The 115,343-nt window shown below is 67.1% G+C and carries 95 protein-coding genes, 1 pseudogene and 1 riboswitch (1 of these 97 running past the window's edge); of the genes and pseudogenes, 49 read left to right on the forward strand and 47 right to left on the reverse strand.

The window, feature by feature from the left end:
- Positions 1-31 precede the first annotated feature (31 nt).
- Together ahcY and BLR41_RS20110 are read left to right on the forward strand one after the other, a co-directional pair.
- Complete coding sequence (gene ahcY, locus BLR41_RS20105) at positions 32-1,495, forward strand: adenosylhomocysteinase (protein WP_092631522.1); 1,464 nt, start codon at positions 32-34, stop codon at positions 1,493-1,495.
- A 162-nt stretch (positions 1,496-1,657) separates the two neighbouring features.
- On the forward strand, positions 1,658-2,551 hold the full coding sequence (locus BLR41_RS20110) for a methylenetetrahydrofolate reductase (protein WP_092631609.1): 894 nt from the start codon (positions 1,658-1,660) through the stop codon (positions 2,549-2,551).
- Between the two features lie 437 nt (positions 2,552-2,988).
- On the opposite strand, the gene BLR41_RS20115 is transcribed toward BLR41_RS20110, so the two are convergent.
- From BLR41_RS20115 to BLR41_RS20135, 5 genes are all read right to left on the reverse strand, one after another.
- Complete coding sequence (locus BLR41_RS20115) at positions 2,989-5,205, reverse strand: thiamine pyrophosphate-dependent enzyme (protein WP_245694615.1); 2,217 nt, start codon at positions 5,203-5,205, stop codon at positions 2,989-2,991.
- A 53-nt stretch (positions 5,206-5,258) separates the two neighbouring features.
- The gene (locus BLR41_RS20120; RefSeq protein WP_092631612.1) at positions 5,259-6,176 is read right to left on the reverse strand and encodes a LysR family transcriptional regulator; all 918 of its coding nucleotides are present in this window, start codon (positions 6,174-6,176) and stop codon (positions 5,259-5,261) included.
- A 110-nt stretch (positions 6,177-6,286) separates the two neighbouring features.
- On the reverse strand, positions 6,287-7,765 hold the full coding sequence (locus tag BLR41_RS20125; RefSeq protein ID WP_342745401.1) for an aldehyde dehydrogenase family protein: 1,479 nt from the start codon (positions 7,763-7,765) through the stop codon (positions 6,287-6,289).
- Positions 7,766-8,299: 534 nt separating this feature from the next.
- Positions 8,300-9,925, reverse strand: a complete 1,626-nt coding sequence (locus tag BLR41_RS20130) for an amidohydrolase (RefSeq protein WP_092631615.1) — start codon at positions 9,923-9,925, stop codon at positions 8,300-8,302.
- Positions 9,925-10,797, reverse strand: coding sequence for a hypothetical protein (locus tag BLR41_RS20135; RefSeq protein ID WP_092631619.1), 873 nt, complete (start codon positions 10,795-10,797; stop codon positions 9,925-9,927). Before BLR41_RS20135 ends, BLR41_RS20130 begins: the two co-directional genes overlap by 1 nt.
- A 477-nt stretch (positions 10,798-11,274) precedes the next feature.
- On the opposite strand from BLR41_RS20135, the gene BLR41_RS20140 reads away from it, so the two are divergent.
- Positions 11,275-12,210: an NAD-dependent epimerase/dehydratase family protein gene (locus tag BLR41_RS20140; protein WP_092631622.1), complete on the forward strand. Its 936-nt coding sequence runs from the start codon at positions 11,275-11,277 to the stop codon at positions 12,208-12,210.
- 53 nt (positions 12,211-12,263) lie between these two features.
- Here BLR41_RS20140 and BLR41_RS20145 read toward each other — a convergent pair whose 3' ends face one another.
- The 6 genes from BLR41_RS20145 to BLR41_RS20170 all read right to left on the reverse strand — a co-directional run bounded on the left by BLR41_RS20145 (position 12,264) and on the right by BLR41_RS20170 (position 16,859).
- Positions 12,264-12,449, reverse strand: a complete 186-nt coding sequence (locus BLR41_RS20145; RefSeq protein WP_092631927.1) for a hypothetical protein — start codon at positions 12,447-12,449, stop codon at positions 12,264-12,266.
- 154 nt (positions 12,450-12,603) lie between these two features.
- Positions 12,604-13,380: an enoyl-CoA hydratase-related protein gene (locus BLR41_RS20150; protein ID WP_092631626.1), complete on the reverse strand. Its 777-nt coding sequence runs from the start codon at positions 13,378-13,380 to the stop codon at positions 12,604-12,606.
- A 142-nt stretch (positions 13,381-13,522) separates the two neighbouring features.
- Positions 13,523-13,957: a thioesterase family protein gene (locus BLR41_RS20155; RefSeq protein ID WP_092631630.1), complete on the reverse strand. Its 435-nt coding sequence runs from the start codon at positions 13,955-13,957 to the stop codon at positions 13,523-13,525.
- Positions 13,954-14,916 (reverse strand): 3-hydroxyacyl-CoA dehydrogenase NAD-binding domain-containing protein, encoded by a 963-nt coding sequence (locus tag BLR41_RS20160; protein ID WP_092631633.1) that lies wholly within the window; start codon positions 14,914-14,916, stop codon positions 13,954-13,956. Before BLR41_RS20160 ends, BLR41_RS20155 begins: the two co-directional genes overlap by 4 nt.
- 73 nt (positions 14,917-14,989) lie before the next feature.
- Positions 14,990-15,871: a beta-keto acid cleavage family enzyme gene (locus BLR41_RS20165; RefSeq protein ID WP_092631636.1), complete on the reverse strand. Its 882-nt coding sequence runs from the start codon at positions 15,869-15,871 to the stop codon at positions 14,990-14,992.
- A gap of 103 nt (positions 15,872-15,974) precedes the next feature.
- Positions 15,975-16,859, reverse strand: a complete 885-nt coding sequence (locus BLR41_RS20170) for a TetR/AcrR family transcriptional regulator (RefSeq protein WP_092631639.1) — start codon at positions 16,857-16,859, stop codon at positions 15,975-15,977.
- Positions 16,860-17,260: 401 nt separating this feature from the next.
- Here BLR41_RS20170 and BLR41_RS20175 point away from each other — a divergent pair, with 401 nt between their 5' ends.
- The 3 genes from BLR41_RS20175 to BLR41_RS20185 all read left to right on the forward strand — a co-directional run bounded on the left by BLR41_RS20175 (position 17,261) and on the right by BLR41_RS20185 (position 22,126).
- Entirely contained in the window at positions 17,261-18,871 is a 1,611-nt protein-coding gene (locus tag BLR41_RS20175) for a BCCT family transporter (RefSeq protein WP_092631642.1), read from the forward strand.
- A gap of 128 nt (positions 18,872-18,999) precedes the next feature.
- A complete protein-coding gene (locus BLR41_RS20180; RefSeq protein ID WP_218120285.1) occupies positions 19,000-20,451 on the forward strand; it encodes an MFS transporter in 1,452 nt (483 codons plus the stop codon).
- 202 nt (positions 20,452-20,653) lie between these two features.
- On the forward strand, positions 20,654-22,126 hold the full coding sequence (locus BLR41_RS20185; protein WP_092631645.1) for an AMP-binding protein: 1,473 nt from the start codon (positions 20,654-20,656) through the stop codon (positions 22,124-22,126).
- A 134-nt stretch (positions 22,127-22,260) separates the two neighbouring features.
- On the opposite strand, the gene BLR41_RS20190 is transcribed toward BLR41_RS20185, so the two are convergent.
- Both BLR41_RS20190 and BLR41_RS20195 read right to left on the reverse strand, forming a co-directional pair.
- Complete coding sequence (locus tag BLR41_RS20190; protein ID WP_092631648.1) at positions 22,261-23,904, reverse strand: beta-N-acetylhexosaminidase; 1,644 nt, start codon at positions 23,902-23,904, stop codon at positions 22,261-22,263.
- 196 nt (positions 23,905-24,100) lie between these two features.
- A complete protein-coding gene (locus BLR41_RS20195; protein ID WP_092631933.1) occupies positions 24,101-25,774 on the reverse strand; it encodes a sodium:solute symporter family transporter in 1,674 nt (557 codons plus the stop codon).
- A gap of 1,536 nt (positions 25,775-27,310) precedes the next feature.
- On the opposite strand from BLR41_RS20195, the gene clsA reads away from it, so the two are divergent.
- The 6 genes from clsA to BLR41_RS20230 all read left to right on the forward strand — a co-directional run bounded on the left by clsA (position 27,311) and on the right by BLR41_RS20230 (position 34,051).
- The gene (clsA, locus tag BLR41_RS20205; RefSeq protein WP_092631651.1) at positions 27,311-27,985 is read left to right on the forward strand and encodes a cardiolipin synthase ClsA; all 675 of its coding nucleotides are present in this window, start codon (positions 27,311-27,313) and stop codon (positions 27,983-27,985) included.
- A gap of 220 nt (positions 27,986-28,205) precedes the next feature.
- Positions 28,206-28,670: a glycogen accumulation regulator GarA gene (garA, locus tag BLR41_RS20210; RefSeq protein WP_092631654.1), complete on the forward strand. Its 465-nt coding sequence runs from the start codon at positions 28,206-28,208 to the stop codon at positions 28,668-28,670.
- Positions 28,671-29,016: 346 nt separating this feature from the next.
- Complete coding sequence (locus BLR41_RS20215; protein WP_026152307.1) at positions 29,017-29,493, forward strand: bifunctional nuclease family protein; 477 nt, start codon at positions 29,017-29,019, stop codon at positions 29,491-29,493.
- 298 nt (positions 29,494-29,791) lie between these two features.
- A complete protein-coding gene (locus BLR41_RS20220; protein ID WP_092631657.1) occupies positions 29,792-30,358 on the forward strand; it encodes a MerR family transcriptional regulator in 567 nt (188 codons plus the stop codon).
- A 158-nt stretch (positions 30,359-30,516) separates the two neighbouring features.
- A riboswitch (glycine riboswitch) is annotated at positions 30,517-30,617 on the forward strand.
- Between the two features lie 181 nt (positions 30,618-30,798).
- Positions 30,799-33,693, forward strand: a complete 2,895-nt coding sequence (gene gcvP / locus BLR41_RS20225; RefSeq protein WP_092631660.1) for an aminomethyl-transferring glycine dehydrogenase — start codon at positions 30,799-30,801, stop codon at positions 33,691-33,693.
- A 73-nt stretch (positions 33,694-33,766) separates the two neighbouring features.
- Positions 33,767-34,051 (forward strand): HesB/IscA family protein, encoded by a 285-nt coding sequence (locus BLR41_RS20230; protein WP_092631663.1) that lies wholly within the window; start codon positions 33,767-33,769, stop codon positions 34,049-34,051.
- A gap of 42 nt (positions 34,052-34,093) precedes the next feature.
- Here BLR41_RS20230 and BLR41_RS20235 read toward each other — a convergent pair whose 3' ends face one another.
- The 4 genes from BLR41_RS20235 to BLR41_RS20255 form a co-directional block, all read right to left on the reverse strand.
- Positions 34,094-34,906 (reverse strand): 3-methyladenine DNA glycosylase, encoded by an 813-nt coding sequence (locus tag BLR41_RS20235; protein WP_218120293.1) that lies wholly within the window; start codon positions 34,904-34,906, stop codon positions 34,094-34,096.
- Positions 34,907-36,447: 1,541 nt separating this feature from the next.
- Positions 36,448-37,488 (reverse strand): hemolysin family protein, encoded by a 1,041-nt coding sequence (locus tag BLR41_RS20245; RefSeq protein ID WP_092631672.1) that lies wholly within the window; start codon positions 37,486-37,488, stop codon positions 36,448-36,450.
- Positions 37,485-38,852: a CNNM domain-containing protein gene (locus BLR41_RS20250; RefSeq protein WP_092631939.1), complete on the reverse strand. Its 1,368-nt coding sequence runs from the start codon at positions 38,850-38,852 to the stop codon at positions 37,485-37,487. The genes BLR41_RS20245 and BLR41_RS20250 overlap by 4 nt, the downstream gene beginning before the upstream one ends.
- 324 nt (positions 38,853-39,176) lie before the next feature.
- Complete coding sequence (locus BLR41_RS20255; protein WP_092631675.1) at positions 39,177-39,737, reverse strand: TIGR03086 family metal-binding protein; 561 nt, start codon at positions 39,735-39,737, stop codon at positions 39,177-39,179.
- Between the two features lie 444 nt (positions 39,738-40,181).
- On the opposite strand from BLR41_RS20255, the gene BLR41_RS20260 reads away from it, so the two are divergent.
- Positions 40,182-41,663, forward strand: a complete 1,482-nt coding sequence (locus BLR41_RS20260; RefSeq protein WP_092631678.1) for a peptide MFS transporter — start codon at positions 40,182-40,184, stop codon at positions 41,661-41,663.
- 168 nt (positions 41,664-41,831) lie between these two features.
- Here the strand turns inward: BLR41_RS20260 and BLR41_RS20265 are convergent, their stop codons facing one another.
- The 3 genes from BLR41_RS20265 to BLR41_RS20275 all read right to left on the reverse strand — a co-directional run bounded on the left by BLR41_RS20265 (position 41,832) and on the right by BLR41_RS20275 (position 45,817).
- Positions 41,832-42,899 carry a DUF3616 domain-containing protein gene (locus BLR41_RS20265; protein WP_092631942.1) on the reverse strand — a complete coding sequence of 356 codons (1,068 nt, stop codon included), beginning with the start codon at positions 42,897-42,899 and terminating at the stop codon, positions 41,832-41,834.
- A 71-nt stretch (positions 42,900-42,970) separates the two neighbouring features.
- Entirely contained in the window at positions 42,971-45,082 is a 2,112-nt protein-coding gene (locus BLR41_RS20270) for an FUSC family protein (protein WP_092631680.1), read from the reverse strand.
- 138 nt (positions 45,083-45,220) lie between these two features.
- The gene (locus tag BLR41_RS20275) at positions 45,221-45,817 is read right to left on the reverse strand and encodes a TetR/AcrR family transcriptional regulator (protein WP_092631683.1); all 597 of its coding nucleotides are present in this window, start codon (positions 45,815-45,817) and stop codon (positions 45,221-45,223) included.
- Between the two features lie 189 nt (positions 45,818-46,006).
- On the opposite strand from BLR41_RS20275, the gene egtA reads away from it, so the two are divergent.
- From egtA to egtD, 4 genes are read left to right on the forward strand one after another with little or no spacing between them, the layout of a single operon-like run.
- Entirely contained in the window at positions 46,007-47,305 is a 1,299-nt protein-coding gene (gene egtA / locus BLR41_RS20280; protein WP_143013148.1) for an ergothioneine biosynthesis glutamate--cysteine ligase EgtA, read from the forward strand.
- Positions 47,277-48,623, forward strand: coding sequence for an ergothioneine biosynthesis protein EgtB (gene egtB / locus BLR41_RS20285; RefSeq protein WP_092631686.1), 1,347 nt, complete (start codon positions 47,277-47,279; stop codon positions 48,621-48,623). The genes egtA and egtB overlap by 29 nt, the downstream gene beginning before the upstream one ends.
- Positions 48,624-48,635: 12 nt before the next feature.
- Positions 48,636-49,460 carry an ergothioneine biosynthesis protein EgtC gene (gene egtC, locus BLR41_RS20290; RefSeq protein ID WP_092631689.1) on the forward strand — a complete coding sequence of 275 codons (825 nt, stop codon included), beginning with the start codon at positions 48,636-48,638 and terminating at the stop codon, positions 49,458-49,460.
- A gap of 4 nt (positions 49,461-49,464) precedes the next feature.
- On the forward strand, positions 49,465-50,436 hold the full coding sequence (gene egtD, locus BLR41_RS20295) for an L-histidine N(alpha)-methyltransferase (RefSeq protein ID WP_092631692.1): 972 nt from the start codon (positions 49,465-49,467) through the stop codon (positions 50,434-50,436).
- A 43-nt stretch (positions 50,437-50,479) separates the two neighbouring features.
- On the opposite strand, the gene BLR41_RS20300 is transcribed toward egtD, so the two are convergent.
- From BLR41_RS20300 to BLR41_RS23745, 4 genes are all read right to left on the reverse strand, one after another.
- On the reverse strand, positions 50,480-50,770 hold the full coding sequence (locus BLR41_RS20300) for a hypothetical protein (RefSeq protein WP_092631695.1): 291 nt from the start codon (positions 50,768-50,770) through the stop codon (positions 50,480-50,482).
- The gene (locus BLR41_RS20305; RefSeq protein ID WP_092631697.1) at positions 50,767-50,988 is read right to left on the reverse strand and encodes an HC3 family zinc finger protein; all 222 of its coding nucleotides are present in this window, start codon (positions 50,986-50,988) and stop codon (positions 50,767-50,769) included. The genes BLR41_RS20300 and BLR41_RS20305 overlap by 4 nt, the downstream gene beginning before the upstream one ends.
- 205 nt (positions 50,989-51,193) lie before the next feature.
- A complete protein-coding gene (locus BLR41_RS20310; protein ID WP_092631946.1) occupies positions 51,194-54,001 on the reverse strand; it encodes an aconitate hydratase in 2,808 nt (935 codons plus the stop codon).
- A gap of 276 nt (positions 54,002-54,277) precedes the next feature.
- A complete protein-coding gene (locus BLR41_RS23745) occupies positions 54,278-54,406 on the reverse strand; it encodes a hypothetical protein (protein WP_281240975.1) in 129 nt (42 codons plus the stop codon).
- A gap of 295 nt (positions 54,407-54,701) precedes the next feature.
- On the opposite strand from BLR41_RS23745, the gene BLR41_RS20315 reads away from it, so the two are divergent.
- The 4 genes from BLR41_RS20315 to BLR41_RS20330 all read left to right on the forward strand — a co-directional run bounded on the left by BLR41_RS20315 (position 54,702) and on the right by BLR41_RS20330 (position 58,407).
- A complete protein-coding gene (locus BLR41_RS20315) occupies positions 54,702-55,835 on the forward strand; it encodes a glutathione-independent formaldehyde dehydrogenase (RefSeq protein WP_092631700.1) in 1,134 nt (377 codons plus the stop codon).
- Between the two features lie 274 nt (positions 55,836-56,109).
- Positions 56,110-56,493: a hypothetical protein gene (locus tag BLR41_RS20320; RefSeq protein ID WP_092631703.1), complete on the forward strand. Its 384-nt coding sequence runs from the start codon at positions 56,110-56,112 to the stop codon at positions 56,491-56,493.
- Between the two features lie 176 nt (positions 56,494-56,669).
- Positions 56,670-57,416 carry an SAM-dependent methyltransferase gene (locus tag BLR41_RS20325; protein ID WP_092631949.1) on the forward strand — a complete coding sequence of 249 codons (747 nt, stop codon included), beginning with the start codon at positions 56,670-56,672 and terminating at the stop codon, positions 57,414-57,416.
- Between the two features lie 37 nt (positions 57,417-57,453).
- Positions 57,454-58,407, forward strand: coding sequence for an EamA family transporter (locus BLR41_RS20330; RefSeq protein ID WP_092631705.1), 954 nt, complete (start codon positions 57,454-57,456; stop codon positions 58,405-58,407).
- A 494-nt stretch (positions 58,408-58,901) separates the two neighbouring features.
- Here BLR41_RS20330 and BLR41_RS20335 read toward each other — a convergent pair whose 3' ends face one another.
- The 5 genes from BLR41_RS20335 to BLR41_RS20355 are packed head-to-tail and all read right to left on the reverse strand — an operon-like array spanning position 58,902 to position 66,064.
- On the reverse strand, positions 58,902-59,660 hold the full coding sequence (locus BLR41_RS20335) for a sirohydrochlorin chelatase (protein ID WP_245694619.1): 759 nt from the start codon (positions 59,658-59,660) through the stop codon (positions 58,902-58,904).
- A complete protein-coding gene (gene nirD, locus BLR41_RS20340; RefSeq protein WP_092631711.1) occupies positions 59,657-59,980 on the reverse strand; it encodes a nitrite reductase small subunit NirD in 324 nt (107 codons plus the stop codon). The genes BLR41_RS20335 and nirD overlap by 4 nt, the downstream gene beginning before the upstream one ends.
- Positions 59,977-62,520, reverse strand: a complete 2,544-nt coding sequence (gene nirB / locus BLR41_RS20345; protein ID WP_092631714.1) for a nitrite reductase large subunit NirB — start codon at positions 62,518-62,520, stop codon at positions 59,977-59,979. The genes nirD and nirB overlap by 4 nt, the downstream gene beginning before the upstream one ends.
- Positions 62,517-63,974 (reverse strand): FAD-dependent oxidoreductase, encoded by a 1,458-nt coding sequence (locus BLR41_RS20350; RefSeq protein ID WP_092631717.1) that lies wholly within the window; start codon positions 63,972-63,974, stop codon positions 62,517-62,519. The genes nirB and BLR41_RS20350 overlap by 4 nt, the downstream gene beginning before the upstream one ends.
- Complete coding sequence (locus BLR41_RS20355; RefSeq protein WP_092631720.1) at positions 63,959-66,064, reverse strand: molybdopterin oxidoreductase family protein; 2,106 nt, start codon at positions 66,062-66,064, stop codon at positions 63,959-63,961. The genes BLR41_RS20350 and BLR41_RS20355 overlap by 16 nt, the downstream gene beginning before the upstream one ends.
- A gap of 251 nt (positions 66,065-66,315) precedes the next feature.
- Here BLR41_RS20355 and BLR41_RS20360 point away from each other — a divergent pair, with 251 nt between their 5' ends.
- Complete coding sequence (locus BLR41_RS20360) at positions 66,316-67,143, forward strand: SIR2 family NAD-dependent protein deacylase (RefSeq protein WP_245694620.1); 828 nt, start codon at positions 66,316-66,318, stop codon at positions 67,141-67,143.
- Between the two features lie 207 nt (positions 67,144-67,350).
- On the opposite strand, the gene BLR41_RS20365 is transcribed toward BLR41_RS20360, so the two are convergent.
- A complete protein-coding gene (locus BLR41_RS20365) occupies positions 67,351-67,845 on the reverse strand; it encodes a MarR family winged helix-turn-helix transcriptional regulator (protein WP_218120294.1) in 495 nt (164 codons plus the stop codon).
- A gap of 170 nt (positions 67,846-68,015) precedes the next feature.
- On the opposite strand from BLR41_RS20365, the gene wrbA reads away from it, so the two are divergent.
- The 3 genes from wrbA (at position 68,016) to BLR41_RS20380 (ending at position 70,338) form a co-directional block, all read left to right on the forward strand.
- The gene (gene wrbA / locus BLR41_RS20370; RefSeq protein ID WP_092631723.1) at positions 68,016-68,630 is read left to right on the forward strand and encodes an NAD(P)H:quinone oxidoreductase; all 615 of its coding nucleotides are present in this window, start codon (positions 68,016-68,018) and stop codon (positions 68,628-68,630) included.
- Between the two features lie 119 nt (positions 68,631-68,749).
- Positions 68,750-69,718: a ring-cleaving dioxygenase gene (locus BLR41_RS20375; protein ID WP_092631725.1), complete on the forward strand. Its 969-nt coding sequence runs from the start codon at positions 68,750-68,752 to the stop codon at positions 69,716-69,718.
- Entirely contained in the window at positions 69,715-70,338 is a 624-nt protein-coding gene (locus BLR41_RS20380; RefSeq protein ID WP_092631728.1) for an alpha/beta hydrolase, read from the forward strand. The genes BLR41_RS20375 and BLR41_RS20380 overlap by 4 nt, the downstream gene beginning before the upstream one ends.
- 51 nt (positions 70,339-70,389) lie before the next feature.
- Here the strand turns inward: BLR41_RS20380 and BLR41_RS20385 are convergent, their stop codons facing one another.
- Positions 70,390-71,610, reverse strand: coding sequence for a hypothetical protein (locus BLR41_RS20385; protein ID WP_092631731.1), 1,221 nt, complete (start codon positions 71,608-71,610; stop codon positions 70,390-70,392).
- Between the two features lie 90 nt (positions 71,611-71,700).
- On the opposite strand from BLR41_RS20385, the gene cysC reads away from it, so the two are divergent.
- The 9 genes from cysC to BLR41_RS20430 all read left to right on the forward strand — a co-directional run bounded on the left by cysC (position 71,701) and on the right by BLR41_RS20430 (position 80,016).
- Entirely contained in the window at positions 71,701-72,273 is a 573-nt protein-coding gene (gene cysC, locus BLR41_RS20390) for an adenylyl-sulfate kinase (RefSeq protein ID WP_092631734.1), read from the forward strand.
- Positions 72,274-72,506: 233 nt separating this feature from the next.
- On the forward strand, positions 72,507-73,328 hold the full coding sequence (locus BLR41_RS20395; protein WP_092631737.1) for a CoA transferase subunit A: 822 nt from the start codon (positions 72,507-72,509) through the stop codon (positions 73,326-73,328).
- Positions 73,325-74,125: a CoA-transferase subunit beta gene (locus tag BLR41_RS20400; RefSeq protein ID WP_092631740.1), complete on the forward strand. Its 801-nt coding sequence runs from the start codon at positions 73,325-73,327 to the stop codon at positions 74,123-74,125. Before BLR41_RS20395 ends, BLR41_RS20400 begins: the two co-directional genes overlap by 4 nt.
- On the forward strand, positions 74,122-75,303 hold the full coding sequence (locus tag BLR41_RS20405) for a thiolase family protein (RefSeq protein WP_092631743.1): 1,182 nt from the start codon (positions 74,122-74,124) through the stop codon (positions 75,301-75,303). The genes BLR41_RS20400 and BLR41_RS20405 overlap by 4 nt, the downstream gene beginning before the upstream one ends.
- A gap of 23 nt (positions 75,304-75,326) precedes the next feature.
- A complete protein-coding gene (pcaH, locus tag BLR41_RS20410; protein WP_092631746.1) occupies positions 75,327-76,082 on the forward strand; it encodes a protocatechuate 3,4-dioxygenase subunit beta in 756 nt (251 codons plus the stop codon).
- The gene (pcaG, locus tag BLR41_RS20415) at positions 76,072-76,668 is read left to right on the forward strand and encodes a protocatechuate 3,4-dioxygenase subunit alpha (protein ID WP_092631749.1); all 597 of its coding nucleotides are present in this window, start codon (positions 76,072-76,074) and stop codon (positions 76,666-76,668) included. Before pcaH ends, pcaG begins: the two co-directional genes overlap by 11 nt.
- On the forward strand, positions 76,640-78,028 hold the full coding sequence (gene pcaB, locus BLR41_RS20420; RefSeq protein ID WP_092631752.1) for a 3-carboxy-cis,cis-muconate cycloisomerase: 1,389 nt from the start codon (positions 76,640-76,642) through the stop codon (positions 78,026-78,028). The genes pcaG and pcaB overlap by 29 nt, the downstream gene beginning before the upstream one ends.
- On the forward strand, positions 78,012-79,190 hold the full coding sequence (pcaDC, locus tag BLR41_RS20425) for a bifunctional 3-oxoadipate enol-lactonase/4-carboxymuconolactone decarboxylase PcaDC (RefSeq protein ID WP_092631958.1): 1,179 nt from the start codon (positions 78,012-78,014) through the stop codon (positions 79,188-79,190). Before pcaB ends, pcaDC begins: the two co-directional genes overlap by 17 nt.
- Positions 79,191-79,212: 22 nt before the next feature.
- The gene (locus BLR41_RS20430; RefSeq protein ID WP_092631754.1) at positions 79,213-80,016 is read left to right on the forward strand and encodes an IclR family transcriptional regulator domain-containing protein; all 804 of its coding nucleotides are present in this window, start codon (positions 79,213-79,215) and stop codon (positions 80,014-80,016) included.
- A 188-nt stretch (positions 80,017-80,204) separates the two neighbouring features.
- On the opposite strand, the gene BLR41_RS20435 is transcribed toward BLR41_RS20430, so the two are convergent.
- The 4 genes from BLR41_RS20435 to BLR41_RS20450 form a co-directional block, all read right to left on the reverse strand.
- Positions 80,205-82,157: an ABC transporter ATP-binding protein gene (locus BLR41_RS20435; protein ID WP_092631757.1), complete on the reverse strand. Its 1,953-nt coding sequence runs from the start codon at positions 82,155-82,157 to the stop codon at positions 80,205-80,207.
- A gap of 303 nt (positions 82,158-82,460) precedes the next feature.
- On the reverse strand, positions 82,461-83,018 hold the full coding sequence (locus BLR41_RS20440; RefSeq protein ID WP_092631760.1) for a hypothetical protein: 558 nt from the start codon (positions 83,016-83,018) through the stop codon (positions 82,461-82,463).
- A gap of 434 nt (positions 83,019-83,452) precedes the next feature.
- Positions 83,453-85,912, reverse strand: a complete 2,460-nt coding sequence (locus BLR41_RS20445; RefSeq protein WP_176798081.1) for a Tex-like N-terminal domain-containing protein — start codon at positions 85,910-85,912, stop codon at positions 83,453-83,455.
- Positions 85,913-85,995: 83 nt separating this feature from the next.
- Complete coding sequence (locus BLR41_RS20450; RefSeq protein ID WP_092631965.1) at positions 85,996-87,831, reverse strand: transketolase; 1,836 nt, start codon at positions 87,829-87,831, stop codon at positions 85,996-85,998.
- A gap of 202 nt (positions 87,832-88,033) precedes the next feature.
- On the opposite strand from BLR41_RS20450, the gene BLR41_RS20455 reads away from it, so the two are divergent.
- From BLR41_RS20455 to BLR41_RS20495, 10 genes and pseudogenes are all read left to right on the forward strand, one after another.
- Positions 88,034-88,876, forward strand: a complete 843-nt coding sequence (locus tag BLR41_RS20455) for a mechanosensitive ion channel family protein (RefSeq protein ID WP_092631763.1) — start codon at positions 88,034-88,036, stop codon at positions 88,874-88,876.
- 18 nt (positions 88,877-88,894) lie between these two features.
- A complete protein-coding gene (locus BLR41_RS20460; RefSeq protein ID WP_245694628.1) occupies positions 88,895-89,710 on the forward strand; it encodes a PRC-barrel domain-containing protein in 816 nt (271 codons plus the stop codon).
- 268 nt (positions 89,711-89,978) lie between these two features.
- Positions 89,979-90,773 (forward strand): annotated as a pseudogene (gene hpnC / locus BLR41_RS23910) (squalene synthase HpnC); the annotation flags it as partial.
- Positions 90,774-90,806: 33 nt separating this feature from the next.
- On the forward strand, positions 90,807-91,691 hold the full coding sequence (hpnD, locus tag BLR41_RS23915) for a presqualene diphosphate synthase HpnD (RefSeq protein WP_342745403.1): 885 nt from the start codon (positions 90,807-90,809) through the stop codon (positions 91,689-91,691).
- A complete protein-coding gene (gene hpnE, locus BLR41_RS20470; RefSeq protein ID WP_092631773.1) occupies positions 91,688-93,043 on the forward strand; it encodes a hydroxysqualene dehydroxylase HpnE in 1,356 nt (451 codons plus the stop codon). Before hpnD ends, hpnE begins: the two co-directional genes overlap by 4 nt.
- 3 nt (positions 93,044-93,046) lie before the next feature.
- The gene (locus BLR41_RS20475; RefSeq protein WP_092631776.1) at positions 93,047-94,057 is read left to right on the forward strand and encodes a polyprenyl synthetase family protein; all 1,011 of its coding nucleotides are present in this window, start codon (positions 93,047-93,049) and stop codon (positions 94,055-94,057) included.
- 74 nt (positions 94,058-94,131) lie between these two features.
- A complete protein-coding gene (gene shc / locus BLR41_RS20480; RefSeq protein WP_092631968.1) occupies positions 94,132-96,087 on the forward strand; it encodes a squalene--hopene cyclase in 1,956 nt (651 codons plus the stop codon).
- A gap of 9 nt (positions 96,088-96,096) precedes the next feature.
- Positions 96,097-96,708 carry a phosphorylase family protein gene (locus BLR41_RS20485; protein WP_143013149.1) on the forward strand — a complete coding sequence of 204 codons (612 nt, stop codon included), beginning with the start codon at positions 96,097-96,099 and terminating at the stop codon, positions 96,706-96,708.
- 17 nt (positions 96,709-96,725) lie between these two features.
- Entirely contained in the window at positions 96,726-97,727 is a 1,002-nt protein-coding gene (gene hpnH, locus BLR41_RS20490; RefSeq protein ID WP_092631782.1) for an adenosyl-hopene transferase HpnH, read from the forward strand.
- Positions 97,728-97,905: 178 nt separating this feature from the next.
- Positions 97,906-98,613 (forward strand): VC0807 family protein, encoded by a 708-nt coding sequence (locus BLR41_RS20495; protein WP_245694633.1) that lies wholly within the window; start codon positions 97,906-97,908, stop codon positions 98,611-98,613.
- Between the two features lie 105 nt (positions 98,614-98,718).
- On the opposite strand, the gene BLR41_RS20500 is transcribed toward BLR41_RS20495, so the two are convergent.
- The 4 genes from BLR41_RS20500 to fdxA form a co-directional block, all read right to left on the reverse strand.
- Positions 98,719-99,471: an SDR family NAD(P)-dependent oxidoreductase gene (locus BLR41_RS20500; RefSeq protein WP_092631785.1), complete on the reverse strand. Its 753-nt coding sequence runs from the start codon at positions 99,469-99,471 to the stop codon at positions 98,719-98,721.
- Between the two features lie 267 nt (positions 99,472-99,738).
- Positions 99,739-100,662: a DMT family transporter gene (locus tag BLR41_RS20505; RefSeq protein WP_092631789.1), complete on the reverse strand. Its 924-nt coding sequence runs from the start codon at positions 100,660-100,662 to the stop codon at positions 99,739-99,741.
- Positions 100,659-103,145: an MGDG synthase family glycosyltransferase gene (locus BLR41_RS20510; protein ID WP_092631792.1), complete on the reverse strand. Its 2,487-nt coding sequence runs from the start codon at positions 103,143-103,145 to the stop codon at positions 100,659-100,661. The genes BLR41_RS20505 and BLR41_RS20510 overlap by 4 nt, the downstream gene beginning before the upstream one ends.
- A gap of 178 nt (positions 103,146-103,323) precedes the next feature.
- Positions 103,324-103,647 carry a ferredoxin gene (gene fdxA / locus BLR41_RS20515; RefSeq protein WP_092631795.1) on the reverse strand — a complete coding sequence of 108 codons (324 nt, stop codon included), beginning with the start codon at positions 103,645-103,647 and terminating at the stop codon, positions 103,324-103,326.
- Positions 103,648-103,834: 187 nt separating this feature from the next.
- Between fdxA and BLR41_RS20520 the strand changes: the two genes are divergently transcribed.
- Positions 103,835-104,629: a DeoR/GlpR family DNA-binding transcription regulator gene (locus BLR41_RS20520; RefSeq protein ID WP_092631798.1), complete on the forward strand. Its 795-nt coding sequence runs from the start codon at positions 103,835-103,837 to the stop codon at positions 104,627-104,629.
- 95 nt (positions 104,630-104,724) lie between these two features.
- Here BLR41_RS20520 and BLR41_RS20525 read toward each other — a convergent pair whose 3' ends face one another.
- Positions 104,725-105,135 carry a DUF2267 domain-containing protein gene (locus BLR41_RS20525; RefSeq protein ID WP_092631971.1) on the reverse strand — a complete coding sequence of 137 codons (411 nt, stop codon included), beginning with the start codon at positions 105,133-105,135 and terminating at the stop codon, positions 104,725-104,727.
- A gap of 154 nt (positions 105,136-105,289) precedes the next feature.
- Positions 105,290-105,946, reverse strand: coding sequence for an O-methyltransferase (locus BLR41_RS20530; RefSeq protein WP_092631801.1), 657 nt, complete (start codon positions 105,944-105,946; stop codon positions 105,290-105,292).
- A 248-nt stretch (positions 105,947-106,194) separates the two neighbouring features.
- Between BLR41_RS20530 and qcrB the strand changes: the two genes are divergently transcribed.
- Both qcrB and BLR41_RS20540 read left to right on the forward strand, forming a co-directional pair.
- A complete protein-coding gene (qcrB, locus tag BLR41_RS20535; protein WP_092631974.1) occupies positions 106,195-107,862 on the forward strand; it encodes a cytochrome bc1 complex cytochrome b subunit in 1,668 nt (555 codons plus the stop codon).
- Positions 107,863-108,089: 227 nt separating this feature from the next.
- Entirely contained in the window at positions 108,090-108,518 is a 429-nt protein-coding gene (locus BLR41_RS20540; protein WP_245694635.1) for an SPW repeat protein, read from the forward strand.
- Positions 108,519-108,653: 135 nt separating this feature from the next.
- Here the strand turns inward: BLR41_RS20540 and BLR41_RS20545 are convergent, their stop codons facing one another.
- Positions 108,654-109,091: a universal stress protein gene (locus BLR41_RS20545; RefSeq protein WP_092631804.1), complete on the reverse strand. Its 438-nt coding sequence runs from the start codon at positions 109,089-109,091 to the stop codon at positions 108,654-108,656.
- Positions 109,092-109,507: 416 nt separating this feature from the next.
- Between BLR41_RS20545 and BLR41_RS20550 the strand changes: the two genes are divergently transcribed.
- Positions 109,508-109,828, forward strand: coding sequence for a hypothetical protein (locus tag BLR41_RS20550; protein WP_092631807.1), 321 nt, complete (start codon positions 109,508-109,510; stop codon positions 109,826-109,828).
- 308 nt (positions 109,829-110,136) lie between these two features.
- Complete coding sequence (locus BLR41_RS20555; protein ID WP_092631810.1) at positions 110,137-111,156, forward strand: Rieske (2Fe-2S) protein; 1,020 nt, start codon at positions 110,137-110,139, stop codon at positions 111,154-111,156.
- Between the two features lie 71 nt (positions 111,157-111,227).
- On the opposite strand, the gene BLR41_RS20560 is transcribed toward BLR41_RS20555, so the two are convergent.
- The 5 genes from BLR41_RS20560 to crtI form a co-directional block, all read right to left on the reverse strand.
- Positions 111,228-112,823, reverse strand: a complete 1,596-nt coding sequence (locus BLR41_RS20560; RefSeq protein WP_092631980.1) for an FAD-dependent oxidoreductase — start codon at positions 112,821-112,823, stop codon at positions 111,228-111,230.
- The gene (locus tag BLR41_RS20565; protein ID WP_092631813.1) at positions 112,823-113,542 is read right to left on the reverse strand and encodes a class I SAM-dependent methyltransferase; all 720 of its coding nucleotides are present in this window, start codon (positions 113,540-113,542) and stop codon (positions 112,823-112,825) included. Before BLR41_RS20565 ends, BLR41_RS20560 begins: the two co-directional genes overlap by 1 nt.
- Positions 113,543-113,714: 172 nt before the next feature.
- Entirely contained in the window at positions 113,715-114,308 is a 594-nt protein-coding gene (gene idi / locus BLR41_RS20570; protein WP_092631816.1) for an isopentenyl-diphosphate Delta-isomerase, read from the reverse strand.
- Between the two features lie 3 nt (positions 114,309-114,311).
- Positions 114,312-115,298 (reverse strand): phytoene/squalene synthase family protein, encoded by a 987-nt coding sequence (locus BLR41_RS20575; protein ID WP_092631819.1) that lies wholly within the window; start codon positions 115,296-115,298, stop codon positions 114,312-114,314.
- Positions 115,295-115,343, reverse strand: the 3' portion of a protein-coding gene (gene crtI, locus BLR41_RS20580) for a phytoene desaturase family protein (protein WP_092631822.1). It continues 1,481 nt past the right edge of the window; 49 of the gene's 1,530 nt are visible here — the last part of the coding sequence; the start codon falls outside the window, past its right edge — the gene reads right to left on this strand; it ends in the stop codon at positions 115,295-115,297. The genes BLR41_RS20575 and crtI overlap by 4 nt, the downstream gene beginning before the upstream one ends.

The raw sequence follows: 115,343 nt of genomic DNA on the forward strand, positions 1-115,343 counted from the left end.
TGCCCGATTGAGGAAACGAGGAAGGGAAATCATGAGCCCGAAGTTGCAGAAGGCAGGGAATATCGAGTTCGCTATCGCGGATCCGAAGTTGGCCGAGTCCGGCCGTCACCAGATCCGGCTGGCTGAACACGAGATGCCCGGCCTGATGGCGACTCGCCGGGAGTACGCGGACAGCAAGCCGCTCAAGGGTGCGCGTATCGCGGGTTCGCTGCACATGACCGTGCAGACCGCCGTTTTGATCGAGACGTTGGTGGAGCTGGGTGCCGAGGTGCGCTGGGTGTCCTGCAACATCTTCTCTACCCAGGACGAGGCCGCCGCGGCCGTGGTGGTTGGCCCGAACGGCACGCCGGACAAGCCCGCCGGTGTCCCGGTGTTCGCCTGGAAGGGTGAGACGTTGGAGGAGTACTGGTGGTGCACCAACCAGCTGTTCCAGGGCTTTTCCGACAACCGTGGTCCGAACATGATTCTGGACGACGGTGGCGATGCCACCATGCTGGTCCAGAAGGGCGTCGAGTTCGAGACGGCCGGTGCTGTGCCGCAGCCGACCGAGGACGATCCGGACGAGTTCAAGGTCGTGCTGTCGGTGCTGCGTGAGAGCCTGGCCAACGACAAGCAGCGGTTCACCAAGGCCGCCAAGGAGATCAAGGGCGTCACCGAGGAAACCACCACCGGTGTGCACAAGCTCTACGAGCTGGTCAAGTCCGGTGACCTGTTGTTCCCGGCGATCAACGTCAACGACTCGGTCACCAAGTCGAAGTTCGACAACAAGTACGGCTGCCGCCACTCCCTGGTGGATGGCATCAACCGTGCCACCGATGTGCTCATCGGCGGTAAGGTCGCTGTGATCTGCGGTTTCGGTGATGTCGGCAAGGGTTCGGCCGAGTCGCTGCGTGGCCAGGGCGCCCGGGTCATCGTCACCGAGATCGACCCGATCTGCGCGCTGCAGGCCGCGATGGAGGGCTACGAGGTCAAGACGATGGAGGAGGTCGTCGACACCGCCGACATCTTCATCACGACCACGGGCAACTTCGACGTCATCACGGCCGAGCACATGAGCCGGATGAAGCACAACGCCATCGTGGGCAACATCGGCCACTTCGACAACGAGATCGACATGGCCGGTCTGGAGAAGACCCCCGGCATCACCAAGACCGAGATCAAGCCGCAGGTGCACGAGTTCACCTACCCGGACGGGCACGCCGTCATCGTGCTGTCCGAGGGCAGGCTGCTCAACCTGGGTAACGCCACCGGGCACCCGAGCTTTGTGATGTCGAACTCGTTCACCAACCAGACGATCGCCCAGATCGAGCTGTTCAACAAGACCGACGAGTACGACCGCGACGTCTACATGCTGCCCAAGCACCTCGACGAGAAGGTCGCCCGGCTGCACCTGGACGCGCTCGGCGTCAACCTCACCAAGATGACCAAGGCCCAGGCCGAATACATCGGAGTCGACGTCGAAGGACCGTACAAGCCGGAGCACTACCGCTACTGATCCGGCTCGGTTCGCACGCTGATGCGGTTCGGGGCGGCCACCGCCGTGGGTGGTGGCCGCCCCGCTTTACCGAGCGGAACGGCCCGCGCCGCCTGTCGGTGGAACCCGATACCGGCGGGGGCCGTTTCCGAGCCGGTGAGAACAACACAAGGAGGCCAGCACGTGACCCGGGTTGTGGACCGGCTACAGCCGGGCAGGACCGTGTTCTCGGTGGAATTCTTCCCGCCGCGCAACGACGACGAAGAGCAGATCCTCTGGAAAGCCGTGCGCGAGCTGGAACCGCTGGACCCCGCCTACGTGTCCGTCACGTACGGTGCGGGAGGCTCCAGCAGGGACCGCACGATTCGCACGGTCGGGCGTATCGCCCAGGAAACCACCATGCTGCCGATGGCCCACCTGACCGGTGTGGACCATTCCAAGGACGAGCTCCGGCACGTCGTCGGATCGTTGGCGAGCGAGGGGATCCAAAACGTTCTGGCGATCCGGGGAGACCCGCCCGGTGATCCGATGGGGGAGTGGATTCCGCATCCGGACGGGATCCTCTACGCCGACGAGCTGGTTCGGCTGATCCGTTCCTGGGGCGACTTCTCGGTGGGCGTAGCCGCCTTCCCGCACATGCATCCGCGTTCGACGGACATCGAAACCGAAACCGATCACCTGGTCAACAAGATCAGGGCGGGCTCCGACTTCGCCGTGGCGCAGCTGTTCCTGCAGCCGGAGTACTTCTTGCGGCTGCGCGACCGGCTCGCTGCCCGCGACTGCCACGCCCCTCTCCTGCCGGGTGTGATGCCGATAACCACGCCGAAGGTGCTGAGCAAGTTCCAACATCTCGCCGGAGTGCCCGTGCCCACCGAGGTCTCCAACGTGCTGGACCCGTTGGTCGAGGACCCGAAGGCTTTCCGCGCGGCGGGAATCGAGCTGAGCACCAAGCTGTGCGAACGCCTGATCTCCGAAGGGGTTCCAGGCCTGCACTTCTACAGCCTCAATCGGGCCAAGGCCACCCGTGAGGTGGTGGACAACCTCGGGCTGGCCGAGGGAGTGCTGCAACCAGCCTGAGTCGTTTCACCACGATGTTTCCTGCCGTAAGGTGTCGTCGTTCCCGCGCGGGAACGACGACACCTTACGGTTCGCGGCCCTTCAGCCGGTGCCGCCGTGGCACCGGGCACACCGCCCGGGTGGGTTCCGTTGCCGACCCATCGTGCGCTCGGCAGGTCGCCTGCCACGATCGGGACCACCTCGAGCGTGAATCGCGGACGTTCGAACGGTTGCCCGCCCCATTCCACCAGCTTCGTCGCACCTGCCGCTCCACTCAGTTCCCGTTCGGTGCCGGGGGCGGATCTCCCCGTGATGAATGGCGAAGTCCTCGCTGACGATCTCCCGCGCCACGCGGGGCTCACCGGCCCGTGGCTCCCGCAACCAGCGCCGGTAGAGGTTCTTCGCCGTTTCGCCCGACGTTTTCTCCCACGAGGTGTTCGCCCGGCTCGGAAAGGTGGTCAGATCATCTCCAGTGCTGTTCGTTCGATGCTCTCCTCGTCCAGCAGCACGTGATGGGCCGCCTCGCCCAGTGGGATGAAACTGTCGGCGCTGCTTACTCGACGTACGGCGCCGGCGAACCCGAGGTCGATCAGTGCTGTGATCACCCGCTCCGAGATGCCACCGGAGGTTCTGGTCTCGTCGGCGACCAGTACCCTGCCGGTCGACTCGGCCGCCCGAAACAGCTGGTGTCGGGGCAGCGGTGCCAGCCAACGCAGGTCCAGCACGCGCACTCCCACCCCGCGTTGCCGCAGTCGGCGTGCCACCCGCAGACTCATGGCGAGACCGTTTCCCGAGGTGACCACTGTCAGGTCCGAGCCGAAGACGTACTCGGCCGCGGAGCCGAGCGGGACGTGCCCCTCGGCGCCGGTGGGAAACTCGGCCGTCCAGGCACCGTCGCCCGCTTCGTGCAGATCGCGGGTGTGATAGAGCGCGATCGGTTCCAGGAACACGCACACCCGCCCGTCCACGTCGGCGGCGGCGAGGCAGCTCCGCAGCATCGCGGCCGCGTCGTCCGGCCTTGCCGGTGAGGCCACCACCACGCCGGGGATGTCCAGTAGCGCGGCGACGCTGTTGTCGTTGTGGAAGTGCCCGCCGAAGCCCCGCTGGTAGGCATAGCTCGGCACTCGCACCACCATCGGGTTGCGGTACCGCCCGCTGGAGAAGAATCCCGTCGTGGCCGCCTCACCGCGAATCTGGTCCGCCGCGTTGTGCAGGTAGGCCAGATACTGGATCTCGGGAATCGGGAGCAACCCCGCCAGCCCTGCTCCGAGCGCGGTCCCGAGGATGCTCTGCTCGTCCAGCAGGGTGTCGAACACCCGGGCCCCGCCGAATTTTCGGTGCAGGCTGCGGGTGACCCCGTAAACCCCGCCCTTGCGGGCGATGTCCTGACCGAAAACCAGCGATCCTTCGTTGTGCGCCAGCTCCTCGGAGAGCGCGCGGTTGATGCTCTGGGCCAGCGTCAACGGAGTCCCTTGCTCCGACGGCGCGGCACCGGAGACCGTGTCCCGCTCGGTCGTCTCAGCGGTGACCAGCCGCACTCGTTCGGCGATCCGCTCGGGGCTGTCGCGCGCGATCGAAGCACGTACCTCAGCGGAACTCGCCAGCTTGCGTTGGCCGAGAGCCCGTTCCGCGGTCTCGGCGACCTCGGCGCGTTTGGCCTCGTAACGGTCGATCACCTGCCGCGCGTCCAGCACACCGTGGTCGACCAGGGCTTCGGCGGTACCCAGCAGGGGGTCCCGCCGGTAATCGGCGGTGATGTCCTCGGGGCTGCGGTACCCGGTTTCCACATCGGAGCCGGCGTGTCCCATCAGACGAACCGTGCGCAGCCGAAGCAGGGCGGGGCGGCGGTGGGTACGGACCCAGTTCGCGGCGCGTTCCGCTACCGCCAGACACTCCAGCGGATCCCTGCCGTCCGCGTCGAACCAGGTCAGTTCGGCACGTGTGCTCAGTGACCGTGGTATCCAGCCTTCCGGGGTGGCCACGCTGATCCCGATCCCGTTGTCCTCGCACACCAACAGCAGTGGGAGGGGAATGTGCTGGTAGGCACAGTGCGCCGCGGTGTTCAGCGCTCCGGCAGTGGTCGAGTGGTTCGCCGAGGCGTCGCCGAAGCTGCACACCACCACCGAGTCCCGCGGCCACTCGGTCCGCAGTCCCAGCTTCGCGGCACGTTCGATGCTGAAGGCGAGCCCCACCGCCCGTGGCAGGTGCGAGGCGATGGTCGAGGTCTGCGGCACGATACTCAGCTCGCCACGTCCGAACACCTTGTGCCTGCCCCCGGCTATCGGCTCCGAGGCGGCTGCCACGACTCCGAGCAGTACGTCCCACAACGGTGCGAGGTCCGACACTTCGGCGGCTCGGCGCAGGTAGAACCCCCCGGAGCGATAGTGCAGCAGTGCCGGATCCGTGGTGCGCAGCGCGGCGGCGACGGCGGCGTTGGACTCGTGCCCGGCGGAGCCGATGCTGTAGTAGCCCACCCCCCGAGCTCCCAGCTCACGCGCTGCCAGGTCCAGGTGTCTGCTGCCGAGCTGGCTGTCGAAGAGTTCGAGCAGTTCCCGTCCGGTCCGAACGTCGCACGCCTCCCCCGGACTCCGGGGGACCTGTCCTTCCGACCACGCGGCCACTTCCCGCAGGAAGTTGTCGTCGACCGGTTCGGTTCGCGGTGTTCGCCGATTCAATGTCGTTTCCGCTCCCGCCGTGAACGATGTGGAAAACTCCGATGCGAAGGGACTCACCCGGGTGCGGCCCACCTCTCGGCCAGTGCCGCACAGGATTTCGCCAATCGCTCCAGTGCCAACGGCAGCAGCGGGTTGGTGTTGTGCTGCCGGTAGATCACCTGGACTCGTCGGTGCGGTTGTCGTCCGGCGATCGGTTTGACGCCGACGTCCTCGTCACCAACCGCCATGGCGGGCAGCAGAGCGGGCCCGAGGCCACGGGCGACCAGGTCGCGGATCACCTTGTAGTCGTTGCTGCGGAACACGATGTTCGGAACGAAGCCCGCCGCGGCCGCCAGCCGCACCAGCACCCGTGCCCCGGCGGTGTCGTCTCGGGTACAGGTCCACGAGTCCGCGGCGAGTTCGTCCAGGCGCACCGCTTCCCGCTCCGCCAGCGGGTGTTTCGCCGGTAGGCAGAGCCGGAGCGGTTCTGCCAGCAGCTCCTCGACACGGAGCTCCGCGGGCCAACTGCGGGGGTCGAGATCGTACTCGAACACCACGGCCGCGTCCACGTTCCCGTCGAGAACCTCCCCGATGACCTCGTCCGGTTCGCCCTCGTCGAGTTGCACCCGGGCATTCGGACGCTCGGCCACCACCGCAGCCAGCACGTCCGGAAGCAATCGCGCGTTGGCGGTGGCGAAGCCCGCCAGCCGCAAGCTTCCGGTTTCCCCCACCGCCACTGCTCGCATCTCGCGCTCGATGGCTTCCAGCTCCCCGAGTACCTCCTTGCTGCGCTGGGCCAGGCGCTCGGCCAGCGGCGTGCACCGGATGCTGCGCGCGGTCCGTTCGAACAGGCTCGCGCCGAGAGCGCGCTCCAACAGCACCATCTGCTGTGACACGGCTGAGGAGGTGTAGCCGAGGACTCGACCGGCTTCGGCGAACGAGCCGGTTCGTACGCATTCTCTTAGGGTCCGCAGGTGTATCGGATTGAGCACGTTGCCTTCTCGGTAAGACTGCGTCGGCCCGAGCTGTTCGACGTGCGGGTGGCGGTACCTCCCGCACGTTCCCGCTCTTCGGCTCCGGTCACGAGTAGCGGCCGGCGGGGTCACCGGTGCCCGCGCAGCTCCGTGGGCAGACGGTAGTCGAACTGTGGTTCCACGGCTCCGACGTCCATTTGCGCCTTCTGCAACTTGCCGGAGAAGTCCCAGTTCAGCGACTGCCATCGGGTGAACTGGTCGATGACCCACATGCCCGAGAGCCTGCTGCCGTTGCCGGACTTGCCGTTACCACCGAACGGCAGGTGCGCCTCCGCACCCGAGGTGGAGTTGTTGGCACTGACCATGCCCGCTGTGATTCCCTCCCGGAATCGGAAGGCCGTGCCCGGGTCGGTGGTGTACACGGCGGCGGAGAGCCCGTAACCGGGCATGTTGCCCAGTTCGATGGCCTCTTCCAGGGTGTCGAAGGTGGTGACCCCGACCATCGGGCCGAAGGTTTCCCGCTGGAACAGCACGTCCTCGGTGCGCAGCCCGTCGACCAGCACGGGGTGGTAGTACAGCCCCGTGGAGTGGTCGCCGCGGAAGCCCTTCCGGGGGTTGGAGTCGGTGATGCGCCCCGTGGCTTCCGAGCCGAGTACCCGATGGTGCGGCTCTATCGCCTCGAGGAATCTCTCGAACCCGTCGGCGAACTTCCGGTCCAGCATCGGGCCGTAGAGCACTTCCTGGGTCGGGTTACCGATCGTGGCTTCCCGCAGGGCCGCGTCCAATCGCGAGACGAACTCGTCGTGTACGTCCCGGTGCACGATCAGGTTGCCCAGCGAGGTGCAGCGTTGTCCTCCTGTTCCCCACCCGGAGAAGAGGGCGCCCTCCACCGCCAGGTCCAGCTCCGCGTCGGGGGCCACCACCATCGGGTTCTTACCACCGAGTTCCAGGCAGGGGGTCTGCAGATACCTGCCGCAGAGTTCGCCGATGTCGCGACCGACGTCGCTGGAACCGGTGAAACCGACCTTGTCCACCGCGCCGTCCTCCAACGCGGCCCGCAGCCCCTCGTAGGTCGGTTGTCCCTCCGCGTAGACCAGGTTCAGCACCCCTTCGGGGACTCCTGCGCGCCATGCCAGCTCCGCGAGCGCGCGGGCGGTGGCCGCCGCGTATTCGGCCGGCTTCCACACCACCGCGTTGCCGCAGACGAGGGCGGGCGCCAGGTACCAGGAGGGAACCGCCACCGGGAAGTTGCCCGCCGTGACCACGGCGGCCACACCCACGGGTGCGCGGAACGTGAAAAGCTGTTTGTCGGGCATTTCGGAAGGGACGGTCTGACCGTACAGTCTGCGGCCTTCGCCGACGAAGTAGTCGCAGGTGTCGATGATCTCCTGCACTTCGCCGAGTGCTTCCGTGTACGGCTTGCCGATCTCGCGGGTAACCAGACCGGCGAGGGCCTGCTTGTTGGACTCGACGAGCCTGCCGAACCCGGCGACAACGCGGCCGCGGACCGGGGCGGGTACGCGTGACCATTCCCGCTGTGCGCGTTTCGCCCGCCTGGCGGCCGCGAGGAACGTGTCCGGGCCGTCCAGTTCGACGCGCGCCACCACGTCGTCCAGTTCCGCGGGGTTCCGCGAAAGGTACTGACCGTATTCTCCGCGCGGCGTCGTGTGCTCAGCGGCGTCTCCCGCCTGCTCGGGAGAACCGATCACCGAGCGGCACGTCGTGGCCTCCACCTGGGCACCCCATTCCTGCCGGTGTGTTCTGCACGTCCGGGAGGGGAAGCTTCCACGCTCCCGGTACCGCCACCGTAGACCGTGTTCCCGGCGAGGTAGAGGACTTCAAGCACGACTCCTGTTCGTGTCGAGCAACAGCGAAGCTTGCGCTCTTCCGGGCGATGCAACAGTGCAGCTGGCGTGCTCCGTGATTCGCCGTCCCGCTTTCCGTGCTCGCCGGTACAGCTTCTTCAACCGCGACAACAGCACCTGTATTTTCAGTTTTGAGTGAAATAAAGTTCATGGGGCGAGCACCGGAACGAACGATTCGGATGAGGAAACGGCACGAAGGAGGCCTTATAGCTTGCCCGGCCGAGTGGCTCGGGTCTTTCCACGGGGGCTGTTCGTCCGAGCGGGCAGTGTTCGGGCTCAGTCGCGGGCCTCGTGCACCACCCTGCCGTCGACCACGGTCATGGCCACGCCGACCTCACCGATCTCTCGGAGCGGCAATTCGAACGGATTCGCGTCGAGCACGGTCAGGTCGGCGCGTTTGCCCACCGTGATCGACCCGGTGTGCCGCTCCAGCCGGTGAACCCGAGCGCTGCCGATCGTCGCTGCGGCCAGGGCGTCGGACAACGTGATCGCCTCTCCGGGGAGCAGCGGTGGTTCGGTGTCCGCGAGCTCGGTGCGGTTGACGGCCACGTGTATCGCCCGCATGGGATCGAGCGTCGAGACCGGCCAATCACTTCCGATGGCCAGCGGCGTTCCCGCGGCCAGCAGTGATCCGAACGGGTACTGCCGGGCGTACCGCAGCGGACCCAGGTAGGGGGCGGTCAGCTCAGTCATCGCCGCGTCGTTGTGCGCCCACTCGGCCTGGATGTTGGCCGCTACACCGAGCTCCGCGAAGCGGGTCAGGTCATCCGGGTGCACCACCTGCAGATGGGCGATCTGGTGCCGGTTTCCACGGTCGCCGTTCGTGCTGCGCGCCGTGGCCACGGCATCCAGCGCCTGCCGTACGGCGCGGTCGCCGACCGCGTGGAAGTGCACCGCGAAGCCCACCTCGTCGAGCGCGCGGACCGCTTCGTTCAGCTCGGCGGAGGTGAGATACGAAATGCCGCTGCCGTGCCCGTGCAGGTACGGGTGCAGCATCGCGGCCGTGAAGTTCTCGCAGATCCCGTCCAGCATGATCTTGACCGAGCCGGTTCGTACGCCTTCGACGCGTGCTGCCTCGGCTCGACCGAGAAGTTCGGGGATCTGTTCGGTGCCGCGTTGCCTGTCCCACCACAGCGAACCGGTCACCCGTCCGCTCAACAGGGCTTCGCCGTGCAGCGCCCGATAGTAATCGAGCGGATCCGGATAGTTCAGATATCGGCCGAGTATGGCGTCGTGCCAGGCCGTCACTCCGTGCGCGTGCAGGCTGCGCTGGCCCGCCAGCAGTGCACGCAGGTATTCGTCGCGGCTGCTTTCCGGAACGTGTCGGCTCACCAGTTCCACCGCGTTCTCGTGCAGCGTTCCCCGCGGAGTGCCGTCCCGCTCACGTTCGATGCGCCCCCCGGGAGGGTCGGCGGTGCTCCGTTCGATGCCCGCCGCGCGCAGGGCCGCGCTGTTGGCCCAACCGCTGTGCTGGTCCTCGTTGATCAGCAGGGCCGGGCGTCCGCCCGTCACCCGGTCCAGGCTTTCCCGATCCGGACAACCGCCCGGGAACGACGCCATTTCCCAGCCGCCGCCGAGTATCCACTCCGCTCCGGGGTTCGCCCCGGCGTACTCGGCGATTCGCCGCAGGCACTCCGCGCGCCCACCGCTGTCGGTCAGGTCGCATCTGACCAGTTGCAGCCCGCCGTAGAGTGGGTGCACGTGGGCGTCCTGCAGCCCGGGCAACAGCAGCCTGCCGCGCAGATCGACGATCTCGGTGCTCCTTCGGCGCAGTTTCTCGACCTCGGTGCGTCCCAAGGCGAGGATCCTGCCGTCGCCCACCGCCACCGCGTCGGTGAACGACCGCGTGCGGTCCATGGTCGCCACCGGACCACCCAGGAACACGGTGTCGGCGGTGAGCATCAGCGGTGCTGTTCCGCCGTGATCACCGAAACCGCCAGTTCGCGGGCCTCGTCGTCCACGTAGGGAAGCTGGAACTCATGTTCGCGGATGTGTTCCACCAGCTCTGGCTGCGGGGCCAGTTCGTGGGTGCGTAGGTAGTAGCCGACGGCCCCCGGCCAGATCCAGCTTCCGTCGGTGTGAAACGTCATGGGCACAGCGGCCTTGCCGTACGGATCGAGCCGGTCGCTGTCGTAACCGCGTGCCGCGAGAACCACGGGTGCGCGTTCGAGGTATTCCAGTACTCGGTCCCGCTCCTCGGGGGTGAGTGCCTGGCGGTTCGTCACCGGACGCCCCACGGCGTCGGTGCCGTCGAATACGTCGGCTCTGTGCAGTTGGTCCGGGCTCGTGGCTGCTCTGGGAGCGCTCAGCCCGGCTCGCTCGGCGAGCCATCCGGGGATGTTGTGCGTCGCACGTGGATACTGACTCAGTTCCGCGGCGAACTCGGTGTGCGGGGGTTCCTGTTCCCAGTCGGGACGGTGGTCGCCGTTGAAGTCGACGCTGTAGCTGGCCGGTCTGCTGAGTCTGTAGGTGGCGCTGATCCACGTGCCCCGCTGTGGCTGGTACATACCGTGTCGCAGCTCGGCGAACAGCTCGCTCACCTCGGAGGTCATGGCGACCGGGATTCCCGTACCGTTGGGTGCGATCAATTCCGCGGCCAGCTCGCGGTACGAACCGACGGCGCGGTAGCGCACCCTCACTTCCTGCCAGCCGGGTGGCAGCGAGTGCACGATTCCCCGACCGATTCGCTGGATCATCTCCTGTTGCCCGTGTTGATCCAACGTTCCCGGCGCTTCGGTCTCGCCGGGCTCCCGCGGTGGTTCCGGTTGGCTCATACCTGCATCCTCCCGGTCTGATGGCCGAATTTGGCCGCTCCCGCGATTTCGCGACTGGTACTCGGAGCGCGGTGGTGGGAGACGACTCCGACCCAAGCCTAGTAGTGCGTACTTCCGTCCTGGGCCAGTCGTTCGAGTGCGCAGCCCGGCCGGTGGTGTGGCGTGGTGACATCGCGCCGCCACGCATCTTCCCGGCTGCGCGTGAGCTGTGTCGGCGCATCGAACGGTCGGAGTTCCACCGAGGTGGTCGGGGAGCGCCTCGTGCGGGGACAGGAGAGTGGCAGGTGCGGGGAGTTCGGTGAGTTCGTGGTGCGGCGGACTCGCGTCCGTGCTCGACGCTGTTCCGGGGAAGAAAGCGAGTCGGGCCTGGCCCGAAGACTCTCAGTAGCCGAAATGGCCGTGCGAATTCACCCGTGTCGACGATGTTTGAAGCGGTAAGGTGCTGGGTGCTGCTGTCGATCGCGGTGCGAGGTCCCAGTGCCTTTGCGTGTGTTCGTAACCGGAGCCACCGGTGTGATCGGGCGACATTTGTTGCCGATGTTGGCAGAACGCGGCCACCGAGTGACCGTTCTGGTCGGTGAAGCCGAGGAAGAACCCCGTGCGGGGGCCGAGACAGTCGTGCTCGGTGATCTGTTCGACTGTCCGGCCCTGCGTGGTGTGTTGCGAGCCGCTTCGCCCGATGTCGTGCTGCAACTGTCCGGCCTCGACGGGATGGACAGCGACGAGACGTTGCGGCGTACTGCCCGGTTGCGCGAGCGGGGAACCCGGAATCTGGTGGACGCTTCCGTCGATGTGGGGGTGCGTCGTGTCGTGGCGCGCAGCTCCGCCACCGCGTACGCCCCGCAGGGACACGAAGTCGCTGACGAACAGAGCCCGCTGTTCACCACCGCCCCGGACGAATGGGGGGTGGCCTGCCGTGCCGTCGAGGAGATGGAACGGATTCTGCTGCGGGAGTCGGACATCGAGGGTGTGGCCCTGCGGTTCGGTGCGCTCTACGGGGGCGACACACCGTTCGCGGAAGGAGGGGAGATCCATCGGCGCGTGCTGGGCGGCTCCCTGCCGCTGGTCGAGAGCGGGGAGGGGATCACCTCGTTCACGCATGTGGAGGACGCGGCGGCGGCCGTGTTCGAGGCCTTGGACGATGTCGAGCCGGCCGCGTACAACGTGGTGGACAACGAGCCGGCCGAAAGCGGGGAGTGGTTGCCCGCCTACGCACGTATGATCGGAGGTCCCGAGCCGGTCTCGCTGACGTTGGAGCAGGCCAGGCAGCAGTTGGACTGGGCGACGGTGCACTTGCTGACCGAACAGCGCGGGGCCAGCAACTTCCGTTTCAGGGAAGTATCGGGGTGGCGACCTCGCTGGCCGAGCTGGCGTGAGGGGTTGGCCGGACTGTTCGGGCTCTGGCCCGTCTGAGCACCGTCGTACGACGGGTGCTCGTGCCCGTGCTTTCCGGAGTCGAGCGGAGTTCAGCCGTGCTCGTACTCCTCGTCGTCGGGCACCACCATGTGCTGTTCGGCGAGATCGGCCGGGTCGGCGTCGGACAGTGTCGCCCCGGCGAACGGCTCATCGGGCTCGGTGGGGCTCTCGGCCCTCTCCCCGTACTGTTCCGCCTGTTCGGCGGCGTCCCATTCCGGAGTCTCGAAATTCGTCAACGTCACTCCTCACCGATGATGTGTCGCCGCATCAGGGCCGTTCCGGACGGCACGGCCCGAAACAGCGCCCCTGGCACGAACGGTAGCTTCCGTCCCCGATGGTTGCCGGGCCGGGCCCGGCAACCATCGGGGAGGTCCGGCGCGCTCTGTCGGATCAGTCCAGCGGGGGGAAGTGCGGATCACGGTATTGACGCCGGTCACGGCTTCGGAACGAGTGGGTGCCGCCACGCAACGCCGTGATCATACGAGATCCGGCATCGGAGGCGGCCGTTTCCAGTCCCGTGTCCAACCCACTGTAGACCTGCTGCTTGATGGCTGCCATCGATTCCGGGGAGCACTCCCTGGCCAGGGCAGCGGCGTACTCCATCGCCTCCGACAACACCCGGTCACCCGTGACGAGTCGGTCCGCCAGCCCCAGTTGTCGAGCCCGGTTTCCGTCGAGTGTCCGCGCGGACAGCAACAGATCCATGGCCGTGCCGAGTCCGACCAGTTTCGGCAGCAGCCACGCCAGGCCGTGTTCGGCCACGATTCCGTCGCGGCTGAATGCCGTGGTGAAGCCCGCCTCCGGGGCAGTGAATCGGACGTCGGTGAACAGCGCCGCGGCCAGTCCGGCCCCCGAGGCCACTCCGTTGATCGCCGAGATCACCGGTTTGCGCAGCCGCATGCTCAGGCTCAACCGCCGATGCGTGTCGGCGGCCCCGACGTGTTCGTCGTTCGACGGCGCCGTGATGTCGGAACCGGCGCAGAACCCGCTTCCGGACCCGGTGAGTACCACGACCCGCACCGAGGTGTCACGCTCGGCCCGTTCGAGCAGTTCGCAGTAACGTCGTTGCATCGTCGGAGTCCAGGCATTGAGCTGTTCCGGACGGTGCAACGTCAACAGCAGTACCGCCTCGTGCTGTTCGGCAAGGACCTCGTCGGTGTCTGACATGTGATCACCTCCGCAGGGACTGGCTGGAAGTTACCCAGCTATGCGAAGTATCACAAGTCCGTTACCTCCGGACGGGTGAGTCGACGCCGGTACCGCTCGAAGAGCGAGACGCACCCCGCGGGCGTTCCGGTCGCTGATCGGATCAACCGACAGCGCGTCCGGCGTAGTCGGGGAGCGGCTCCAGGAGTTCGCCCGCTTTCGCCGCGACGTGTTCCGGCATCGGAGTCGCGCGCCCCGAGTCGGTGTCCACGTGCAGCGCGAGGATATCCTCGGTGGCGGCCAACACCCCGTCTACGGTCATCTCGTGGCACAGCCGCAGCTTCTTGCCTCTGGCCGCGACGATTCTGCTGGTGACCGTCAGTTCGCTGTCCGGGCCGACCTCGTTCAGGTAACGCACGTGCGCCTCCACGGTGTACAGCGAACACCTCGTGCTTTCGCGGTACTCGGAGTCGACCCCGATGGTCTCCAGCACCCCGTCGGTGGCGAAACCGAAAACCAGCACGTAGTAGCCCTCACTGAGGTGTCCGTTGTAGTCGATCCACTCCGGCCGGACCCGGTGCCGCGAGAGTACGCTCACGACTGCTCCCCTCGAACTCCCTTGACGGCACGCAGCACCGCGATGATCGCCCGGTCGCGTTCGTCCACCAGCTCGGCGATGTCGCGCTCTCCCGCCGACCGTTCACAGCCGTCGACCATCGCGTCGCGCAGTTCCGGGGTGAGTTCCGGGGCCTGCAGCCTGGTCCAGGGTGATTTCAGCGACGGTCCGAAGTGGTCCAGCATGTGTGCCATGCCGCCTTCGCCGCCCGCCAGGTGGAATGTCATGCAGGGGCCGAACAGTGGCCAGCGCAGCCCGGGGCCTTCGGTGATCGCGGTGTCGATCTGTTCCACCGTGGCCTCCCCATTGTCGAGCATGTGCAGTGCCTCGCGCCAGATGGCCTCCTGCAGCCGGTTCGCGACGAATCCGGGAACCTCGCGATCCATCGTGATCACCGACTTGCCGGTGAGTTCGAAGAACTCCGAGGTCCAACGAGTGGCCCACTGATCGGTGCGTTCACCGCCGACCACCTCGACCAGTGGGATCAGGTAGGGCGGGTTGAACGGATGTCCCACGACCAGTCGACTCGGATCGGAACAGTCGCGCTGCATGTCGCTCATCTCGTAACCCGAGGTCGACGACGAGATCACCACTCCTTCGGGAGCGGCGGCATCGATGCGCGCCAGCAGGTCCCGCTTGAGGTCCAGGTCCTCGGGCGCGCTTTCCTGCACGAACTCGGCTTCGGCCACGGCCTGCTCCAGCGTGGTCGCCACCGCCAGGTTCGCGCGGGAGGCCCCGGTTGCCAGGCCGAGTTCGCGCAGGGCGGGCCAGGCCGCGTCGACCAGGCGGCCGAGCCGTGCTGCGGCGTCCTCGGCCGGGTCCCAGGCGACGACCCGGTAGCCGCGGGCGAGGAAGTGCGCGACCCAGCCGCCGCCGATCACACCGGCACCGATGCAGGCCACCGTGGTCACTTCGCCGGGGGGTGTGGACTGTTGACTCAACTGTTTCCTCCGTGTGGGGGCGTGCTGTCCGCCGGGGTCGGGGCTGTCGGGCGGGTGTCGGGGATGGCCGGTGTCAGTTCCGCAGCCCGAGCTTGCGCCTCGCCTGGTCCGGGGAGGCCACTTTGCCGCCCATGCCCTCCAGGATCGTCACCGCGCGTTCCACCAGCGCGGCGTTGCTGGCCTTGACGCCCTTGCTCAGGTAGAGGTTGTCCTCCAGACCCACGCGCACGTGCCCGTTGAGCACGGCCGACTGCGCCACCCATGGCAGCTGGTTGCGGCCGATCGCGAAGCTGGCCCAGTTGGAGCCCTCGGGAAGCATGTTGACCATCGCCTGCAGTACCCCCGGCTCCGCCGGTGCTCCGTAGGGGATGCCCATGCAGAACTGGAACAGTGCGGGTTTGTCGATCAGACCTTCGGAGATGAGGTTGTTGGCCAGCCACAACTGGCCGGTGTCGAATACCTCGAGTTCCGGTTTGACCCCGAGTTCCTGGATGCGCTTGGCCCCGGCGCGCAGCATGTCCGGAGTGCTGATGTAGAGCTGGCTGCCGTCGCCGAAGTTGAGCGAGCCGCAGTCCATCGTGCAGATGTCGGGCAGCAGCTGCTCGACATGGGGCAGCCTGTCCAGTCCGTTGACCAGATCGGTCCCGTCGACCGGCTTGAGCGGATCCTCCTGGTCGATGAACAGGTCCCCGCCCATACCGGCGGTCAGGTTGATCACCACGTCCGTTCCCGTTTCGCGGATGCGCCGGACGACCTCCGCGTAGAGCTTGTTGTCCCGGGACGGTTCGCCGGTTTCCGGATCGCGTACGTGGATGTGCACCACGGCCGCCCCCGCCTCGGCCGCCGCCACGGCGGAACGAGCGATCTGCTCCGGGGTCACCGGAACGTGCTCACTCTTGCGGGGGGTGTCACCGGCGCCGGTCAACGCCGCGGTGATGATGATCTCGTCCTGCATCCTCGTCACCTTTCGCAGGTACGGCAGCCTTCACCGGATCGCGTGAGCAGGACGCGATCGGTGAACGACAGCGGTTTTCGGGGGGAGGGGGGCTCGGAATTCCTCAGTCGCGGACGATTTCGCGGTCCACGAAATCGCGCAGTACTTCGCGCATTCCCGCCACACTGCGTCCGGGCCGGTCGGTGATGACCTGGATGCCGAGCCCGTCGATGAGTGCGGTCAGGGTCATGGTCAGCTCCTCGGGATCGGTGTCGACGAACACACCCTGTTGCTGACCTTCCCGGATCGTGCGTGCGATGGTGTCGTGCCAGCGCTCGTAGGAGTCGCTGTGCAGTACCCGCAGTTCCGGGCGTAGCGTGCTTTCGTTCCAGATCTGCATCCACACCGACCACTCCAGCCTGAGCAGTCCCGGCGTGGGCAGCTGCAGCTCGACCAGCCGCAGCAGCCGTTGGTAGGCGTCGGTGATGGTGTGCAACTCGGCGACCTGCCGGTCGAAGGCCAGCCGTACCGAGTAGCGCAACGTTTCCGTCAGCAGGTCGTCCCTGCCCGGAAAGTAGTAGTGGATCGTGGCCGCACTCGTGCCGCAGGCCTGTGCCACGTCGGAGATCCGCACCGAGTGATAACCGCGCTCCGCGATCAGGTGCCAGGCCGCGTCGAGGATCTGTTGATACCTCCCGGCCTCAGCCGGGGAGCCGCGTTCGGGCTCCACGCGCGCGCTGTGCCGTGGCACGGCGGCCACCGTCTCCACCTCGTCGCTGCCATTGATCAACCAGTTCACGGTCACGTTGCCCGTTTCCGCGATGCGGGTCAGCTCGGACGGTGTGAACCGCCTGGTTCCGGACAGCGACTTGGAGAGCTTGGTGGCATCCAGCCCGATCCGCTCGGCGAAGGCGCGCTGGCTCAGCGGGTTGTCCCGCAAGACTTTGCGGACCCGGTCACGAAGCTCGGCCGTGGATTCCTGCACGACGCCGAAGCGTACCAACAGCATTGCGATTATCGCAATAGTGGGATGGATGTTGCGATTTCGATCTTGTTCCTTGGGGGTAACTATGAGTGTTTATTATCGCTATGAACAGCAAAAATAAAATCCATCCTTGACTCTTTCGGGGAGGTCGGTCCAAGGTTATGCCTCGTTGAATGACTGGCACGTCAGTTGAATCGCAACGTTTCGCTTCGGTGAGGCACCCCGCTGCCCGGTAGCTGCCGAGGCGGGGTCCGGGAACCGGACGTTGCCGAGCCCGGTGGCGAGCGCATCCGAACACCATTCGCGATGCCCCTCGACAACACCGAGTACGTGCCTACGCAGCGGCCGGCGCGCGTGATCCTCCGCGCCCGTCGCAGGACTTTGGAGGTGCTTTCGCCATCGCTGCCACAACCGGATCGGTTCGGGTGGACAGACGCGTGTTCTGGTGGTCCCTGCTGTTGGTCGGGGTCATCTGCGTACCGGTGATGATCGCGCCGGAACGCGGTCAGCAGGCACTGGACGCCGTGTTGGGCCTGTTGACCGGTCAGTTCGGGTGGCTGTACCTGTGGTTCGCCATCGCGGTGTTCGGCTTCCTGGTGTGGCTGGGCTGCAGCCGGTACGGCAAGGTCAAGTTCGGCACCGAGCAGGACAAGCCGGAGTTCTCCACGCTGAGCTGGCTGGCGATGATCTTCACCGCCTCGATCGGCGGCGGCATCATGTACTGGGGGGTCATCGAATGGGCCTACTACTACAGTGATCCGCCCATGCAGCTGCGGTCGGGCAGCGTGGAGGCGGCGCACTGGGCCGCCACCTACCCCATGTTCCACTGGGGTTTCACGGCCTGGGGACTGTTCTGCCTGCCCGCCCTGGCGCTGGCCTACGTCTACCACGTGCGCAAGCAGCGCACCCTGCGGCTCAGTGACGCCTGCCGCGGCGTGCTCGGAAAGCACGCCGACGGTTGGGTCGGCCGTGTCATCGACGTGCTGTTCATCTTCGGTCTCGTGGGTGCGGCGGGAACGTCGCTGGGGCTGGAGGTGCCGATGGTCTCCGGCGGGCTCGCCGAGATCACACCGCTCCGGTCCGGCATGGTGCTCGACGTCGCGGTGATCGTGGTGTGGACCCTGCTGTTCGGCGCCAGCGTGTTCCTCGGGTTGCAGAAGGGGCTGCGCAGGCTCGCCGACATCAACATCTGGCTGGCCTTCGGGCTCGGCGCCTTCATCCTCGTGATGGGGCCCACCGTTTTCATGATCGACACGTTCACGAACAGTGTCGGTATTCTGCTTCAGAACTTCGTGGAGATGAGTTTCTACACCGATCCGGTCGGCGGTTCCGGCTTCGAGGAGGACTGGACCGTTTTCTACTGGGGCTGGTGGATCTCCTACGCACCCTTCGTGGGGTTGTTCGTGGCCAGGATCTCCAAGGGCCGCACCATCCGGGGAATGATCGCCGGAATGTGCCTCGCGGGAAGCGCCGGCTGTTGGCTCGCGTTCGCCCTGCTGGGCAACACCGCGATGTTCTACCAGATCGCCGACATCGTGCCGGTCGCCGACATCGTGCGGTCGCAGGGCAATGTCGCGGGCACCATGGCCGCGCTGTCGCAGTTGCCGCTGGGCGCGATCGTCCTCGCGGTGTTCGTGCTGCTGGTGGTGCTGTTCCTGGCCACCACGCTGGACTCCTCGGCCTACACCATGGCCGCCGTCTCCTCCAGCGAACTGCCGCGGGGTGCCGACCCCGCCCGCTGGCACCGGGTGTTCTGGGCGGTGGTGCTGGCCGCCGTCTCGATCGCCCTGATGTACGCGGGTGGTCTCGAGGCGCTGCAAACGCTGTCGATCATCACCGCCTTCCCGCTCATTTTCGTCCTGGCGCTGGTCGCGGAGTCGCTGCGGCGGTGGCTCAGGGCCGACCACGGAGGCGGTGGCGCGCCGGGCGACCTCGTCGGCTCCGACAACTCTTCCGGGGACGTCCCTCGCTCGGAGTTTTCGGGCCCGCCCGGGCAGTCGCACGAGGAAAACCCCGTGTCAGCCATCAGCCAGTGAGATCTCCGCTCCGTCCCGGGCCCGGTTCGCACTCGGGTCGGAGCGGGGCTTTCGACCTCGTCGCGCGTGCTTCGCCGGGACGTGATGAGGTGGGGCGGTCCGGGTCGCAGGCGATGATGAGGTGGGTAGTGAGTCGAGCCGAGTCCGGATCGTCCGCTACGACGGGAGAGGCCGGGAATTTCCCGCATCGCTGGCGCATCCTGGCGCTGTGCCTGCTGGCCGGTTTCATGACCCTGCTGGACGTCAGCATCGTCAACGTCGCCCTGCCCTCCATCCAGCTGGGGCTCGACGCGCCATCGGTGGCACTGTCCTGGGTGATCTCCGGCTACGCGCTGACCTTCGGCCTGGTGCTGGTTCCGCTGGGAAAGCTCGGGGACGCCCACGGTCGCGGCAGGATGTTTTTGATCTCGCTCGCGGCTTTCACACTCGCCAGCGGACTGGCCGGAATCGCCCAGAACTCCGTCTGGCTCGTGGTGGCCCGACTGTTGCAGGGTGCCGCGGGCGGGATGCTCAATCCCCAGGTGCTCGGGCTCATCCAGCAGCAGTTCCACGGCCGTGAACGAGGTACGGCCTTCGGGCTGTTCGGGGCGGTCGTGGGAATCTCCACCGCGGTCGGACCGTTGCTGGGTGGTCTGATCATCGAGTTGGCCGGTGCCCAGCACGGCTGGCGCTGGGTGTTCTTCGTCAACCTGCCCATCGGGCTGGCGGCACTGGTTGCCGCCGCTCGGATCATGCCGCGCGGCGTGGGGGATCGGCAACTTCGCGGCGCCGATGTGCTCGGGGTGTCGTTGCTGGGAGCGGCGCTGGTGTGTCTGCTGCTCCCACTGGTCGATCAGGAGGGATTCGCGGGCCGTCCGAGTTGGTTGCTGTGGTCCGCCGTGCCGGTACTGCTGTTGTTGTTCGTCACCTGGGAGCACCGGTACGCCCGCCGGGGTGGTTCCCCACTGGTGGATCTGCGACTGTTCCGCATCAGCAGCTACACTTTCGGCTCCACCCTGGGGATGCTGTACTTCGCGGGCTTCACCAGCATCTTCTTCGTGCTGGCCGTCTACTTCCAGCGCGGGCTCGGCTACTCCGCGTTGCAGGCCGGGCTCTCGTTGACTCCGTTCGCCCTCGGTTCGGCGGTCTCCTCCGCGCTCAGCGGTCGTGCCGTGCATCGACTCGGGCGCAAGGTCGTCCTGCTCGGGCTGACCGGAGCGCTGCTCGGGGTGTTGACCACCGAGATTCTGCTGTCCCGACACCAGGGCAGTGCCGCGGGGCTGGTCACCGCGTTGCCCCTGCTGGTCGGAGGTGTGGGCAGCGGGCTGGTGATCTCCCCGAACCAGACGGTCACGCTCAGCGAGATCGATGTGACCAGAGGCGGCACAGCCGCCGGAATCCAGCAGACCGGCCAGCGGATCGGCACCGCCATCGGCACCGCCGCCGCTTCCGGACTGTTCTTCGCCACGTTGCCCAGCGGCTACGACACCGCCATCTCGCACGGCCTGCTGGTCTCGGTCTCGTTCGTCGCCGCCGCCATGCTGGTCGGTCTGCTCGAACTCCTGGTCACCCGCCGTCGTGGCGGGACCTCCGCCGGGTGAAACTCCCGGGGGTGCGTCCCCAGTCGCTCGGGAAAGGTGGCCGCGCGGTCCCGTGGGCTTTCGCCCGGGGCGAAGCGAAGCTTGTGCCACCGGGAGAGATCCTGTGGTATTGATCGGTGATCGCCGAACCGGCCGGGCTTTCCGGAGGTCGAATCCGGTGCTGTGGCCGGTCGTACCCTAGACGGAGCCTTCGGGGGCTGCCATGTGTGCTGACCGCGCGGCGTTGTTGCCGAAACTGCGCGAACCCGACGAGAGTGAGGCCGTGCGCTTCGGGGCGAGCGGCATGAGCTATTCCCGCCTTGCCCTGGTGGCGGGGGAGACAGCCGCTGTCGTGGGCCGGGCGAGACGCGTCGCGGTGTGGGCCGACGCGACTCCGGAAGCCTGTGCGGGGCTGGTGGGGGCGTTGGGTGCCGGAGCCGCTGTCGTGCCGCTCAGCCCCAAGCTGGGGCAGCGGGAGCTGGAACACATCCTCGCCGACAGCCGACCGGAGCTGGTGCTCGGCCCGCCCGGATTCGCACCGCCGTCAGCTCCAGCGGGACTGCCCGTGCACGAGGTTTCCCTCGACGTCACCGGGCGTGCGCTGCCCGAGGAACCGGCCGGGGAGTCCGATGCCCTGATCGTCTACACCTCCGGCACCACCGGAATGCCCAAGGGGGTGGTGCTTACCCGGGAGGCGATCCGCAGCAATCTCGACGCGGTGGCGCGGGCCTGGGAGTGGACCGACCGTGACGTGCTGGTCCACGCCTTGCCGCTGTTCCACGTGCACGGTCTGATCCTCGGGCTGCTCGGACCGCTGCGCGTCGGGGGAACCCTGCGGCACCTGGTTCGTTTCGACAGCGCTCGGGTGGCCGAGGAACTGTCCGAGGTGGGCACGATGCTGTTCGGCGTCCCCACGATGTACCGGCGGCTGGCCGACGACGCGGAACGCGATCCCGGAATCGGGCGGGGAGTGGCGCGGGCACGGTTGCTGGTATCCGGTTCGGCCGCGCTGCCCGCCAGCGAGCACCAGCGCATCGCACGGCTGACCGGTCAGCGTGTGGTGGAGCGCTACGGGATGAGCGAGACCATCATGAACTGCGGAGTACGGTCCTCCGGCGACCGCAGGCCCGGCTATGTGGGGCTTCCGTTCGACGGGGTCGAGTTGATCCTGGTCGACGAGGGGGGAAACCGGATCACCGCCTCCGACGACGAGACCGTGGGCGAGATCCTGGTTCGCGGGCCCAACCTGTTCCGGGAGTACCTCAACCGTCCGGAGGACACGCGGGCCGCTTTCATCGACGGATGGTTCCGCACCGGGGACATGGCCACCCGGTCGCCGGACGGCTATGTTCGCATCGTCGGGCGCCGAGCCACCGACATGATCAGTAGCGGCGGTTTCCGGATCGGTGCGGGTGAGATCGAGAACGTGCTGCTGGAGCACGCCGCGGTTTCGGAAGTGGCGGTGACGGGGGAGCAGGACCCCGAGCTGGGGCAACGCATCGTGGCCTGGGTGGTTCCAGGGGGCGCGGAGCTCTCCGAACGGGAACTCGTCGAGCACGTGGCGGGGCTGCTCAGCTTCCACAAGCGCCCGAGGGAGGTTCGTTTCGTCCGGGAACTGCCGCGCAACGAGCTGGGCAAGATTCAGAAGGGCAAGTTGGGGGCCGAGTGGGCATCCCGACACGTTTTCGCCGGGTGAGTTCCGGCTGCCGCCGTCCCGGTCGCTCCCGAGCGCATGCGACCGGGAGCGACCGGGACGGCTGAACCGGCACATCCCGGAGTGGCTGCCGGGACGTGCCGGTGATCAGTTCGCCGTTCGGCGCGTGATGGTGCTCACGGCCAGGGAATCTGTTCGGAGCGGTAGAAGTCGATTCCCTGCTCCTCCCAGCGGGGTGCCTGGTCGGCGACCCGCTGCCGGAAGGAGGACCAGTCGAGCTTGTCCGAGGCGGACCAGCCCAGTTCCGCGATGGCGGGCATCCGCGGGAAGGCCAGGAACTCGATCTCGTCGGAGTTCGTCACCGTCTCGCTCCAGAGCGCGGCCTCCACACCGGCGATCGAGCTCTCGGGAACCGATTCCATGAAGCTGCCCGGGTTCCAGTCGTAGGCCTCACGCACCGTGGTGGGGCCTGCCCAGTCCAGACCGAGTTCGGTGTCCTCGTTGTACTTCTGGTCCACGTAGGACTTGTGGGCGGGCGACAGCAGGATGTCGTTGCCCCGGGCGGCGGCCTCGGCGACCTCCGCGTTGGAGTTCGTGGTGCCCCAGTACTGCACCATGGCCGACTCCGGTGGGTCCGTCTTGGCGTACTCGTGCCAACCGAGCGCGGTCTTGCCGTGCTTCTCCACGAGCGGCAGCACCTTGGACATGAACTTCCGGTAGTCCTCGTCGGTGGTCGCGTGGGCCTCGTCACCACCGATGTGCAGGTACTCGCCCGGCGTCATCGCGGCGACCTCCCGGATGACGTCGTCGACGAACCGGTAGGTGATGTCCTTGTCGATGCACAGCGAGCTGAAACCGACCTCGATGCCGGTGTAGAGCTCCGGTGCCTTGCCGTCGCAGTTGAGCTCGGCGTAGGACGCCAGCGCGGCGTTGGTGTGCCCCGGCATGTCGATCTCCGGGACGATGGTGATGTTGCGTGCCGAGGCGTAGCGCACGATCTCGGCGAACTCGCGTTTGGTGTAGTAGCCGCCCTCGCCGCCGCCGACCTCGGTGCTGCCGCCGTGGGTGGTCAGCCGGGGCCAGCTGTCGATCTGGATGCGCCAGCCCTGGTCATCGCTCAGATGCATGTGCAGGTAGTTGATCTTGTACTGTGCCAGCTGATCGATGTAGGTCTTGACCTGACCGACCTCGAAGAAGTGCCGGGCCACGTCCAGCATCGCCGAACGACGTTCGAATCGGGGTTTGTCCACGATCTCGCCCGTACGGACCTTCCACGGCCCGTGCCGGGGGGAATCGCTCTCGGCCTTGGCGGGCAGCAGCTGGCGCAGGGTCTGCACCCCGTAGAACAGTCCGTCCGGAGCGGTGGCGTGGATCGTGAGCCGATCCCGCTCGATGTCCATCCGGTATCCGGAGTCACCCAGTCTGTCCCGCGAGCCGTCCAGCCGTAGCACGATGTCGTTGCTGCCCGGCTGGTCGCGGTTGATCAGGAATCCGTAACCGGTCGAGGGGCGCAGCTGTCGTTGCAGGTGGTGCGCGACCTCCTCGGCTTCCGGGCTGCCCGCGGGAGTGTGGATGCCGGTGTTCCACCTGATGTGGAACTTTTTGCCGGACTCCTCCCGTACCGATGTGGGCGCGGGGATGACGTCGTGCAGCGAAACGGTGTTGCCCGTCGAGGCACGCCGGTTGTCCGGTGTGGCCCCGTCCTGCTGGGGACTGGCCACCGACACTGTTCCGCCCGCCAGCATCGCGCTGGTGGCCAGCGCCAGTGCGGCGGGGAGCAGTCCGCGCGAGTTTCGGGGTGCTTCCCGAGTTCGTTTCATCCTGGTCTGTACCTCTCGTCGGAGACGGTTGGATAAGGTATAGACCAAAGTTGCGGGGGAGGCATATAGCCCGTTCGGAGTAGAACGACTGCTGCCGGGAGTCGCTTCCGGGCGTTCGAGACGCGTCGGACCCGTCACAGTCCGGCTGTGACGGGTCCGACGGTTCGCGGTGTGGCTGTCACGAGGAGCGTGACGGTCAGACCTCCGCCTTGGTCGCTTCCTTCGGATCCTGCCCGGATCCCGAGTCCTCGGTGAGATCGTTGCCCCACCGAGCCCGCTCCGGCGTGTCGGGCTCCAACGCCGCCATCGGTACCGGTTCGCTCTTGCCGCGGGTGAGCGCGGAGACCACGATGATCGTGAGCAGTGCCGCCACCATCGTCACCGTGCGGAACGGGAACAGCACCGCGCCGTCCTCGTACCAGGGCCAGGGCAGCACCGGGGCGAGTCCGAAGGTGTCCTCCCCCGCGGAGAACCGCAGCAGGACGGCGACGACGAAACCGGCCGTGGCACCGATCCGGTTGGCGAACGGCACGAACAACGCGCACACCAGCAGTGGGAACAGCATGACGAAGATCAGGTCACTGGCCAGGTACCACAGGTCGTAGACGCTGCTGGCCTGCAGCGCCATCAGGGTGGCCGCGGCACCGATGATGACGATCAGCCTGCGGATCACCTTCTGCACCTGCTCCGGCCCCGCCTTCGGCCGCACCAGGCGCCGGTAGACGTTCCAGCCGGTCAGTGACGAGGCCGACAGCACCGAGGAGTCGACGCTGGACATCACCGCGGCCGCCAGGACGCCGAGTCCCAGCGCCGCCGCACCGGTGGGAAGGAGGTACCGCAGCACGTACGGCAGCACCATGGAGGGGTTGTCCAGTGGGGGTGCCCCCTCCGCCTGGAAGTTCGCCGCCGTGGCCACCACACCGATGAGCACCGGCGGAATGGCCGCCAGCACGCACATCACGCTGGCGCCCACCGAGAGCCTACGTGCGTTCTTCGGGCTGCTGGAGGACAGCACTCGCTGGAAGTAGACCTGCCAGGGGATGCCGCCGAGTACCAGTGCGATTCCGGCGTCCCACCAGTTCCAGTAGGAGTGACCCCAGGCGGGGTCGTCCCAGCCGGTCAACGGTGGGAACAGCGATGCGTAGGACTCGAAGTCGAAGTTCGACGGGTAGGCCGCCCACGCCTCGCCCAGGCCGCCGACCGCCGAGGCGGCGAACGGCACCGCCACGATCAGGCCGATGAAGATGACCACGACCTGCACCACGTCGGTGATGGCCACCGACCACATGCCGCCGACCACGGTGTAGGCCACGGCGATCACCGCCGACAGGATGATGGAGACGGTGAAGTCCAGGCCGATGATCGTTCCGAAGGTGGTTCCCAGCGCGGTCAGGATCGCCCCGGTCCAGAAGATCTCACCGAGGATGGCGGGGATCGCGCCGAGCCCGGCGACCTTCTTGCCGAACCGGATGTCGATCGGGTCGAGCATGGTGGTGAATCGGCCGCGACGCATCTTCTTGGCGAAGAACAGTCCGCCGATGAGCAGGCTCAGCGCGTACCCCCACGGTGCCTGCGCCCAGGCCAGACCGCTGTTGAAGGTGCTTTCGGCGGTACCGCTGATGTAGCCGCCGCCGACCCAGGTGGCCGTCATGGTGAACACGCCGATCCAGAGCGGCATGTTGCGTCCCGCGACCATCGTGTCGCCCAGCCCGCCACCGCGTCGGGCGGCCACGAAAGCACCCAGCCAGTAGAACAGCGCGTAGAAAGCCAGCATCGCGATCAGCCCGGGCCACGAAACGTTCGGTTCCGCGAGCGCCACATATGTCAGGGCGAATGCCAGAACGATCACGAAAATGCCGATCTTCGCCATCCCTTTTTTGCCCTTGTGGGCTACGGGTGGTCGGGTGCTGTCGTCACCGTTCGTGCGTGTTTCGGCAGGCACGTTCTTCCCTTCCGTGTCGCTGTCAGAACGGTTCGAGACCATAGCCAGAAACAGCTTGGATGTACAGATGTACTAGTTACGTCGAGGTAACGAATCGCTGGCGGTGCGGATGGCTGCTCTTCGGGCGGTCGCCCTCGTTGCGGAGTGGTTATTGGTAGAGATTATGCAGCTCATAGTGCTTTTTAATGGTTTCGTGGCTCCGCTGGTGATGTTGTGTGCGGTCCGCGGTGGGTCTCGCTGCGTCGTGTTTTCGAGTGTTGTTCGACTCACCGTTCGATGAGATCCGCGACACAGATCTCCGTCGATCCCGGGTCCCGCTTTCGGTCGAGGCGCGGGCTTTCGTCCGTCTCTCGTTTTCCACGTATGGTGTTATACCGATTACCGACTGTTTTTTGATTTTTCGAGTCGTGGAGGTGTTCGGTCGATCCGGATCGGGGGTGTTCGTCGGGAGCCATCGGCTTCGGTCCGAATTCTTTCGGCGCCATTTCGAGGGGCGTTTCCAGGGGCATCGGGCCACTGAGGGGGCTCGGGTGGGGAGCACGGTCCCGATGGGCTCTCGGGGTCGTTCGCCGCTTCCTCGGCTGCGCCGAGCGGTGGTGCGGAGAGGTCGGCCGCCCCGCGCGGGGGATCGCCCCGCGTCGCGGCACCCCGGCTCGGCGCTCCGCAAGGACCGTCCGGCGCAACGAGCAGTGTGTGCCGCGACACATCCGCGCATGGGGCGCACAATCGGACCCGAAAAGCCCGAGGGCTAACGTTGGAGACGGTCAGGACGACGGTTCTGGCGGAGGTACTACGAGAGATGCGCAGCGATACGTCATCGAAATCGGAGTCCGTTCCCGACGACGCGGCTGGATGTGGGGGTGGCGGGCTCCCCACCACCCCCTGCAGCGTGGTCTGGAGCGGTGGTCACCCCTTCGTGCTCGAGGGAAGCGGCGGGCGGTCGCGCTGGGTCGGTGTCGACGACCGGGGACGACCGCGGTTTCTCAGCGACGCCGAACTCAACCGCAGAGGCTGGTCGCTTCCCCTGCACTGAGCAGGCCGTTCATCGGCGCGAGTCCCGATCGTCGGGCTGATGGCGACCGATCAGGAGTGTTCGTGGGCGGGCACGCCACGTCGGGGGTGGGCCGGCCCGGCACGTGTTGCCGGACGGTGCCCAGTGGTGCCCCACCGAGCGAGGCGGCGAAGTAGACCGACGAGCGTGCACGATTCGTGGAGTGCTCGAACCTCGTGCCCCCGCGGGTCGTCCGCGACCACGACGCCGCTCGGCACGTGGCGTGGGATGCGCGGAATCCCCACCGGCCTAGGGAGCGCGCCGAACTGGTGCCGTCATCGGGTGAGGGGACATATGGCACCCTGAACCAACAGGCACGTTGACACGTCCGGCGTTGCCACGAGCGGACGGGTCACGGATCGCGGGCCCCTCGTGCTGCCGAGTGGAGCGGCCCGCTCACAGGGGAGGGTCTCGTGGTGCAAGACGCCGACGGCGCCACTACGGGATCGGCGCGGAACTCCGGCGGTCAGTCTTCGGAACAGGGCATCGACCGCATCAGGGAAGTCGCCGCGGGGGTCTGGAGCGATCCGTGGTGGACGGTTCCCAACGCGCTGAGCTTGCTGCGGCTCGCCGGGGTTCCGGTGTTCCTGTGGTTGCTTCTCGGGCCGCAGTGGGATCTGCTCGCGTTGTTGGTGCTGATCCTCAGCGGGCTCACCGACTGGTTGGACGGGAAACTCGCCCGTTGGCTGGATCAGTACAGCCGCCTGGGGCAGCTGCTGGATCCGGCTGCCGACCGGCTCTACATCGTGGCCACGCTGGTCGCCTTCGTGATCCGCGGTGTCGTGCCCTGGTGGGCCGCTTTCGCGCTCATCGCGCGCGACCTGCTGCTGACCCTGTGCCTGCCCGTGTTGCGGTACCACGGCTTCGAGCCGCCGGAGGTGCACTATCTGGGCAAGGCGGCAACGTTCTGCCTGATGTACGCGTTCCCGCTGTTGCTGCTGGTGCAGGGGGACTTCGCGTTCGACTGGATCGCCCGCCCGTTCGCCTACGCCTTCACCGGGTGGGGAGCGGCGCTTTATCTGTGGGCCGGACTGCTCTACCTCGGTCAGGTGTTCGGAGCCGTCCGCCTCGCCCGCACGCGTGGTTGAACGGCATCGTTACGGCATGGCTCTAGTCGTTCGATCCGGGGTTGTTCGGCCCGGACGATCAACCGTTGAACGAGTATGATCATCACTGCGATGATCCGGGGAAGACCCGGTTGGCAACCTGCCCCATCGGTTCGAATATCGGGACTCGCCGTCCGACGTCGTGTACGGCGCGGTACGTTGGGTGGTACTGGCACGATCCATCCGCAGGAGGAGAGCTCAGGTGAGCACCAACGACGGGCCCGGCGACGTATCGCCGGAGCAGTCATCGGAGACCACCTCGGTCTTCAAGCCCTTCCTCTCCGAGCAGGAGAACGCAGAGAGTGCGCCTGCAGAGTCCACCGCGTCCGGTGTGGACGCGCTGCCCGCCGGATCCGCTCTCCTGGTGGTCAAGCGCGGTCCCAACGCGGGCTCGCGATTCCTGCTCGACAGGGAGACGACCAGCTCCGGTCGGCACCCCGACAGCGACATCTTCCTGGACGACGTGACCGTCTCCCGCAGGCACGCCGAGTTCCGGCGGGAAGGCGCGGAGTACGTCGTCGTCGACGTGGGAAGCCTCAACGGAACCTATGTCAATCGTGAACCCGTGGACACCTCGGTGCTGGCCAACGGTGACGAGGTCCAGATCGGCAAGTTCCGTCTGGTGTTTCTGACCGGTCCGGCGGAAGGCACGCAGGGTAGCCGGTGACGATCGGGCGGTGCTGTGCTCGGTGGCGTCCGGGGTGCCCTCGTTCGGCGGGAACGAGGTACTCCGACACGGCACCCGAAGCCGCGAGCCACGCCCGCTCGCGGAGCTTTCGGAGCAGCCGCACCGGTTCCAGCCGGGGAGATCGCACCGCTGCGGGACATGCCCGATCACCCGGGTGCTCGGGGTACGGTGTACAAGTCCCATCGGGTGATCCACGGGACGAGGGAAGCGGTCGGCGCCTGTGTGGGCGGCGTCTTCGCCGTATCGCGGGTAGCGTCGAAGGCGTCGGTGCGCGATCCTCGAAGGAGATGTCACGCTTCGGCGCGCTGGAGGAGGCGATTTGACGATGAGCAGCGAGATGCGCGTCGTCGGCGTGCGAGTGGAACTGCCGGCCAACCAGCCGATCCTGCTGTTGCGCGAGACCGACGGCGAACGGTATCTGCCGATCTGGATAGGTTCGGTCGAGGCTACCGCCATCGCCCTCGAGCAACAGGGGGTGCGGCCCGCGCGGCCGCTCACCCACGATCTGCTCAAGGACGTGGTCGGTGCGCTCGGGCGAGAGCTGGAACAAGTGCGGGTTACCGACCTCCAGGAAGGGACCTTCTACGCGGAGCTCGTTTTCGACGGCGATGTGCGGGTCTCGGCAAGGCCGAGTGATTCGGTGGCGCTGGCGTTGCGCACCGGTGTTCCGATCCACGCCGAGCAGTCCGTGCTCGACGAGGCGGGGCTGCTGATTCCCGACGAGCAGGAGGACGAGGTCGAGAAGTTCAAGGAGTTCCTGGACTCGGTCTCGCCGGAGGACTTCCGCGGCGCCGACACCTGAGGCGATCGGCCGCGGTCGTGCTGTTCGCGCGACGGGTCGCGGGGAACGTCTCGAACGTGGCAAGGGGGCCAGGGCGTCTCCCCGCCGGTGCGGAGCACCGACGTGGTGCGGGAGTTCCGACGGGGCGTTCCGCGCGTCGTGTTGACCGCCGTTTTCCGCGGGCATACTGTTGAGTGACACGGTGGACGTGCGCGCGGTGATCGAGCGAATGGGGGCGTGACGAGATCGGATTCGGACGTGTCGACGACTGCGGTTCCGGATCCGATGGCCGCCGTGGGTCGGCCGAGGGGAGGCGTGCGTGGTCGAAAACGCATCACGGCTGGATACGGACGTAGAACAAGCCGAGTTGTTCCCGGACGCGGCGCTTCCGGATGAGCTGGTCGGTTATCGGGGACGCGCGGCCTGTCAGATTGCCGGTATCACCTACCGGCAGTTGGACTACTGGGCTCGTACCGAGCTGGTCGAGCCCTCGATCAGGCTCGCCGAGGGGTCGGGTTCGCAGCGGCTCTACTCGTTCAAGGACATGTTGGTTCTCAAGGTGGTGAAACGTCTGCTGGATGCGGGCGTATCACTGCACAACATCCGCACCGCGGTGGACCACCTGCGTGGTCGTGGGGTGCGTGATCTCGCCGGGGTCACGCTGTTCAGTGACGGGACAACCGTCTACGAGTGCACCTCCGCGGAGGACGTGGTGGACCTGTTACGTGGTGGTCAGGGCGTTTTCGGGATCGCAGTCAGCGGGGCGATGCGCGAGATAACCGGCACGATCCACGATTTCCCAGCCGAACGCGCCGACGGGGGCGGCCTCCGCCCCCCGGAGGACGACGAGCTCTCCCGGAAGCGTCGGGACCGCCAAACCGGGTGATTCCCCGGGTTTCCCAGGGAATCTCACCTTCAGGATCCGCTCGAGCGGACTCCGCGGCGGGTCGGACGAGGCCGAGGTTTCGTGGTGTTCCCGGCGAGTGTGCGCCTTGCCACACACTCCCTGGACGGTGCGATATGAGGTACGCTCACACCTGTCGCCGACCCCGTACGGGAGAGACCGTGCCGAGCAACTCGGTGCGGCGCCGAAGGAGCAACCCCTCCCCGACAACCTCTCAGGCTATTGGGACCGTACGGGCGAGATACCTCTGGAAAGAGGGAGTCGCCACAGCGTCGTGGTGAACCCCGCCGACGGTGCAAGCCCGCCACACCGGGCGAAGCTCTCAGGCGCCCGTTCCGCGGGCATTGACAGAGGGGGAGGTCAGCAACTCACCCGAGTGCTGTCTGCCCTGTCCGAGATGCCCGACGATTGAGGTTTTGGCGATGACCGACGAACGTATCCCGTTGGCCGCTCTCGAGCACGGAACCCCGTTCGCCGACCGCCACGTTGGCCCCATGCCGGCTGAGCTGGCTCGGATGCTCGATGTGATCGGTGTCGGTTCGCTCGAAGAGCTCGGCGAACAAGCCGTCCCTGCGGGGATCCGGGAACGAGACATGCGGATGGCGTTGCCGGAACCGGCCACCGAAGCCGAGTCCCTGGACGAGCTGCGCGAGCTCGCCGACCGCAACAACCCCCACGTGGAGATGATCGGCCTCGGCTATCACCCCACCATCACTCCGCCGGTGATCCGTCGGAACGTGCTGGAGAACCCCGCCTGGTACACCGCCTACACGCCGTACCAGCCCGAGATCTCCCAGGGGCGACTGGAGGCCCTGCTCAACTTCCAGACGATGGTCGCCGATCTCACCGGCGTCCCGGTTTCCAACGCCTCGATGCTCGACGAATCCACGGCCGCCGCCGAGGGCATGACCCTGGTGCGCCGCGCGGGGCGTTCGAAGTCCCCTCGGTTCGTCGTCGACACCGATGCGCTGCCCCAGACCATCTCGGTCGTCGAGACCCGCGCGGAACCGCTCGGCATCGAGATCGTCCACGCCGACCTCTCGCAGGGGACCGCCGGGCTGCCGGAAGGGGAGTTCTTCGGCGCGCTGTTGGCCTATCCCGGAGCCTCCGGCGCCGTCCGCGCCCACGAGGAAGTCATCTCCGAGGTGCACCGGCGCGGTGGGATGGCCGTGGTCTCGGCCGACCTGCTTGCCCTGACGATGCTGCGCGCGCCCGGCGAGATCGGCGCCGACGTGGTGGTCGGGACCAGTCAGCGCTTCGGCGTCCCGATGGGCTTCGGCGGTCCCCACGCGGGCTACATGGCCGTGCGCAAGGGCGTGGAGCGCCAGCTTCCCGGCCGGCTGGTCGGGGTCAGCGTGGACGCCGATGGGAACCAGGCCTACCGGCTGGCGCTGCAGACCAGGGAACAGCACATCCGCAGGGAGAAGGCCACCAGCAACATCTGCACCGCCCAGGTGCTACTGGCCGTGGTCGCCTCGATGTACGCCGTCTACCACGGTCCCGAAGGGCTGCGTGCCATCGCGACCCGCACGCACCGCATGGCCAGCGTGCTGGCCGAGCAGCTGCGCCGCGGCGGGGTGGAGGTCTGCCACGAGGACTTCTTCGACACCGTGCTCACCCGCGTTCCCGGCCGCGCCGACGAGATCGTCGCCGCCGCGCGCCGCAACGGTGTGAACCTGCGCAGGGTCGACGCCGACCACGTCGGCATCACCTGCGACGAGACCACCACCAGGCAGCGGCTGACCTCGGTCTGGCAGGCGTTCGGGCTCTCCGGCGACGAGCTCACCCCGGTGGACGAGCTCGACACCCTCGTGTCGGACGCGCTGCCGACCGAGCTGCGTCGGACCACCGAGTACATGACCCACCCGGTGTTCCACCGGCACCGCTCGGAGACGGCGCTGCTGCGGTACCTGCGCGGACTCTCCGACTCCGACGTCGCCCTGGACCGGAGCATGATTCCGCTCGGCTCCTGCACCATGAAGCTCAACGCCGCGGCCGAGATGGAACCGATCACCTGGCCGGCCTTCGGGGAGCTGCACCCGTTCGCTCCCGCCGAGGACGCGGCGGGGATGCTGCGCGTCGTCGAGGACCTGCAGAACTGGCTGGCCGAGATCACCGGTTACGACTCGGTGAGCCTGCAGCCCAACGCGGGCAGCCAGGGCGAGTTCGCGGGTCTGCTGGCCATCCGCGCCTACCACCGCCAGCGCGGCCAGCAGCAGCGCGAAGTGTGCCTGATCCCGGCCAGCGCCCACGGCACCAACGCGGCCAGCGCCGTCATGGCCGGGCTGCGTGTGGTGGTCGTGCGCTGCGACGACGCGGGCAACATCGAGATGGACCACCTGCGGGAGCTGGTGGACAAGCACCGCGACGAGCTCGCCGCCATCATGGTCACCTACCCGTCCACGCACGGGGTCTATGAGAACACGGTGCAGGACGTCTGCGGGCTGGTGCACGACGCGGGCGGCCAGGTCTACGTGGACGGCGCCAACCTCAACGCCCTGATCGGGCTGGCGAGGATGGGCAAGTTCGGTGCCGACGTGTCCCACCTGAACCTGCACAAGACCTTCTGCATCCCGCACGGCGGTGGTGGTCCCGGTGTCGGTCCCATCGGGGTGCGCGAGCACCTCTCGCCGTTCCTGCCGAACCACCCGCTGCAGCCGCAGGCGGGGCCGGAGTCCGGTGTCGGGCCGATCAGCTCCGCGCCGTGGGGCAGCGCCTCGATCCTGCCGATCTCCTGGGCCTACGTCCGCATGATGGGGACCGACGGGTTGCGCCGTGCCACGCTGACGGCCGTGGCCTCGGCCAACTACGTGGCCAAGCGGCTGCACGACTACTTCCCGGTGCTCTACACCGGAGGCGGCGGGCTGGTCGCGCACGAGTGCATCCTCGACCTGCGTGACGTCACAGCACGGGCCGGGCTGTCCGTCGACGACGTGGCCAAGCGGCTCGCCGACTACGGGCTGCACGCGCCGACGATGTCGTTCCCCGTGGCCGGAACGCTCATGGTGGAGCCCACCGAGAGCGAGAACCTCGCCGAGCTGGACCGCTTCTGCGACGCGATGATCGCGATCCGCGCCGAGATCGACAAGGTCGCGGCCGGTACTTGGTCGGCCGAGGACAACCCGCTGGTCAACGCTCCGCACACCGCCGCATCGCTGGCGGGGGAGTGGGAGCACTCCTACAGCCGGTGGGACGCGGTCTATCCGATGGGCGCTCCGGAGAACAAGATCTGGCCGCCGGTGCGGCGGATCGACCAGGCGCGCGGGGACCGCAACCTGGTGTGCTCCTGCCCCCCGCTGTCGGCTTACGAGGGGTAAACGAGCGTTCCGTGGCGTCGTCTAATACCGTGGGCTCTTTACGTGACCGACTCCGAGAGGGGTATTAGAGCAGATGCTCACCATCAGCGAGAACGCGGCCGAGGTCATCAAGCTGATCTTGGTCGGTGGCGAGTCCCCCGAGGGGGCCGGTCTGCGTATCAGCTCGTCCGAGGGAGAGGCCTCGGCGGAGAGCCTGGAGGCGGCCGTCGCCAACGCCCCGGAGGACAGTGACCAGGTCGTCGAGCAGTCCGGTGTGCGGGTCTTCCTGGACGAACAGGCCGCCACCGTGCTCGGGGACAAGACGCTGGACGCCGAGCGGGACGACAACGGGGAGCTCGGCCTGACGGTCAGCGAGTGACCCGAGCGCAGCAGTGTCGACGTGGGGTGGCCGCCGGTGCGGTCACCCCACGCGCGTTTCCAGCGGTCGACGGCACACCTCGATGAGCCGTCGCCGCAGCGAGCTCGCTCGTTCGGCGAACGCCCGCTGGTGGCGGACGTACTCCGCGCGGCCCGCGGCGGTCTCGATCTCGACGGGGGAGTAGCCCAGTTCGCCGAGGTCGTAGGGACTGGCGCGCATGTCCAGCTCGCGGATCTCGGCGGCGAGTTCGAAGGCGTCGCCCGTCAGCTCGGCGGGCACGAGCGGGCCGAGCTTGTAGCACCACTTGAAGACGTCCATGTTGTTGTGCAGGCAGCCCGGCTGTTCGAGGTTCACCCGATCCTGCTGGGTGGGCTGCAGCGTGTTGCGCGGCCGGGCGGCCGTGCTGAAGAACCGGAACGCGTCGTAGTGGCTGCACTGGACGCGCATCGACTCGACGACCTCGTTAGTGCCCTGCTCTCCCAGGCGCAGCGGCCACTCCGAGTGCCGCAGCTCGTCCTGGCCGAGCCGGTAGACCATGGCCCACTCGTGCAGCCCGAAGCAGCCCAGCTGTGCCGGTCGTGACTCCGTGGCGCTCAGCAGACGGTGCACGAAGTCGGCGGTGTCGAGCAGCCGCGGGGTCAGCGCCTCGGGCGCGACCATCACCCCGTCCGGCGTCTCGGTGTAGCCGCTCCGGTCGAGGAACTTCGCGCCGCCCTCCAGCGCCACGCCGTAACCCGGTTGCCAGCGCTCCAGCCTCGACGGGCGCTGGGTGTAGTACGTGAAGAGGAAGTCCAGCACCGGGTGCTTCTCGCCGCGCCGCTGCCGCTCGCGGTGCGGCAGCGTCCAGTGCCGCATCCGCTCCAGGTGAGCCCGTTCCCTGGCACGCCACGTTCGTTCGGACAGTACTTCGGGTGGCACGTGGGAAGGATAGGCCACCCTCGCGGCACCGCCCCGGGGCGGGGACGTGGCAGCGAAGCCCGTCCGGGCTCGTTCGAGTGGTGCGCGCGGGCCGTGCTCCTCGTCAGGTGTGGCGGTTCGTGCCCGGCCTGCTCCGGCGCTGGCTCCGCTACCGCACCGGTCCCGCCGCGTTTCGGGAGGTGGTGTTCCATTCTTGCTTACCGGAAAATCCGCACCGAGACGTTTCCCGTGATTCGACAAATCTGGCGCTCGCTCCTGACGTCCTTTTCGGCCGGGCGAGAGCGCGGGAAGACGTCTTCGCCTGCCCAATGGAATTCGATAACCGTTTCTACGCCCTGTCCGCCGGATCGGTGGTTCGTACGGATCGCTGGAGAAGGCCGGAACGTGTCCGCGCAGTCGGTGCGCTCGCGGTGTCGTCCGGTCACTGTTCCTCCGCAGCACTCCCGGTACCGACTGCTCAGCTGACGCACTACTCGAAGCCGTGCCTCGGACTCGTCGAGACGGGAGAACCTCCGGCCACGGCGGATATCGTTCTCGCTTACGCGCGAGAGCCGGGGCCGATTGGAGACTACGTGCTGCAGCGGTGGGACATCATCCACCCCGTGTGATGAAACTCGACCGGTCGCCCCTGACCGAACTCGCCCGACCGATCGACAACGGCGAGCGCGGTGACGAACGTTCGACGCACGGCCGTTCTCGTGGATCCGAGAACGCCACGAACCGGCGTGCAAATTTCCTGAAAGACTTTCTTTTTTAGAATCGCGAGCAAAGAAGAGCCCCCTGATCGTGACCAGGGGGCTCGTGCTATATTTCTTCCGCCAAGTCGAAATAAAGCAGTGCTGAGTCTAGCACGGAATGACTCCCCTCCACGCGCGCCCCAGGCAGCGTGTGGGTAGGGCTACAAGTCCTGGCCACGGTTCACAGCCGTGCGGCTCCCGGTTAGAGCGGGTGAAGTCCGCGCGTCAGGCAACGCACGATCTAGGCGAACCCGGCCGTGTCCTTGGTAAGCCCTGGCGCCCATGCTCGGGCACTCCGCCCATCACCGTGGCTCTGCCCGTAACCCCCGGCTCGGCGCGGGTGTAACACCCCGCGCGGGGTGAAGCTCCGAAGTCACAATTCCGGTATACCGAGAAGCTTCACCTCCCCCTCGATCCCGGGAAAACTGTGTCCAATTCACGACACACCCGAGATCGAGGGGGGCTCGCAGCCTTACGGGTCCACGCGGGACCCGAGCCCCGGGGATCGCCTCCGGCTCACAAGAAAAGAGGACGACGGCCTGGCACCGGGGCCGGGTGAGGCTGTCGGGGGTGTTGCCGTGCAGAGCGAGGCCGCACCGAGCGACACCAGCGAACGCGAGATGCGAGAACCCCGCCGTCCATCACCGAGGGATCCGGCCCCGCTCCGTGCGCCAGCCCCGTTTCCAGGGCGGCGAGCCCGCGGTCTCCGGGCGCCTTCGTGTGAAAGCGCCCGGAGCCGGGTCAGGCCACGTGAGTGCCGTCGCGGACGGTGCCGACGTACTCCTCGACGAGGTCCTCCAGCGCCACCACGCCCAGCGGTTTCCCGCCGTCGTCGATGGCGGTGGCCAGGTGACTGCCGGTGTGGCGCAGCGCCGTCAGCGCGTCGTCCAACCGGGCCCGCGCCCGCACGGTGGGCAACGTGCGGATCCGGGAGGTCGGGACCAGGGTGCGCGGCGAGCTGCCCGCCTGGTCCAGCACGTCCTTGACGTGCAGATACCCCACCAGTTTGCCGCCGTCGCCGCGAACCGGGAAACGCGAGAAGCCGGTGGAGGAGACCGCCTCCTCCACGTCCGTCAGCGTGGGGTCGCCGGGCAGGGTGGTCAGGTCGTGCAGCGGAACCACCACGTCGCCCACGGTGTTCTCCACCGAGGAGAGCGTCTTCGCCAGTCTGCGGTGCTCGGACTGGTCCAGCAGTCCCTCGCGCCTCGACTCCACCAGCAGCTCGGCCAGCTCCGAGGAGGTGTAGGCGGTCTCCAGGTCCTCCTTGGGCTGTACCCGCAGCATCCGCAGCACCAGGTTGGCCAGCATGTTGAACAGCGCGATCAACGGCCGGGCCATCTTGACGAAGCCCACCAGGGCGGGAACCAGCCACAGCGCCAACCGCTCCGGATCGGCGATCGCGAGGTTCTTCGGCACCATCTCGCCGACCAGCACGTGCAGCACGACCACGAGCGCCAGCGCGATCGCGAAGGAGACCGCGTGCACCAGCACCGAGGGCACCGGGACCGGGCCCAACAGCCGGTCGAGCTGGTGCGCCACGGCGGGCTCGCCCAACCTGCCCAGTCCCAGCGAGCAGAGCGTGATGCCGAGCTGGGCACTGGTCAACATCAGCGAGCCCTCCTGGCTGGCTCTGATGACCGTGTTGGCCCGTCGCATCCCCTGCTCGCGAAGCGCCTCCAGGCGGTCCCTGCGCGAGGACAGCAGCGAGAACTCCGCCCCAACGAACAGCGCGTTGAGCAGCAGGAGCAGCACGGTGAGTCCGATGGCCGTACCGTCGCTCATCGTGACACCTCCCGTTGCGGTTCGGCGTTCGCGACCGGCTGTCTGGAGCTGAGCTCAGGGGAGCGATACTGCAGCCGCAGTTCGGCGATGCGGTGCCGGTCCATGCCGGTGACCGTCAGGGTCCAGTCGTCCTGCTGCAACCGGTCGCCCGGCGCGGGGATGCGACCCAGCCGGTACAGCACGAAGCCCGCCACCGTCTCGTAGTCACCCTCCGGCATGGCGAAGCCGGTTGCCTCCTCGAGTTCGTCCGCCCGCAACAGCCCGGAGATGTTCCAACTGGAACCTCCGGTGCGGCGTACGGCGGCCGCCTCACGCCGGTCGTGCTCGTCGCGCACATCCCCGATGATCTCCTCGACGACGTCCTCGAGGCTGACGATTCCGGCGGTACCGCCGTACTCGTCGACCACCAGTGCCATCTGCAGCCCGGAGCCACGCAGCCGCTCCAGCAGCGCGTCGCCGTCCAGGCTCTCCGGCACCGTGGGCACCGGTCGGGTCAGCGACCCCACCGAGGTCCCGGCGCGATCTCCCAGCGGCACCCCGAAAGCCTGTTTGACGTGCACGACACCGTGTACCTCGTCGAGGTCGCCCCCGTGCACCGGGAACCGGGAGAAACCGGTGCGCCGGGCGGTGTCGATCAGTTCGAGCACGCTGTCCCGCGCGGCCAGTGACTCGACCCGCACCCGAGGGGTCATCAGTTCCTGGGCCGTGCGTTCCCCGAACCGCAGCGAGCGGTCCATCAGCACGGCGGTGGCCTCGTCGAGCGTGCCGTGCTCCGCGCTGGAGCGCACGATCGAACCGAGCTCGTCGGGGGAGCGGGCCGAACGCAGCTCCTCCTGCGGCTCGACGCCGAACTTCCGGATCACCCAGTTGGCGCTGTTGTTCATGCCGTTGATCAACAGACTGAACACCCGGGAGAACGTGGCGTGGTAGCCCGAGACGGCCCGGGCCGTGGGCAGCGGTCGTGCGATCGCGAGGTTCTTGGGAACCATCTCGCCGAAAACCATCGACAGGGTGGTCGCCAGGAAGATAGCGAGTACCAGCGCGGCCGGGACGGCCACGCTCATCGGTATCCCGATCGCGGTGATGACCGGACGTAACAGGTCACCGATCAGCGGCTCTGCCACGTAACCGGTCACCAGGGTGGTCAGCGTGATGGCCACCTGCGCGCCGGAAAGCTGGAAGGAGAGCGTGCTGTGGGCGCGGCGCACCGAGCGGGAACGTCGGTCGCCCACTTCGGCGACGTGTGTGTCGATGGTGCTGCGTTCCAGGGTGGTCAGCGAGAACTCGGCGGCCACGGCCAGTGCCGTGCCCAACGTGAGCACCCCGACGAACAACAGTCCCAGGATCGCGAGTAGAACGTCCATCATCCACCGCCTCGCGACCGGCTGTCACGGTGCCGCGGCCGATGGTGAGTAGCAAAGCAGCCGGGTCTTCGACCCGGCCCGGTACTGCCGTCGGTCGAGTGTGCCTCGGGCACTGACGCTGTCACTCCTTTTGCGTCGTGTCGTGATCGTCGGCCACCGGGCCCGCGTTCTCCGTGCGGAGGCGGTGCTCCCGGTATCGGTGCGTACATCCTACCGTGCGGGAACCCGTGCTGGCTCCCACTGTGGCGCGGACATCCCGCCGGGCTCCCGGGCCCACCGCTGTCCGGCGGGTCCTCGGCCGCGGATTCGCAGGGTTGCGGACTCTCAGGGTTGCCTGCCGAACATCGCCAACAGGCGGCTCTGCGGGGCCGCCGAGACGTTGACCGGTTTCGCCGGTGCGAAGAGCCCGGAGTCGGCGAGTGCCTCCAAGTGCGGTTCGAACACTGTTCGTATCGTCTCCACCAGTTCCGGGTCGAGCCCGGTGTCGGCTCCGATGCCCTTCGCCAGGTCCCAGGCGTGCACCGCGAGGTCCATCGTCATCTGCCAGCCGTAGTCCTCGGTGGGGATCTTTCCGCCGGTGACGTTTACCCGGCCGGACAGCTTCGCGTTGTCCCAGGCCGCTCGTGCCGCGGAACTGGCCCGGTCCCAGGCCGCCTGTGGGTCCTCGCCCACCAGGTCACCGTCGAACCTGTCACCGACCTCCCGCAGGGTGCGTCCCTCCAGCAGCCAGGGCGCCCACAGCTGCTCACCGATCAGGTGGTTGAGCAGATCGCGTACCCGCCAATCGCTGCACGGGGTCGCGTTGTCCAGTTGGTCGATTCCGGTTCGACGAACACGGTTGTCGAATTCGCGCATCGCCGCCCGGTGCGCGGGCAACAGTTCCATCTCCGCTCCATGGCTCTGCGTTTTCCAGGGTGCCGCTGGTGTGCGACTCGAAGACTCGCACAATGGTTCTCGGGTCGAGGACTCGGGACCGACGCGGTGCGACCGGGTCCCGGCGTTCCGTGTCACCCGGTCTCGCGGACCCGTCGACCGCCGCGTTCCGCCTCGGATGTCGAGAGCTCCAGGGTGAGGTCGCTCACGTGGCGTGAGTATATCCGTTACGCAGCACTCCCGGTCGGTACGGAATGTGTGACCCCCGGAACGTGCCACATCCCTCGCGTGAACAGGCTCGGACCCCGGATTCCCGGAGTTGTCCACCTGTGAAACATCTGCTCATCCAGACGTCACACCTTTGATGGACCCAGTGCTCGTGGCCTGCGAAGAAGTACGTATCCTGCCGCAAGTTGTCAGGTGGCCACCGCTGCCTAGCCATGCGTACGAGAGGACGTGATCGTGAACACCTCCACGGTTACGAACGAGCCGCGCGGGAAAGGGTTCTTCGGTCAACCCCCCGGTTTGTCCACATTGTTCTTCGTCGAGATGTGGGAGCGCTTCTCCTACTACGGGATGCGCGCCATACTCGCGCTCTACCTCTACACGGCGGTTACCCAGGGCGGCCTCGGCATGGCCGAGTCGGTGGCCGCGTCGCTGGTGTTGACGTACGGCTCTTCGGTCTATCTGACCGGTGTCGCCGGTGGCTGGCTCGCGGATCGTGTTCTCGGCGCGCAACGCGCCATCTTCTACGGCGGCGTGCTCATCATGCTGGGGCACGTCTGCATGGCTTTCCCGGGCGGTTACTACACCCTCGGCGCAGGGCTCGCGCTGATCGTGCTCGGCACCGGTCTGCTCAAGCCCAACGTCTCCAACGTCGTCGGTGGTCTCTACCACAAGGACGACGCGCGGCGGGACGCCGGCTTCTCCATCTTCTACACCGGAATCAACATCGGGGCCTTCGCCAGCCAACTGCTGACCCCGGCGTTGGCTGCCGGACCCGGATTCCACTGGGGCTTCGGCGCGGCAGCCGTGGGAATGGCGCTCGGGCTGGCGCAGTACGTGCTCGGCCGAGGACGCCTCGCGGGCGTGGGAAGTCAGCCGGTCAACCCCCTCCCGGCACACCGGCGCAACCAGGTTCTCGGGCGCGTCGGGCTCATCGCCGTCGCCGCGATAGTGGTGCTCGGTGCCGCGCTGGCCATCTTCGGAGTCACCGGCCTGATCAACACGATCACTCTGGTCTCGATCCTGCTTCCCGTCGCCTACTTCCTGGTGATGTTCCGCAGCAACCAGGTGACCAAGATGGAACGGGACCGGCTCCTTTCCTACATCCCGCTGTTCGTGGCCACCGCGGTCTTCTTCCTGCTGTTCGAACAGCAGGCGGCGACGCTGGTCATCGTGACCGACCAGCAGACGGACACCACGCTGTTCGGTTTCGACTTCCCGGTGGGCTGGTTCCAGTCCATCAATCCGCTGGCCATCATCGTGCTGGCACCGCTGTTCGCGTGGATGTGGACCAGACTGGGCAACCGGCAGCCGAGCACGCCGATCAAGTTCACCGGCGGACTCTTCTTCGTCGCACTCGGTTTCCTGTGGGTGGTCATCGCCGGGCTGTTCCGTGACGAACAGGGACTGTTGAACCCGTTGATGATCGCCTTCGTGTTCGTGCTGTTCACCGTCGGTGAGCTCATGCTCTCCCCGGTGGGGCTGTCGGCCACCACCAAACTGGCTCCGGACGCGTTCTCCTCGCAGACCATGGGCCTGTACTTCCTGGCTCCGGCGCTTGGGCAGGGAGTCGCGGCGCAGATCGCGAAGCTCTACTCGGAACAGCACCAGGACATGTACTTCGGCGGAGTGGCCCTGGTCACGTTCGCCCTGGCGGTACTGCTCGCGCTGTTGTCGCCGCGCGTCAAGAGCTACATGCACGGTGTGAACTGACCCGGCCCTCGCTGCCGCGCCCCGGTACTTCCCGCGCCGCGCACCCTTTCCGGTGAGGTGCGCGGCGCGGTTCCCTTCGTGAGCGGGACGGCGTTCGGGACCCCGTTGCCTCCCAGCCGGGCAGCAGTGCTCGACCACTCCGTCCCGCCCGGCTCGGGCCGTGCGGGATCACGGCAGCGCGAATATGTCGCCCAGCACGGTGTGCTCGGCGGTCAACCGGTCTTCGGCCGGACTGTCGTAGACCACGAACAGTTTCTCGCCGTCCGACTCCGAGACGACCGAGATTCCCTCGGCGTGATCGTCACCGGCTCCGTGGGGCAGTTCCAGCTCCACCGGCAGCTGCTCGGAACGCACCACCTCGGGAGCCTCGCTCTTCGCCGCGTCGCGCCAGCGATGCACCCGGATCGGTCCGTCGAGGTCCATGGACGGCCCCGCCAGTACGAGCAGGTCGTCACCGTGCGGGCACAGGTCCCGGATCCCGAGCCCGTCGAGATCGAGGAAGTGCTTGCGGTAACGCGATCCCCCGAAGCCGCCCAGGGTGAGCTCACCGGCCTCCGCTCCCTCGGTCGGTGTGATCTCCAGCAGCACGGCCCAGCCGCGCAGCACCGGGCCCCGCAGGCCGAGGAACAGATTCTGCCCCTTGACCGCGATCCCCTCGACGTCGAGCCCGTTGTCCTTGGCCGGTATCCGCAGGAACGGACTCAGGTGCGGGTCCACGGCCAACGCCTCGGTCAGGCTGTCCTTGCGGCGCGCTCCCAGCACGGCTGAGCGCCTGCCGTCCGAGGCCTCACGTACCAGTCGTGGCGGGCCGTCACCGTCGCGTTCCACCGCCAACCTGGCCACGATGTGCCGGTTCGCCTCGTCCCGGACTTTGGCCAGTCGTCTGGCCGCCTTGGTGTCGTCGTGTTTGGGTTTGATCTTCTTGCGCACCAGGCTGTGCGAACCCACCGCCCACAGCCAGTCCCCGCCCAGGCCGAGGCCTTCGATGTCGGCCTCCTCCGCGGCGGGACCGGGCAGCGGCACGAGATCGGCTAGCCGAAAGGTTCGCTGCTCACCGTAGGAATCCGGGTGTTCCCCCTCCGCGATACGCATTCGTTCCACGGTCGCGGTCTCGTCACCCGCCAACCACAGGCATCCGTCGTCGCCCCGGATCGCGGAGATGTTGACGTGTGTTTCCGCGTCCACCGACTCCTCGTGGAACCGCAGGGCCATCCGCCGTTCGATTTCGTGGTGCATGGTCCGCATTATGCTGCCTTCCCAGTGCTCCGCTCCGGCTGCGGGAGGCCGTTCGTCCGCGAGCACACGCCTCATCGCGCCGGTTCGGTTTCCCGGTGTTCGGCGACTCCGAACTCCCGCCCGAGGTCTTGCAGGATCCGGCCCACCCGGTCGAGCAGGTAGACCGTGCGATGCAGTGAGGTGGGGCCGGAGGGCAGGGTCTCCGCGATGTCGTGCAGCTCCTCCGTGCGCTCCAGCATCTCCTCGGCTATCTCGTCGAAGTTCCGAGTGCCTCGATCGGTCAGTGCCTCCGCCGCTTCCGCCATGCACCGGAGCAGTTCGACCAGCCTGTTTCGGGTGTCCTCGTCGATCATCTCGGCGCTGTTGCCCAGCACCACGGTGAGGTTGCGGATGTAGTAGGCACAACCGGACGCCATGGTCAGCTCTCGTTCCAGCCGACTTCCCTGCGAACGCACTCGCAACCCCGTCAGCGGCCGCGCGCTGCCGCGCAGTCGGTGGAACCGGTCGTCCAGTTCCCGTACGTCCTCGCGCAGCCCGGAGACGGTTCTGTCGGCCTCGACGTCGCCCCCGGCCCTGTGAAGCAGATCCCGCAGCTGCAGCAGGAAGTCCTCCGAACGCGAACGCACCACCGAGCGGGTGCTGGTGGGCAGGATCAGCACGGCCGCGACCACGCCTGCCGCCGCCCCTATCGCCGTTTCCACCAGCCGGGTCTCCAGCACCGCGACGGAGAAGGTGCCCAGGATCCCGTAGAGCAACCCGAGTGCGGTCGTGATGAAAAACGTCAGGGCGGCGTAGGAGTATCCGATGAAGTAGAACGCGAGGAACAGGCACAGCAGGATCAGCATCAGTTCGGTGGCCAGATACCCCGTCACCTGGGAGGCCACCAGAATCCCGGCCAGCACCCCCAACAGCGTGCCCGCGGTGCGTTGCCAGGCACGTACCAGCAGCTCACCGCGACTGTTGACGCTGATGAACACCACGAACGCCGTGATCACCGCCCAGTACCAGCGGTTCGGCGACACCAGCTGTCCGCCGATGATGGCCAGCGCCGCTGCCGTGGTCACCTGAACCGCCGTGCGTACCTCGAGGCGCCGGAGTCCGGTCTCGGAGTCCGGTGGTTCGTCCTGCTCGTCGGTGCCCTGCTCGGTTCCGGTGCTCTCGGGTGGTCCGGAGGCGGACTCGTCCGCGGTGTAGTCGCTGCCGAGCTCGGAGGTCGCCTCGGCCAGCTCGGCCAGCGCCGCACCGAGTCTGCGCACCGTCATGGCCAGTTCGGCCGATCCCTGCCGTTCCACTTCCTCGGCGACGCGCTTGGCGGCATTGCGGAATTCGGCGGGGTCCGTACGCAGCAGGTAGAGCAGCGGGGTCAGTGCGGGGACGGCTCCGGAAGGGTGATCGATCGCCCTGGTCAGTGGGGTGAGCAGGTTCTCCGCGGCCAGTTCGACGTTGAGCAGTCGCTGTCGCAGCCTGGTTCTGCCCCGCTCGTCGATGCCGGTCAGCTGTTCGACCGTGCCCTCGAGCATCAGCGCGGTTTCGTTCAGCCGGGTGAAACGGCTCTGCACTCGACGGCGCCGTGTGGTCGAGCCGGGGTGTTCGGCCAGATCGCGCACCGTGTGCAGCAGCGCATGCACCTGGGCCCTGATGGTCCTTCTGCCCCTGCGGAGTACTCCCTGCGGGTCGTCCCGCAGCAGTACGAAGCGCAACAGGCAGGCCGCCAGCGCACCGCAAACCGCGGCCAGCGCCATCACCGGAAGCTGGGAGAGGCTCGGGCGCAGGAACATCGCGAAGAAGTAGCCGAAGAACCCCACGAAGCCCAGCGCGAAGTAGCGCACTCCGAACCGGCGGACATAGGTGGCCGTGAAGATGACCACCAGAAAGATCAGTACCGACAGGAACGGGATCGGCCTGCTCAGGGTGGCCAAGGTCAGACTGACCGTGGTGGGGAGCGGCATCAGCAGCGTAGTGATCAACTTGCCGCGCTCGGTGGGATCGTTGACCGCCACGGAGGACTGGATGGCCACGATCGCGCCGATCAGTGCGCTGGGCAGCGCCAGCCCCAGCCACGCGAGCGTGGGCAACATGACCAGCAGGGTCAGGGCGACCGAGGAAACCACCCGAACGGCGGTCCGGAACCTGCGCAGTGCGGGGTCCGAGGCGACGAAGCGATTCCACCACTCGCTCCACATGCGTGCCTCCGGCTGCCGTCACTGACCGACTGCTTCTCCTCGGCTCGCGGTTGTCGGTCGCGCCGGGAGCGAGATTACGCCCGTAGTCGGTTCAGGGCATCGCACACGCCGTGCTCGCCCGGGATGGGGAGCGCCGGATCACACCTTGCCGCCACGGTGGCGACGTACGCTCTCCTCCACCAGATCCAGCACCGGATCCATGTCGTCGGCGGGGAACCCCATGGCCAGGTGCGAGACGAGTCCTTCCAGTACCAGCTCCAGGTACGCGGTGAGCACGTCCACATCGACGTCGTCACGCAGGTTGCCCGAACGGTGCTGCCGGTTGAGCCGTTCCCGGGTCGCGGCGGTGAGCTGTTCGGAACGTTGTGCCCACCTGCCGCGGAACTCCTCGTCGGTCCGCAGTCTGCGGGAGACCTCCAGTCGGGTGCCGAGCCAGTCCGCGCCGGGAACGCTTCCGCCGCCGTGCGGATCGGAAAGCAGGTTGCGCATCACCTGAACCAGTCCCTGCTCGGCCACGACGTCGGCCATCCGGCCCGCGTCGTCCTCGGCCAGCGCCAGGAAAAGCGACTCCTTGTCCTTGAAATGGTGAAAGATCGCGCCGCGGGAGAGCCCGGTGGCTTCTTCGAGCCTGCGCACGGTCGCACCCTCGTAGCCGTACCTGGCGAAGCAGGCACGTGCGCCGTCCAGAATCTGACGGCGTCGCGCCTGCAGGTGGTCCGAGCTCACGCGGGGCATGAACTGATCGTCGCAGCTCGCCGGTGTTCTTGCAATCCGTACGTACGTTTTGTGAACTCGTCCGCCCACTCACCGTGATCCGGGGTTTCGTAACAGCCGTCGCTCGCGGACCGCAAGTGGTGCGTATCCCCTCGAGCGACGGTAATGTCAACGTGTCCACCAGAACACAGGCGGTGATGGAACGTGGCCATGCCCATCGATCGGGATGATCCCGTCGACCCGGCGGTCCACGAGATACCCAAGTCGCGCTTGCGGAGCCGTGCCGACGCGGAGGCCTACGTTGCCTCGGTGTGCTTCAAACACGGTCCACCCCGCTGGCTCGGCATCGAACTCGAATGGACCGTCCACCATGCCGAAAATCCCCGAAAGCCGCTGGATCCCGAACGCCTCAGACGGGCCCTCGGATCCCACACTCCCGGCTCACTGGCCCCGGAAAGCCCGAACGACGGACTGCCGAACGGATCGGCACTGACTCTCGAACCGGGCGGCCAGATCGAAATCTCCAGTGCCGTGCACGATTCGATGAGTACGCTGCTGGAATCCCTGACGGGCGATATCGCCTACGTCCGCGAACTGTGTGGCCGTGCCGGCCTGGTGCTCGGCGCTCGCGGTATCGATCCCTGGCGCCCACCACGTCGACTGCTCCCGGTGGCGCGTTACGCGGCCATGGAGCACGCGTTCGAGCGCATCGGAAGTGGTGGCAAGCGGATGATGTGCAGTACAGCCGGCATACAGGTGTGTCTGGACATCGGCGAGCGGGACCGCCTCGGACCGCGCTGGGCGGCGCTGCACGCCCTCGGACCGGTCCTGACAGCGACGTTCGCCAATTCCTCCACCATGCTGGGAGGCGACACCGGATGGGCCTCGGCCCGGGCACGCTCCCTGCTGCACACCGATCCGCCCCGGACGCGTCCCGCGCCGATCACACCCGATCCGGCCGCGGACTGGGCGCGGCACGTGCTGGACGTTCCGGTGGTGTGTCTGCGACGCGACAACGGCGACTGGACCACTCCGAACGGGATCAGCTTCGCCGAATGGATCGGCGGTTCACTCGAAGAAGCCCCCACGCGCGATGACCTCGACTATCACCTGACCACCATGTTCTCCCCCGTACGTCCCCGCGGCTACTTCGAGGTGCGCTACCTCGACGCGCAGGAGGGGGACGAGTGGATGCTGCCCGCCGCCGCACTGATCGCCCTGTTCCGCAGCGAAACCGCCGTGGACAAGGTGATCGAGGAGACCTCCGAGGTCGCCGACAGATGGGTGGACGCGGCGCGTCACGGACTCGCCGATCCCGAACTCGCCCGGGCGGCCGAGGCCGTTTTCGACCTGGCCTGTCGTTGTTTGGAAGCCCTGCCCGACAGTCCCGCGGGGCTGGCCGAACGGGTTGCCGAAACCGTACGGCGGCGCCTCGAAACAGCCCGCGCGGCGCACGAGCCATCCACCACAGGAGGACGACGTGAGCACTATCGGCCCCGAATCGGCTGAACTCGCCCCGGACGATCTCAAGAATCGCGTCGCCGTTGAGCTGGAGCGGACCAGGCAGCGCAGCATCTCCCTCACCGACGCGGTCGACGACGACGATCTCGTCGCGCAGCACTCCCCGTTGATGTCGCCACTGGTCTGGGACCTGGCCCACGTCGGCAGCCAGGAGGAGCTCTGGCTGGTGCGGGACGTCGGTGGACGCCCCGCACTGCGCCCCGACATCGACGATCTCTACGACGCCTTCCAGCACTCGCGGTGTGATCGCCCCCAACTGCCACTGCTCGGTCCCGGCGAGTCACGCGACTACATCGCGACCGTCCGCGACAAGGCCCAGGACGTGCTGCACCGGGTGCGTCTGGAGGGCGGACGTCTGGTGGAACGGGCCTTCGCCTTCGGCATGATCGTGCAGCACGAGCAGCAGCACGACGAGACCATGCTGGCCACTCACCAGTTACGACGCGGCGAGCCCGTGCTGCACGCTCCGGAACCACCCTCGATGGCCGAAACCCCGCTGCCGTCGACGGAAGTGTTCGTCCCGGCGGGCGGCTTCACGATGGGAACGTCCACCGAGCCCTGGGCGCTGGACAACGAACGCCCCGCCCACCCCGTGCACGTGGCCGACTTCTGCATCGACACCCACCCGGTCACCAACGCGGACTTCTTCCGTTTCATCGAAAGCGGCGGGTACCAGCAGTCCCGCTGGTGGAGCGAGGCGGGGTGGCGACACCGCGAACACGCACGACTGAGCGCCCCACTGTTCTGGCGCCGCAGTGGGGACACCTGGTGGCGCCGCCGGTTCGGCCGGATCGAGCCGGTTCCGCCCGACGAGCCCGTGGTGCACGTCAGCTTCCACGAGGCGCAGGCCTACGCCAACTGGGCGGGCAAGCGGCTTCCCACCGAAGCGGAATGGGAGAAGGCGGCTCGGTTCGATCCCGCCACGGGGAAGTCCATGCGCTATCCGTGGGGTGACTCCGAACCCACTCCCGAACGGGCGAACCTGGGCCAGCGGCACCTGCGTCCCGCCCCGGCGGGTGCCTATGCCGCCGGGCGGGCGCCGTGCGGCGCCGGGCAGCTGATCGGTGACGTCTGGGAGTGGACGTCCTCCGATTTCGCCGCCTACCCGGGTTTCGAGGCCTTTCCCTACCGCGAGTACTCGGAGGTCTTCTTCGGTACGTCGCAGAAGGTGCTGCGCGGCGGATCGTTCGGAACCGACGCCGCGGCCTGCAGGGCAACCTTCCGTAACTGGGACTTTCCGATCCGGCGGCAGATCTTCGCCGGATTCCGCTGTGCACGCACCCCTTCGCGGGCCGAACTCGACTGAGCGGACGTGGCCATGTGCAGACATGTCGGATATTTGGGCCCGCCGGTGGGATTGGACGAGCTGCTACTGCGTCCGTCCCACGGCCTGCTCGAACAAACCTGGGCGCCGAACGACATGCGTCTGGGAGGAACAATCAATGTGGACGGTTTCGGGGTCGGTTGGTACCGCGCCGACCGTGCCGAGCCCAGTAGGTATCGCGCAGTGGGGCCGATGTGGGCGGACGAGAACTTCGCCGCCCTGGCTCCCGAGGTGTCGGCGGAAACCCTGGTCGGCGCCATTCGATCCGCCACCAGGTCGACCTCGGCCGAGCGGACGGCCTGCGCTCCGTTCCGAGCGGGGCGTTGGCTGTTCAGCCACAACGGATCCGTGCCCGGTTGGCCGGATGCGCTGGCCGAACTGGCCGAAAAGCTCGACCCGGTGCGGTTGCTGGCATCGGAAGCACCCGTGGACTCCGCGACCGTCTGGGCGTTGTTGTCGCATCGGCTCTTCGAAGGACAGTCCCCCGCCGACGCGGTTCGCGACACGCTGGTCGAAGTGGTCCGTGCCGTTCCCGACGCGCGGATGAACATGCTGCTCTCCGACGGGAACCTGTTGATCGCAACCACCTGGACGCACTCGCTGTCGGTGTGCCGGACCGACCGCGCGGTGGTCATCGCGTCCGAACCCTTCGAACTACCAGCCGTCGCCCGCGACCAGCGCGATGGTTCGGTGCGGGAGGAATCGTCGTGGCATGCCGTGCCGGACGGTCACCTCGTCGTGGCCGACCGCGAGGAGACCTCGCTGACTCCGTTGCCGGACATCGAACTGCGAGACAGCCCGACCCCCGAGAGCAGGTAACCGGATGCGCGCCGTCGAACTGATCAACCACCGTTCCGAGGCCGATGTGGCTCGCGAACTACGCGCCGACGCCAGGGACGGACTCACCGCCGACCCGAAACGCTTACCGCCGAAGTGGTTCTACGACGCCCACGGCAGTGAGCTCTTCGAACGCATCACCGAGCTCCCGGAGTACTACCAGACCAGGGCCGAGTACGAGATCCTCGAGACGCACGCGCTGGACATCGTGGAGCGCACGGGTGTGGACACCCTCGTCGAACTCGGTTCCGGATCCTCCTACAAGACCAGGCTGCTGCTCGACGCGATGCGCAAGAACGAGAAACTGCGGCGCTTCGTTCCGCTCGACGTCTCGGCCTCCGCCCTGCGCGGCGCGCTGGAAGCCATCGCGGCGGACTATCCGGAACCGGCGCTGTACGGGATCGTGGGGGATTTCGACACCGCACTGGCGGCACTGCCGGAGGAGGGCACGCGGTTGGTCGCGTTGCTCGGCGGGACGATCGGAAACATGCGTGCTCGGCAGCGGGTACGGTTCCTGCGCACCGTTCGGGAAGCGTTGGCGGCGGGGGAGTGGCTGCTGCTCGGGACCGACCTCGTCAAGGATCCCGCGCGGCTGCAGCGTGCCTACGACGACAACGCCGGGATCACCGCCGAGTTCAACCGCAACGTGTTGCACGTGCTCAATCGCGAGCTCGACGCGGATTTCCCGGTGAGCGAGTTCGAACACGTCGCCGACTGGAACGGAGAACGAGAACGGATCGAGATCGGACTGCGTGCTCCCCGCGCCATGCGGGTGCGGCTGGCCGAACTGGACTCCACGATCGAGCTGGCCGCCGGTGAAGTGATCGAGACCGAGATCTCGGCGAAGTTCCGGAGGGAACGTGTCGCCTCCGAACTGGCCGAAGGGGGGTTCGAACCGGTCGAGTGGTGGACCGATCGAGCCGGGGACTTCGCGGTGTCGTTGGCCCGGAGCCGTTGAGGACGTCGCTTCGGCGCGTTCCGTCCTGTGGTCCAGCCCGGTTTCACTCGGCCGGTCCGCCCGGTGTCCCGGAATCGGGTGGCAGCCCGGGCGCGATACTCGCCGCGGCTTCCTGCGGTGACGAGGTGAGCATCAGACACGGCAGGCAGGGCATGCCCGCGGGACGGTCCGCCGTCTCGGCCACCGTGTCCGGGATGCGCAGTCCACAGTGGGTTGACCAGTGTTCCGGAAGTTCGCCGTGCCCCGTCGCGTCGTCGAGGGTGCAGAGATGGACCTGTCGCTGCGATTCACCCACGAGCCCCGCACGGTACCGAACGGCTATCGTTCTGCTCATGCGGTCGCTCCGACACGTTCCTTGGCCACGTCCATGCACGCGTCGCAGGTGGGCCACAGCCAGTTGAGCTCGTTCGACGCTGCCGCCACGACCCGCTTTCCGCACAACGTGTCGAGTCTTTCCCCTTCGTCGTGCTGCTTGCCTCCGGGGAGGGGGCCTGCGATGGCGTGTCGCTGTTTCTCGGCGGGTTGCCAGTGATGTTTGAGTTCACTTGTCATGATCACACCTCCATGACGGGAGACGCGCGAGCCCGCTGAGGGTGATGCACGTGGACGTATACTGTGACCGTTTTCACCCGTCGGAATGAGCCGGGATTCCGAAGACGGAGGCTCCCCGTGTGATCCTAGTCCTTCTCGAAAGAGCTCGACGCCGTGGGGCCGTCCGAGACGGGCCCACGGCGCCGAGGGTGAACTCCACGAGCCGTCAGGAGTTGACCATGTTCCGCAGCACGTACTGCAGAATGCCGCCGTTGCGGTAGTAGTCGGCCTCACCGGGGGTGTCGACGCGGACGTCCGCGTCGAACTCCACGGTGCCGCCGTCCTCCTTGGTGGCGGTCACCTGCACCGTGGACGGGATCTCGCCCTCGTTGAAGGTGGTGATCCCGTTGATGTCGTAGTGCTCGGTGCCGTCCAACCCCAGCGACCTGGCGGTGCTCCCGGCCGGGAACTGCAGCGGGACGACGCCCATGCCGATCAGGTTCGACCGGTGGATCCGCTCGAACGACTCCGCGATCACCGCGCGCACGCCGAGCAGCGCGGTGCCCTTGGCGGCCCAGTCCCGGGAGGAGCCGGAGCCGTACTCCTTGCCCGCCAGGACGACCAGCGGCGTGTCCTCGGCGGCGTAGTTCTGCGCAGCGTCGTAGATGAACGCCTGCGGACCGCCCGGCTGGGTGAAGTCGCGGGTGTAGCCGCCCTGCACGTCGTCGAGCAGCAGGTTGCGCAGCCGGATGTTGGCGAACGTGCCCCGGATCATCACCTCGTGGTTGCCCCGGCGTGAACCGTAGGAGTTGAAGTCCTTGCGCTCGATGCCGTGCTCGCGCAGGTACTGCCCCGCGGGGGAGTCGGGCTTGATGGCGCCCGCGGGCGAGATGTGGTCGGTGGTGACCGAGTCCCCGAGCAGGGCGAGCACCCTCGCGCCGGATATGTCGGTGACCGGGTCCGGTTCCGACCCCATGCCCTCGAAGTAGGGGGGCTTGCGCACGTAGGTGGAGTCCTGGTCCCACTCGAAGGTCTCACCCTCCGGGGTTGGCAGCTCCCGCCAGCGCTGGTCGCCCGCGAACACGTCGGAGTAGTCGTTGGTGAACATCTCCTGCGTGATCGCGGAGTCGATGGTGCTCTGGATCTCCTGCGGGCTCGGCCAGATGTCGTCGAGGTAGACCGGCTTGCCCGCCGTGTCGTGCCCCAGCGGGTCGTTGGCGAAGTCGAAGTCCATCGTGCCCGCCAGCGCGTAGGCGATCACCAGCGGCGGCGAGGCCAGGTAGTTCATCTTGACGTCCGGGTTGATCCGACCCTCGAAGTTGCGGTTGCCGGACAGCACCGAGACCACCGAGAGGTCGTTGTCCTGCACCGTCTGCGAGACCTCGGTGGGCAGCGGCCCGGAGTTGCCGATGCAGGTGGTGCAGCCGTACCCGACCAGGTGGTAGCCCAGCTTCTCCAGGTAGGGCCACAGCCCGGCCTTCTCGTAGTAGTCGGTGACCACCTGGGAACCGGGGGCCATCGAGGTCTTGACCCACGGCTTGGTCTGCAGCCCCTTGTCCACCGCGTTGCGCGCGAGCAGCGCCGCGCCCAACATCACCGAGGGGTTGGAGGTGTTGGTGCAGGAGGTGATGGAGGCGATCACCACGGCACCGTGGTCGAGCTCGAACTCGCCCCGCTCCCCCGAAGTTACCTTGACGGGTTTGGTGACCCGGCCGTCGGAGCCGTCGGCAGCCGAGAACAGCTTGGGCTTGTCGCCCTCGTCGTGGTGGGTCACCGCGGGTGCGTCGCTGGCGGGGAAGGATTCCTCGCCGGCTTCGTCCAGAGCGCTGTCGTCCGAGTTGACCTGGACGTAGTCACGCAGCGAGCCGCGGAAGGAACTCTTCGACTCGGAGATCGCGATCCGGTCCTGCGGGCGCTTCGGGCCGGCGATGGAGGGCACCACGGTGGAGAGGTCGAGTTCCAGGTACTCGGAGTACTCGGGCTCGTGGTTCGGGTCGTGCCACAGGCCCTGTTCCTTGGCGTAGCTTTCCACCAGGTCCAGCTGGTCCTGCGGGCGGCCGGTGAGCTTGAGGTAACGCAGAGTTTCCTCGTCGATCGGGAAGATCGCCGCGGTGGAGCCGAACTCGGGGCTCATGTTGCCGATCGTCGCGCGGTTGGCCAGCGGGACGGAGGCGACCCCGGAGCCGTAGAACTCGACGAACTTGCCGACCACACCGTGCTCGCGCAGCATCTCGGTGATCGTCAGCACCACGTCGGTGGCGGTGGCGCCGGGCGGGATGTCGCCGGTGAGCTTGAAGCCGACCACCTTGGGGATGAGCATCGACACCGGCTGTCCCAGCATCGCCGCCTCGGCCTCGATGCCGCCGACGCCCCAGCCGAGGACGCCCAGGCCGTTGACCATGGTCGTGTGCGAGTCGGTGCCCACGCAGGTGTCCGGGTAGGCCTGGCCGTTGCGGGCCATCACGCCCCGCGCCAGATGCTCGATGTTGACCTGGTGCACGATGCCGGTTCCGGGAGGAACGACCTTGAACTCGTCGAAGGCGTTCTGCCCCCAGCGCAGGAACTGGTAGCGCTCCTTGTTCCGGCCGTACTCGAACTCGACGTTGCGTTCGAACGCGTCCGGTTTCCCGAAGACGTCGATGACCACGGAGTGGTCGATGACCAGCTCGGCGGGAGCGAGTGGATTCACCGAGGAAGCCTGCCCGCCCAGCTCGACGACGGCCTCGCGCATGGTGGCGAGATCGACCACGCAGGGGACACCGGTGAAGTCCTGCATGATCACCCTGCCCGGGGTGAACTGGATCTCGGTGTCCGGTTCGGCGGTGGGCTCCCAGTTGCCGAGTGCGCGTACGTGTTCGGCGGTGATGTTGACACCGTCCTCGGTACGCAGCAGGTTCTCCAGCAGGATCTTGAGGCTGTACGGCAGCCGCTGCGCGCCGTCGACCGCGTCGAGTCGGAACACCTCGTACGAGGAGTCGCCGACACGCAACGTGTCACGGGCGCCGAAGCTGTCCTTGCTCGCAGGTGCGGTCACGTTCCACTCCATCTCGTGACGGGCGTGCGCAAGTTCGGGAACGGCACGGGTCCGGAAAAGTCTCGCGCACTTCGGTGTTGCGTGCGCGCGGACCCTTGCTTCAGTTTAAACAGTACGCTTGTCCTGTATTCGTGCTCAAGGCAGGGTCAGGCGAAATCGAGCCCGGAATGTGGCCGTGCGCGTAATCTCGCGATTTTTGCCCGGGCGAGTGGTGTGGCCGGCGCGTCCCTTCGAGATGTCCGAGACATGTGCCGTACGCCACGGGGGCGTTCGGCCTCAGGAGTCGTCGTCCGCGTCGTCCTCGGTGCTGGGCAGTTCCGCGAGCTGCGCGCGCAACCTGCGGGACCACTCCAGGTCCCGGGCGAACGTCGCGTCGTAGTGGTCGATACCGTGAGGCGAATTCATACAGTCACTATTTCGATTCGTTTCGTGGTTGCTTTCACTCTTGGGAGGGTGTGCCGCAGGTGTCCTTCTGACGTTGCGTACACGAAGTGCCGGGTCGAGGTTACCGGCGCACACTGGTGGGTAGACACCTGACGTGCGAATACTCATGGATGCGGTGTCGAGCGAAGGAGCTTTTCCCGCCGAGCGGCAGCAGGACGGTCAACAGTGACCCTCCCGAGCGGGCCGCGTTCGTCCGGCACCGCAACCCAGTGATCCGTACGGCATCGGCCTCTCGATGACGGAAGGTGGGTCGACAATGAAGGCGGTCGTTTATCAGGAACCCTTCTCGGTGGATATCTCCGAGGTGGCTGATCCCCGTATCGAACACCCCAATGACGTACTCGTCCGAGTGACCTCCACCGCTATCTGCGGCTCGGACCTGCACATGTACGAGGGCCGCACCGCGGCCGAACCGGGCATCGTGTTCGGCCACGAGAACATGGGCATCATCGAGGACATCGGCAGCGGGGTCACCTCACTGCAGCGTGGTGATCGCGTGGTCATGCCGTTCAACGTCGCCTGCGGATTCTGCCGAAACTGCATGGAGGGCAACACCGCGTTCTGCCTCACGGTCAACCCCGGTTTCGCCGGGGGCGCCTACGGCTACGTGTCGATGGGGCCCTACACCGGCGGGCAGGCCGAGTACCTGCGTGTTCCCTACGCCGACTTCAACTGCCTGAAACTGCCTGCCAACGGGGAACACGAGATCGACTTCGTACTGTTGGCCGACATCTTCCCGACCGGCTACCACGGCTGTGAACTGGCACAGGTCATTCCCGGGGACAGCGTGGCGGTCTACGGTGCGGGCCCGGTGGGGCTGATGGCTGCCTACTCGGCTCTGTTGCGCGGCGCTTCCCGCGTGTTCGTGGTGGACCGCATTCCCGAACGGCTCACCAAGGCCAGCGAGATCGGTGCGATACCGGTGGACTTCAGTCGTGGCGATCCGGTCGAACTGATCAAGGACCAGACGGAGGGATCCGGAGCCGACAAGGGGGTGGACGCCGTCGGATACCAGGCGCAGGTCGCCGACGCCTCCAGGGAAGAGCCCGCGACGGTGCTCAACTCGTTGATCGAGAGCGTCCGTCCGACAGGGCGCCTCGGTGTCCCGGGCCTCTACGTTCCCTCCGATCCCGGTGGCCCGACCGAGAACGCCAGGCAGGGCATGCTCTCGGTCGAGATGGGACGCATGTTCGAGAAGGGCCAGGTCATGGGGACCGGGCAGTGCAATGTCAAACGCTACAATCGTCAGTTGCGTGACCTGATCATCGCCGAGCGGGCGAAGCCCAGCTTCGTGGTTTCCCACGAACTGTCACTCCGGGAGGCTCCCGGCGCCTACACCAAGTTCGACCAGCGCATCGAGGGCTACACCAAGGTCGTGCTGCATCCCTGAGTGAGGCTCGCCTCCGACCCGTGCCCGGCCTCCCGGTCGGCACGGGTCTTTTCACGCACGGGAGGCGAGCCTTCGACGAGTACGCGCTGCCCTCGCCCGGATGTCTGCCGTGGGCGGCCGGAATCCTCCTGGCGGTATCGGCGTCGATACCCCTACCGCGAAATCGTGTCGAAAACCGCGTTTGGCACCACAGGTCTTGGTGATTTCGCGAGAATCCGACGGGGCGCGGTAGGGGAGCGTTCCCGTCGGTAAGGCGACACCAGGAGAATCCACGTTGGACAAGATCGGTGACTGGATCGACGGCCGGCTACACTGGCACGCCTACGTCGAGGCGGATGATTCCGCCGCCGAGCGCAGCGATCGGACGAAGCGGTTGTCACGCAGCCCGGATCGTGTGCTGCACACCCCCGACGACGCCGCCGAGTGGCTGGCCGAGATGACCCGCAAACACGCTCAGCGGCGCCGAATACGGTTGCTCGGTGAACGCGCCTGGGCCGAACTCGCCGACGAGGACCAGCTCAGTCGTGATCTCGAGCGAGACCTGGAAGTGCTCTGTCACGGCCATTCGCTCTACACCGACGTGCCGCGGGAGACCGACCGGCTGCGACTGCACGTCGAGGCGGTCGACAGCAGCGAGTGTCGCCTCACGTGCGGGTAGGGCCGTCCCTTCCCGCGGCCTGGAGGCAGCGATCGGTCTCGCCAACCGCCTCGAGAAGCTCGATAGAATCTCTGTTCGAACCGGCACCACCCGCTTGGGAGGACATCATCGACGGGCAGCACCCCGAGGGCGACCTCGGCGACGACCCGGATCTGTCCAGGCCGAACCTGGCGCGGATGTACGACTACTTTCTCGGTGGCTCAGCCAATTTCGAGATCGACCGGCGGGTCGCGGAGGAGGCGGCCGAACGCGCGCCCGCCTCGGTGACCTTCGCCGTCGAGAACCGGGCGTTCCTGCGGCGGGTGGTGCGTTACCTGCTCGACGCGGGAGTCGACCAGTTCCTCGATCTGGGCTCCGGTGTTCCCACGGCCGGCAATGTGCACGAGATAGCGCACGAGCGGGCGCCGTGGGCGCGAGTGGCCTACGTGGATCACGAGCCGGTTGCCGTGGCGCATGCCCAACGACTGCTGCGTGACTCTCCCAACGTCACGATAACCAGGGCCGACGCGCGGGACACCGCCACCGTGCTGAACGCGCCCGGGGTTTCCGGGCTGCTCGACTTCGACCGTCCGGTGGCGGTGCTCGCGGTGGCGTTGCTGCACGCCATTCCCGACCACGACGATCCCGGAGCTATGCTCGCCGCCTACCGTGATGCCTGCTGCACGGGCAGTGCCGTGGCCGTGTCCCATCTTGCCGGAACAGCGTTCACGTCGGATGAGCAACAGGCCGTGCGCGAACTGCTCGAGGCCACCCCCACTCCGGTAACCCTTCGTGACCGGGAAGCGATCGGTCGGCTGCTGACCGGATACCGGCTCGTCGACCCCGGACTGGTGCTGCTGCCCGACTGGCGCTCCGACGACGAGAATCCACCGCGCCATTCCGCGGCTCACGCCAACGGGTACGCGGGGGTCGGCTGGTGTTGATGCGGGGTGAGCGCGCGCCTGCTTCGGGAGGGCGGCGATGAACGCGAGACGGTTGCGCGGCCTCGGCCTCGCCTTCGCGATCGCTTCGGCGCTGTTCTTCGGCGGGTCGGGACCGTTCGCGAAACCGTTGCTGGTCGCCGGCCTCGGTTCGCTTCAGGTCACGTGGCTGCGCCTCGCGGGGGCGGCGCTTTTGCTGTCGCCGCTGTTGTTCCGGTACCGCTCGGCGGTCCGCTCCGCCCCCGTGGCCGTCGCGGGCTACGGAGTGTTCGCCGTCGCCGGGGTGCAGGCCTGCTACTTCGGAGCCATCGCCACCATCCCGGTGGGAGTGGCACTGCTGATCGAATTCCTCGGGCCCGTCCTGGTGTTGGCGTGGGCTCGTTTCGTGCTGCGGCGCCCCGTCACTCCGATGGCGGTGCTCGGTGTGGTGCTGGCAGTGACGGGGTTGGCGTTCGTGGTGCGCGTCTGGGCAGGCGTCGCACTGCATCCCGTCGGATTGCTACTGGGGTTGGGGGCCGCGGCGTGTCAGGCCGCGTATTTCCTGCTCTCCGAGAGCACCGCCTCGGTCAGACCCAGCGCGCTGGCGGCGTGCGGCCTCCTCGTCGGTGCTCTCGTCATGACCGTCCCTGCCCGGCCGTGGCGCATGGACTGGTCGGTGTTGACCTCACGGGTCGAGCTGGCCGGGCACCAGCTGCCCGCGGCGTTCGCGGTGGTTTGGATCGTGCTCGTCAGCACGGTGTTCGCCTACCTCACCGGCATCGTGGCGGTGCGGGGGTTGTCCGCGCCGATCGCGGGTGGAGTGGCCTATCTGGAACCGGTGGTGGCCACGGTGCTCGCCTGGTGGTTGCTGCACGAGACCCTGCTGCCGGTCCAGTTGTTCGGTGGTGTGCTGGTGCTGCTCGGAGCGTTCCTCGCGCAGTGGGGCGCACCTCCCCGCCCAGTGGATTCCGTCGGTGCGACTACGGAGGAAACCCTGTCGGACGGGCGGGTGTGAACGGTTCCGGGAAGGGTCGTGTGCTCTCACGCAGGAACCAAGGGTGGCCGAGCGGATCCACGCCACCGAACCCGACCATCCGGCGACCTCGACCGACGCCCGGACGGGGGCCTGACCTTACCTCGAGGCCAACGTGCCCGCGCTCGACCTCTACTCGGTCAACGCCTACTCCGATGTCTGCGGGGTCAGCCACGACTGGAACTCCGGCGGTTACAGCAAGCCCTATCTCGTCACCGAGACGGTACCGCCCGGCGAGTGGGACGTCTCCGCCGACGTCTCGGTTCCGGACGGTGACCCGATCGGCTACCAGGTGATGATCAACAGTAAGTACATGGACGGGAGTTCGGCGCTGGTGCCCGCGCCGAACTGCACCGGTTCGAGAGCCCCTTACCCACCCGCCAACGTCACCGATGGGGACGAGTCGACCCGGTGGGCAAGTGACTGGAGCGAGCCACAGTGGCTCCAGGTCGATCCGGGCTCGGCGAGACCGTTCGTCACGCCGTGGGCCCCATCGCGGCTCGCGCCGGGCCGCCACGACACGTCTCGAGGTAGCGACGGACGATCAGTCCTGCCACCTCGGAGTGCCCTCCCAGGGTTCCGGCCACCGCCCTCGAGGGCATCTCCCGAAGCCAGCGGTGGAACAGGCCAGGGGCGAGCAGATAGGGCGCGAGGAACTCCCCGCCGCCTCCGCGCGCGCAGACCTCGGAAGTGCGTGGTCGCGCCGAGGTGATGTAGGTCGCCGGCAGTGGCTCGCCCTGGGGACGAACCAGTTCTCCGAGCAGTCCGGCGGCACGATCCACATCGCCGAGCGCGTGTTCGTCGGAGGACCCCGCCGCGGCGAACACCACCGGCTCGCCGGGGCGCCATCCGACCTCCCACAACCTGTGCAGCATCACCCGCGCCAACTCCGGTGCCGGTCCCAACGGATCGGTCACCCGCACCTCGGCCTCGTGCGCGCTCTCGGCGAGCTGGCCGGGAAGATCGGTGCGTACGTGATATCCGGAGGCCAGAAAGGCGGGAACGGCCACGACCCGTCCGTTGACTCCCCGCAGTGCTTCGGCCACCGTGGGGCCGACCACGTCCACATTGGCGGTGCGTACCGGCACGCCCAGCCGGCTCCCGGCGGTGTGAGCCAGTTGGCGGATCACCCGCCCACCCCGTGGGTCTCGGGTGCCGTGGGCCACCAGCAACAGGGTGGCATCGTTCTCCGAGGTGCCGTTTCCGCCTGGTTGGAACTCGCACGGGCCGGTCAATCGGTGCCCACCTCGACTACACCGGCGCGGCAACGTACGGGATAGATCGGCAGCCTGGTTCCCGGATCGTCGAGACATTCCCCGCTTCGCAGCGAGAAAACCTGTTTGTGCATGGGGGAGGAGACGGTCGGTTCCCCCCGGCGGTCCCCGACGATGCCGCGGCTGATCACGCCCGCACCGCTGAAGGGATCCACGTTTCCCAGCGCGAACAACTCGTCGTCTCCGGTACGGAACAGCGCCACGGTGTGTCCTCGCACGAGTGCGGCCACTCCGAAATCGGTGGGCACATCGGGTTCTCGGCACACAACATGCCACCTCATGCCGAAACCTCCTCGGTGACTCGGTCCTGTCCCGGCTGCGCGACCGGCGTCGGAAGATCGATCGGTTCGGGACGGATCTGGCCGCGTTCCTCGGTGAAACTGATAGTGGGATCGGGCGAGTCGGGTGCGTTGACGAACGAGACGAAACGGGAGAGCTTCTCGGAGTCATCGAGCACCGCCCGCCACTCGTCGGTGTAGCTGGCGGTGTGGCGGGCCATGGCGGCCTCGAGCTCGGCCACGATTCCCAGGCTGTCCTCGACCACCACTTCGCGTACATGCTCCAGCCCGTTGTCGAACGACTCGATCCAGCCCGCCGTCCGCTGCAGGCGTTCGGCCGTGCGGATGTAGAACATCAGGAAGCGGTCGATCAGCCGGATCAGTTCCTCGTCGGTGAGATCCGAAGCCAGCAACTCGGCGTGCCTCGGTTCGAATCCGCCGTTACCGCCCACGTAGAGGTTCCAGCCGCGTTCCGTGGCGATTACCCCGAAGTCCTTCGACCTGGCCTCGGCACACTCCCGCGCACAGCCGGACACCCCGGCCTTGATCTTGTGGGGAGCCCGTAGCCCCCGGTAGCGCATTTCCAACCGGATCGCCATGGTTACCGAGTCCTGCACGCCGTAACGACACCAGTCGGTGCCCACACAGGACTTGACGGTTCGCAGGGCCTTCCCGTAGGCGTGGCCCGATTCGAAGCCGGCTTCCACCAGTCTGCGCCATATCTCGGGAAGGTGCTCCACCCGCGCGCCGAACATGTCGATACGCTGACCGCCGGTGATCTTGGTATAGAGGCCGAACTCGGTGGCCACCTGCCCCAGCGTGATCAGCTTGTCCGGTGTGATCTCGCCGCCCGGCACGCGGGGCACCACGGAGTACGTGCCGTTGCGCTGCATGTTGGCGAGGAATCGGTCGTTGGTGTCCTGCAGGCCGGCCTGCTCCTCGTCGAGGATGTGCGAATTCACCGAGCTCGCCAGAATGGAGGCCACCGCCGGTTTGCAGATGTCACACCCCCGACCGGTGCCGTACTCGGCCACCAGACGGGAGAACGTCGTTATGCCGGTTGCCCGTACGATCTCGAACAGCTCCGACCTGGACTGCGCGAAGTGTTCGCACAGGGCGTCCGAAGTCGCCACTCCCGCTTCGTCCAACAGGCTCTTCAGCATCGGGACGCAGGAGCCGCAACCGGTGCCCGCCTTGGTGCACGACTTGAGACCGGTCACGTCCTCGGCCGCCCCCGACGCTATGACCGCGGCGATGTCCGTCTTGCGCACGTTGTGGCAGGAGCACACCGTCGCCTCGCCCGGAAGAACCCCGGTGCTCGGCCCACCGGACCGCGCAGCGGGTAGCAGCAGTTGTTCGGGTGGTGCGGGCAGTGCGGTTCCCGTCAGCGGTCGCAGCGTGTCGTAGGCACTCGCGTCGCCGACCAGCACCCCGCCGAGCAGTGTGCTCGCGTCGTCGTCCAGCACGAGCTTGGCATAGGTGCCTTCGGCGTTGTTGGCGTAGACGACTTCCAGGGCCCCCTCGGAAGTGCCGTGCGCGTCACCGAAGCTGGCCACGTCGACCCCGACGAGTTTCAGCTTGGTCGCGCCGTCGGCACCCTGGAACTCGGCATGGCCGCGTTCGGTGAGTTGATCGGCCACCGCCGCGGCCATCCGGTAGCCGGGAGCGACCAAGCCGTGGCACTGTCCCCGCACCGCCGCGCACTCGCCGATCGCCCAGACACGTGGATCCTCGGTTCGGCAGTTGCCGTCGACCAGAAAACCACCGCGTCCCCCGCGCGGTAGTCCCGCCGGTTCGGCGAGCTCGTCGCGAGGTCTGATTCCAGCCGAGAACACCAGCAGCTTCGTCGCGATCTCGGTGCCGTCGGTCAACGTCACCGAACCGAGTTCGCCGTCCACACCGGCGTGGGCACCGGAGGTGGCCACGCCGGTGTGGACTTCGAGTCCCAAATCGCCGACGAGCCGTGCCAACACGGCTCCACCGCCCTCGTCGACCTGCACCGGCATGAGTCGTGGTGCCACCTCGACCACATGAGCCCGCATTCCGAGAGCCCGCAGGGCGTCGGCGGCCTCCAGCCCGAGCAGCCCACCTCCGACCACCACGCCGTCGCTGCCGGGGACCGCAGCCGAACGGATACCGTCGAGATCCGCCAGCGTGCGGTACACGTGGCAACCCTCGAGATCGGAGCCCGGAACCGGTGGTACGAACGGGCGTGATCCGGTGGCCAGCACCAGCGCGTCGTAGCGCAGCGTCTCACCGGCAGTGGTGGAGACCGTTCGGGTGGCTCGGTCGATGTCGGTGGCGCCCACCCCGGTGCGTAGCTCCACCCGTCGATCCTCCAGGGTCCCGGAACTGAGCAGGCTCAGTTCCTCGGCGGTGGACCCGGTCATGTACGAGGACAGCCCCACCCGGTCGTAGGCGGCGTACGGCTCCTCGCCGAGTACCACGATCCGCCAGTTCTCCGCAGAGTCGCGTTCGCGGATCTCCTCGACCAGCCGGTTTCCGACCATGCCGTGGCCGATGATGACGAGTGTCTTGCTCATTCCGCACCCTCCTGTTCCGGGGAGTCGGTTCCGCTCGGGACACGTTCGGTGGTCGATACGGCCAGTGAGCCGCACAGTTCGCGGACGGCGCCGGTGCAGCTTCCGCAGCCGGTGGTGGCCCGTGTGACCGCGGCGAGAGCGGCCACGTCTCGCGCTCCGTCGCGGTAGGCCGCTGTCAGCGTGGAGCGGGATACGTTGTTGCAGTGGCACAGCACCGGATCGGCCGGTACGCTGCCTGCCGTTCCGAAACCGGTGGGCAGGTCGAGCAGCGTCGCCAGCCGGTCGGAAGGGACCGGCATGCCGGTGTCGTGCAGCTGGCTGAGCGTGGCGATCGCTTCCGGCAGACCGAGCAGGGTGGCCGCCACCAGTCGGTCCTCGCGCAGCGCCAGCCGCGCGTAACGCCGTCGCTTCGGATCGTTGAACGTGACGTGTTCGACCTCGTGGTCTTTTCCGGTGAGCAGTTCCGGAGATCCGATCGAGGCGAGTTCGAGCCCCGCCCCGCGAGCACGTAGCACCCTGCCGGCTCCGTGGGGCTGCGGCGGGATGTCGTTGCCACTTCCCAGCAGGATCGCCGCCAGTGCCTCGGCCTGTTCCCACCACTCTAGGAGTGAGCCCGCCACGCCCGGGGGCGGTTCCGCGCAGCCCCCCAACGCGTGAACCCGGGGATCGCCGGTTCGCAGTTCGGAGTCGACCACGATTCCCCTCGAGACCTCGAGTCCGGATTCACCCGCCGGGGCGGTGTCCGGTCGTGTGCCGGTGCGCAGCACCAGAGCCTCGGTGGAAACGGCCTCACCCGAGGCCAGCACCAGTTTTCCCGGCAGGAACTCGCTCGCGGTCTCACCCGGTAGTACGTTCACCCCGTTGTCGCGCAGCGTGTCCGCGACGATTCTTCCTGCGGCGCGGTCCAGTCGCCGCGGGAGCGGGTGCTGTTCGCGGTGCAGCAGTGAGACCTCGTAGCCGGCCGTGGCCAGCGCGTGTGCCGTCTCCACCCCGTCCAGACCGCCGCCGAGCACGGTGACCGAAGCGTCGGCCGCCAGCTGACCGCGCATACGAATACCCTCGTCGGGTTTTCGCAGTGGCCAGGTTCTCCCGGCCGGTAAGCCTTGGTCCGAGACTCCCGGCAGGTCCGGCACCACGGCGCGGGTTCCGGTGGCCAGCACCAGTACGTCGTAGTCGTACATCTCACCGGCCTCGGTACGTACCCGCCGTCGAGTCCGGTCGATGCTCGTGACCCGCGTGTTCCGGTGAACCCGCGCCGGGGAGGGGTGCTCCGGTAGCGCCGCGAGCTCCGGGGCTAGCCCGTGGGCCAAGACGGTGGGCAGCAACGCGGGATTGTGGGGCCCCTGCTCGGCGGCGTCGAGCACGGTGATACTTCCCGGGTAGTCCTGTGCCGTCAATCGTTCGACCAACCGGTGTGCGGCGGGACAGTGTCCGATGATCACGAGTCGTGGCATGCGCGCACCTCCTCGGCGACCGAGATCGACACTGCCGCCACCTTGAACTCGGGAATCCCACTCCGGGGATCGAGCACCGGGTTGGTGAGCAGATTCGCGCAGCCGGACCCGCCGTAGTGGATCGGCAGGAAGAGCGTGTCCGGGCGGATCGAACCGTCGAGTCTCGCCCGGGCGAGCGTCGTGCCACGGGCGGAACTCACTCGCGCCAGCTGTCCGTCGTGCACCCCCCGGCGTGCCGCGGTGTCCGGGTGCAGCCGTACGAACGACTCCGGTTCGTCCGTGGCGAGTTCGGCGACACGCCGGGTCTGCTCACCCGTCTGGTAGTGCCCCGAGATCCTGCCGGTGGTGGCGACAAGCGGGTACTCGTGATTCGTGTCCTCAGCGGGTCCGTGCCAATCGACCGCCGCGAAACGGGCCCTGCCGTCCGGGTGCGCGAACGATTCCAGGAACAGGCGAGGAGTTCCCGGATGCGGTGTCGAGGCCTGCTCGTCCGGCGTTTTCGGGCACGGCCAGTGCAACGCCTGCCCGGAGTCGAGGCGTTCGTAGTCGATCCCCGAGTAGTCCGCGGGACCACCGGCCGAGGCCCGTGCCAGTTCGTCGAAAACCGTGCTCGGCCGGCTCGGGAAGCGGCTCTCCGGTTGCCCGAGGCGACTCGCCAGTTCCCGCAGGACCTCCAAATCGGATCTGGCGCTTCCCGGAGGCGGCAGCAACGCCCGTCGGCGCAGCACCCGTCCCTCCAGGTTGGTCATGGTGCCTTCCTCCTCGGCCCACTGCGTGACCGGCAGCACCACATCGGCCATGCGGGTGGTCTCCGAGGGAAGGAAGTCGGCGACCACCAGCAGATCCAGTTTCGACAGCTGCGCTCGTGCCAGCCCGGCGTGGGGCGCCGACAGCACCGGATTGGCGCCGAACACGAGCAGGGCCCGGATGCCCCCCGGCGTTCCCGCAGACTCCAGCAACCGGGTCGCCGGTATCCCCGGCCCCGGCAGGGTTTCCTCAGCAACCCCCCACACCTCGGCGACATGTGCGCGTGCGCGCGGGTCGGTGATGGAACGGTAGCCGGGCAGCTGGTCGGCTTTCTGCCCGTGCTCCCGACCACCCTGACCGTTTCCCTGCCCGGTCAGACAGCCGTAACCGCTGCCCCTCGTTCCGGGCAGGCCCAACACGAGGGCGAGGTTGATGAACCCGGACACGGTGTCGGCGCCATCTCCGTGCTGTTCGGAGCCGCGGCCGGTGAGTACGTAGGAACTCCGTGCTCGGGCCAGCATCCGCACCGCCTGCCGCTGTGCCGATACGGGAACTCCCGTCACCCGCTCGACCCGTTCCGGCCACCAGGTCACCGCTCGGGCCCAGCTCCGCTCGAATCCGGTGGTGCGCCGTGCGGTGTACTCCGAGTCGTGCCACCCCTCGGTCACCGCGATGTGCAGCAATCCCAACGCGAGCGCCAGATCGGTGCCGGGACGCGGCCGCAGATGCAGTTCGGCCCGTTCCGCCGTGGCGCTGCGGCGGGGATCGACGACCACCAGCCGGGCCCGTTCGAGGTGCTGCATCAGCGGCGGCATCGTCTCGGCCGGGTTGCCTCCCGCGAGCAGGATCACCTCCGCGTCGCCGAGGTCCGTGACGGGGAAAGGCAGGCCGCGGTCCACCCCGAAGGCCGCGTTACCCGCGGTCGCCGCGGCGGCCATGCAGAATCGCCCGTTGTAGTCGATACGGCTGCTTCCCAGTGCCACCCGGGCGAACTTCCCCAGTGAATAGGCCTTTTCGTTGGTCAAACCGCCGCCGCCGAAAACCCCTACGGCGTCCGGGCCGGACTCGGCGGTGATCTCGTCGAGGTTGCTCCCGATCCGGTCCAGCGCCTCCTCCCAGCCCACCGGAGCGAGCTCACCCCGCCCGGTACGCAGCTGCGGTTCGTGCAGGCGGTCGGCACTTCCCAGAACCTCGGGGGCGGTCCATCCCTTGCGGCACAACCCACCGCGGTTCACGGGAAACGACGACGGCGAAACCGAGACCGCACCCGCGCGCTCGCTCAGCTCCGTACCGCACTGCAACGCGCAGTAGGGGCAGTGGGTAGCTACTTGGTGTCGTGTCATTCGCCGCCTCCCGAGGTCCGCACGGTCGCCGGCGGCGCCGTGACTCGGCTCTTCCGTCGTGGTCGACGGATTCGTTGGAAACTCTAGGGTGATCGTGTTTCGCGGCCCAGTGTCTCGTGTTGCGCTTCGGAAAAGCAGGGTTACTCAAATTTCACGGGGCGAGCGCGGACGTGTGCGTTCGTTCCTCGGCGCGCTGCAGCTCGGTTCACCTCCCGGGCGCGGCCCGGAAGCGGCGTGCGACCGTGGTAGACGTGGTCGAGTGCGATGAGGAAGACGCGGCGGGTTGGCAACGGGCCTGTGAACTGGTCGCGGCTGCCCGCAGGATCACGGTGTTGACCGGTGCGGGAATCTCGACCGGGTCGGGCATCCCGGACTTCCGGGGTCCGAACGGTGTCTGGACACGTGATCCGCAGGCACAGCGCCTCAGTGATATCGACAGTTATCGGGCCGATCCCGAGGTACGCCGCGCGGCGTGGCGCAGTCGGGCGCAGCACCCCGCGTGGGGGGCCGAGCCCGGCCCCGCTCATCGGGCTTTCATCGAGCTGGCGGACTCCGGAAGGCTCCGTGCGCTGCTGACGCAGAACATAGACGAGCTGCACCAGCGCGCCGGGCTCGATCCGGAACTCGTGCTGGAGCTGCACGGCTCCATGTTCGGCACCGTGTGCCTGGACTGTGGCGAGGGTGGAACCATGCGTGCCGCGCTGCGGCGCGTGGCGGAGGGGGAGCCCGATCCGTCGTGCGAGGGCTGTGGTGGCATCCTCAAGTCGGCGACCGTTTCCTTCGGCCAGGCGCTGGATCCCGAAGTGGTTCGTTCCGGGCAACGAGCCGCGATGGACTGCGAGCTGTTCCTGAGCGCGGGTACCTCGCTGACGGTGCACCCCGCCGCGGGCTTCGCCGAGCTTGCGGCACGGGCCGGGGCCGATCTGATCGTCTGCAACGCGGAGCCAACCCCCTACGACGACCGGGCGGCCGCCGTGTTGCGCGGTAACCTCGACGAAGTCCTGCCCCGGTTGCTCGCAGTGCCCACGGTGCCGAACTCCCGTCCGCTGCGTACCTGGGGGGACCCCAGCACTTGGTGAGCCGTGCGGGAACTCCTGTCTGAGGTTCCGTTCGGCACGGTCGAGGCGTGGTGTCCCGGCGGAACCTCACTCGGGGCCGTTCAGTGGAAGTCCCGCTCGTCCCCGGGGATCAGCCGGGCCCGACCACCGCGTCTCCGTTCGGACACGGGAACTCGCCGCCCCGGGCGGCGAGTCGGGGGCACTTCCGGGTGGTGATCACCCCTCGTGTCACTCGTCCGCGTTAGCCGTGCGCAGCGTGCGCATGGCCATGGCCAGTTGTTCGGACGCCTCGGGGCCCAGCGGCCCCAGGACCGTGCGGCGTAGGATCTCCGCACAGGCGCTCTTCGCCGTTTCCGCTGTCACCCGACCGTGGTCGGTCAGTGTCACGTAGGTGACGCGACGGTCGGTGTCGCACGGCTCCCTGCGGATCAGATCCGCGGCCACGAGCCGGTCCGCCACCTTGGTGAACCCTCCGCTGCTCAGTGCGGCTTCCCTCGCCAGTTTGGTCATCGGCATACGCCATTCGGGCGAGCGCACCAGCCTGACGAGGATATCGAAAGCGCCCGGGGTGAGGTCGAACCGCTCGTTGATCTCGGACATGAGCCGTTCCTGCGTCACGTGGTACCCCTCGATCACGAGTCCCCACCAGGTGACGATCTCGTCGTCTTCCGCCTCCTGACTCGCCGTGCCGGGGTCGACGGCGGTGATGTCCTCGGTTCCCACCTGGCTGCCTTTCTTCGGGTGGCTGTTTCGTCTCCGTAGTCTAACGGCCACCGAGATAACCCTTTTTTGGAAGCTTCTTGCAAAGAAGATGCTTCATGGTAGTATTCTTCTTGTGAAGGGAAAGGCGTAGGCCGCAGGTGCCACGCCAGGTATTCGAAGGAGTCGTACTGATGAGCAGCCCGGTCAAACTCGCGGTCGTTTACTACTCGGCCACCGGTGTCGTCGCCGAAACAGCCAACGCGTTGGTCGCCGAAGCCGAAGCCGCCGGCGCCGAGGTCCGGTTGCGGCGGGTCGCCGAACTCGCTCCGGACGAGGCCGTGGACGCCAATCCCGCGTGGCGCGCGAATCTCGAAGCCACCAGGGCGATCGCCGAGGCCACCCCGGACGACCTGGTGTGGGCGGATGCCGTGATCTTCGGCAGCCCCACGCGTTACGGCAACGTGGCGGCCCAGCTCAAGCAGTTCATCGACTCACTGGGGCCGCAGTGGCAACAGGGGCTGCTCGCGGACAAGGTCTACAGCGGGTTCACCTCGAGCTCGACCAAGCACGGTGGGCAGGAGTCCACACTGCTCGCGTTGTACAACAGCGTGCACCACTTCGGTGGAATTCTGGTCGGCCCCGGCTACACCGACGGCTCGAAGTTCGTCGACGGCAATCCCTACGGAACCAGCCACGTCGACGGCCAGGGACAGTTCAAGGTCGACGGCGAGACCAGGCAGGCGGCTGCGGTGCAGGCTCGTAGGGTCGTCAACGTCGCCCGAGCTCTGCGGGACGGCTCGGCCTGAGTCCCCCGTGCGTGAGGCCCGCCGGGGCGGGGTGGGTGGTGAGAACCTGCCCGACTCGACGACTCCCGGCGGGCAGCTCCCCGTCGCGCACTGACCTCTTCCTCGTTCGGAGGGCTGAAATGGGTATCGCCACCACTGGACTGCACCACGTGACCGCCATCGCCGGTGATCCGCAGCGGAACGCGGACTTCTACCTTCGTACGCTGGGCCTTCGTCTGGTCAAGACCACCGTCAACTTCGACGATCCGGGCACCTACCATCTCTACTACGGCGACGAGTCCGGCCGGCCCGGCACGTTGATGACGTTCTTCCCGTTCCACGGCGCTCCTGCCGGCAAGCACGGCAACGGTCAGGCCACCGCCGTCGCGTTCTCCGTGCCGGAGCGGTCCATGGGCTGGTGGCATCGCCACCTCAGCGACCTCGGGGTCGAGGTCGGCCCGATACGGTCCCGCGCCGACGAGGAGGTGCTGACCTTTCGGGACCCGGACGGTCTTACCCTGTCACTGGTCGCGCACCGGCAGCCGGACCCCCGTTCTCCATGGGAGAACGGCATCGTTCCCCCCGAACACGGCATTCGCGGGTTGCACTCGGTGTCGCTCTCGGTCGACGACGCGGACGCCACCGCCGGGATGCTGACCGGGATGGGACTCGCACCGACCGAACAGCAGGACAATCGTTTCCGCTTCGCGGCGGGCGACGGCGGTCCCGGGACCTACGTCGACGTGCTGGTGCGTCCCGGCGCCGAGCGAGGTCTGGTCGCCGCCGGTACCGTGCACCACGTGGCCTGGCGAGCGCCCGACGAGCCGACGCAGGCCGCCTGGCGTTCGGAACTGGTCGAGAACGGTGTCTCGGTCACCTCCGTGTTGGACCGGCAGTACTTCCGGTCGGTGTATTTCCGTGAGCCGGGCGGAACGCTGCTGGAGATCGCAACCGACGAACCCGGTTTCACCGCCGACGAGCCGCTGCTCGAACTGGGGCGGGCACTCAAGCTCCCTCCGTGGCTGGAGCCCAGCAGGGAACAGATCGAGGCGGCGCTGCCTCGGCTGGACCTGCCGAGTGAGAACAACCCGGAAAGGCCGGTCGCATGAGCACTTCCGAACTGCCGCTTCGCCACGAGTTCACCGAGGGGGCCCCTCGTTCCCCCGTACTGCTGATGCTGCACGGCACCGGTGGTACGCCGCGCGACATGGCCCCGCTCGGCTACCGGATCGATCCCGACGCGGCGCTGTTGTCCCCGGGTGGCAGTGTCTCGGAGAACGGTGTGTCGCGGTGGTTCCGTCGGTACGCGGAGGGGGTGTTCGACGAACAGGACGTCCTCCGCCGGGCCGAGGAACTGGGCGAGTTCGTCGAACGGGCCCGCGAGCACTACGACATAACCGATCGCGGGTTGGTCGCCGTCGGATTCTCCAACGGCGCCAACATCGCCGCGGCGCTGGCGCTGCTGCGCCCGGACGTGCTCACCGAAGCCGTGCTGTTCGCGGCGATGTCGCCGCTCTCCGACGTACCGCGGCGCTCGCTGACCGAGACGCGGGTGTGGATGTCCAACGGTGAACACGACCCCATGGCGCCGATGACCGCGGCGAACCGACTCGTCGACTCGCTGCGTGACCGTGGCGCCGAGGTGACCACACACCGCCACCCCGGCGGGCACGACATCACGGCGGAAGCCCTGCGGGAGGCGGCCGACTGGGTGCGGCAGCGCCGCTGAACCGGTTTTCGGGTCCGGCCTCTACCGGCTCGGTGCGGTGCTTAGCCGGGCTCACCGCTTCCCGCGCTGGGCCGCGGTCCGGAGCGAGATTCGTTTGATCCGGCGGTACGCCCCCAGCGCGATCCGCAGCGTCGGGTGCCGATCGCTGGACAGCACCAGGCTCTCCCGCAGTCCGGGAACCCGCGGGGCGTCCGGTGTCGACTGGGCTTTCGGCTCCGGCTGGGCTCGGCGTCCCGCCGCATCGCGTGCGATCACTTCCGCCAGCGCCTCGATCGCTACTTCGGCCAGTTCGGCCGCATCGGGGTGGTCCGGCTCCACTTCGGGGCCCTCGGTGACGGCGGGGCGGAGTTCATCCAGATCACCGATCACCTCGTAACCACTTTCCGCCAGCGCCCCGGTGATCCGTTCGGACTGCTGCCGCAGCCATTCCCGGTGTCGTTCGGGTACTTCGAGCGGATTGCGGGCCTTGCGGCCTCCGAAGATCTCTTCCGCCAGGTGCCGCTTCACATCCCGGTCGTGTGTGGGCCAGTCGATGTTGCCGTTGAGCTGCTGGTTCAACCGACGGACGAGCTCCGTTTCGGCTACGCCCAGGGATCGGTTCCGTTGCCGTACCCGGGTGTCGTACTCCTCGGGGCGCAGCCCCAGGAGCTCGGCGAAGCGGTGCCACACGAGGTCGGTGGAACTGCCTGCGGGAGGCACCGTGACCACGTGGACCCGTTCGGGGGGAATCGATCGGCCCCATTTGGCCAGGATCTCGGGGACGTCCTGTCGGTGCCAGAACAGCTCGCTGAGCACGTCCGGCTCGGAGACCGTACCCCGCACGCCGGCCACGAAGTCCTCGAACGAGATCGTGTGCCGGTTTTTGACGTCCTCCTGCCACACGGCGGGTAGCTGACGCTGCAGGTCCCGCACCGTGCAGACCAGATGAACCTCGGCGAAGGAAAGGTCCGCCATCGCGCGTTCGATCTGTTCCGGAGTGGCGGTGCAGAACAGCTCGTGCGAAACGACTACGGTCGCTGGCCCATCGGCAGCCTGCTTGACCAGGTTTTCCCAGGCGTTCGGGACGTTGTCGTCGAACCAGTCCACCTGGAACTGCGTGTTCTGCAGATCCATGGCAGCGTGAAAGTGCGCGTCGGGGCGACTGCCCGGATAGTGAACGCCCGCCTCCCGCAGGGCTTCCCTGTTGTTCCAGAGGATCTCCTGCAGGTAAGTGGTTCCGGTCTTGGGGGAACCGATGTGTACGTAGACTCGGTTGGCATCGGTGTCGCTCATGTGATCATCTTTCGTGCGATTCCGGAATTATGGAACACCCACCGGCAGTATTCGGTAAGGCCCCGATCTAGGCCAGTAGGGAGAAGCGCTATGGGATCCTTGGGAGCCACGCTCTGGTTGACCGGGCTACCCGGTGCCGGCAAGTCGACCATCGCGCAGGCGGTGGCCGAGTACTTGAGGCGGCGCGGCGGAAGGGTTCAGGTTCTCGACGGGGATCAGTTACGGACCAACCTATCGGCCGACCTGGGGTTCACTCAGGCAGACCGGAACACGCATGTGCGCCGGACCGGGTTCGTGGCTCAACTGCTGGCCGCGCACGGTGTCACAGTGCTGGTCCCGGTTATCGCCCCGTACAGCACCGCGAGGGACGAGGTGCGTGCCCAGCACGACAGCGTGGGATGTCCCTATTTCGAAGTGCACATCGCCACTCCGGTCACCGAGTGCATGCGACGTGACCCGAAGGGCCTCTACGGGCGAGCCGCCGCTGGTGAGCTGTCCGGTCTGACCGGTTACGACGCGGTGTATCAGGATCCGGTGGATCCTGACCTGTGGTTGGACACGAGTACCACCGACATCACCGCTGCTCGGGACGCCGTGCTCGGGATGTTGTCGCGCAGGGTGGGACTTCCGCTTCCCGGTCTGGAGGCAGTGGGCGAGCACTGAGCCGCCCAGGTGCATTGATCGAACTCCCGGTGGTCCGCGGACCACCGGGAGTTTTTGCGTACGTGCGGGGCGTACCCAGGGTGTCCTTCCGGCGCTTCGTTTCCGTCGGGATATTGACCTGCGCACTGTCGCTCAATTATGTTCGCAGGAAGCACGAACGTTCTCTTTGCGAACAAACTGTGGTTGACCTTGTGAGTTCGGACACCAAGCGAAACCGCTGAACGGGGTGACCAGTGGCACGCATACTGCAGCTCGACACGGCCGTGGCCGAGCTGGTCAACGACGGTGACACCGTCGCGTTGGAAGGTTTTACGCATCTCATCCCGATGAGGGCGGGGCACGAGATCATTCGTGCGGGCCGACGTGATCTCACGCTGTGCAGGATGACGCCCGATGTCATCTACGATCAGTTGATCGGCGCCGGCTGTGCACGTAAGCTCGTGTTCTCCTGGGGTGGAAACCCCGGCGTCGGTTCACTGCACCGCTTCCGGGACGCGATCCAGCACTCCTGGCCGGTGCCGTTGGAGATCGAGGAACACAGTCACGCCGGGATGGCCAACCGCTATGTCGCCGGTGCCTCCGGCCTGCCATTCGCCGTGCTGCGGGGGTACGCGGGAACCGACCTGCCGGAGCACACCGACACGATCAGCACGGTGCGCTGCCCGTTCACCGGTGAGGAACTGGCGGCTGTGGCCGCGCTCAACCCCGATGTCGGCATCATTCACGCGCAGCGTGCCGACCGTGCGGGCAACGTGCAGTTCTGGGGTATCACGGGAGTGCAGAAGGAAACCGTGTTGGCCTCGGCACGTTCGCTGGTGACCGTGGAGGAGGTGGTCGACGAGCTGCCGGAACAGCCCGGCGCCGTGGTGCTGCCGAGCTGGGCGGTCACCGCCGTGGCCGAGGTTCCCGGTGGGGCACACCCCTCCTACGCCCAGGGCTACTCCGAGCGGGACAACGCCTACTACCAGGAATGGGACGCGATCAGCAGGGACCGCGATCGGTTCCGCGAGTGGCTGGACACCGAGATCCACGAGCCGGAGAGGAGCGCCCGATGACCGGGGAGTTGTCAGAGACACCGACAACCTCGGAATTCACCTCGGACGAGATGATGACCGTGGCCGCTTCACGATCCCTGAACGACGAGTCGGTGTGCTTCGTGGGGATCGGATTGCCGAGCACGGCTGCCAACCTGGCGCGCCGCACCCACGCGCCCGAACTGGTTCTGATCTACGAGTCCGGAACGTTGGGTACCAAACCGCAGCGGTTGCCGCTGTCCATCGGGGACGGAGTGCTCGCCGAGACGGCCGATTCGGTGGTCGGTGTTCCCGAGATCTTCAACTACTGGTTGCAGCCGGGACGGGTGGATGTCGGATTCCTGGGTGGTGCACAGGTCGACCGGTACGGCAACATCAACACAACCGTGATCGGTGACGACTACCAAGACCCCGAGGTTCGGTTGCCGGGTGCGGGCGGGGCGCCGGAGATAGCCACGTCCTGCGGGGAAGTGCTCATCGTGATGCGGCACAGCCCGCGTGCCTTCGTTCCCGACGTCGACTTCATCACCTCCGTGGGGTACGGAAGGGACGGCTCGGCCCGCGCGCGGCTGGGGCTGCCGGGACGTGGTCCGGTCAAGGTCATCACGGACCTCGGTGTGCTGCAGCCCGAACAGGGAACGAACGAACTGACGTTGACCGGGCTGGCTCCCGGGGTCGAGGTGGAACAGGTCCGCGCGGCGACCGGTTGGCCGCTTCGCGTCGCCGAGGAACTCGGCGTGCAGCAGCCACCCACCGATCGGGAACTGCGGATTCTGCGGGAGCTCAAAGCCACTGTCGGGAATGGAGAGTCCTCTTGAGCGACGAGGTGTACGTACTCGAAGCGGTTCGCACCCCGGTGGGGCGTTACGGCAAGGGACTGGCCGAGGTGCGTCCCGACGACCTGGCCGCCCACACGATCAGGGCTCTGCTCGACAGGGTTCCCGGACTGGACCCGGCACGGATACACGACGTGCTGTTCGGCGACGCCAACGGTGCCGGCGAGGACAACCGCAACGTGGCCCGCATGGCGACCCTGTTGGCCGGGCTCCCGACCAGCGTCGCGGGGGCAACGGTCAACCGGCTCTGCGGCTCCGGTCTCGAAGCGGTGATCGAGGCCAGTCGAATCGTGCAGACCGGTGACGGGGATCTGGTGCTGGCAGGCGGCGTCGAGTCCATGAGTCGCGCCCCCTGGGTGCTGCCCAAGCCGGGGCGCGCCTACCCACGGGGCCACGAGACGCTGCACTCCACCACTCTCGGCTGGCGGATGGTCAATCCCGAGATGCCCTCGGAATGGACCATTTCCCTCGGGGAGAGCGCCGAGCTGTTGGCCGACAAGTACGGCATCGGTCGCGCCGAGCAGGACGCCTTCGCCGCACGCAGCCACCAGCGGGCGGCGGCCGCCTGGGAGCAGGGACTTTTCGAGGACGAGGTCGTCCCGGTTCCGGGGACGGACCTCACCAGGGACGAGGGCGTGCGTGCCGACACCTCGGAGGAGGCGCTCGGCAAGCTCAAACCGGCCTTCCGGGCCGACGGCACCGTTACGGCGGGCAACTCGTCCCCGCTCAACGACGGATCCGCCGCTGTACTACTGGGAAGCCGGGCCGCTGCCGACGAGGTCGGTGCCGAACCGTTGGCACGGGTCGTCAGCCGCGGGGTGGCTGCGGTGGACCCCGACGTATTCGGGATCGGCCCCGTGCGTGCAGCGCGTACCGCGCTGCAACGAGCGGGAATCGGTTGGGGCGACCTCACCGCTGTCGAGCTCAACGAGGCGTTCGCCTCCCAGTCGCTTGCCTGCCTGGCCGAGTGGCCGGAGTTGGACCCGGAGATAGTCAATCAACGTGGCGGTGCGATCGCTCTCGGACACCCGCTGGGCGCTTCCGGAGCGCGGATCTTGACCAGCCTCGCGCATCAGCTGCGTCGGGCAGGAGGTGGCTGGGGATTGGCCGCCATCTGCATCGGCGTCGGTCAAGGTCTCGCGGTTGTCCTGCACGCATGAACCGGTAATCATCAGGAGCGAGCATGTCCACCGACTCGATCGGCAACCCGTCGGATCGATTGATCCTGCCCCAGTACGAGCGCGACGACGCCAGCCATCCCGCGCTGGACACCCCGGAGTACTTCTCGACCTCCCAGCGCAGCCCGCTTCGTCCGCTGCAGTTGCTGCCGCAGAATCTCACCGAGATCACCGGTCCGGTACTCGGGCACGAGCGAGTCGGCGAGACCGACCACGACCTGACCGTGCAGCACGAGGGTGAACCACTGGGCGAGCGAATCGTGGTCAGCGGCAGGGTCGTGGACTCGGACGGCAAACCGGTGCCCCACACTCTCGTCGAGGTCTGGCAGGCCAACGCCTCCGGCCGCTACCGTCACGCGGGGGATCGCCATCCCGCCCCGCTGGACCCCAATTTCTCCGGCGTGGGCCGGTGCATGACCGACGAGAACGGTCACTACCGATTCGTCACCATCAAACCGGGTGCCTATCCGTGGCGCAACCACGACAACGCCTGGCGCCCCGCCCACATACATTTCTCGCTGTTCGGACGTGCCTTCACCCAGCGGCTGGTTACCCAGATGTACTTCCCGGGTGATCCGTTGTTCTACCAGGATCCGATCTTTCAGTCGGTGCGTGACCCGAAAGCACGCGAGCGGATGATCTGTGAGTTCGACTTGGACAGCACGATTCCGGAGTGGGCGTTGGCGTACCACTTCGACATCGTGCTGCGTGGCAGCCACGCCACCCCCTTCGAAGCGGAGGAGGACGACGATGACGACTGAGCGATCCGTTGAGCTGACTCCCGTCTCCCAACCAGCCACGACCCCGTCCCAGACGGTGGGACCGTTCTTCGCGCTGCCGGGAGGACTGCCCTGGCCCGACGGGCCCGATCTCCTCCCTCCGCACGCCCCCGATGCCGTGATGCTGCGAGGCCGGTTGTCGGACGGTGCGGGTGAACCGGTTCCCGACGGGTTGATCGAAATCTGGCAGTCGGACGAGCGGGGCAGGTTCGCGCATCCGGACGACCCCCGGGAGCAGGCCACGGACTTCCGTGGTTTCGGCCGGTGTGCCACCGGGCCGGACGGGGAATTTTGGTTCCGCACCGTCAAACCCGCCCCGTTGCCCACCCCGGCGGGGGCCACGGAAGCTCCCCACATCAACGTCACGGTACTGGCCCGCGGGCTGTTGGACCGCGTCGTGACCCGGATCTACTTTCCGGACGATCCCATGGCCAACGCCACCGATCCCGTGTTGTCCGCTGTCGATCCCGCCCGAAGGGATACCCTGGTCGCCACGGCGACGGCCGACGGCTTCCGCTTCGATATCCGGTTGCAAGGTGATGACGAGACCATCTTCTTCGCGGTCTGAGACCGCCACTGGACTGTTCACTCCCACCTTCGTCACGGAGGGATTCGACGAACTCACCGCGCCTGCTGCCTGGTTGCGGGCCATGCTCGAGTTCGAGGGTGCGCTGGCCCTCGCCCAGGCGGACGTCGGCCTGATGCCCACCGCGGTGGCGGAGGAGATCGCCGAGCGGTGTCGGGGCGACGATTTCGACGTCGCCTCGACAGCGCGGCGTGCGGCGGACTCGGCGACTCCGGTCATACCGCTGGTCAAGGACCTCACCGCCGGAGTGAGCGCGGAAGCAGCCGGGTACGTGCACCGCGGTGCCACCAGCCAGGACGTGGTGGACACCGCCGCGATGCTGGTGGCGCGGGAAGCCGTTCGCAAGTCGTTGCGCGAGCTGCGCGTGGTCGCCGACGAGTGCGCTCGGTTGACCGAGGAGCACCGGCGCACCCTGATCACCGGCCGTACTCTGCTGCAGCACGCCCTGCCGACAACTTTCGGACGGAAGGCCGCTGGCTGGCTCGTCGCGGTGATCGAAGCGGCCGAGGGGCTTGCCGGGTCGTGGCGGCACAGGCTGGCGGTGCAGTTCGGGGGACCGGTGGGCACCCTGGCAACGTTCGGTTCGGACGGGGTGCGGGTGACCACCGCGTTGGCCGAACGACTCGGACTCGCCGAACCGGTTCTGCCGTGGCACACCGACCGGAGCCGGGTCGTCGACCTGGCGAGCTCGTTGGGCACCGTGGCAGGTGCCCTGGGCAATATCGCGTTGGATGTCGAACTGGCTGCACAGACCGAGGTCGGTGAACTCGCCGAAGGCCGTTCCGGGGGCTCCTCGGCGATGCCGCACAAACGCAACCCGGTTCGTGCCGTCCGGGTCAGCGCGGCGACTCGCCGTGCACCGGGTCTCGTGGCGACCCTGTTGAGCGCCGTGCCGCAGGAACACGAACGTGCCGCGGGGGCCTGGCAGGCGGAGTGGGAGCCGTTCAACGAGCTGTTGCGGTTGACCGGCTCGGCGGCGGCGATCACGGGCGAGATGTTGGGTGAGCTCAAGGTCGACGCCGACAGGATGCGCTCCAATCTGGAGCTGTCCGGCGGAGTTCTGTTGGCCGAACGGGTTTCCACGGCACTTTCCCCGGAGCTCGGACCCGGCAGAGCGAGCGAACTTGTCGGGGAGCTCTCCCGGCGGGTGACTCGTGACGGGAGTAACCTGCGCGCCGAGCTGCTGGCGGACGAAACCGTACGCGCGGTGTTGTCCGAACGAGATGTGCTGGAGTTGACCGAGCCCGGTGACTATCTAGGTTCGGCGGAGGAATTCGTCGACCGCGCCCTGGCCGCCCACACACGCTGGAAGGAGACGAGTGCCGGTGATCCCGGACTATGAACTGACCGGTCCGCCCCAGGCTCCCGTGCTGGTGCTGTCCAACTCGTTGGGCACCGACCGGACGATGTGGGACGAGCAATTGCCCGAGCTGTCGAGCCACTTTCGGGTACTGCGCTACGACCAGCGTGGCCACGGCAAGACTCCCGCCACCTCCGGTCCGTACGACTTGGAAACCCTCGGGCAGGACGTGCTCGACCTGCTCGATCACCTCGATGTCGCCGAAGCGCACTTCGCGGGCGTATCCCTCGGCGGTATGACCGGCATGTGGTTGGCGATCAACGCCCCGGAACGAATCGGCGGACTCGCCCTGCTGTGCACCTCGGCGGCGCTCGGACCGCCCGAGAACTGGCGCGAACGTGCGGCGTTCGTGCGTGCCAACGGCACTCGGGCGATGGTCGACTCCACCCTCGACCGGTGGTTCACCGCGGAGTTCGCCTCCAGACCGGATGTCGTCACCAAGTACGGTGGAATGATCGCGGCCAGCGATGACGAGGGGTACGCCGGTTGCTGTGAGGCCATCGCGGGGATGAACCTGCGGGAGGGGCTCGGCGGCATCACCGCCCCCACCGTGGTGGTGGCGGGATATGATGATCCGGCGACGCCCCCGGAACACGCCGAACGCATTGTCGCCGGTATCCCGGGCGCTCGGTTGTTCTTGCTGGAACGTGCCGCGCATCTGGCCAATGTCGAGCAGGCCGAGCGGGTCAATCGCCTGCTCGTCGAACACTTCGTACCGGAGGGTGAGGGAATGTCCATCACGTCCGGCGAAACCGCTTCCACCGACGGCACCGGTACCGGCATGGCGGTGCGCAGGCAGGTACTCGGCGACGAACACGTCGACAGGGCGATCGAACGCAAAACCGAGTTCACCGAGCCCTTCCAGGACTTCATAACCCGCTACGCGTGGGGAGAACTCTGGGCTTCGGAGGGAATGGATCGTCCGACCCGCAGTTGCGTGACACTGGCGATCCTGGCCGCTACCGGGTGCCACGACGAACTCGCGATGCACGTTCGAGCGGCACGCCGCAACGGTGTCGAGGCATCGACCATCAGAGAAGTACTGATGCACGTGGCCGTTTACGCCGGTGTTCCCAAAGCCAACAGTGCTTTCGCGCTGGCGGACCGGATTCTCGACGCGGAAACCGACGAGAACGGTGCTTGACAGAACCGAGGCGGGGGTGCCTATGGAGTCCGAGGCCGATTCCGGGGTCGTGGGGCCGGTACAGTCCCTGACGCGCGGGCTGATGGTGATCCGCGCCTTCGACGAGACCCGGCCGGAGATGACGCTGAGTGAAGTCGCCCGTGTCACGGGCCTCTCACGTGCGGCGACTCGTAGGTTCCTGCACACGCTCGTGCGGTTGGGATACGTCTGGACCGACGGTCGGCTGTTCGCGCTGACCCCCCGCGTGCTGGAGCTGGGATTCTCCTACCTGTCCAGCCTGTCGTTGCCGGAGATAGCGCAGCCGCATCTCGAACGACTGGCCGCCCAGGTCCACGAGTCGGTCTCGGTCTCGGTCCTGGACGGGGACGAGATCGTCTACGTGGGGCGTGTCCCCACCTCCCGGATCATGACCGTGGCGATCAACATCGGCACCCGGTTCCCCGCCTACGCCACTTCGATGGGGCGGGTGTTGCTGGCGAATCTGGGCGAGCAGGAGCTCACCGAGTACCTGCGCCGGGTGCGTCCCGAACCGTTGGCACCGCAGACCCTGACCAGCGTTGGCCCGCTCAGGCGGGAACTGGAACGCATCCGGGCACAGGGATGGGCGGTTGTCGATCAGGAACTCGAAGCCGGGCTGCGTTCGCTGGCTGCCCCCATCCGGGACCGCACCGACAGTGTCGTCGCCGCGGTCAACGTCTCCTCTCACGCGAGCAGAACGAGCGCGGAGGACGCCCGAAACGAGCTGTTGCCGCCGCTGTTGGAGACGGCCGCCAAGATCGAGGCGGACTTACGAGTGGCGCCTCAGGCGGGCAGGACCGCACGCTGACCGCCGTTGCGTTCACGGGCAGCATCGTCGTTCGCGCTTCCCGAACGCGTTGGGGCGGGCGGGACGAGCCGCCTGACCGCGCTCGTCCCGCCCGGCACCGTGGGTGGCGAGTGACTGCCGGAGTCCCCGGTCCGGTGCATCGGCCGGATGAACCGCCCGTTCGAGAGCCTCGGGGGCGGGCTGAGGTCTCAGCTCCCCCTGGCGGGTTCCTCGGGGCGTCGAGAAGCCTCCGCGGGCCCCGCGGACAGTGCCGGGTCTCCGTCCGGGCGCTGCCCCGAGCGTTCGTCGAACTGGGTCCGGTAAAGTTCGGCGTAGTGGCCGCCCCGTTCCAGCAGCTGTTCGTGGGTGCCCTGCTCGACCACTCTTCCCTCCGCTATCACCAGAATGCGGTCGGCACGGCGGATGGTGGCCAGGCGGTGGGCGATCACCACTGATGTACGTCCCGTAAGCGCTGTACGCAGGGCCTGTTGCACAGCCGCCTCGGAGCGGGAGTCCAGATGGGCGGTCGCCTCGTCGAGGACGACGATCGGCGGTTGTTTGAGCAGCAACCTGGCGATGGCCAGTCGCTGTTTCTCGCCGCCGGAGAGCCGGTAGCCGCGATCCCCGACGACGGTGTCCAGTCCCTCGGGCAGTTCGTCCAGCAGTTCTTCGAGTTGCGCGGTCCGAAGCACCCGGTGCAGCTCCGCGTCGGTGGCACCGGGCGCGGCGTAGGCCAGGTTCGCCCGGATGGTGTCGTGGAACAGGTGGGCTTCCTGCGTGACCATGCCGATGGTCGAGTACAGCGAGGACAGCGTGACGTTCCGGATGTCGTGCCCGCCGATCCGAACACTGCCGGAGTCCACCTCGTACAACCGCCCGGCGAGGTGGCCGATCGTGGTTTTGCCCGCACCGGAATGTCCGACCAGCGCGATCATCTCGCCCGGTTCGGCCCGGAACGTGACGTCGTACAGCACCTGCTGCGCCGGACTGCTCTCCGCACGTGCCACCGATTCCAGCGAGGCCAGGGAGACCTCCTCCGGACCGGGGTAGTGGAACGAGACCGAGTCGAATTCGAGGCCGGCCGAACCGCGTGGCAGCTCGATCGCGTTCTCCCGTTCGCGGATCATCGGCGGCAGATCCAGCACTTCGAAGACGCGGTGGAAACTGACCAGCGCGGTCATCACGTCGACGTGCACGTTGGACAGCGATGTCAGCGGACCGTAGAGCCGGGTGAGCAGCGTCGTCAACGCCACCAGGGTGCCCAGCTGCAGCGAACCACCGATCACCAGCGTTCCGCCGAGTCCGTAGGCCACCGCCGTTGCCAGCGCGGCCACCAGGGTGAGTCCGACGAAGAACACCCTGCTGTACATGGCCGAGAGCACTCCGAGGTCTCGGACCCGTTCGGCTTTGCGGGCGAACTGCTCGGTTTCCTCGTCGGCCCGGCCGTACAGCTTGGTCAGCATCGCCCCGCCGACCCCGAACCGTTCCGTCATCAGGGAGCTCATCTCGGCGTCCACGGCCATCTGTTCCCGAGTGACGCGTTGCAGACGTTTGCCTACCCACCGCACCGGGAACAGGAACAGCGGCAGCAGGGCCAACGCGATCAGCGTGATCTGCCAGGACAGCGCGAACATCGCCGCCAGTACCAGCACCAGACTCAGTACGTTCGACACCACCGCAGAGAGCGTGCTGGTCAACGCGCGTTGCGCCCCGATGACGTCGCTGTTGAGTCTGCTGGTGAGAGCTCCGGTCTGTGCCCGCACGAAGAACGCCAGTGGCATCCGCTGCACGTGGTCGAACACGTCCCGGCGCAGGTCGTAGATGAGCCCTTCCCCCAGGCGGGAGGAAAACCAGCGTTGCAGCAGCGTGAGCGCTGCTTCCAGCAGCGCGACCCCGGCAACCCCCACCGACAGCCAGACGACCACGTGCAGTTTCCCCGGCACGATCCCGCGATCGATGATCGCTTTGAACAGCAGAGGGGTGACCACTCCCAGCACGGCTGTGGCCGCGACTACGAGCAGAAACGGAACGATGATCCGCGTGTAGGGACGCGCGTAGTCGAGGATGCGTTTCGCCAGCCCAGGTGGGAGACGCTGTCTGGTCACCGAGCTGTCCCTGGTGAGTGAACGCATCGTCGCCCAACTCACTCCGCCGTTGTCCATGTGAGACCTTCCGTACTGCCGAAGACGATCCGCCGTAATCCTGCGAATTCGAGTTCGCTCGAAGTCAATGTTCCACGGGAGCGAACGCCGGATGCTCCCATTCCGAGTTCGCCGCATGATCCCCGGTAGCGATGCTTTCCGTGCTGCCGCTGGTGCCGACGTGAATGCTTCGTGCTCACCGCGCGGCGAAGAAACCTCGGTACACCGATCCGCCTCAGCATCCGCTGCGCAACGGATAACGTGGTTTTCGGGCTGGTGAGTCCTTGCGAGCGGGCGACCCGGGACCGATCGGGGTTTCAACCGTTACGCTGATGGGGCAGCTCGGCACGCGTGCCCGTCGACCTGTCTCATGGACGCGGCCCGCCCGGTGGCCAGAGCGGCGATGCCTGTGGCGATCACGAGGGCGAGCCAAGCCGACGCCCCAGCTGATTGGTCGCCGCTCGTGGTGCCCACGAACACCCCGAACAACACAGCGGCAGTACCCGAGAGAACGGCCAGACTCGCATGCGCCGGCATGCTGGCCGATGTCGGGGCGCACGTGCCCAGACAGGCTACGGCCAGCGCCACAAGCACCACAGGCACCACGCCGGTCACGGGACTGTAGTCCTCGCCGATCGCGGCGCCGGAGTCCGGGTTCACCAGCTCGAACAACCGGAACAGCCCGACAGTTCTCTCGTAGGTACGATACTCCTGCGAGTGCAACCACGGTCCACCGGACAACGCCAACAGCGCGCTGCCCAGGGCCGCGTACAGTATCCGGAAACGCATCGCCTGCGCATCAGCTACAGCGGAGCCTTGATAGGCGGCGAGCCGGCTCTTGAACTCCTCGATTTCGTGATCGTGGTCTGGCGTACTCGGCATACGTGCATCCTATGCGGCAGCGAGTAGCGCGCCGGCTCCGATCATCGCTGTGGAACGGATTTCCGCACGCGACCGCGTGGGCCGGAGACGAGTAGCAATCCATGCAGGAACTCTCGGCCACTCACAAAGCTGTGGTTGGGAACAAAGTCGCGCCTGTCCGTTTTCGGTCCACCCTCGTGCTTGGGTGCGGGGATGGGAAGGGTGAGGTCGAATTCGGCGATCTCGCCGCCGCCCCGCGTTCCAGCGTCAACGCGACGGCGCGGATCACCACGGCGGCCCCGGTCGGGGCTCGGTTCGCCGTGTTGTAGTCACACCTCTCCGGGGCGCTAGACCGGCCGAGCACGGCCAGCGCGTCAAGTCGGGCAGCGAAGCCCACCGTGGCTCCTGCGGCGGGGCGGATGCGCAACCGCCCCGCCGCAGGAGCCGTACCGGGGCTAGTTCTCGCCGTAGCCGGCGCGTCGTAGCGCGTCAGCCATGGCCCCGCTGCCCGCCCCGCACTTGCCCTGTTGCTTGCCTTGTTGGCTGCCCTGTCGTTGGTTGGCACCGTTGCCGCGCTTCGCACCTGACCTGCCGTTGCCCGCGGAAGCGCGCGCCCGCTTACCGGACTCATCGGATTCCGCTCCGGAACCACTTCCGGTGGGAGTGACGTCGTCGTCCAGTCGAAGTGTCAGCGAGATGCGTTTGCGGTTCACGTCCACCTCACGGACCTTGACCCGTACCACTTCGCCCGGTTTGACGACTTCTCTCGGATCGTTGACGAACGACTTGGACATCGCGGAGACGTGTACCAGCCCGTCCTGATGCACCCCGACGTCGACGAACGCACCGAACGCGGCGACATTGGTGACCACCCCTTCCAGCACCATGCCGGGGGAGAGGTCGTTCAACGAGTGGACGTCCTCGGCGAAGTTCGCGGTGCGGAACTCCGGACGCGGGTCGCGTCCGGGTTTTTCCAGTTCGGAGATGATGTCGGTCACCGTGGGAAGGCCGAAGGACTCGTCGGCGAAGTCCGCGGCCCGCAGCTCGCGCAGCACACCGCGATTGCCGATGATCCCGTCCAACGAGCTGTTGGTCGACTCGACGATCCGGTGTACCACCGGATAACTCTCCGGGTGGACGCTGGAGGAGTCCAACGGGTCGTTGCCGTCGGTGATCCGCAGGAACCCCGCGCACTGCTCGAACGCTTTCGGTCCCAGACGGGAGACCTCCCGGAGCGCCTGCCTGGACGGGAACCGCCCGTTCGTCTCGCGGTGGCCCACGATGTTCTCGGCCAGACCGGCGTTGATGCCGGAAACGCGGCTCAACAGCGGCGCCGAGGCGGTGTTCACGTCCACACCCACGGCGTTGACACAGTCCTCGACCACCGCGTCCAGCGAGTGCGAGAGCTTCGATTCGGAAACATCGTGCTGGTACTGCCCGACTCCGATCGACTTCGGGTCGATCTTGACGAGCTCCGCGAGTGGGTCCTGCAACCGCCGCGCGATCGAGACGGCCCCGCGCAGCGACACGTCCACCTCGGGAAGCTCCCGCGACGCGTAGGAGGAGGCGGAATAGACCGAGGCGCCCGCCTCCGAGACAGAGACTCTGATCAGGCCATCGCGGGACTCGGCCAGTCGCGCCGCCAGTTTGTCGGTCTCCCTGGAGGCCGTCCCGTTGCCGACCGCGAGCAGTCGCGCTTCGTGCCGATCGACCAACCGCTGGAGGGTGGCGAGTGCCTCCTCCCAGCGCCGCTGGGGCTCGTGCGGATAGATGGTGGCGGTTTCGGCGAGCTTGCCGGTGGCGTCCACAACGGCCACCTTCACTCCTGTCCGATATCCCGGGTCGAGACCGATCGTGGCACGCGGTCCGGCGGGGGCGGCCAACAGCAGATCGCGAAGGTTTCCCGCGAACACCCGAACGGCCTCGTCCTCGGCCTGCTGCCGCAATCTGTTGCGCAGGTCGATGTCCAGGTGAACCATGATCCGGGTGCGCCACGCCCAGCGTACGGTTTCGCGCAACCACGCGTCGGCGGGACGCCCTCTATCCTCGACGCCGAACCGGGCGGCGATACGTCGTTCGTAGTCGCTCGGCGCCCGACCGTCGGCCGAGCCCTGCCCGGCAGAGCTGTCGGGATCGAAATCGAGGGTGAGTTCGAGGACTTCTTCTTTCTCACCGCGGAACAGTGCGAGCACGCGGTGCGAGGGCAGCGTCCCCAACGACTCGGCGAAGTCGAAGTAATCGGTGAACTTCGAATCGTTCTCGGCCGCACCGGAGCGAGCGGTCGAGGACAACCGGCCCCGTTGCCAGGCGAGTTCGCGCAGTTGGCCGATGAGGTCGCCGTCCTCCGCGAAGCGCTCCACCAGGATGGAACGCGCTCCCGCCAGTGCGCCCGCCGCGTCGGGCACACCGTTGTCGGCGTCCACATACGCCGCTGCCGAGGTCTCGGGGTCCTGCCCCGGGTCTTCCAGCAGTCCGGTCGCGAGTGGCTCCAGCCCCGCTTCGCGGGCACGCTGTGCCTTGGTTCGGCGCTTGGGTTTGAACGGCAGGTACAGATCCTCCAGCCGGGCCTTGGAGTCGGCGGCCATGATCCGACTGTGGAGCTCGTCGTCGAGCTTTTCCTGGTTGCGGATCTCTTCGAGGATCGTGTTGCGCCGCTGTTCCATCTCGCGCAGATAGCGTAGCCGCTGTTCCAGCGTACGTAGCTGCTCGTCGTCGAGCGCTCCGGTTGCCTCCTTGCGGTAGCGGGCGACGAACGGCACCGTCGCCCCGTCGTCCAGTAGCCGCACGGCGGCTTCGACCTGCTCGGCGCCCGCGCCGAGTTCGTCGGCGATCCTTTGGTGAATCGACGTCGTCACGATCCTGTTCAGCCCTTCGACCGGCCTTGATCCCTTGTTGTGATGAGCATTCTCGCCCATCCGTACCCGACGGGTACCGGCCAGGGCTTTCGCGGCGTGGCGTATCACCCGGAAGGGCGGTACTCCACTGGAGCGGGGGCGTCTCAGCGCGTCGCGGAACCGGGCACCAGATCCCGAGCGGCGCGGACGATGGCCGCCGAGTCGATTCCGGCCTGCGCGAGCAGTTCGGCGGGTTTACCGGAACCGGGCATGGCGGTGACGGCCAACTTCGTCACGGGCACACTGGCTCCAGCCTCTGCGAGCGCGGCGAGTACCGCGTCGCCGAGTCCGCCCTCGGGCCAGTGGTCCTCCACCGTCACCAGCCCGTCGGTCTCCTCGGCCGCCAGGCGCAGGGTTTCGATGTCGACCGGTTTGATCGAGTACAGGTCGATCACTCGTGCCCGGATACCTTCCTCGGCCAATCGCTCCGCGGCATCCAGCGCCTCGTGCAGGGTCACGCCCGCCCCCACGAGGGTCACGTGCTCACCCTTTCGCACGGTTTTGGAACCGCCGATGGGGAAGACCTCGTCGGGACCGTAGATCACCGGAGTGGCACCACGGCTCGCCCGCAGGTAACAGATGCCCTCCCGGTCGGCCATCGGCTCGAGCAGACCCACCGTCTGATTCGCGTCACAGGGGTACAGCACGGTGCTGCCGTGCACCGCGCGCATGGCGGCCAGATCCTCCAACGCCATCTGGGAGGGGCCGTCCTCGCCGATGGCGACTCCGGCGTGTGAGCCCATCAGGTTCAGCGCGGCCCGGCTGATCGAGGCCATCCGGATGAAGTCGTAGGCCCGACTCAGGAACGCCGCGAAGGTGGAGGCGAACGGTATCCACCCCCGTGCCTGCATCCCCACCGCTGTGGCAAGCATCTGCTGTTCGGCTATGTACATTTCGAAGTATCGTTGCGGATGCGCTTCGCGGAACTGTTCCGAATGCGTGGAGTTGGACACCTCGCCGTCCAGCGCGACCACCTCGCCACGACGGGATCCCAGCGCACGCAGCCCCTGCCCGTAAGCCTTGCGGGTGGCCGCGGCGTCTCCGACCTCGAAAACGGGAGATGGTTCCTGGGCCGTCGCGAAGGTGTGGGGGGTGCCCACCGTCTCGGGTGAGCTCACCTTGACGTGCAGCTCGCGCGCTCCGCCGAGTTCCTCGATGGCCGCGGCCGGGTCCTGCAGTGGTTTGCCGTGTTTCCCCGGCAGGTCCTCGACCTCTCCGACCCCCTTGCCCTTTCTGGTGCGAGCCACGACGACCGTCGGCCGGTCCCGGGTGGTTTCCGCCTCGTTCAGCGCTGCCTCGATCCGTTCCGGATCGTGACCGTCCTCCACCTCCACGGCATGCCAACCGATGGCGCGGGCGCGATCCGAGTAGGCTTTCAGGTCCCAACCGTGCATGGTCTCGCCGGTTTGGCCGAGGCGGTTCACGTCCACGAGGGCGACAATATTGTCCAGCCGATAGTGAGCGGCGTGTTCGAACGCCTCCCAGATCGACCCCTCCGCCATTTCGCTGTCTCCGCACAGCACCCACACCCGGCTGCCCAACGTGTCCAGTCTGGCGGCGGTCAACGCCAGCCCCACCCCTATCGGCAGGCCCTGTCCGAGGGAACCGGTGGCCACGTCCACCCAGGGCAGGGCGGGGGTGGGGTGGCCCTCCAGCCTGCTGCCGAATTCGCGGAACGTCAGCAGTTCCGCGTCGTCGATAGCTCCGGCGGCCTTGAAGCAGGAATACAACAGCGGGGAGGCGTGCCCCTTCGAGAAGACCAGGTGATCGTTCCGGGGGTTGTTCGGCCGGTCGAAATCCAGCCTCAGGTGACCGTCCAGCAACGCCGCCATCAGATCGGCCGCGGACATCGACGAGGTGGGATGGCCCGAGCCTGCCGCGTCGGCGGCTCTGATCGAGTCCACCCGCAGTTGTTGGGCCAGTTCGTGCCTGAATTTCATCCGTTCCACTCCAAGCGGGTTCCCGGGTGCTCGCAGCCACAAACACCGCCCTGAGGGAGGGATGAGCCGGAAGTCGAACCAAAGCGAACACCCCCGCTGAACAGCTGCGGAACCACCGGGGGAGGCGATCGCTCGGATTTGCGCGGTGGTCCGTGCGGGTTTGCAATCGGACTCACACGATGCCTGCAGTAGGAGGCGCGCCATGGATATGGTCCTAGCGCAAGGAACCGGGTTCAACGTGCTCGACAGCCTGCAGAGCGGGTTCACACAGCTGATCAGCTATCTGCCGCAGTTGATCGGCGCGCTTCTGGTGCTGGTGATCGGTTACATCGTGGCGAGGCTCCTTCGGGCGCTCGTGACGCGGCTGCTGCGGCGCGTCCATCTGGACGACCGGATGTCCCGCGCCGGCCAGGGCGCCCGCTATGTGGAGCGCCTCAGCCCCAGAGGCAGCCCATCGAGGTTGGTGGGCACCGTTGTCTTCGCCGTGATCATGCTCTTCGTGCTGTCCTCGGCGATCGGCACGCTCGGTATCCCCGCGTTGACCGGCTTCATGAACGTGGTGCTCGGTTATCTTCCGCGTGTGATCGCCGCGCTGGCGATTTTCCTGCTCGCCGCGGCCGTCGCGGGAGCCGTGGGTACGTTGGCCGGACGCACACTGGGAGACACCCCGGCCGGGCGCATGGCAAGCACCGCGGCCCCGGCGCTGGTGATGGCGATCGGTGTGTTCATGATTCTCACCCAGCTTCGTATCGCTCCGGTGATCGTCACCGTGACTTATGTGGCCCTGGTCGGAGCAATCGCTCTGGGGTCGGCACTGGCCTTCGGTCTCGGTGGCAGGGAGGCAGCAGCGGAGATGATCAATTCGAGTTACCGGCGCAACTTCGGAGACGCCGCACAGGCCACCTCTCCGCAGGGTGCTGAAACCACCGAACAGTCCCAGAACTGGAGCGTGCGTGGTGCGGGAACCGCCCCGGAACCGAGTGGAGCACCCGCCGAGACCGAGCAAGGTGGCGGCGACAGCGGGGGCTCCCACCGGGCGACCTGAGAATGCGAGGTGCTCACGGTGTCCACACCACACCAATCCGAACCCGGCCCCGAACCAACCGGGCCCGATCCGGGGACGGACCTGTCGGGCAGGACCGTAATGGACCGTGACGGTTTCCGGCTGGGCAGACTGGAGCAGGTCTATCTCGGTCCCCGAAGCGGCTCACCCACGTGGGGAGTGGTGCGCGCGGGTGGCAAACAGCGTTTCGTTCCGCTGCACGACGCCGATCCCGCTCAGGGAGCGGTACGCATCACGGCCAGCAAACGCCAGGTCCGATCCGCCCCCACGGCCTCGGCGGACGCCGAGCTGCGCCCCGAGTTCGAGGGAAGATTGGCCGAGCACTACGCGGGCGCGCCGAACACCACCCGCGGTTCGGTGCTGAGCGTGCGGCGCAGCCGGGGAGTGCTCAGCGGCGTGGTGCTCGTCCTGTTGGGAGTTTGGACCGGGCTGATCCCGTTCGTCGGCCCCTACTTCGGTTACGGTTTCGGCGGTACGCAGCCGTGGAGTTTCACCCTCGACCGGCTGTGGCTGTGTGTGTTGCCCGCGCTGGCCATCCTGCTCGGCGGCTCGTTGTTGGCGCCCACCGGCAATCGGCTGCTGGGGAGTGTGGCCAGTGTGCTGGCGATGGCGGGCGGGGTCTGGCTGATCATCGGTCCCAGTCTGAGCAGGTTGTGGGGTACGGAGGGCGTCGCTACTCCGATCGGTGCTCCGCTCGGTTCGCCGGGAACGTGGGTGGCGGCCCAGCTCGGATTCTTCTTCGCGGTGGGCGCGTTGGTGGTGACGGTTGCCGCCATGGCATTCGGTCGACTGACCGTGCGATCCGTGCGGGACTGAACACCATCCAACGCGGACCGGCCGCCCTGGGACCGGTGCGCCGGGAGCCACTCACTGCGAGCTACTGCACTGGGGTTTGCACTTTCAGTGACGTGAAGTATTCATTAAGTCACTCAATCGGACGAGGTCAGTAAGCCTGCGCTGTGTCGCTCAGCGATCTACGCTGACCACAATGAACGCCCTCATCAGCTGTGCGGGGTAGGAGGTGGTCATGGCTGCTCTACCGGACCGTGCCCGCCCTGCTCGGCAGTCGGCGCGATCGTTCGAGATGGTGCTACCCGGCCAGCTGCCGGAGGTGGGCGAGGTACTGGCGCGGGCCCAATCGGAGAACTTCACCGTCGCCGCCCGGGTACTGCCGTACCGGATCCGGCAACACCTCATGGCCGTGTACGGCTTCGCCCGGCTCGTGGACTACGCCGGTGACGAGGCATGCGGTCCGCGTGAGGGGCTGCTGGAACTGCTCGAGGCGGATCTGGGACGTGCCTACGAGGGCACACCACGACTTCCGTTGCTGCGCGCGTTCGCACCGACCGTGCGCGCTTGCGGTATTCCCCGCGCCGTTCCCGCCCGGTTGATCGAGGCGAATCGGCGGGACCAGCACGTACGCCGCTATTCCACTTTCGAGGAACTGCTCGATTACTGCTACTACGCCGCCAACCCGATCGGGGAACTGGTCCTCTACATCTTCGGCCGGGTGGAACCGGAGCTGATCCGACTTTCCGACCGTATCTGTTCCGCGCTGCAGATCCTGGAGCACTGCCAGGACATCGGCGAGGACTTCCGCCAGGACAGAATCTACATGCCGCTCACCGACCTGCGGGATTTCGGCTGTGCGGAATCGGAGCTCGCGGCCCCAACCGCATCCGCCGAACTGCGCAGGGCCGTGTGGTTCGAAGTGGATCGCGCGCTCGACCTGTTGCGGTCCGGCCAACCGTTGGTCGGACGACTGTCCGGACTGGCCCGGATGGCGGTAGCGGGCTACGTGGCGGGCGGAGTGGCCACGGCGCGGGCTTTCGAACCGGCCGGATACGACCCACTGGCAGTGGAGGTACGTCCCAACCGGAGGAGGATCCTCTCCGAATGGGTCCGGCTGTCGGTGGCGTCCTCGGCGGGGCTCGAACACGACCGCGTCCGCGAGGCCTACCGGTACTGCGAACGGCTCACCCGGACCCAGGCACGCAACTTCTCCTACGGAATACGCCTGCTGCCTCCGGCCAAACGCGGTGCGCTTTCCGCCGTGTACGCCTTCGCCCGCAGGGTGGACGACATCGGAGACGGTTCGTTGTCGAGCGAGCAGAAGCTACTACGCCTGCAACAGGCACGGCATGATCTCGACGATGTCGGGCCGGACGCCAAGGATCCCGTGCTGGTGGCACTGGCCGACGCCACCCGCAGATCGCCCGTGCCGCTGGAGGCTTTCCACGAACTCATCGACGGGTGCGAGGCCGACGTGCAAGGCACTCGCTACGAGACCTTCGAACAACTCACGCACTACTGCCGTTGCGTCGCCGGATCGGTGGGGCGCCTCTCGCTGGGAGTCTTCGGCCACGAGGTCACCGGACTGGCCGCTCAGCGTGCCGACGCCCTCGGCGTGGCGTTGCAATTGACCAACATCCTGCGCGACTTGCTGGAGGATCGCCGCGGCGGCCGTGTCTACATACCGGCCGAGGACCTGCGTCGTTTCGGCGTCTCACTCGAACTGGACTCGCGGGGGATGTTCACCGACCCGCGCGGTGCCCTGCACGAGCTCGTGCGTTTCCAGGCCCGTCGAATCGAACGGTGGTACTCCGAGGGTTTGCGGTTGCTCCCCCTGCTCGATCACCGCAGTCGCGCCTGTTGTGCGGCGATGGCGGGGATATACCACGAGCTGCTGCGGCACATCGCGGATGACCCCTCGGCTGTGACTCGCGGGAGGGTCACGCTGCCGGGTAGGCAGAAAATGGTCGTAGCGGCTCGTTCACTGGCGGGGATGAAATCATGACCCGTGGTCGGATAGTGGTCATCGGTGGGGGTCTGGCCGGTGTTTCCGCCGCGTTCGGCTGTAGTGACGCCGGCTTCGACGTGACCCTGTTGGAGGCGCGTTCCAGGTTGGGCGGAGCCACTTACTCGTTCTCCCGGGGCGAGCTCACCGTGGACACCGGACAGCACGTCTTTCTGCGCTGCTACACCGAGTACCTCGCGCTACTGCGACGCCTCGGCACCCTCGACAGGGTACGGATCCAACCGAAATTCCGCGTCCCCGTGATCACGCCGCACGGTCCCGGCTGGACATTGCGGCGCGCCGAGCTGCCCGCACCGGGGCACCTGCTGCCCGCCCTGTGGGGACATCGTGCGCTGTCCGCACGGCAACGGCTCACCGCGGCGCGAACGGCGCTGGCACTGCGCGGGCTGGATCCGGACGACCCGGCCCTGGAACGCACCGACTTCGAGAGCTGGCTGCGCTCCCGTGGCGAGTCGAACCGCTCCCTGGCGACGCTGTGGGGACTGTTCTGCGTGGCGGCGCTGAACTCCCCGCCGGACGAGGCATCGCTGGCCCAGGCGGTCAAAGTGTTCCGCACCGGAATGTTGGACACCACCAGCGGAGGCGACATCGGAGTGATCCGTCGTCCGTTGAGCGAAGTGCACGGTGAGCCGGCCCAGCGGAAACTGTCGGAGGCAGGCGTGCTGCCGTTGCCGCGGCACAAGGCGGCGGGGATCTCCGGCCAGCCGGGTGACTACCGAGTGCGGGTGAGCGCCGAACAGGAGTACGAACTGACCGCGGACGCGGTTGTCCTTGCCGTTCCGCATCCGGCCGCTGCCAGACTGCTGGCTGACCGGGACTCACCTGTCGGTGTCGATTTCGCCTCGTTGTCGCGCGCACCCATCGTGAACGTGCACGCCCATTTCGATCGCAGGGTGACCGACCTGCCCATGGCTGCCGCGCTGGACTCCCCGGTGCAGTGGTTGTTCGACCGCACGGAAGCCGCCGACGCGCCACGCGGCCAGTATCTGGCGATTTCGTTGTCCGCGGCTCACGAGGAGGTGAAGGAGCGTTCCGCACGACTGCGTGAACAGTACCTACCGGAGTTGCGAAGGCTGTTTCCCGCCGCCGGAGAAGCGCGGCTACTGGATTTCTTCGTCACGCGAGAGCCCGTGGCCACGTTTCGGCCCGTCCCCGGAGCGAGAGCGTCACGGCCGGCCGCTCGCACGGCTGAGCGGGGACTCGTACTGGCAGGCGCGTGGACCGATACCGGCTGGCCGGACACCCTCGAAGGGGCTGTACGGAGTGGGAACATCGCGGCACGCGTCGTCAGCGGGACCGTCTACCGCCACAGCGATGTGGCGTGGAGGTGAAGCATGACAGTGACAATGCCCTCCGCGCTCTCCAGCGCCCGAGAGTCCATCGACTCGCGATTGCGTCACACTGTCGCCGGATTGGATCCGGACACCCGCAGGGTCTGCGAGTACCATTTCGGCTGGATCGACGCCGATGGTTCCGAGGACCACCGACCGGGCAAGGCGCTACGTCCGGCACTGGTGCTGCTGTCCGCGCGGGCCGCCACCGGCGACGAGCACAGTGCCTGCAGCGGGGCGGTGGCCGTTGAACTGGTGCACAACTTCTCGTTGCTGCACGACGACCTGATGGACGGTGACATCTCCCGCAGACACCGCGCCACCGCCTGGACCGTGTTCGGGCGGTCCGCCGCGCTGCTGGCGGGGGACGCGCTGCTCGGACTCGCCAACGGCGTGTTGCTCGAAGCCGACTCGCAGCGGGCGTTGTGGGCGGCTCGTGAACTCTCGGGTACCGTGCGGGAACTCATAGCGGGACAAGCGGCGGATCTGGACTTCGAGCGGCGTGCCGAGGTCGGATTCGACGAGTGTCTGCGCATGGTGGCGGGCAAGACTGCCGCGCTGCTCGCGTGCTCCTGCTCCCTCGGTGCCCTGCTGTCGGGAGCTTCCGAACACACCGTCCGACGACTGCGTGGTTTCGGATTCGAACTCGGAATGGCGTTCCAGCTCGTCGACGATCTGCTCGGGATCTGGGGGGATCCGGAAGAGACCGGAAAGCCGGTGCTTTCCGACCTGCGCTCCCGCAAGAAGTCGATGCCGGTCGTGCACGCGCTCAATTCGGACACCGACGCCGGTCTGTGGCTGCGTGAGCTGTACCGACAACCGGAGCAACCCACCGAGTCCCAAGTGCTTCGAGGGGCGGAGCTGCTGCGTTCGGCGGGCTCGGAGGAATGGACCAGGGCCGAGACGGAACGCAGATTGACGGCCGCTCACCGGCAGCTTCGTGATGCCGGGTGTCAGGGAACGACCGAAGGACTGACCGAACTCGCCGATTTCGTTCTCCGGAGGAACCAGTGACCGGATCGCTGCGCCAGAACGGCGACATCCGCCAAGCCGACCAACACCGAGTCGACGGACCCGTCACCGAGACGATGTCCCCGCCCCACTCGTCCGCGACGGACGTCGACTCCGAGCGGCTCTCGGTACCCCCGCAGCAGGGACGTTCCTGGGAGGAGGCCCTTCGAGCCGGCAGCGATCACCTGTTGGGGCTGCAGCACGAGCAGGGATGGTGGAAGGGAGAACTACAGACCAACGTGACCATGGACGCCGAGGATCTGATGTTGCGCCAGTTCCTCGGGATACGGACCTCGGCGGAAACCGCCGCCGCGGCACGTTGGATTCGTTCCCAGCAGCGTGCGGACGGTACCTGGGCGGCGTTTCACGATGGCCCCGGAGAGCTGTCCACCACGGTGGAAGCCTACATCGCCCTGAAACTCGCGGGCGACGAGGTGGACGAGGAACACATGGTCGCCGCACGGCGCTGGATTCGGCGCTGCGGCGGCATCGAACGGACCCGTGTGTTCACCCGCATCTGGCTGGCGATGTTCGGCCAGTGGCCGTGGGACGAACTCCCCGCCATGCCGCCGGAAATCGTCATGCTGCCGAGCTGGGTACCGCTGAACCTGGCCGACTGGGGCTGCTGGGCACGACAGACCATCGTCCCGTTGACCATAGTGAGCGCCCTGCGTCCCCGGCGTGAACTGGGAGTCGACACCGCTGAACTTCGTACCGGCACGCGCCCGGTGGGGCGGGTGCGCGAGAACGCCGGAAACTCGCGCTGGGAGGCCGTGTTCAACGGACTGGATCGGGTGTTGCACGTATATCAACGGCACCCGTTCCGCCTGTTGCGCGGCCAGGCCATGCGGCGGGCGGCCGAATGGATCGTGGCCAGGCAGGAAGCCGACGGGTCCTGGGGAGGTATTCAACCGCCCTGGGTCTACTCCCTGCTCGCCCTGAACCTGCTCGGCTATCAACTCGACCACCCGGTGATGCGCGCGGGTATTCGGGGGCTGGAAGGCTTCCTGGTTCGGCAGGAGTCGGAACACGGCAGCCTCCGCAGCATGGAGGCCTGCCAGTCGCCGGTCTGGGACACCGTGCTGAGCATCCAGGCGCTGCACGATGCCGGGGTGCCGGACAGCGACCCGGCGATTCGGGACGCCGTCGAGTTCGTCCGTTCCGAGGAGATCACCGTTCGAGGGGATTGGGCGGTACGACGACCTGAACTACCCGGCGGTGGAGGGTGGGCCTTCGAGTTCGAGAACGACGGCTACCCCGATATCGACGACACCGCGGAAGTGCTGCTGGCTTTCGCCCGTACCGGCTATGTGGAACAGGATCGCATCGCCGCGGCGGTCGACCGGGGAAGACGTTGGCTGCGCGGTATGCAGTCCCGCGGTGGCGGCTGGGCCGCCTTCGACGCCGACAACACGCGCTGGCTGGTGAACAAGCTGCCCTTCTGTGATTTCGGGGCGGTCATCGATCCTCCCTCCGCTGATGTCACCGCGCACGTGGTGGAGGCCTTGGCCCAGCTCGGGGACACCAACGACCGTGTCGTCCGGGACGGCACAAGGTGGTTGTTCGAACAGCAGGAGAACGACGGTTCCTGGTACGGCCGCTGGGGAGCCAATCACCTCTACGGCACGGGTGCTGTGGTTCCCGCCCTGGTCAAAGTAGGGATACCGGTACAACACTGCGCGCTCACCCGTGCGGCCCGTTGGCTGGAGCAACGCCAGAACCCGGACGGTGGTTGGGGCGAGGACCTGCGTTCCTACACGGATCCTGCCTGGATCGGCAAGGGGGACTCCACCGCTTCGCAAACCGCCTGGGCCCTGCTGGCGCTGCTGGCTCTGGGACGTCACGAGACTGATCCGGTGCGGCGCGGCATCGCCTTTCTGACAGACACGCAGCAGGCGGACGGCAGCTGGGCGGAACCGCAGTTCACCGGTACGGGTTTCCCGGGTGACTTCTACATCAACTACCACCTCTACCGGCAGATCTTCCCGGTGACCGCTCTCGGGCGGTACCGACAAGCCGTCCACGCCGAATAGGTGCTCGCCATGAGATCGAATCTGCTCGTATGCACCCCGCTGCGAGTGGAGGCCCGCGCGTTGCGCCCGCTGGGCGCGAACCGGGTGTGGCGAACCGGATACGGCAAGCGACGCAGTGCCCGGTCGGCGGCCGAACTCACCACGCGCGAGTTCGGTGCGCTGGCCGTGGCAGGACTGGGAGGAGGGCTCGACCCGGGGCTGCGCAGCGGTGATGTGGTAGTGGGAACCGAGCTCGTCGGGTCGGGGAGAGGTGCGTGCAGACATTCCCAGCGTCCCGAGCTGTTGGCCTACCGACTGCGTGACCTCGGGCTGCGTGTGTGGCTCGGCCCGGTACTGACCAGCGAGCGACTGGTGCTCGGTGCGGAGCGTGCCGTCCTGGCGCGGGGCGGTGCGCTTGTCGCGGACATGGAATCGGAGGTGTTGGCGACAGCGGCATCGGACCGCCCCGTCGTGATCGTGCGTGTCGTACTCGACACCCGCCGCCAACCGCTGCTGGGGCCCGGCTCGCCGGCTCGGCTGTCCGGGGCGCTGCGGCGGTTACGCGCTACCGGGCTCCCGCTGCTTCGTTGGGCCGAGGCTGTGGCGGGACCCGGTTCGCTGGATACTGTCCGTTCTCGCTGAAGCAGAGAGGTGCCGCAATGGGTATCCCGATTCGCCAGGCCGCCAAGGTTGGTGCTTACCTGGTCAAACAAAAGATTCTGCGGCGTAAGAAATTCGCGTTGACCCTCGAACTGGAGCCGTTGTTCGCGTGCAACCTGGCGTGCGCCGGCTGTGGCAAGATCCAGCATCCCGCCAACGTGCTCAAACAGCGGATGCCGGTGGAACAGGCACTGTCCGCGGCCGAGGAGTGCGGAGCGCCGGTCGTCTCCATCGCGGGTGGTGAACCCCTGATGCACCCCGAGATCGAGACGCTCGTCCACGAACTCGTCAAACGCAAGAAGTTCGTCTACCTGTGCACCAACGCGCTGCTCATGCCACGCAAGATCGACAAGATCGAGCCCTCCCCCTACTTCTCGTGGGCAGTGCACATAGACGGCCTGGAGGAGCGTCACGATGCCTCGGTGAGCAAGCAGGGAGTGTTCGCGCAGGCGGTGGACAACATCAAGGACGCCCAGCGGCGCGGTTTCCGCGTAACCACCAACAGCACCTTCTTCAGCACGGACACGCCCAAGACGGTCATCGACGTGCTGGACTACCTCAACGACGAGCTCAACGTCGACCAGATGATGCTGTCCCCCGCCTATGCCTACGACAAGGCACCCGACCAGGAGCACTTCCTGGGGGTCGAGGAGACCAGGGAACTTTTCAAGAAGGCTTTCGCCGACGGGAGGCGCAAAAAGTGGCGGTTCAACCACTCCCCGCTGTTCCTCGACTTTCTCGAGGGCAAACGGGACTTCGCCTGTACGGCCTGGGCGATCCCCTCGTACTCGTTGTACGGCTGGCAGCGCCCCTGCTATCTCATGGCGGATGGATACGCGCAGTCCTACCGCGAGCTGATCGAGGAGACCGACTGGGAGTCCTACGGCAGAGGAAGAGATTCCCGTTGCGCCAATTGCATGGCACACTGCGGCTACGAACCCACCGCGGTGATGGCGACGATGGGGTCGCTACGGGAATCGCTGCGGGCGATGCGAGGTTGAGCCGCCCGTACGGTGTGTCCGTGGTCACCGGCTGCGGTGTAGCGCTGTGACCTCGGGATATAATGAGACCCGATACCAAGTACATCGCGCGGCTCACCGCATTCTCAACAGCGCGATGCAACCGTCCACGGCGTCTGTGCGGGGTACCCCGATCCCGCACGCGCCGCGTGAGGTCAACATGCACAATCCGACGACCGTCCAGCTGGACGGGCTCCGGACTCATCTCTCGCACGCGGGTAAGAAGCTGTTGGAGACGACTCTCGCGCCCTTGGGGCTGTTCTACCTGCTGCTGCAACTGACCGATCTGACGGGAGGACTGCTGGCGGCACTGGGATGGGCGCTGGCGGCAGTGGTGTGTCGGCTGGTGCTGCGCGCGCGGATCCCGGCGGTGCTGCTGTTGACCACGACACTGTTGGCAGTGCGTACCGTGGTCGGCCTGCTCTCGCAGAGCGCTTTCCTGTACTTCCTGCAGCCGAGTCTGCAGAACTTTTTGATAGCGGCCGTGCTGCTGGCCACGCTGCCGTTCGAACGCACCTTTCTCGCACGGTTGGCCGACGACTTCTGTGTCTTTCCGCCCGCCCTGATGGGCCACGCCGTGCTGCGACGGTTCTTCCGGCGAGTGTCGTTGCTGTGGGCCGCTGTGTTCATCGCCAACGGGGCCGCCGCACTCTGGATGCTCGCCGAGCACACGGTGGGACAGTTCCTACTGGTGAGCACCATCGGGTCCTACGGGCTCGTGGCTTCGGCCGCTCTCGTCTCGTTGCTGTGGTTCCGAAGGGAGCTGCGAGGGCACGGCATCCGACTGCGGATCGGGAACGGGGATCCCGGTCTGTGGTCCAACGTGCTACGACCGCTCTGGAACCCCCTCGGCAGTGGGGTGCGTTGAGCTGCCCACGCCCCGAACCCCACCACCGAACTCCGACCCCCGTCACCGAACTCCTGCCGTGGGGCCTGAGCGGACTTGCGGTGGGATCCCGGTCCGCGTGCTCGTTCAGCGGTCACCCCCGAACAGCCCGTTGAGCCGGTTGAAGATACCGGGCATACCCCCCTGCATGCGGGACGCCGCACCCAGCCAGCGGGGTACGAAGCTCTCCCGGCTGCCCTGTTCGATCGCTCTCACGATCCGGGAAGCCACCAGCTCGGCTGAGACCTGCCGGGGAAACCCGCGCTCGTAGGCCCTGCCGCGTCGCCGGAAGAACGGAGTGCGTACCGCCCCGGGAAGCACGGTCGTGACTCCTACACCGGCACCACCGAGCTCGTGCCGCACCCCGGCCGCGAAGGCACGCAGTCCCGCCTTGGTCGCTGAGTAGACTGCCTCGTCGCGTACTCCCACGGCGGCGATCGACGAGACGAAAACGACGTGTCCACCGCCACGCTGCCGCATCTCGGGCAGTAGCAGGCGGGTCAGCTCCAGCGGGGCAGCCAGATTCACGGCGAGCAGTCGTTGGACATGCTCGCTCGGCATGTCGATGAATTCCCCGGCCCAGCCGATTCCGGCGTTGTTGATCAGAACGTCCGCACCGGCCGCCGCGTCGGCGACTCGGGGAAGTTCTTCGGACAGGGTGAGATCGGCCGTCAACGTCCGAGCCCCGGTCATCTCCCCGACGTGCCGCAGCCCGCGTTCGTGGCGGCCGACCAGGATCAGTTCACACCCCCGTCGCGCCAGCAACCTCGCGGTGGCCGCGCCGATCCCGGAGGACCCACCGGTCAGCAGTACCGTTCGCCCCTCGAGACGGAACCGCATTCGTTCACCTGCCTTTCCTTCGGCAAACCCGGCCCCGTGGGTGAGAGGGGAGCGATCCCGCGGGGAGTTTCCTCGCACAAACCTGAGTGGTTCTCACGTTCATCCGGTGGCCGTGCGTGCTGAGTGTTGTGTGGGTGTATCTCGGCTGCCTCACCGCGAAGGCTGCGCTACTGGTATCGATCGACACGTGTTCTCCCGCTGCGGCAGTTGGTGGGGCGGGCACGCGCGGCTACGATCCCGGCGGCGGCCCCTTCGGTGGGAGAGTGGTTACCCCCAGCTCACTGTTCCACCATTACCGATGGACTCGTTGTTCTCGATTTCCCTCCGCAACGCTTCACCCCGATGTGTGAGCAACACGATTCCGCCGACGATCGCCACGGCGGCCACTGCTTGCCCCCACAGCACCGCCGGGGTGGAAACCACCGTCTCGCCGAACCAGCCGATTCCGATCGCCACCCCCACCAGGGGATCCACGGTGGTGATCACCGCGAGCGCGGGAGAGATCAGTTTTCCCTGTTGAAAGGCGTTCTGGCTCAGCAGGAAACCACACGGGCCGACGAGGCACACCGCGTAGAGCACCCAGTGCTGGAACGGTTCGACGAAGCCACCCGTGCGGAACTGGCTCGCCACCACCTTCATCAGCGCCGCGGTCACCCCGTAGATCACCCCCGTCGCCAGTGCCAGTGCGATCACCCGGATCTCGCCCGGGAAATGTGACGCGGCCAGCAGGCACACCACTGTGATCACTCCGAGTAGCACCGCCAGCGGGATCGCCTGGGGCTCTATGGTCTCGTCGCCTCCCCCCGGCCGCGCCAGCAGCAGGAAAGCGGCGAGACCACTCATGCACCCGAGTGCACCCAGTACGACGATCCGGTCCAGTTTGCGATGTGCCAGCCAGGCCGCGTGCAGGGCGGCGAACAGCACGCTGGTCACCAGCAGTGGCTGGACCAGCATCAACGGGCCGTAGGCCAGTGCCACGACCTGCAGGGACAGGCCCACGATGACCGTGCCGACACTGGCCAGCCATATCGGCTTGCGTACCAACTCCAGCAACAGGCGTGGGTTGAGAGTCCGGATACTGGGCACCTGTTTGGTGGCCCGTTGCTGTACCGCGCTGGCCATGCCGAAACTCGCGGCGCCGAGCAGCGCCGCCGGAACCGCTACCGTGAACCAGGCCCCCGACGCGGTCAACGTGGCGCTTCCTCACGGGTGGTCCCCGGCCGCGGAGTGGACTCGGGCGGGCCTTGCAGTTGTCGGAAGCAGGAGCGCAGCTGCTCGCGGAGCCTGGCGGGAAGCCACTCCAGCCGAGCGTCGGCGGTGATTCCCACACCCACCGTGTCGCCCCAGCTGATCAGCCCTATCGCCGTTCCGACACCGGGAGCGAGCGGAAGGATCGGCAGCACCTCGGCCACCAACGCCCCCCAGACCCGGGGCGGGCGACGTGACCCCGGCATGGCGGAGACCAGCGCGTTGAAGAACCGGCGTTGATAGATCGTCCGCACCAGCAGCCGATGCAGCGGCGTGGGAAGCAGCCCCAGCGCCGCCATCGCGAGGCCTGCCGCTGCCGGTTGCCCGGCGTGCTGTCCCGCGGCCAGTCGCTCCGCCACCTCGCGCAAGCGCTGCTCCGTTTCCATGGGACCGACCGGAAGATCCACCGACACCGCGACGGTCCGGTTCCCGAACATTTCCGCCGTCGGTGCCTCCCGAGGTGAACGTGTGGTACGCGGCACCATCACCCGCATGTGCTGTCCCGGGCTGGTGCCGGTTCGTTCGGCGAGCGTGCGGTGCAGCGCCTCGGCGGTCAGACCGATCAGCAACACACTGCTGGGGAGCCCGCGAGCGCGTGCCTGTGCGCGTACTTCGCTGCTGGGCAGCTCCGCGGTGTCGAAGACCCGGCCGGAGGTGCTGTCCCCGTCCAACGGGCTCCGTGGCGCAGGTCCAGCGGTGCCCAGCTTCCACAGCCCCCGCGCCACGCTCAGCGCAGTGCGCCCCCGGGAGACGAGGAGGGTACGGAGTGCTGCCGCCGAGGTTTTCCGCTCCTCGCGCGGGGGAGGCGCATCCCGCTCCCACTCGTCGACGTCGTCACGCAGCAACCGCACCAGGGTGTTCGTGACCGCGATCCCGTCACCCAGCGCGTGGTGCAACTTCGCGAGGAGCAACGTTTCGGTGTCCGTGCACAGCACCATCAGTTGCCAGGGAGGGCGATCCGTCGGTACCGCGGCGCTGAAGAACTCCCGTACCACCTCGTCGCGTGCCGGGGTGGTGCGATGATCCAGATGCCGCCCCGGCTCGATACACCGAACTGTGTGCCACCGCGGGGCGTGAGCGCCCCGTTGCACCAGCGTGTTGCGCAGCATCGGCAGCGAGCGGGCACGTCGTTCGATCAGCTCGGCAAGGTGTCCCGCCCACTGTTCGGCGGTTCTCTCCTCGGGCGCCTCCCGCAGTCGCAGCACGGCACCGGTCTGCTGCGGTACCGCCGCGTCCGCCGCGTGTACGAAGAAACGGTCGGAGGAGCGCAACCGTCGTGCGCCGCGGTGCCTGGGCAGTTCGGCGAGCGCGGCCACCTGTGTGGTGAAGTCGCCCGAAGTGGCCTGTCCCAGGACACGCTGTTCGGCGCGTCGCAGTCGTTCGGGACTGGTGGTGAGCTCGTGCAGCGTGGCCGCCAGCGATTCGGAGGTCGGGCACAGTTCCGCCAGGCCTGCTCGTGCCATGAGCTCCGCGTTGGCTCGCCCGTGTCCGGCGATCGGTTCGAACATGATCACCGTGCGGCCACAGGCCATGGTCTCCAACGCGGTGGCACCTCCTGCGTTGGAGATCACCACATCCGCCGCGGCCGTCAAGCCCGGCATGTCGTCGCACCACCCCAGCGGCAGCAACCTCCGTTCGGTGCCGTCGCGCTCCGCGAGTCGCGCACGGAGCTGTTCGTTACGGCCACACGCCACGATCACCCGGTCGACGCGAGGTTCGGCCAGCGCCGCGTCCACGGCGCGTTCCACCGAACCGAACGACAGGGAGCCGCACGCGATCAGAACCTGGAACCCCTCGGCAGGCATGCCCAGTGACAGCCGGGCGTCCGCCTTGTCGCGGGGGCGGAACTCCGCGGAAACGGGAGGTGCGCTCACGGCCGCCGTGGCGTCGGGCTGCGCACGGTGGAGCGCTCGCAGGCTGGCCTCGCTCATCACGTAGTGCAGATCGATCTCCGGGTGCACCCAGAACGGGTGCGGGCAGAAGTCCGAGATCACGGCCGAGACCGGTTTTTCCAGTTCGCCACGGCGACGCAGCCGATCCAGCCCGGCAGTGGCCATCGGATAGGTCGAGATCACCAGGTCCGGTTCCCACCGTCGGATTCGACGGCGAAGTGGTGGTCCGACCCAGGCTCCCACGAAACGCCGAGAAGCGGTAGCGAACCAGCCCCACCGCCACAGCGCGTCGTAGAACAGGTCGTACAGCCACGGGGTGGACTCCACGTTGCGCACGTAGATCCATCGGAACAGCGGCCCGACCCCCGGGCCCATCACCCGCAACGTGTCCAGACGCGCTGTTTCGCATCCGGGCCAGAGTCGCCGCGCCGCGTCCTCCACGGCCCGGGCCGTCGCGTTGTGCCCCTCACCGATATCGGCACTGACCAGCAGCACTCGTACCGGGGAGCGAGCGTTCGGGTGGTGGGAGGTCACCGGCCAAAGTCCTTCCGTGTTCTCGGTGTCTCGTAGCGGGGTCCACGGCGCTGTTACTGGTCGGCTCGCCGGAAACACGCCCCGTCCTTCTCCGCAAGACCGTATCGCCCTCGGACACGTTTGGCGATCAGGAAGTAGCAGTGAGTCGCGAAAGTTTCGCCGCTCCACCCGGAACGGATCAATCCTGCGGCGGCAACTCCGCCACAGAGGTCACGTCGCGTCCCGCCCTGCCGACCCTGGCGGCGCCGCCGGGGGAACCGAGTCCGGTCACCTCGAAGAACTCGGTGTTGAACGTGGTGTACTCGGCCCATTCCTCCGGCACGTCGTCCTCGTAGTAGATGGCCTCCACCGGGCACACCGGCTCGCACGCTCCGCAGTCGATGCACTCGTCGGGATGGATGTAGAGCATCCGCTCTCCCTCGTAGATGCAGTCCACCGGGCATTCGTCGATGCAGGACTTGTCGAGTACGTCCACGCACGGCTGAGTAATTACGTAGGTCACGAGGAGATCTCCCGGGCATCGGGGAAGCGATTCCGCCCGTTACACGTACCCAGAGATGGCGTGTTCGATGCCGATCGTAGATCGACCACCGGCATCGAGGGGCGCGATTGATACGTTGTGCGGGTCGGGATCCCGGGCACCTCCGCGGTCGAACAGTCTCTGCGGTGCCCTCGAGTGAGCGTGAGGAATGAGCAGGACATCCAAAGGGGCGCGTTCGCGGGAGCAGCGTCAGCAGCAGCTCGTCGACTACGTGCTGGAACGTGGTTCCGCGAGCGCGGCCGAACTCGCCGATCTCGTAGGCGTGAGTCTGATGACCGTGCATCGTGATCTCGACGAACTGGCCAGACGCGGGCTGCTGCGCAAGTTTCACGGTGGGGTCTCCGCACAACCCTCCACCGTCTTCGAGGGCAGCTCGGAGTACCGGATGGGAGCCAACCGGGAGCTCAAGGACGCGATCGCCAGGACGGCGTTGCGGCTGGTCGAACCCGGTGCCTCCATCCTGCTCGACGACTCCACCACCGCGCTGACGCTGGCCGGGTTGTTGGGGGGCGTGGGGCCTCTCACGGTCGCCACCAACTACCTGCCCGTCATCCAGGAGCTCAAGTCGTTGCCCGACGTGCACCTGATCTGCCTGGGGGGCAATTACTCGGCCACCCACGACTCTTTCCTGGGGTTGCCCTGCATCGAAGCGGTGGGAGCATTGTCGGTGGACATGGCCTTCGTGTCCACCTCGGCGATGAACGCGACGATGACCTTTCACCAGGAGCACGAGCTGGTGCAGGTCAAACGGGCCATGCTCGACGCGGCGGCCACCAGCGTGTTGCTGATGGATTCGAGCAAGATGCCACGCAAGGCGCTGCATCGCATGGCTCCGCTGGGGGACTACGACAAGCTCGTCGTCGACGACGGGGTCGACCCCGAACTGCTCGCCGCCGCCGGTGATGTGATCGATGTGGCAGTGGCTCCCACCGGGAACGTCTGACCCGGCGTTCGGAGCCCCACGCCGGCGCCCGGCGAGGTCCCCGCGTGGCAGCCCGTCACGCTCGACGAGTGAGCACCGTCGGTTACCGAGACGCGTTACTCGCCGGCGGAACGCAACATCTCGGCGAGATCGGGTGGAAGCTGAGCGACGGTGTCCTCGATCTCCTCCTCGGGGATCCAGTACAGCAGCACTGCGAACACCGCTTCGACCCGCCGTTCTACCACGTCGAGGTCGACAGTGTCGATCTCACCGCTGACCTGGTCGAGGAAGGTCTCCTTCTCGAAGGCGACCGCCTGCCCCTCGAACCGGTGCAGCTCTTCCCGTAGCTCCGGGGGCAGGGCCGGAGCGAGATCGTAGAGCTGTCCCGCGGCAAGCCGCTCGGAAAGCGCGCGTAACGACGCGCGCGCCAGCCGGTCGGCCTCGGCGCCGTCGGGCAATTCGGCCCGGTGCCGGATTTGCTCCAGAAAGCCGGCCATGGTCGGAGCGGCCGAGTCCGGGTGTGCCATTCCATTCCTTCCGCCGGCTGTGATCGTTCGGTGATTCGTACTCGGTGCGCCGGAGATCGAAACCTTCCCGGCGGAGGTCCCCTCGTCGGAAACCACGAGTGTCGACGCGCCATACTGTCGTGTTCGTCCAGTCGGAGGGACCCGCGGTGAGCGCTCAGCGTCGCCTTGCCAATGTGATTCCGTCGCTGACCGGCAGCATGGTCAACTCGACTCGATGGTCCCGCAGCGCGTACCGGTTGAACTCGTGGATGGCGTGGGCACTCTCGTCCTGTCGCTCGTGGAGTACTCGTCCACCGGCCAGCACGTTGTCCACCACGATGAAACCCCCGGGGCGGGTACGCGGAACGATCTCGTTCCAGTACGCGATGTAGCAGGTCTTGTCGGCGTCGATGAAACTCATGTCGATCACGGCAGCGCTCTCCAACGCGCGCAGGGTGTCCAGCGCCGGGGCCAGCCGTAGTTCGATGCGTTCGGACACGCCGGCCCGGTGCCAGAAGTGTCGCGCCACATCGGTGTACTCGGTACTCACGTCGCAGCACAACAACCGGCCGTCCTTGCTGAGTCCGCGTGCGATCGCCAGTGCCGAATAACCGGTGAACGTCCCCACCTCCACCGCGTACTCCGCCCGGATCGCCTTGGTCAGCAGCGTCAGCAGCGAAGCCTGTTCCGGCGAGATCTGCATGTCCGCGCTGTCGGGCAGCAACCGCTGGGTGTCCTCGATCAATTCCCGCTGCAGTGGGTCCGGGCGTGCTCCGTGGCGCAGCAGGTAATCGTGCAGTTGTTCGTCGAGCTGGGCCGACTTGCGAGTCACGCCGCCGACGCTACCCGTACAACCCCGCTCCGCAACTCATCGAAGTTCTCCGTTCACCTCCGCCGGTGCGTGGGGTGACCCTTCGACGTTGCCCACGTCGAAGAACGCCGGTATCCCCGCGGCGTGGCGGAGGGGCTCGCGCCCAGGCGCTCTTCCTGGCTCGCGTAGCGGAACAGGGCTGTTTACGCTGGCGAGCGAGTGTCAGGCCAATCGTCGGAGGGGCCCGAAAGGCAGGCGTGATCATCGCCATGAGCAGATTGACGCGGCCTACGAAGCAATCCAGCAGAGCGTATCGCGCTGCCGCGGCCCAGGCGAACGAGGCCGACCAACGGTTGCAGCTGGCATCCGGCATGCGACGGCAGATGAACAAGGTGTTCCCCACGCACTGGTCCTTCCTGCTGGGGGAGATAGCGCTCTACACGTTCATTCTGCTGTTGTTGACCGGCACTTACCTGGCGTTCTTCTTCGATCCCTCGATGGCCGAGGTGACTTACCAGGGCGTTTTCACCGACCTGCGTGGTGTCGAGATGTCACGTGCCTACGAGTCGGCACTCGACATCTCCTTCGAGGTACGCGGCGGCATGTTCGCACGGCAGATCCACCACTGGGCCGCGTTGCTCTTCCTTGTGGCGATCGTGGCGCACATGTTCCGCATTTTCTTCACCGGTGCCTTCCGCAGGCCACGCGAAACCAACTGGATTCTGGGAATCCTGCTTTTCATCACCGGGATGTTCGAGGGCTTCACCGGGTACTCGCTGCCGGACGACCTGCTTTCCGGCACCGGGGTTCGCATCGCCTCCGGAATCACACTCTCGATTCCGGTGATCGGTACTTGGCTGCACTGGCTGCTCTTCGGCGGTGAGTTCATCGGGGACGAGATCATTCCGCGCTTCTACTTGATCCACATATTTCTGCTTCCCGGCATCATCCTCGGTCTGATCGCCGTTCACCTGGCTCTGGTCTGGTATCAGAAACACACCCAGTTCCCCGGCGTGCGCCGCAGCGAGAGCAATGTCGTCGGGGTACGAATCATGCCGGTGTTCGCGGTGAAGTCGGGCGGTTTCTTCGCTTTGGTCGTGGGCGTCACGGCCATAATGGGCGGGGTTTTCCAAATCAACCCGATCTGGAACCTTGGCCCCTACGTCGCCTCCATGGTCTCGGCCGCTTCGCAACCCGACTGGTACATGATGTGGACCGACGGCATGGGTCGGCTGTGGCCCCCGTGGGAGGTCTACCTGTGGGGACAGGCAACCATCCCGGCTCCGTTCTTCCCGCTGATCCTCGGTATGACAGCGGTGTTCACCCTGGCCTTGGCCTACCCGTTCCTGGAACGCAAACTCTCCGGTGACGAGGCACATCACAACCTGCTGCAACGCCCCAGGGACGTTCCGGTACGTACCGGTCTGGGAGCCATGGCGATCACTTTCTTCCTGATCGTGCTGCTCAGCGGTGCCAACGACATCATCGCGTTCAAATTCGACCTCGTGCTGGAAGCCACCACCTGGATGGGGCGTATCGGAGTGTTGCTCGGCCCACCCGCCGCCTACTACATCGCTTATCGCAGCTGCATCGGGCTGCAGCGAGCCGATCGGCAGGTGCTCGAACACGGGATCGAGACGGGTATCGTCAAGAGACTGCCACACGGCGAGGTCATCGAGTTGCACCAGCCGCTCGGGCCCAGCGACGAACACGGGCACCCCGAGCCGCTCTCCTATCAGGGAGCCCCGATTCCCAAGAAGATGAACAAGCTCGGCGCTGCCGGACGTCCGCTTCCCGGCAGCCTGTTGTGGCCCGACCCGCCGGAGGAGACCGAGCAGTTGCGCGAGGCGGAACGCCGTGAGGCCGAGGAGCCGGAAGGCCCACAACCGCGGGAACCGGAACTGCCCAGTGGACGGACACGCGACGTCACGGAGTGATCTCCCGGGAGTGGATACCTCCCGCTCCCGGTTGTCGTGGCTGCCCGATGCGAGGGACTATTGTCGCTGGACATCTCTCCGAGTCGGGGTCACAGTATTGGTGCGGACCCTCCGTTCCGGCCGCGCAGGGCAGCCCGTGTTCCCCGGACGAACAGCGCGGCATCGCAAGGGGTTCGATGTGGTCGACGGGGGGCCGTTTGCCACAGCGAACGGTAGAGGTGATCGAGATGACACAAGCCGGTTCGATCGAGAGGCATCCCGATCTCGTCGAGATGCGGGAACGCTACGAGGAGGCGAGTCAAACCCCGCAGGGGCAGGTCCTGGAGGGGTGCACCCTGCTGGCGGGAATCTACCTGGCGATCTCACCGTGGATCGTCCAGTTCAGTGCCACCAGTTTCGACGTGGCGATCGGCAATCTGGTCGTCGGACTGACGGTGGCCGTGCTGGCGCTCGGGTTCGCCTCCGCCTACGGCAGGACCCACACCGTTTCCTGGGTGGTCCCGCTGCTGGGCGCGTGGGCCGTCATCGCTCCGTTCGTCATTCTGGGAGGCGGAGTCGGCCTGGGCATGCTGCTCAGCAATGTGATCACGGGCGGCCTGATCGTGCTGCTCGGTGTGGGGCTGGCCTCGTTGGTGATGATGCGCCGTCGGCGCTGACGAGGCGGGCGACGAACGTGGTCGACCCGGCGCGCCGAGCCCGGCGTGCGCGACGCGCAGTGGCGGTGGTACCGGGTCGACCACGCGGCCGCTTCTCGAGCCCGTGGCCCGAGGAGCGGGCGCGGAAAGCTGCTGTCACTCTGGTGAAGCGTGCACGATGACGACCGGACACCCCGCGTGATGGGTGCACTTGTGGCTCACCGAGCCGAGCAGTGCCCCGACGAAGCCGCCGTGCCCGCGACTTCCGACCACCAGCAGCTCGGCGTCCTCCGCGGTGTCGAGCAGTACCTGCGCGGAATCCCCCTGTACCACGTGGGTACGCACCCGTGGCGGGTCCGTACGACGGTCCACCGCGTTGTCCACGGCGTCTTCCACGGTGACGCTGGCCGCGTTCTCGAATTCCCTGGGTGGCACCGCACCGCCCTCCCAGCTGTAGAACGCCGGGTACTCCCAGGCAGTAACGGCATCGACAGTGGCGTCGGTCAGCTCGGCCTGGCCGAGGGCCCAGTCCAGTGCGGCCAATGAGGGGGCCGAGCCGTCGACGCCGACCACGATCCGGTTCTGCTGGCTCATCACGCATCGCCCATCCCGGCGTTCGATATCGCGGCTTCGTCGTGGGGTGTGCCGTAAGCGTGTGTTCTCGCGTTCCTCGACTGTCCCACTTGTCCGCCTCACTCGCTCGGTTCCGTTGTTCTCCGGTCTGGTTCGGGCTCGTGGTCGTTACGAAAGTGTGATCTGAATCGTTCGCGGGTACGTTCATGCCACCGGCGGTAAGCCACGACTTCCGGAGGCGCGATGTCTCGGCGGAGCGAGGACACGCCGCGTAAGCCGATCGCGGCGATACGGCCGGCAGTGCTGCCCCGTGCCGCGACGCCGAACCGTGGCTATGTTCGATGTGAACCGGTTCGTCGGGGATCGTCCGCGGTCGCGGAACTGCTCTTGTGACCGATCGGGATCGTTCACCGTCGCAAGGTTGTTTGGAGAGCCCGTTGACCAAACGAACGACCAGCACCCCGCCATGGAGCGTCATAGCCCATGACACGGACAGGCTCAAACAGGCCGTACACGAGCTCCACACCGGGCATGACGTGTCCTCGGCGCAGGAGCTCAGTCACGAGCTGCTGCGCACGGTCACGTTGATCGGAGATCGTCTCGCGGTTCTGCTGGACGGGTTGGCCAAGCGTCACGAGAATCCCGGTGTGCCCGAGCAGCGTCCCGTTCACCTCGCCCTGGACCAGGCGGCCGCCGCGGCCGAGGATCTGGGGGAGTGCGCGCGCCGTGCGGCCCGCACCTTGGAGGACGAACACTGACGGAGCCGACCCATCTTCCGGTGGACCGTGCATTACCGATTGTGTCGGAGTCGTTCCGAAACGCACGAGTCGTGGGCAGAGGTTCCGATCGAGTAACTCGAAAAGGGTTCGTTTCAGGGTTTCGTGGGTTTCGGGGGCGTGGCGAAGCCGTCCCGTTGGTCGACGGCGGCTCGGCTCCACGCGCGAGGGCGGTGCTTTCGAGTCGGGAAGTGCGCTCGGTGAGCCTGTGTGCCTCGGTACCGCCAGGAGGTTAATCTTCCCGGAGACCGATTCGCGCGACGTCGCCCCACTCGAGCAACGGAGTCAGCATGTTCGGCTTCTCGAACGGGAATTCGATACGAAACGCACTGCCACTTCGCAGGTTGCGGGTTTCCGACTGGGCTCGGCAGGAGGGAACATGGCGCGAGGCACGCCCTTCGCTGATCGCGGCCGCGCTCAAACGCGCCCAGGCGCGCCCGTCCGGTAACTGGTTCGTGCTGGCAGGTAGCGCACAGATCGACCAACGCCGCCCCTTCGCCCGCACCGTGGCCGGGACCGAGGTGGTCGCGTGGCGTACCGAGCACGGGGCGTTGCGCGCGGGGCCGGGCGCCTGTCCGCATCTGGGAGCACCGCTCGGGCAGGCAACGGTGGACTGCGGCCAGTTGGTCTGTCGCTGGCACGGACTTCGACTGGACGCGCAGGGCGGCCCGTGGTGGACGCCGTTTCCCACCTACGATGACGGTGTCCTGGCCTGGGTGCGCCTGGACGACACCGGTGGGGAACAGTCGCTGGAGCGTCCGGTGGTGCCGCACCGTCCGCCCCTGCGGGACAGCATCTCCGAAGTGGCCACCGCGACCGGTGTCTGCGAACCCGACGACGTGGTGGCCAATCGCCTGGATCCCTGGCACGGCTCGTGGTTCCATCCCTACTCGTTCGCCAACCTCAGCGTGCGGCGCGCCCCGGACTTCGAAAGTAGCGAGCAGGACGACTTCTTCGAGGTGCTCGTTTCGTTCCGGCTGTCCCGCGGGATCGGAGTGCCGGTAACGGCCACTTTCCACTGCCCGGACCCACGTACCGTGGTGATGCGCATCGTCGAGGGGGAGGGGACCGGCAGCGTGGTGGAAACCCACGCGACACCGTTGGAAAGCGGTTCCGACGGCCGTCCGCGCACCGCCGTCATCGAGGCCACAGTCGCCTACTCCCCACGTCCCGGGTTCCGGATGGCGCTGTCCGCCGCCGGCTTGCTGCGCCCGTTGATGCGCCGGGTGGCCCTGCGGTTGTGGTCCGACGACCTCGCCTATGCCGAACGGCGCTACGAACTGCGTAGCACCGGGCGGTTCCCCGGCTGAGTGTGCCGGGACACCCCACCGTTTTCGGCTTACTGCCGGGGGTTACGCCACGTAGGCCACCGGCTCGAGTATCAGCGTCGCAGACCGCGCAACAGGGCGAATCGGCCACGATCGGGGACACTCCACAGCGTGTGTCCCCGCACACCCCACCCGTGCAGCAGCTCGTTCGCTGCTCGCATCCCGCTCGTGGCGGCACGTTCCATAAGAGCGACCGGTAGGTCGACACGCACCAGATCTCCCGCCAGCATCAACGCCGGATCGGGCGTTCGTACGCCGGGACGCTCGGCGAAACCACCGGGCGGAAACAGCGGGCAGTCGGCTCGCAGTTCGTGACGCTCGTCCACGATGCCCGCTACTTCGGTTTCCGGATATATCCTGGCCAGTTCCGCCAGCATCCGCGCTCGCAAGCTGTCGAGGGATGGTTCACCTGGTAGTGCGTAACCGTGCAACTCGAGTACGGAACCCCCGCGTTCCCCCGACCAACGGGCCGCCTCGTGCTCGTACCGTTCCAACACGCTGATGTTGTCCAGCGGCCCGTAGCCACTCGTTCCGAGGAACCCGGGCCTGTCCCGGCGAACCGGTCGGTCCAGCCACAGCCGCGACACCAGGAACGGTGGGGCCTCGCGCAACTCCGCTATCCGCGTTCGCCACCGCGACGTCCCTAGATCGGGTGAATTGGCGACGATGCTCCGCAAACCAGCGGTATCGGTGGCCAGTACCACCGCGTCGAATTCCGGAAAACCCGCTTCTAGTGCTGCCGTGGAGTCCGAACGCACCGCGAAGCGTCGGTCGGAGCCCCGTTCCAAGGCCCTGACCGGGGTGTCTGTGAGCAGGGTTGCACCGTGGTCGACCAGGTACTCCGCCAGCGGATTCCACAACGCCTCCGGGAACGAGTTCGCCGCCACATCGAACAGCAGCCCCTCGCTGGAGCCGAGAAAGTAGATGTGAAACATCGTCGCCAGTTCGGCGGCGGACAGCTCGGTGGGTTCGGCGAAGAAGCTGCGGGAGAACACCTCGAAAGCCAGATGTTTGGCAGCGGCGGGAAAACGGATCCGACTGAGAAGTGTGTCCGCGTCGAGGTGGTCCAGACGCTCGTAGATCTCCGGGACCGAGACCTGCGCCAGCGGTAACGCGGCGCGGGTTCCGAGCCGGGGGAGATCGCGCCAGTTGAACGTGGGACTTCGTGCGACGAACGCGAAGGCGTTCCACGGAGGAGTACGTGGCAGGCCGGCGAAAGTGTCCCGATATCCGGCACTGTGCAGCAGTGGATAGTCCGGAAGCGCGGTTAGGCCCGAAAGGTCCGGATCGGCACGCCGCAGAAGTGCGCGAAGGTTGTAGTACTGCCGGAAGAACGCGTGGAACCCACGATTCATACCGACGTCCGACCCGTCCGCGAGCGTGGTTCGCCAGCCACCGACCCGTCCGCCCAACCGGCCCTGTGCCTCCAGCACCGTGACGCCGACACCCCGCTCGGCCAGACAGGTGGCCGCGGCGACTCCCGCGATGCCCCCGCCGATCACGGCTACTCGGGGGAGACGAGCGAGATGACTCGTGTCCGGCATGCCGCCGTGGGGGGGATGCGGCACCGCCCTGCGGTCCTGGCCGGGAGGTTCGTGCTCGCCGCTCCCGTCGTCACCGGCCGATCGGGAAGCAGTGAAACCGCGCATCATGTTTCCGCCCTCTCGGATCGTTTTCCGGTCAGGGTGTGCACGATGCCGCGCTGCCATCCCGACATCGAGCCGATACGTACTCCCACGAGACCGTTCCGACGCATCCGCGCGGCGAGCTGTTCGGTCGAATCGAATCCCAGGACGCTGCGCCACAGGTAAGGGTGAATTCCCGAGCCACGCGTGCTCAGTGCACCGGCAGGAATGATCACACCCCAACACACCGCCGTCCAGACCAGCCGGGAGACAGGGCGGCCCCGCACGGAGAACTCGTGCAGTGCCAGGCGAGCACCGGGGGCGAGCAACTCGCGCAACACGTGCAGCCCGGCGTCGGGGTCGGGAAGGTTGCGGAGCAGGTACGCCGCCATGATCCCGTCGAACGATCCGCGCACACCGGCTTCTTCGAGTCCGTCCAACGGTGCGTGAACGAACTCCACCGTGTTCGGCCAGGACTTTCGTTCGGCCTGTGTCAGCATGTTCGCGGAAGCGTCCGTGGCCACGATGTGCGCGCGCGGCGCGATTCGGAGCAGCGCCGCGGTGGACGCGCCGGTACCGCAGCCCGCATCCAGCAACCGCAGTCCGCGGCCACCGTCGGGCAGGTGTAGCCGAAATGCCGATCGTCGTAGCGCGCGGTGGTATCCGGGGTTGAGCCCGACCAGCCGGTCGTACTGGCGAGCGTGCTGCTCGAAACCCCCCACAACGGGGTACGGGGAATACATCGGCAGTCCTTACCTGGAACTCGTTGCGGAACCGGCGCGTGTGGTCTGGTGAGGGCACTTGAATCGGTGTCCCGCCGCGGCTGGGCGGCTGTTGCGTAACCGTGCGCGCGGCGCGTAGTACCGCCTCACGAGGTTCGTCAACCGTGCCGCCCCACGGTCGCGGCAGAGGAAATCACCCCGTTCCCCTCGCCCCACGGGCTGCTTCCACCGTGTTCGAGCAATCCTCGAACACGGTGTTCAGCAGTGGAACCTGTTCGGCCGCCCAAGGGCTGATCGCCCAGGGGGTTCGTGTCGCCAACAGCATGAAATCCTCCCAGGCCACCCGCTTCCAGTCCGCGATCTCGGACGGGTCCGGCACTGGTGGTTCGTCGGTGACGGCCGTGTACACCGGACACAGCTCGTTTTCCACCACCCCCGTGACGTCGACTGCTCGGTAGCGGAAGTTCGCCAACCGCAACCGCGGCTGTCCGATCTCGAGCCCGAGCTCCTCGCGCACCCTGCGTCGAACCGCGGCATCCATCGCTTCGCCGGGCGCCGGATGTCCGCAACACGAGTTCGTCCAAACGCCGGGCCAAGTGCGTTTCTGAAGTGCACGACGAGTGATCAGCAGTTCTCCCACCGCGTCGAAGACATAGCAGGAAAAGGCCAGATGCAGGGGAGTGTCACCGTGATGCACTTCGGATTTCGGTGCCGTACCCACCGGCTCACCCGAGTCGTCGAGCAGAACCACGAATTCCCCGTCGGAAACGGGGGAGCTCGAGTTCATCGCTTACCTACCACCCAACGTAGAACTGGACGAGACCCGGTCGACTCCATCCGTCAACCGTGCCCGCATCCGGGCCGTGACTATGGGGACAGTGCCACGCAGCGCCACCCCGAATCTGCGTGAGCGTGACACCGAGACACGATTGGCGAACACGTCGTACCCCGATTCCACTATCCGATCCAGTATCTCACCGTAGAGTGTGTAGGCCGTGGCGATACACGGACGTGAGATCGGATCCAGCATTTCGATCCCTTCGGCGGCGTAGCGGTAGATCGCTCTGGTACGGGCGATTTGGTCGGCGAGTGCGCTGCGAACCCGGCGGTCAGCTTTCCCCGTCTCCAGGCAGCGCCGCAGTCTCGGCTCGTCGACGCCGAAAGCGAGCAGTTCGTCTGCGGGCAGGTACACACGTCCCCTGCGCAGATCTTCACCGACATCGCGCAGGAAGTTGGTGAGCTGGAACGCGTTTCCCAACGCCGCCGCGTAAGGTGCCGCTTCCTCCGGTGGGCACCGGGTGCCCAGCACGGGGAGCACCTGTAGACCGATGACTTCGGCCGAGCCGTGGACGTACTGGTCCAGTTCCGCGCGGTTTCGATACCGGGCCACGGTCAGGTCCTGCCGCATCGAAGCCATGAAGGAGCTGAAGTACCCCTGTTCGATCCCGTAGCGGTTCGCGGTGTCCACCACCGCCATGACCACCGCGAGCTCGCTCCGCTCGCCCGCGAATCCACGGTCCAGCTCCGTCCACAGTTCGTCGATACGGGCACGCCGGGTCCGCCGCTCCAGGGGGCCCCTTGGTTCATCGACGATGTCGTCGACTTCACGTGCCAAACCGTACAAGGCGTGTATCGCCGGACGGCGCGACGGCGGCAACAGCCGTGTGGCCAGGAAGTAGGTACGTCCGTGTCTCGCGTTGAGCTCACGGCTCCGGCGATAGGCGGCTCGGAGTCGTGGCGAGTGGATACCTGCCGCGTCCAGTTCTCGCTCGCTCATCGCGCGGCCGATCCGACGCCTGGGGGGCGACGAGCTCCCGGCGCG

The organism is Actinopolyspora mzabensis (genome assembly GCF_900101095.1).
Lineage (GTDB): Bacteria > Actinomycetota > Actinomycetes > Mycobacteriales > Pseudonocardiaceae > Actinopolyspora > Actinopolyspora mzabensis.

Coding starts and splice junctions, on each gene's coding strand:
- ahcY (WP_092631522.1), top strand. CDS start 32: ATGAGCCCGAAGTTGCAGAAGGCAGGGAATATCGAGTTCGCTATCGCG.
- BLR41_RS20130 (WP_092631615.1), bottom strand. CDS start 9,925: ATGCTCACCGCCGACACCGTGTTCCTGGGTGGTCCGGTGGCGACCATG.
- BLR41_RS20135 (WP_092631619.1), bottom strand. CDS start 10,797: ATGAGCCAACCGGAACCACCGCGGGAGCCCGGCGAGACCGAAGCGCCG.
- BLR41_RS20150 (WP_092631626.1), bottom strand. CDS start 13,380: ATGTCAGACACCGACGAGGTCCTTGCCGAACAGCACGAGGCGGTACTG.
- BLR41_RS20165 (WP_092631636.1), bottom strand. CDS start 15,871: ATGCAGGACGAGATCATCATCACCGCGGCGTTGACCGGCGCCGGTGAC.
- BLR41_RS20170 (WP_092631639.1), bottom strand. CDS start 16,859: ATGCTGTTGGTACGCTTCGGCGTCGTGCAGGAATCCACGGCCGAGCTT.
- BLR41_RS20185 (WP_092631645.1), top strand. CDS start 20,654: ATGTGTGCTGACCGCGCGGCGTTGTTGCCGAAACTGCGCGAACCCGAC.
- BLR41_RS20190 (WP_092631648.1), bottom strand. CDS start 23,904: ATGAAACGAACTCGGGAAGCACCCCGAAACTCGCGCGGACTGCTCCCC.
- BLR41_RS20195 (WP_092631933.1), bottom strand. CDS start 25,774: ATGGCGAAGATCGGCATTTTCGTGATCGTTCTGGCATTCGCCCTGACA.
- BLR41_RS20215 (WP_026152307.1), top strand. CDS start 29,017: ATGAGCAGCGAGATGCGCGTCGTCGGCGTGCGAGTGGAACTGCCGGCC.
- gcvP (WP_092631660.1), top strand. CDS start 30,799: ATGACCGACGAACGTATCCCGTTGGCCGCTCTCGAGCACGGAACCCCG.
- BLR41_RS20230 (WP_092631663.1), top strand. CDS start 33,767: ATGCTCACCATCAGCGAGAACGCGGCCGAGGTCATCAAGCTGATCTTG.
- BLR41_RS20235 (WP_218120293.1), bottom strand. CDS start 34,906: ATGCGGCACTGGACGCTGCCGCACCGCGAGCGGCAGCGGCGCGGCGAG.
- BLR41_RS20245 (WP_092631672.1), bottom strand. CDS start 37,488: ATGAGCGACGGTACGGCCATCGGACTCACCGTGCTGCTCCTGCTGCTC.
- BLR41_RS20250 (WP_092631939.1), bottom strand. CDS start 38,852: ATGGACGTTCTACTCGCGATCCTGGGACTGTTGTTCGTCGGGGTGCTC.
- BLR41_RS20255 (WP_092631675.1), bottom strand. CDS start 39,737: ATGGAACTGTTGCCCGCGCACCGGGCGGCGATGCGCGAATTCGACAAC.
- BLR41_RS20265 (WP_092631942.1), bottom strand. CDS start 42,899: ATGCACCACGAAATCGAACGGCGGATGGCCCTGCGGTTCCACGAGGAG.
- BLR41_RS20270 (WP_092631680.1), bottom strand. CDS start 45,082: ATGTGGAGCGAGTGGTGGAATCGCTTCGTCGCCTCGGACCCCGCACTG.
- BLR41_RS20275 (WP_092631683.1), bottom strand. CDS start 45,817: ATGCCCCGCGTGAGCTCGGACCACCTGCAGGCGCGACGCCGTCAGATT.
- egtA (WP_143013148.1), top strand. CDS start 46,007: ATGCCCATCGATCGGGATGATCCCGTCGACCCGGCGGTCCACGAGATA.
- egtC (WP_092631689.1), top strand. CDS start 48,636: ATGTGCAGACATGTCGGATATTTGGGCCCGCCGGTGGGATTGGACGAG.
- egtD (WP_092631692.1), top strand. CDS start 49,465: ATGCGCGCCGTCGAACTGATCAACCACCGTTCCGAGGCCGATGTGGCT.
- BLR41_RS20300 (WP_092631695.1), bottom strand. CDS start 50,770: ATGAGCAGAACGATAGCCGTTCGGTACCGTGCGGGGCTCGTGGGTGAA.
- BLR41_RS20305 (WP_092631697.1), bottom strand. CDS start 50,988: ATGACAAGTGAACTCAAACATCACTGGCAACCCGCCGAGAAACAGCGA.
- BLR41_RS23745 (WP_281240975.1), bottom strand. CDS start 54,406: ATGAATTCGCCTCACGGTATCGACCACTACGACGCGACGTTCGCCCGG.
- BLR41_RS20315 (WP_092631700.1), top strand. CDS start 54,702: ATGAAGGCGGTCGTTTATCAGGAACCCTTCTCGGTGGATATCTCCGAG.
- BLR41_RS20325 (WP_092631949.1), top strand. CDS start 56,670: ATGTACGACTACTTTCTCGGTGGCTCAGCCAATTTCGAGATCGACCGG.
- BLR41_RS20330 (WP_092631705.1), top strand. CDS start 57,454: ATGAACGCGAGACGGTTGCGCGGCCTCGGCCTCGCCTTCGCGATCGCT.
- nirD (WP_092631711.1), bottom strand. CDS start 59,980: ATGAGGTGGCATGTTGTGTGCCGAGAACCCGATGTGCCCACCGATTTC.
- nirB (WP_092631714.1), bottom strand. CDS start 62,520: ATGAGCAAGACACTCGTCATCATCGGCCACGGCATGGTCGGAAACCGG.
- BLR41_RS20350 (WP_092631717.1), bottom strand. CDS start 63,974: ATGCCACGACTCGTGATCATCGGACACTGTCCCGCCGCACACCGGTTG.
- BLR41_RS20355 (WP_092631720.1), bottom strand. CDS start 66,064: ATGACACGACACCAAGTAGCTACCCACTGCCCCTACTGCGCGTTGCAG.
- wrbA (WP_092631723.1), top strand. CDS start 68,016: ATGAGCAGCCCGGTCAAACTCGCGGTCGTTTACTACTCGGCCACCGGT.
- BLR41_RS20375 (WP_092631725.1), top strand. CDS start 68,750: ATGGGTATCGCCACCACTGGACTGCACCACGTGACCGCCATCGCCGGT.
- BLR41_RS20380 (WP_092631728.1), top strand. CDS start 69,715: ATGAGCACTTCCGAACTGCCGCTTCGCCACGAGTTCACCGAGGGGGCC.
- BLR41_RS20385 (WP_092631731.1), bottom strand. CDS start 71,610: ATGAGCGACACCGATGCCAACCGAGTCTACGTACACATCGGTTCCCCC.
- cysC (WP_092631734.1), top strand. CDS start 71,701: ATGGGATCCTTGGGAGCCACGCTCTGGTTGACCGGGCTACCCGGTGCC.
- BLR41_RS20400 (WP_092631740.1), top strand. CDS start 73,325: ATGACCGGGGAGTTGTCAGAGACACCGACAACCTCGGAATTCACCTCG.
- pcaH (WP_092631746.1), top strand. CDS start 75,327: ATGTCCACCGACTCGATCGGCAACCCGTCGGATCGATTGATCCTGCCC.
- pcaG (WP_092631749.1), top strand. CDS start 76,072: ATGACGACTGAGCGATCCGTTGAGCTGACTCCCGTCTCCCAACCAGCC.
- pcaB (WP_092631752.1), top strand. CDS start 76,640: ATGACGAGACCATCTTCTTCGCGGTCTGAGACCGCCACTGGACTGTTC.
- BLR41_RS20430 (WP_092631754.1), top strand. CDS start 79,213: ATGGAGTCCGAGGCCGATTCCGGGGTCGTGGGGCCGGTACAGTCCCTG.
- BLR41_RS20435 (WP_092631757.1), bottom strand. CDS start 82,157: ATGGACAACGGCGGAGTGAGTTGGGCGACGATGCGTTCACTCACCAGG.
- BLR41_RS20440 (WP_092631760.1), bottom strand. CDS start 83,018: ATGCCGAGTACGCCAGACCACGATCACGAAATCGAGGAGTTCAAGAGC.
- BLR41_RS20445 (WP_176798081.1), bottom strand. CDS start 85,912: ATGGGCGAGAATGCTCATCACAACAAGGGATCAAGGCCGGTCGAAGGG.
- BLR41_RS20450 (WP_092631965.1), bottom strand. CDS start 87,831: ATGAAATTCAGGCACGAACTGGCCCAACAACTGCGGGTGGACTCGATC.
- BLR41_RS20455 (WP_092631763.1), top strand. CDS start 88,034: ATGGATATGGTCCTAGCGCAAGGAACCGGGTTCAACGTGCTCGACAGC.
- hpnE (WP_092631773.1), top strand. CDS start 91,688: ATGACCCGTGGTCGGATAGTGGTCATCGGTGGGGGTCTGGCCGGTGTT.
- BLR41_RS20475 (WP_092631776.1), top strand. CDS start 93,047: ATGACAGTGACAATGCCCTCCGCGCTCTCCAGCGCCCGAGAGTCCATC.
- shc (WP_092631968.1), top strand. CDS start 94,132: ATGTCCCCGCCCCACTCGTCCGCGACGGACGTCGACTCCGAGCGGCTC.
- BLR41_RS20485 (WP_143013149.1), top strand. CDS start 96,097: ATGAGATCGAATCTGCTCGTATGCACCCCGCTGCGAGTGGAGGCCCGC.
- hpnH (WP_092631782.1), top strand. CDS start 96,726: ATGGGTATCCCGATTCGCCAGGCCGCCAAGGTTGGTGCTTACCTGGTC.
- BLR41_RS20495 (WP_245694633.1), top strand. CDS start 97,906: ATGCACAATCCGACGACCGTCCAGCTGGACGGGCTCCGGACTCATCTC.
- BLR41_RS20500 (WP_092631785.1), bottom strand. CDS start 99,471: ATGCGGTTCCGTCTCGAGGGGCGAACGGTACTGCTGACCGGTGGGTCC.
- BLR41_RS20520 (WP_092631798.1), top strand. CDS start 103,835: ATGAGCAGGACATCCAAAGGGGCGCGTTCGCGGGAGCAGCGTCAGCAG.
- BLR41_RS20525 (WP_092631971.1), bottom strand. CDS start 105,135: ATGGCACACCCGGACTCGGCCGCTCCGACCATGGCCGGCTTTCTGGAG.
- qcrB (WP_092631974.1), top strand. CDS start 106,195: ATGAGCAGATTGACGCGGCCTACGAAGCAATCCAGCAGAGCGTATCGC.
- BLR41_RS20540 (WP_245694635.1), top strand. CDS start 108,090: ATGACACAAGCCGGTTCGATCGAGAGGCATCCCGATCTCGTCGAGATG.
- BLR41_RS20545 (WP_092631804.1), bottom strand. CDS start 109,091: ATGAGCCAGCAGAACCGGATCGTGGTCGGCGTCGACGGCTCGGCCCCC.
- BLR41_RS20555 (WP_092631810.1), top strand. CDS start 110,137: ATGTTCGGCTTCTCGAACGGGAATTCGATACGAAACGCACTGCCACTT.
- BLR41_RS20560 (WP_092631980.1), bottom strand. CDS start 112,823: ATGCGCGGTTTCACTGCTTCCCGATCGGCCGGTGACGACGGGAGCGGC.
- BLR41_RS20565 (WP_092631813.1), bottom strand. CDS start 113,542: ATGTATTCCCCGTACCCCGTTGTGGGGGGTTTCGAGCAGCACGCTCGC.
- idi (WP_092631816.1), bottom strand. CDS start 114,308: ATGAACTCGAGCTCCCCCGTTTCCGACGGGGAATTCGTGGTTCTGCTC.
- BLR41_RS20575 (WP_092631819.1), bottom strand. CDS start 115,298: ATGAGCGAGCGAGAACTGGACGCGGCAGGTATCCACTCGCCACGACTC.